At 63.8% G+C, this 110,448-nt stretch carries 115 protein-coding genes, 1 tRNA gene and 1 pseudogene (2 of these 117 cut by a window edge); 57 read left to right on the top strand and 60 right to left on the bottom strand.

Annotated elements, in window-relative coordinates:
* Together AC3A43_RS13000 and AC3A43_RS12995 are read left to right on the top strand one after the other, a co-directional pair.
* Positions 1–302: the final stretch of a TPM domain-containing protein gene (locus AC3A43_RS13000; protein WP_487792948.1), read on the top strand. Its footprint begins 385 nt before the window's first position; the window shows 302 of its 687 coding nt (coding positions 386–687); its start codon lies beyond the left edge, outside the window; the stop codon is at positions 300–302.
* 53 nt (positions 303–355) lie between these two features.
* On the top strand, positions 356–904 hold the full coding sequence (locus tag AC3A43_RS12995; RefSeq protein ID WP_487792947.1) for an NUDIX hydrolase: 549 nt from the start codon (positions 356–358) through the stop codon (positions 902–904).
* A 12-nt stretch (positions 905–916) separates the two neighbouring features.
* On the opposite strand, the gene AC3A43_RS12990 is transcribed toward AC3A43_RS12995, so the two are convergent.
* From AC3A43_RS12990 to carA, 5 genes are all read right to left on the bottom strand, one after another.
* On the bottom strand, positions 917–1,549 hold the full coding sequence (locus tag AC3A43_RS12990) for a rhomboid family intramembrane serine protease (RefSeq protein ID WP_487792946.1): 633 nt from the start codon (positions 1,547–1,549) through the stop codon (positions 917–919).
* Positions 1,550–1,562: 13 nt separating this feature from the next.
* A complete protein-coding gene (greA, locus tag AC3A43_RS12985) occupies positions 1,563–2,039 on the bottom strand; it encodes a transcription elongation factor GreA (RefSeq protein WP_487792945.1) in 477 nt (158 codons plus the stop codon).
* A 95-nt stretch (positions 2,040–2,134) separates the two neighbouring features.
* The gene (gene carB, locus AC3A43_RS12980) at positions 2,135–5,470 is read right to left on the bottom strand and encodes a carbamoyl-phosphate synthase large subunit (RefSeq protein WP_487792944.1); all 3,336 of its coding nucleotides are present in this window, start codon (positions 5,468–5,470) and stop codon (positions 2,135–2,137) included.
* Entirely contained in the window at positions 5,470–5,694 is a 225-nt protein-coding gene (locus AC3A43_RS12975; RefSeq protein WP_487792943.1) for a hypothetical protein, read from the bottom strand. Before AC3A43_RS12975 ends, carB begins: the two co-directional genes overlap by 1 nt.
* A gap of 3 nt (positions 5,695–5,697) precedes the next feature.
* Positions 5,698–6,900: a glutamine-hydrolyzing carbamoyl-phosphate synthase small subunit gene (gene carA / locus AC3A43_RS12970; RefSeq protein ID WP_487792942.1), complete on the bottom strand. Its 1,203-nt coding sequence runs from the start codon at positions 6,898–6,900 to the stop codon at positions 5,698–5,700.
* A 131-nt stretch (positions 6,901–7,031) separates the two neighbouring features.
* Here carA and AC3A43_RS12965 point away from each other — a divergent pair, with 131 nt between their 5' ends.
* From AC3A43_RS12965 to AC3A43_RS12940, 6 genes are all read left to right on the top strand, one after another.
* Positions 7,032–7,484: a GatB/YqeY domain-containing protein gene (locus AC3A43_RS12965; RefSeq protein WP_487792941.1), complete on the top strand. Its 453-nt coding sequence runs from the start codon at positions 7,032–7,034 to the stop codon at positions 7,482–7,484.
* Positions 7,485–7,575: 91 nt separating this feature from the next.
* The gene (dnaG, locus tag AC3A43_RS12960; RefSeq protein WP_487792940.1) at positions 7,576–9,408 is read left to right on the top strand and encodes a DNA primase; all 1,833 of its coding nucleotides are present in this window, start codon (positions 7,576–7,578) and stop codon (positions 9,406–9,408) included.
* Between the two features lie 229 nt (positions 9,409–9,637).
* Positions 9,638–11,665, top strand: a complete 2,028-nt coding sequence (gene rpoD / locus AC3A43_RS12955) for an RNA polymerase sigma factor RpoD (protein WP_487792939.1) — start codon at positions 9,638–9,640, stop codon at positions 11,663–11,665.
* Between the two features lie 378 nt (positions 11,666–12,043).
* Positions 12,044–12,340 carry a PspC domain-containing protein gene (locus AC3A43_RS12950; RefSeq protein WP_487792938.1) on the top strand — a complete coding sequence of 99 codons (297 nt, stop codon included), beginning with the start codon at positions 12,044–12,046 and terminating at the stop codon, positions 12,338–12,340.
* 263 nt (positions 12,341–12,603) lie between these two features.
* Positions 12,604–13,275, top strand: a complete 672-nt coding sequence (locus tag AC3A43_RS12945; RefSeq protein WP_487792937.1) for a DUF6975 family protein — start codon at positions 12,604–12,606, stop codon at positions 13,273–13,275.
* Positions 13,276–13,365: 90 nt separating this feature from the next.
* Entirely contained in the window at positions 13,366–14,211 is an 846-nt protein-coding gene (locus tag AC3A43_RS12940) for an AAA family ATPase (protein ID WP_447761464.1), read from the top strand.
* 8 nt (positions 14,212–14,219) lie between these two features.
* Here the strand turns inward: AC3A43_RS12940 and AC3A43_RS12935 are convergent, their stop codons facing one another.
* The gene (locus AC3A43_RS12935) at positions 14,220–15,617 is read right to left on the bottom strand and encodes a methyl-accepting chemotaxis protein (RefSeq protein WP_487792936.1); all 1,398 of its coding nucleotides are present in this window, start codon (positions 15,615–15,617) and stop codon (positions 14,220–14,222) included.
* Positions 15,618–15,746: 129 nt separating this feature from the next.
* On the opposite strand from AC3A43_RS12935, the gene AC3A43_RS12930 reads away from it, so the two are divergent.
* The 3 genes from AC3A43_RS12930 to AC3A43_RS12920 are packed head-to-tail and all read left to right on the top strand — an operon-like array spanning position 15,747 to position 18,616.
* Positions 15,747–16,925 carry a vWA domain-containing protein gene (locus AC3A43_RS12930; protein ID WP_310085339.1) on the top strand — a complete coding sequence of 393 codons (1,179 nt, stop codon included), beginning with the start codon at positions 15,747–15,749 and terminating at the stop codon, positions 16,923–16,925.
* 31 nt (positions 16,926–16,956) lie between these two features.
* On the top strand, positions 16,957–17,763 hold the full coding sequence (locus AC3A43_RS12925; protein WP_487792935.1) for a lipid II flippase Amj family protein: 807 nt from the start codon (positions 16,957–16,959) through the stop codon (positions 17,761–17,763).
* Complete coding sequence (locus AC3A43_RS12920) at positions 17,756–18,616, top strand: DUF817 domain-containing protein (RefSeq protein ID WP_487792934.1); 861 nt, start codon at positions 17,756–17,758, stop codon at positions 18,614–18,616. The genes AC3A43_RS12925 and AC3A43_RS12920 overlap by 8 nt, the downstream gene beginning before the upstream one ends.
* On the opposite strand, the gene AC3A43_RS12915 is transcribed toward AC3A43_RS12920, so the two are convergent.
* Genes AC3A43_RS12915 through AC3A43_RS12905 form a run of 3 tightly spaced genes read right to left on the bottom strand, consistent with a single transcriptional unit; the run spans position 18,613 to position 21,623 of the window.
* The gene (locus tag AC3A43_RS12915) at positions 18,613–19,857 is read right to left on the bottom strand and encodes a M24 family metallopeptidase (RefSeq protein ID WP_487793052.1); all 1,245 of its coding nucleotides are present in this window, start codon (positions 19,855–19,857) and stop codon (positions 18,613–18,615) included. The two genes, AC3A43_RS12920 and AC3A43_RS12915, sit on opposite strands and share 4 nt — an antisense overlap.
* A 15-nt stretch (positions 19,858–19,872) precedes the next feature.
* On the bottom strand, positions 19,873–21,072 hold the full coding sequence (locus AC3A43_RS12910) for an exo-beta-N-acetylmuramidase NamZ family protein (RefSeq protein ID WP_487793051.1): 1,200 nt from the start codon (positions 21,070–21,072) through the stop codon (positions 19,873–19,875).
* A 2-nt stretch (positions 21,073–21,074) separates the two neighbouring features.
* Positions 21,075–21,623, bottom strand: a complete 549-nt coding sequence (locus AC3A43_RS12905; protein WP_487792933.1) for a DOMON-like domain-containing protein — start codon at positions 21,621–21,623, stop codon at positions 21,075–21,077.
* Between the two features lie 41 nt (positions 21,624–21,664).
* Here AC3A43_RS12905 and tyrS point away from each other — a divergent pair, with 41 nt between their 5' ends.
* Positions 21,665–22,891 carry a tyrosine--tRNA ligase gene (gene tyrS / locus AC3A43_RS12900; protein ID WP_487792932.1) on the top strand — a complete coding sequence of 409 codons (1,227 nt, stop codon included), beginning with the start codon at positions 21,665–21,667 and terminating at the stop codon, positions 22,889–22,891.
* A gap of 74 nt (positions 22,892–22,965) precedes the next feature.
* Positions 22,966–23,307 (top strand): PilZ domain-containing protein, encoded by a 342-nt coding sequence (locus AC3A43_RS12895; RefSeq protein WP_487792931.1) that lies wholly within the window; start codon positions 22,966–22,968, stop codon positions 23,305–23,307.
* On the opposite strand, the gene recG is transcribed toward AC3A43_RS12895, so the two are convergent.
* Positions 23,304–25,370 carry an ATP-dependent DNA helicase RecG gene (recG, locus tag AC3A43_RS12890; protein WP_487792930.1) on the bottom strand — a complete coding sequence of 689 codons (2,067 nt, stop codon included), beginning with the start codon at positions 25,368–25,370 and terminating at the stop codon, positions 23,304–23,306. The two genes, AC3A43_RS12895 and recG, sit on opposite strands and share 4 nt — an antisense overlap.
* Before the next feature lie 159 nt (positions 25,371–25,529).
* Between recG and AC3A43_RS12885 the strand changes: the two genes are divergently transcribed.
* Together AC3A43_RS12885 and mfd are read left to right on the top strand one after the other, a co-directional pair.
* Positions 25,530–25,790 carry a succinate dehydrogenase assembly factor 2 gene (locus AC3A43_RS12885; protein ID WP_487792929.1) on the top strand — a complete coding sequence of 87 codons (261 nt, stop codon included), beginning with the start codon at positions 25,530–25,532 and terminating at the stop codon, positions 25,788–25,790.
* Positions 25,787–29,281, top strand: a complete 3,495-nt coding sequence (mfd, locus tag AC3A43_RS12880; protein WP_487792928.1) for a transcription-repair coupling factor — start codon at positions 25,787–25,789, stop codon at positions 29,279–29,281. Before AC3A43_RS12885 ends, mfd begins: the two co-directional genes overlap by 4 nt.
* Here mfd and AC3A43_RS12875 read toward each other — a convergent pair.
* Complete coding sequence (locus tag AC3A43_RS12875; protein WP_487792927.1) at positions 29,278–30,477, bottom strand: GGDEF domain-containing phosphodiesterase; 1,200 nt, start codon at positions 30,475–30,477, stop codon at positions 29,278–29,280. The two genes, mfd and AC3A43_RS12875, sit on opposite strands and share 4 nt — an antisense overlap.
* Before the next feature lie 54 nt (positions 30,478–30,531).
* Here AC3A43_RS12875 and moaA point away from each other — a divergent pair, with 54 nt between their 5' ends.
* The 3 genes from moaA (at position 30,532) to AC3A43_RS12860 (ending at position 32,524) form a co-directional block, all read left to right on the top strand.
* Positions 30,532–31,554 (top strand): GTP 3',8-cyclase MoaA, encoded by a 1,023-nt coding sequence (gene moaA, locus AC3A43_RS12870; RefSeq protein ID WP_487792926.1) that lies wholly within the window; start codon positions 30,532–30,534, stop codon positions 31,552–31,554.
* Between the two features lie 43 nt (positions 31,555–31,597).
* Positions 31,598–32,368, top strand: coding sequence for an NAD kinase (locus tag AC3A43_RS12865; RefSeq protein WP_487792925.1), 771 nt, complete (start codon positions 31,598–31,600; stop codon positions 32,366–32,368).
* An 81-nt stretch (positions 32,369–32,449) separates the two neighbouring features.
* Positions 32,450–32,524: transfer RNA gene (locus AC3A43_RS12860), tRNA-Asn, on the top strand.
* A gap of 416 nt (positions 32,525–32,940) precedes the next feature.
* Here AC3A43_RS12860 and hemA read toward each other — a convergent pair.
* The 11 genes from hemA to ccoN all read right to left on the bottom strand — a co-directional run bounded on the left by hemA (position 32,941) and on the right by ccoN (position 43,622).
* A complete protein-coding gene (gene hemA / locus AC3A43_RS12855; protein WP_487792924.1) occupies positions 32,941–34,155 on the bottom strand; it encodes a 5-aminolevulinate synthase in 1,215 nt (404 codons plus the stop codon).
* Positions 34,156–34,288: 133 nt separating this feature from the next.
* A complete protein-coding gene (gene hemN / locus AC3A43_RS12850) occupies positions 34,289–35,638 on the bottom strand; it encodes an oxygen-independent coproporphyrinogen III oxidase (protein ID WP_487792923.1) in 1,350 nt (449 codons plus the stop codon).
* Positions 35,639–35,697: 59 nt separating this feature from the next.
* Positions 35,698–35,928, bottom strand: coding sequence for a hypothetical protein (locus AC3A43_RS12845; RefSeq protein ID WP_487792922.1), 231 nt, complete (start codon positions 35,926–35,928; stop codon positions 35,698–35,700).
* Positions 35,925–36,080: a cbb3-type cytochrome oxidase assembly protein CcoS gene (gene ccoS / locus AC3A43_RS12840; RefSeq protein ID WP_487792921.1), complete on the bottom strand. Its 156-nt coding sequence runs from the start codon at positions 36,078–36,080 to the stop codon at positions 35,925–35,927. The genes AC3A43_RS12845 and ccoS overlap by 4 nt, the downstream gene beginning before the upstream one ends.
* On the bottom strand, positions 36,077–38,020 hold the full coding sequence (locus AC3A43_RS12835; RefSeq protein WP_487793050.1) for a copper-translocating P-type ATPase: 1,944 nt from the start codon (positions 38,018–38,020) through the stop codon (positions 36,077–36,079). The genes ccoS and AC3A43_RS12835 overlap by 4 nt, the downstream gene beginning before the upstream one ends.
* Positions 38,021–38,184: 164 nt before the next feature.
* Positions 38,185–38,655, bottom strand: a complete 471-nt coding sequence (locus AC3A43_RS12830) for a FixH family protein (RefSeq protein ID WP_487792920.1) — start codon at positions 38,653–38,655, stop codon at positions 38,185–38,187.
* Positions 38,652–40,109, bottom strand: coding sequence for a cytochrome c oxidase accessory protein CcoG (gene ccoG / locus AC3A43_RS12825; RefSeq protein WP_487792919.1), 1,458 nt, complete (start codon positions 40,107–40,109; stop codon positions 38,652–38,654). Before ccoG ends, AC3A43_RS12830 begins: the two co-directional genes overlap by 4 nt.
* Entirely contained in the window at positions 40,096–41,022 is a 927-nt protein-coding gene (gene ccoP / locus AC3A43_RS12820) for a cytochrome-c oxidase, cbb3-type subunit III (RefSeq protein WP_487792918.1), read from the bottom strand. The genes ccoG and ccoP overlap by 14 nt, the downstream gene beginning before the upstream one ends.
* Positions 41,015–41,173: a cbb3-type cytochrome c oxidase subunit 3 gene (locus AC3A43_RS12815; protein WP_487792917.1), complete on the bottom strand. Its 159-nt coding sequence runs from the start codon at positions 41,171–41,173 to the stop codon at positions 41,015–41,017. The genes ccoP and AC3A43_RS12815 overlap by 8 nt, the downstream gene beginning before the upstream one ends.
* Positions 41,170–41,952, bottom strand: coding sequence for a cytochrome-c oxidase, cbb3-type subunit II (gene ccoO, locus AC3A43_RS12810; protein WP_487792916.1), 783 nt, complete (start codon positions 41,950–41,952; stop codon positions 41,170–41,172). The genes AC3A43_RS12815 and ccoO overlap by 4 nt, the downstream gene beginning before the upstream one ends.
* Before the next feature lie 11 nt (positions 41,953–41,963).
* The gene (gene ccoN, locus AC3A43_RS12805) at positions 41,964–43,622 is read right to left on the bottom strand and encodes a cytochrome-c oxidase, cbb3-type subunit I (RefSeq protein WP_487792915.1); all 1,659 of its coding nucleotides are present in this window, start codon (positions 43,620–43,622) and stop codon (positions 41,964–41,966) included.
* Between the two features lie 171 nt (positions 43,623–43,793).
* Between ccoN and AC3A43_RS12800 the strand changes: the two genes are divergently transcribed.
* Positions 43,794–44,465, top strand: a complete 672-nt coding sequence (locus AC3A43_RS12800; RefSeq protein ID WP_487792914.1) for an OmpW/AlkL family protein — start codon at positions 43,794–43,796, stop codon at positions 44,463–44,465.
* Positions 44,466–44,491: 26 nt separating this feature from the next.
* Here AC3A43_RS12800 and AC3A43_RS12795 read toward each other — a convergent pair whose 3' ends face one another.
* Together AC3A43_RS12795 and AC3A43_RS12790 are read right to left on the bottom strand one after the other, a co-directional pair.
* On the bottom strand, positions 44,492–45,181 hold the full coding sequence (locus tag AC3A43_RS12795) for a Crp/Fnr family transcriptional regulator (protein WP_487792913.1): 690 nt from the start codon (positions 45,179–45,181) through the stop codon (positions 44,492–44,494).
* A 31-nt stretch (positions 45,182–45,212) separates the two neighbouring features.
* Positions 45,213–46,022, bottom strand: a complete 810-nt coding sequence (locus AC3A43_RS12790) for a universal stress protein (RefSeq protein WP_487792912.1) — start codon at positions 46,020–46,022, stop codon at positions 45,213–45,215.
* Between the two features lie 334 nt (positions 46,023–46,356).
* Between AC3A43_RS12790 and AC3A43_RS12785 the strand changes: the two genes are divergently transcribed.
* The 3 genes from AC3A43_RS12785 to AC3A43_RS12775 all read left to right on the top strand — a co-directional run bounded on the left by AC3A43_RS12785 (position 46,357) and on the right by AC3A43_RS12775 (position 47,539).
* Entirely contained in the window at positions 46,357–46,902 is a 546-nt protein-coding gene (locus AC3A43_RS12785) for a GNAT family N-acetyltransferase (RefSeq protein WP_487792911.1), read from the top strand.
* 161 nt (positions 46,903–47,063) lie between these two features.
* Positions 47,064–47,273 (top strand): hypothetical protein, encoded by a 210-nt coding sequence (locus tag AC3A43_RS12780; RefSeq protein ID WP_487792910.1) that lies wholly within the window; start codon positions 47,064–47,066, stop codon positions 47,271–47,273.
* A 65-nt stretch (positions 47,274–47,338) separates the two neighbouring features.
* Positions 47,339–47,539, top strand: coding sequence for a hypothetical protein (locus tag AC3A43_RS12775; protein ID WP_487792909.1), 201 nt, complete (start codon positions 47,339–47,341; stop codon positions 47,537–47,539).
* A 28-nt stretch (positions 47,540–47,567) separates the two neighbouring features.
* Here AC3A43_RS12775 and AC3A43_RS12770 read toward each other — a convergent pair whose 3' ends face one another.
* From AC3A43_RS12770 to AC3A43_RS12760, 3 genes are all read right to left on the bottom strand, one after another.
* A complete protein-coding gene (locus tag AC3A43_RS12770) occupies positions 47,568–47,981 on the bottom strand; it encodes a response regulator (protein WP_487792908.1) in 414 nt (137 codons plus the stop codon).
* Positions 47,982–48,117: 136 nt separating this feature from the next.
* On the bottom strand, positions 48,118–48,912 hold the full coding sequence (locus AC3A43_RS12765; protein ID WP_487792907.1) for a universal stress protein: 795 nt from the start codon (positions 48,910–48,912) through the stop codon (positions 48,118–48,120).
* 174 nt (positions 48,913–49,086) lie between these two features.
* Entirely contained in the window at positions 49,087–49,221 is a 135-nt protein-coding gene (locus AC3A43_RS12760) for a hypothetical protein (protein ID WP_487792906.1), read from the bottom strand.
* Positions 49,222–49,495: 274 nt separating this feature from the next.
* Here AC3A43_RS12760 and AC3A43_RS12755 point away from each other — a divergent pair, with 274 nt between their 5' ends.
* On the top strand, positions 49,496–49,786 hold the full coding sequence (locus AC3A43_RS12755) for an Hsp20/alpha crystallin family protein (RefSeq protein WP_487792905.1): 291 nt from the start codon (positions 49,496–49,498) through the stop codon (positions 49,784–49,786).
* 18 nt (positions 49,787–49,804) lie between these two features.
* Positions 49,805–49,981: pseudogene (locus AC3A43_RS12750) on the top strand (Hsp20/alpha crystallin family protein); the annotation flags it as partial.
* Between the two features lie 181 nt (positions 49,982–50,162).
* Here AC3A43_RS12750 and AC3A43_RS12745 read toward each other — a convergent pair.
* Together AC3A43_RS12745 and AC3A43_RS12740 are read right to left on the bottom strand one after the other, a co-directional pair.
* A complete protein-coding gene (locus tag AC3A43_RS12745; protein WP_487792904.1) occupies positions 50,163–51,143 on the bottom strand; it encodes a L,D-transpeptidase family protein in 981 nt (326 codons plus the stop codon).
* 4 nt (positions 51,144–51,147) lie between these two features.
* Positions 51,148–51,831 carry a Crp/Fnr family transcriptional regulator gene (locus tag AC3A43_RS12740; RefSeq protein ID WP_487792903.1) on the bottom strand — a complete coding sequence of 228 codons (684 nt, stop codon included), beginning with the start codon at positions 51,829–51,831 and terminating at the stop codon, positions 51,148–51,150.
* Between the two features lie 279 nt (positions 51,832–52,110).
* Here AC3A43_RS12740 and AC3A43_RS12735 point away from each other — a divergent pair, with 279 nt between their 5' ends.
* The 4 genes from AC3A43_RS12735 to AC3A43_RS12720 are packed head-to-tail and all read left to right on the top strand — an operon-like array spanning position 52,111 to position 55,361.
* Entirely contained in the window at positions 52,111–52,359 is a 249-nt protein-coding gene (locus AC3A43_RS12735; RefSeq protein WP_487792902.1) for an HP1242/YdcH family protein, read from the top strand.
* Positions 52,359–52,688 carry a TraR/DksA family transcriptional regulator gene (locus tag AC3A43_RS12730; RefSeq protein WP_487792901.1) on the top strand — a complete coding sequence of 110 codons (330 nt, stop codon included), beginning with the start codon at positions 52,359–52,361 and terminating at the stop codon, positions 52,686–52,688. The genes AC3A43_RS12735 and AC3A43_RS12730 overlap by 1 nt, the downstream gene beginning before the upstream one ends.
* Before the next feature lie 22 nt (positions 52,689–52,710).
* Entirely contained in the window at positions 52,711–53,982 is a 1,272-nt protein-coding gene (locus tag AC3A43_RS12725; protein ID WP_487792900.1) for an MgtC/SapB family protein, read from the top strand.
* A 59-nt stretch (positions 53,983–54,041) separates the two neighbouring features.
* Positions 54,042–55,361, top strand: a complete 1,320-nt coding sequence (locus AC3A43_RS12720; RefSeq protein ID WP_487792899.1) for an NRAMP family divalent metal transporter — start codon at positions 54,042–54,044, stop codon at positions 55,359–55,361.
* Here the strand turns inward: AC3A43_RS12720 and AC3A43_RS12715 are convergent.
* The 3 genes from AC3A43_RS12715 to AC3A43_RS12705 all read right to left on the bottom strand — a co-directional run bounded on the left by AC3A43_RS12715 (position 55,358) and on the right by AC3A43_RS12705 (position 57,905).
* Positions 55,358–55,681 (bottom strand): LuxR C-terminal-related transcriptional regulator, encoded by a 324-nt coding sequence (locus tag AC3A43_RS12715; RefSeq protein WP_487792898.1) that lies wholly within the window; start codon positions 55,679–55,681, stop codon positions 55,358–55,360. The two genes, AC3A43_RS12720 and AC3A43_RS12715, sit on opposite strands and share 4 nt — an antisense overlap.
* A gap of 72 nt (positions 55,682–55,753) precedes the next feature.
* Complete coding sequence (locus tag AC3A43_RS12710) at positions 55,754–56,368, bottom strand: response regulator transcription factor (RefSeq protein WP_487793049.1); 615 nt, start codon at positions 56,366–56,368, stop codon at positions 55,754–55,756.
* The gene (locus AC3A43_RS12705; protein ID WP_487793048.1) at positions 56,358–57,905 is read right to left on the bottom strand and encodes a PAS domain-containing sensor histidine kinase; all 1,548 of its coding nucleotides are present in this window, start codon (positions 57,903–57,905) and stop codon (positions 56,358–56,360) included. The genes AC3A43_RS12710 and AC3A43_RS12705 overlap by 11 nt, the downstream gene beginning before the upstream one ends.
* Positions 57,906–58,561: 656 nt before the next feature.
* Here AC3A43_RS12705 and AC3A43_RS12700 point away from each other — a divergent pair.
* The 8 genes from AC3A43_RS12700 (at position 58,562) to AC3A43_RS12665 (ending at position 65,199) form a co-directional block, all read left to right on the top strand.
* Entirely contained in the window at positions 58,562–59,146 is a 585-nt protein-coding gene (locus AC3A43_RS12700) for an NAD(P)H-dependent oxidoreductase (RefSeq protein ID WP_487792897.1), read from the top strand.
* A 52-nt stretch (positions 59,147–59,198) separates the two neighbouring features.
* Positions 59,199–60,815 carry an MBL fold metallo-hydrolase gene (locus AC3A43_RS12695; protein WP_487792896.1) on the top strand — a complete coding sequence of 539 codons (1,617 nt, stop codon included), beginning with the start codon at positions 59,199–59,201 and terminating at the stop codon, positions 60,813–60,815.
* 89 nt (positions 60,816–60,904) lie between these two features.
* Positions 60,905–61,972 (top strand): zinc-dependent alcohol dehydrogenase family protein, encoded by a 1,068-nt coding sequence (locus AC3A43_RS12690; protein WP_487792895.1) that lies wholly within the window; start codon positions 60,905–60,907, stop codon positions 61,970–61,972.
* On the top strand, positions 61,969–62,556 hold the full coding sequence (locus AC3A43_RS12685; RefSeq protein WP_487792894.1) for a hypothetical protein: 588 nt from the start codon (positions 61,969–61,971) through the stop codon (positions 62,554–62,556). The genes AC3A43_RS12690 and AC3A43_RS12685 overlap by 4 nt, the downstream gene beginning before the upstream one ends.
* A gap of 138 nt (positions 62,557–62,694) precedes the next feature.
* Positions 62,695–63,252, top strand: a complete 558-nt coding sequence (locus tag AC3A43_RS12680; RefSeq protein WP_487792893.1) for a hypothetical protein — start codon at positions 62,695–62,697, stop codon at positions 63,250–63,252.
* Complete coding sequence (locus tag AC3A43_RS12675; protein ID WP_487792892.1) at positions 63,240–63,614, top strand: SpoIIAA family protein; 375 nt, start codon at positions 63,240–63,242, stop codon at positions 63,612–63,614. Before AC3A43_RS12680 ends, AC3A43_RS12675 begins: the two co-directional genes overlap by 13 nt.
* A complete protein-coding gene (locus tag AC3A43_RS12670; RefSeq protein ID WP_487792891.1) occupies positions 63,611–64,009 on the top strand; it encodes a VIT1/CCC1 transporter family protein in 399 nt (132 codons plus the stop codon). The genes AC3A43_RS12675 and AC3A43_RS12670 overlap by 4 nt, the downstream gene beginning before the upstream one ends.
* A 560-nt stretch (positions 64,010–64,569) precedes the next feature.
* Positions 64,570–65,199, top strand: coding sequence for an ATP-grasp fold amidoligase family protein (locus tag AC3A43_RS12665; RefSeq protein WP_487792890.1), 630 nt, complete (start codon positions 64,570–64,572; stop codon positions 65,197–65,199).
* Here the strand turns inward: AC3A43_RS12665 and AC3A43_RS12660 are convergent.
* From AC3A43_RS12660 to AC3A43_RS12645, 4 genes are all read right to left on the bottom strand, one after another.
* A complete protein-coding gene (locus AC3A43_RS12660; RefSeq protein ID WP_487792889.1) occupies positions 65,122–65,574 on the bottom strand; it encodes a potassium channel family protein in 453 nt (150 codons plus the stop codon). The two genes, AC3A43_RS12665 and AC3A43_RS12660, sit on opposite strands and share 78 nt — an antisense overlap.
* Positions 65,575–65,647: 73 nt before the next feature.
* Positions 65,648–67,201, bottom strand: a complete 1,554-nt coding sequence (locus tag AC3A43_RS12655; protein ID WP_487792888.1) for a flavin-containing monooxygenase — start codon at positions 67,199–67,201, stop codon at positions 65,648–65,650.
* A 129-nt stretch (positions 67,202–67,330) separates the two neighbouring features.
* Complete coding sequence (locus AC3A43_RS12650; protein ID WP_487792887.1) at positions 67,331–67,459, bottom strand: hypothetical protein; 129 nt, start codon at positions 67,457–67,459, stop codon at positions 67,331–67,333.
* Between the two features lie 2 nt (positions 67,460–67,461).
* On the bottom strand, positions 67,462–67,635 hold the full coding sequence (locus AC3A43_RS12645) for a hypothetical protein (protein WP_487792886.1): 174 nt from the start codon (positions 67,633–67,635) through the stop codon (positions 67,462–67,464).
* A gap of 206 nt (positions 67,636–67,841) precedes the next feature.
* On the opposite strand from AC3A43_RS12645, the gene AC3A43_RS12640 reads away from it, so the two are divergent.
* The 4 genes from AC3A43_RS12640 to AC3A43_RS12625 all read left to right on the top strand — a co-directional run bounded on the left by AC3A43_RS12640 (position 67,842) and on the right by AC3A43_RS12625 (position 70,951).
* A complete protein-coding gene (locus AC3A43_RS12640) occupies positions 67,842–68,165 on the top strand; it encodes an NUDIX domain-containing protein (RefSeq protein WP_487792885.1) in 324 nt (107 codons plus the stop codon).
* A 234-nt stretch (positions 68,166–68,399) separates the two neighbouring features.
* A complete protein-coding gene (locus AC3A43_RS12635) occupies positions 68,400–69,047 on the top strand; it encodes a YoaK family protein (protein ID WP_487792884.1) in 648 nt (215 codons plus the stop codon).
* A 162-nt stretch (positions 69,048–69,209) separates the two neighbouring features.
* Entirely contained in the window at positions 69,210–69,719 is a 510-nt protein-coding gene (locus AC3A43_RS12630; protein WP_487792883.1) for a MarR family winged helix-turn-helix transcriptional regulator, read from the top strand.
* On the top strand, positions 69,716–70,951 hold the full coding sequence (locus AC3A43_RS12625) for a serine hydrolase domain-containing protein (protein WP_487792882.1): 1,236 nt from the start codon (positions 69,716–69,718) through the stop codon (positions 70,949–70,951). The genes AC3A43_RS12630 and AC3A43_RS12625 overlap by 4 nt, the downstream gene beginning before the upstream one ends.
* A gap of 196 nt (positions 70,952–71,147) precedes the next feature.
* Here AC3A43_RS12625 and AC3A43_RS12620 read toward each other — a convergent pair whose 3' ends face one another.
* Positions 71,148–71,597 carry a hypothetical protein gene (locus AC3A43_RS12620; RefSeq protein WP_487792881.1) on the bottom strand — a complete coding sequence of 150 codons (450 nt, stop codon included), beginning with the start codon at positions 71,595–71,597 and terminating at the stop codon, positions 71,148–71,150.
* 329 nt (positions 71,598–71,926) lie between these two features.
* Here AC3A43_RS12620 and AC3A43_RS12615 point away from each other — a divergent pair, with 329 nt between their 5' ends.
* The 3 genes from AC3A43_RS12615 (at position 71,927) to AC3A43_RS12605 (ending at position 73,856) form a co-directional block, all read left to right on the top strand.
* A complete protein-coding gene (locus tag AC3A43_RS12615; RefSeq protein ID WP_487792880.1) occupies positions 71,927–72,514 on the top strand; it encodes a sigma-70 family RNA polymerase sigma factor in 588 nt (195 codons plus the stop codon).
* Positions 72,507–73,214, top strand: coding sequence for an anti-sigma factor (locus tag AC3A43_RS12610; RefSeq protein ID WP_487792879.1), 708 nt, complete (start codon positions 72,507–72,509; stop codon positions 73,212–73,214). The genes AC3A43_RS12615 and AC3A43_RS12610 overlap by 8 nt, the downstream gene beginning before the upstream one ends.
* 87 nt (positions 73,215–73,301) lie before the next feature.
* Positions 73,302–73,856, top strand: coding sequence for a fasciclin domain-containing protein (locus AC3A43_RS12605; RefSeq protein ID WP_487792878.1), 555 nt, complete (start codon positions 73,302–73,304; stop codon positions 73,854–73,856).
* Between the two features lie 78 nt (positions 73,857–73,934).
* On the opposite strand, the gene AC3A43_RS12600 is transcribed toward AC3A43_RS12605, so the two are convergent.
* The 4 genes from AC3A43_RS12600 to AC3A43_RS12585 all read right to left on the bottom strand — a co-directional run bounded on the left by AC3A43_RS12600 (position 73,935) and on the right by AC3A43_RS12585 (position 76,027).
* Entirely contained in the window at positions 73,935–74,585 is a 651-nt protein-coding gene (locus AC3A43_RS12600) for an NrsF family protein (RefSeq protein ID WP_487792877.1), read from the bottom strand.
* Between the two features lie 2 nt (positions 74,586–74,587).
* On the bottom strand, positions 74,588–75,109 hold the full coding sequence (locus AC3A43_RS12595) for a sigma-70 family RNA polymerase sigma factor (RefSeq protein ID WP_487792876.1): 522 nt from the start codon (positions 75,107–75,109) through the stop codon (positions 74,588–74,590).
* Entirely contained in the window at positions 75,106–75,564 is a 459-nt protein-coding gene (locus tag AC3A43_RS12590; RefSeq protein WP_487792875.1) for a DoxX family protein, read from the bottom strand. Before AC3A43_RS12590 ends, AC3A43_RS12595 begins: the two co-directional genes overlap by 4 nt.
* Positions 75,565–75,757: 193 nt before the next feature.
* Positions 75,758–76,027 (bottom strand): BufA1 family periplasmic bufferin-type metallophore, encoded by a 270-nt coding sequence (locus AC3A43_RS12585; RefSeq protein WP_487792874.1) that lies wholly within the window; start codon positions 76,025–76,027, stop codon positions 75,758–75,760.
* Between the two features lie 280 nt (positions 76,028–76,307).
* Here AC3A43_RS12585 and bufA2 point away from each other — a divergent pair, with 280 nt between their 5' ends.
* The 10 genes from bufA2 (at position 76,308) to arsH (ending at position 81,982) form a co-directional block, all read left to right on the top strand.
* Positions 76,308–76,568, top strand: a complete 261-nt coding sequence (gene bufA2, locus AC3A43_RS12580) for a BufA2 family periplasmic bufferin-type metallophore (protein WP_487792873.1) — start codon at positions 76,308–76,310, stop codon at positions 76,566–76,568.
* A 73-nt stretch (positions 76,569–76,641) separates the two neighbouring features.
* The gene (gene bufB / locus AC3A43_RS12575) at positions 76,642–77,472 is read left to right on the top strand and encodes an MNIO family bufferin maturase (RefSeq protein ID WP_487792872.1); all 831 of its coding nucleotides are present in this window, start codon (positions 76,642–76,644) and stop codon (positions 77,470–77,472) included.
* Positions 77,469–78,215, top strand: a complete 747-nt coding sequence (locus AC3A43_RS12570; RefSeq protein WP_487792871.1) for an HvfC/BufC family peptide modification chaperone — start codon at positions 77,469–77,471, stop codon at positions 78,213–78,215. The genes bufB and AC3A43_RS12570 overlap by 4 nt, the downstream gene beginning before the upstream one ends.
* Before the next feature lie 174 nt (positions 78,216–78,389).
* Positions 78,390–78,728 (top strand): hypothetical protein, encoded by a 339-nt coding sequence (locus AC3A43_RS12565; protein WP_487792870.1) that lies wholly within the window; start codon positions 78,390–78,392, stop codon positions 78,726–78,728.
* On the top strand, positions 78,722–78,892 hold the full coding sequence (locus AC3A43_RS12560) for a hypothetical protein (RefSeq protein WP_487792869.1): 171 nt from the start codon (positions 78,722–78,724) through the stop codon (positions 78,890–78,892). The genes AC3A43_RS12565 and AC3A43_RS12560 overlap by 7 nt, the downstream gene beginning before the upstream one ends.
* A gap of 21 nt (positions 78,893–78,913) precedes the next feature.
* On the top strand, positions 78,914–79,180 hold the full coding sequence (locus AC3A43_RS12555) for a hypothetical protein (protein ID WP_487792868.1): 267 nt from the start codon (positions 78,914–78,916) through the stop codon (positions 79,178–79,180).
* A gap of 193 nt (positions 79,181–79,373) precedes the next feature.
* Positions 79,374–79,703, top strand: coding sequence for an ArsR/SmtB family transcription factor (locus AC3A43_RS12550; RefSeq protein WP_487792867.1), 330 nt, complete (start codon positions 79,374–79,376; stop codon positions 79,701–79,703).
* A gap of 13 nt (positions 79,704–79,716) precedes the next feature.
* Positions 79,717–80,145 (top strand): arsenate reductase (glutaredoxin), encoded by a 429-nt coding sequence (arsC, locus tag AC3A43_RS12545; RefSeq protein ID WP_487792866.1) that lies wholly within the window; start codon positions 79,717–79,719, stop codon positions 80,143–80,145.
* A gap of 11 nt (positions 80,146–80,156) precedes the next feature.
* A complete protein-coding gene (arsB, locus tag AC3A43_RS12540) occupies positions 80,157–81,221 on the top strand; it encodes an ACR3 family arsenite efflux transporter (RefSeq protein WP_487792865.1) in 1,065 nt (354 codons plus the stop codon).
* A gap of 5 nt (positions 81,222–81,226) precedes the next feature.
* The gene (gene arsH / locus AC3A43_RS12535) at positions 81,227–81,982 is read left to right on the top strand and encodes an arsenical resistance protein ArsH (RefSeq protein ID WP_487792864.1); all 756 of its coding nucleotides are present in this window, start codon (positions 81,227–81,229) and stop codon (positions 81,980–81,982) included.
* A gap of 30 nt (positions 81,983–82,012) precedes the next feature.
* Here arsH and AC3A43_RS12530 read toward each other — a convergent pair whose 3' ends face one another.
* From AC3A43_RS12530 to AC3A43_RS12510, 5 genes are read right to left on the bottom strand one after another with little or no spacing between them, the layout of a single operon-like run.
* Positions 82,013–83,446 carry an aldehyde dehydrogenase family protein gene (locus AC3A43_RS12530; protein ID WP_487792863.1) on the bottom strand — a complete coding sequence of 478 codons (1,434 nt, stop codon included), beginning with the start codon at positions 83,444–83,446 and terminating at the stop codon, positions 82,013–82,015.
* A gap of 2 nt (positions 83,447–83,448) precedes the next feature.
* A complete protein-coding gene (locus AC3A43_RS12525) occupies positions 83,449–84,570 on the bottom strand; it encodes an NAD(P)-dependent alcohol dehydrogenase (RefSeq protein WP_487792862.1) in 1,122 nt (373 codons plus the stop codon).
* A 13-nt stretch (positions 84,571–84,583) separates the two neighbouring features.
* Positions 84,584–85,468, bottom strand: a complete 885-nt coding sequence (locus tag AC3A43_RS12520; protein ID WP_487792861.1) for a helix-turn-helix domain-containing protein — start codon at positions 85,466–85,468, stop codon at positions 84,584–84,586.
* A complete protein-coding gene (locus AC3A43_RS12515; protein ID WP_487792860.1) occupies positions 85,465–86,676 on the bottom strand; it encodes a cytochrome P450 in 1,212 nt (403 codons plus the stop codon). The genes AC3A43_RS12520 and AC3A43_RS12515 overlap by 4 nt, the downstream gene beginning before the upstream one ends.
* Positions 86,677–86,678: 2 nt before the next feature.
* Positions 86,679–88,898 (bottom strand): TonB-dependent receptor, encoded by a 2,220-nt coding sequence (locus AC3A43_RS12510; protein WP_487792859.1) that lies wholly within the window; start codon positions 88,896–88,898, stop codon positions 86,679–86,681.
* Between the two features lie 348 nt (positions 88,899–89,246).
* Between AC3A43_RS12510 and AC3A43_RS12505 the strand changes: the two genes are divergently transcribed.
* Positions 89,247–89,666 (top strand): DUF3703 domain-containing protein, encoded by a 420-nt coding sequence (locus tag AC3A43_RS12505; protein WP_487792858.1) that lies wholly within the window; start codon positions 89,247–89,249, stop codon positions 89,664–89,666.
* Between the two features lie 130 nt (positions 89,667–89,796).
* Here the strand turns inward: AC3A43_RS12505 and AC3A43_RS12500 are convergent, their stop codons facing one another.
* Genes AC3A43_RS12500 through AC3A43_RS12455 form a run of 10 tightly spaced genes read right to left on the bottom strand, consistent with a single transcriptional unit; the run spans position 89,797 to position 100,460 of the window.
* Positions 89,797–91,446 carry an AMP-binding protein gene (locus AC3A43_RS12500; protein WP_487792857.1) on the bottom strand — a complete coding sequence of 550 codons (1,650 nt, stop codon included), beginning with the start codon at positions 91,444–91,446 and terminating at the stop codon, positions 89,797–89,799.
* A complete protein-coding gene (locus AC3A43_RS12495; RefSeq protein ID WP_487792856.1) occupies positions 91,443–93,035 on the bottom strand; it encodes an AMP-binding protein in 1,593 nt (530 codons plus the stop codon). The genes AC3A43_RS12500 and AC3A43_RS12495 overlap by 4 nt, the downstream gene beginning before the upstream one ends.
* Entirely contained in the window at positions 93,032–94,441 is a 1,410-nt protein-coding gene (locus AC3A43_RS12490) for an aldehyde dehydrogenase family protein (protein ID WP_487792855.1), read from the bottom strand. The genes AC3A43_RS12495 and AC3A43_RS12490 overlap by 4 nt, the downstream gene beginning before the upstream one ends.
* A gap of 12 nt (positions 94,442–94,453) precedes the next feature.
* Positions 94,454–96,673 carry a TonB-dependent receptor gene (locus AC3A43_RS12485; RefSeq protein ID WP_487792854.1) on the bottom strand — a complete coding sequence of 740 codons (2,220 nt, stop codon included), beginning with the start codon at positions 96,671–96,673 and terminating at the stop codon, positions 94,454–94,456.
* Between the two features lie 29 nt (positions 96,674–96,702).
* Entirely contained in the window at positions 96,703–97,158 is a 456-nt protein-coding gene (locus AC3A43_RS12480; protein ID WP_487792853.1) for a cytochrome C, read from the bottom strand.
* Entirely contained in the window at positions 97,155–97,601 is a 447-nt protein-coding gene (locus tag AC3A43_RS12475; protein ID WP_487792852.1) for a c-type cytochrome, read from the bottom strand. The genes AC3A43_RS12480 and AC3A43_RS12475 overlap by 4 nt, the downstream gene beginning before the upstream one ends.
* Positions 97,598–98,158, bottom strand: coding sequence for a methylamine dehydrogenase light chain (locus AC3A43_RS12470; protein WP_487792851.1), 561 nt, complete (start codon positions 98,156–98,158; stop codon positions 97,598–97,600). The genes AC3A43_RS12475 and AC3A43_RS12470 overlap by 4 nt, the downstream gene beginning before the upstream one ends.
* A gap of 30 nt (positions 98,159–98,188) precedes the next feature.
* Positions 98,189–98,779, bottom strand: coding sequence for a redoxin family protein (locus tag AC3A43_RS12465; RefSeq protein ID WP_487792850.1), 591 nt, complete (start codon positions 98,777–98,779; stop codon positions 98,189–98,191).
* Complete coding sequence (locus tag AC3A43_RS12460) at positions 98,776–99,294, bottom strand: MauE/DoxX family redox-associated membrane protein (protein WP_487792849.1); 519 nt, start codon at positions 99,292–99,294, stop codon at positions 98,776–98,778. The genes AC3A43_RS12465 and AC3A43_RS12460 overlap by 4 nt, the downstream gene beginning before the upstream one ends.
* A complete protein-coding gene (locus AC3A43_RS12455) occupies positions 99,294–100,460 on the bottom strand; it encodes an amine dehydrogenase large subunit (protein ID WP_487792848.1) in 1,167 nt (388 codons plus the stop codon). The genes AC3A43_RS12460 and AC3A43_RS12455 overlap by 1 nt, the downstream gene beginning before the upstream one ends.
* A gap of 149 nt (positions 100,461–100,609) precedes the next feature.
* Here AC3A43_RS12455 and AC3A43_RS12450 point away from each other — a divergent pair, with 149 nt between their 5' ends.
* Positions 100,610–101,278, top strand: a complete 669-nt coding sequence (locus tag AC3A43_RS12450; protein ID WP_487792847.1) for a TetR/AcrR family transcriptional regulator — start codon at positions 100,610–100,612, stop codon at positions 101,276–101,278.
* Between the two features lie 42 nt (positions 101,279–101,320).
* Here AC3A43_RS12450 and AC3A43_RS12445 read toward each other — a convergent pair whose 3' ends face one another.
* Both AC3A43_RS12445 and AC3A43_RS12440 read right to left on the bottom strand, forming a co-directional pair.
* Positions 101,321–101,785 (bottom strand): hypothetical protein, encoded by a 465-nt coding sequence (locus tag AC3A43_RS12445; protein WP_487792846.1) that lies wholly within the window; start codon positions 101,783–101,785, stop codon positions 101,321–101,323.
* A gap of 159 nt (positions 101,786–101,944) precedes the next feature.
* Positions 101,945–103,192 carry a vanadium-dependent haloperoxidase gene (locus tag AC3A43_RS12440; RefSeq protein ID WP_487792845.1) on the bottom strand — a complete coding sequence of 416 codons (1,248 nt, stop codon included), beginning with the start codon at positions 103,190–103,192 and terminating at the stop codon, positions 101,945–101,947.
* Positions 103,193–103,330: 138 nt separating this feature from the next.
* Between AC3A43_RS12440 and AC3A43_RS12435 the strand changes: the two genes are divergently transcribed.
* Both AC3A43_RS12435 and AC3A43_RS12430 read left to right on the top strand, forming a co-directional pair.
* Positions 103,331–104,311 (top strand): AraC family transcriptional regulator, encoded by a 981-nt coding sequence (locus tag AC3A43_RS12435; RefSeq protein WP_487792844.1) that lies wholly within the window; start codon positions 103,331–103,333, stop codon positions 104,309–104,311.
* A gap of 79 nt (positions 104,312–104,390) precedes the next feature.
* On the top strand, positions 104,391–104,825 hold the full coding sequence (locus AC3A43_RS12430) for a GNAT family N-acetyltransferase (protein ID WP_487792843.1): 435 nt from the start codon (positions 104,391–104,393) through the stop codon (positions 104,823–104,825).
* Here the strand turns inward: AC3A43_RS12430 and AC3A43_RS12425 are convergent.
* Both AC3A43_RS12425 and AC3A43_RS12420 read right to left on the bottom strand, forming a co-directional pair.
* Positions 104,811–105,170 carry a response regulator transcription factor gene (locus AC3A43_RS12425; RefSeq protein ID WP_487792842.1) on the bottom strand — a complete coding sequence of 120 codons (360 nt, stop codon included), beginning with the start codon at positions 105,168–105,170 and terminating at the stop codon, positions 104,811–104,813. The genes AC3A43_RS12430 and AC3A43_RS12425 overlap by 15 nt on opposite strands.
* A gap of 706 nt (positions 105,171–105,876) precedes the next feature.
* A protein-coding gene (locus tag AC3A43_RS12420) for a putative Ig domain-containing protein (RefSeq protein ID WP_487792841.1) crosses the window boundary here: on the bottom strand, positions 105,877–110,448 show its 3' portion. The gene runs 2,466 nt beyond the window's last position; the window shows 4,572 of its 7,038 coding nt (coding positions 2,467–7,038); its start codon lies beyond the right edge, outside the window; the stop codon is at positions 105,877–105,879.

Raw genomic sequence — 110,448 nt, 5'->3', positions numbered from 1 at the left:
GCGCGGTCGACCTGTTCAAGGTCGGCACCGAGGGCAAGACCGCAGGCCGCACCGGCGTCCTCCTCTATCTCAGCCTGAAAGAGCACCGCGCCGATATCGTCGCCGACGAGGCGATTGCCGCAAAGGTGGCGCCCGAGGTCTGGGGCGATGCGATGGCGGCGCTGATCGAACATGTGCGCGCTGGCCAGCCCGGCGCGGGCATGGCCGAAGCCGTGCGCCAGATGGGCATTGTGCTCGCCGAGCATTTCCCGCGCGGCAGCGAAAATCCGAACGAGCTACCCGACCGCCTGATCGAACTTTGACACAAACGGATTAAATGGGGACTGTCCCTATTTATCACTCGAAAGGACGATCCATGAGCCGCCCCTCTCTCGACATGCCTATCGAGACGCGGTGGGAAGGCCGCTTCATCACGGTCAAGCAGCAGGGGACGTGGGAATATGTCTCGCGCTCGCGCGGCATCCATGCGGCGGTGATCCTCGCGATCGATGACGGCCCGGACGGTCGCCACGTCATGCTTGTCGAACAATATCGCGTGCCATTGAAAGTTCAGTGCCTCGAATTGCCCGCGGGGCTGGTCGGCGACGACACCGCCGGCGAAGCGCCCGAGATCGCGGCGCAGCGTGAGCTGGAAGAGGAAACCGGCTACCGCGCCGACCATTGGCGCACCGTCGGCGAATTCTACAGCTCACCGGGCATGGTCAGCGAAAGCTTCACCCTGCTCGTCGCGACCGGACTCACCAAAATTGGCGAAGGCGGCGGGGTCGATGGCGAGGACATTGCCGTCCACCGCGTCCCGCTGGACGGCATCGCCGATTTCGTCGCCGCGAAGCGCGCCGAAGGTTGCGGGATCGATGTGCGCGTCGCGATGTTGCTCGCGGGCGGGTTGCTCGGAAATCTTTAACCCCGGAGCGGACTAGCGCGCCCCGAAACGCCAGCGCAGCAGCGGACGCGCGAGCAACAGGCCGGCGAGAAATCCGCCGACATGCGCCCAGATCGCGACCGCGCCAAAGCCGCCGCCGGCAAATCCGATGAGCAGCTGGAGCGCGATCCACGCTGCGGCGAGCCAAAGCGCGCGCACCCAATGCCCCGGGATCGGGCCGATAGCGGGCGCCTGTGAGCGGCTGAAGATCAGCGCATACACTGCGATCAGTGCCGAGATCGCGCCGCTGGCGCCGATCATCGGCACTGCCGACTGCGGGTCGGCGAGAAATTGCGCGAGCGCGCCGCCATAAGCGCCAGCGAGCAGCAGCACCGCCATCGCTTTCGACCCCAGCGGAGCCTCGAGCTGGCGGCCGATAAAAAGCAGCACGACGACATTGAAGACGATGTGCAGCACCCCCCCGTGCAACAAAGCCGACGACAGCGGGGTCAGTATGAACGGAACCAGCGTCCCCGGCGGGAGGATCAGCTCATTGCCGAAACGCGCAGGGATAAACCCCGCGCGAACGATCGCGTCGATCTGGAATCCGGTGATCCACAACAGGGCGAAGACGATGACGCAAACGAGCGCATAGCCCGTGACCAGCGGCGCTTCGTGCGGCTTCATCGTCAGCGACCCATCAAATGAATTCGATTTTCTTCACCAGATAATATTTATCGCCTGCGGGTACCGTGACTTCGATCTCGTCCTCGACGCGGCGGCCGATCAGCGCGCGGCCCAGCGGCGAGTTATAGCTGATCTTGCCGTCCTTGGCGTCGGCCTCGGCCTGCCCGACGATCTGGTAACGCACCGGCTTCTCGTCTTCGTCGGCAAGGGTGACGGTTGCGCCAAAGACGATGCGATCGCCCGACAGCATCGTCGGATCGATAACCTGCGCGCGCGACAATTTGTCTTCCAGATCGCCGATCGTCGCTTCGACCTGTCCCTGGCGTTCCTTCGCGGCGTGATATTCGGCATTTTCCGAAAGGTCGCCATGTGCACGCGCTTCCTCGATCGCATCGACGATCAGCGGCCGCTCGGCTTTGAGAGTCGCGAGTTGCGCGTTCATCTTCTCATAGCCTTCTGCCAGCATCGGCACCTTTTCAACGCTTGCCATTATCCTGTTGTCCTTCGTCAATAATCCAGCGCCAGCGAAACTTCGCCGGGCGGCTGCGCCGCTGTTCCGTCAATGTCGGGGGGTGGAGCGGTCCCTTAATAATAGTCCTGAAGCGGCTTCACTTCAAGACTGTGCGAGCGCAACGCGCCGATCGCCTGAGTGGCTGCATCGCTCGCCGCCGCGGTCGTATAATAAGCGATGTCGGCTGCCAGTGCAGACGCGCGGATCGACTGCGAATCCTGCAGGCTTTGCCACCCTTCGGTGGTGTTGAAGATCAGCTGCACATCGCCGTCCTTGATCCGGTCGACGATATGCGGGCGGCCTTCGGCGACCTTGTTCACGCGTTCGACTTCGATGCCTCCTGCGGTCAAATAATCGGCAGTGCCGCCGGTCGCGATCACCTTCCAGCCCCACGCCGTCAGCTGGCGCACCGCGTCGAGGATGCGCGGCTTGTCGCTGTCTTTCACCGACACGAACACCCGCCCGTCGGTCGGCAGACGGTCGCCTGCACCAAGCTGCGCTTTCGCAAACGCCAGATTGAAGTTGCGATCGATTCCCATGACTTCGCCGGTGGACTTCATTTCAGGCGACAGCACCGGATCGGTGCCGGGGAAGCGCGCGAAGGGGAAGACCGCTTCCTTCACCGCGACATGTTTGATGTCGCGGTTGATCTTGGGCAGGTCGGCGAGCTTTTCGCCCGCCATCACGCGCGCCGCGATCTTGGCGATCGGCGAACCGACAGCCTTGGCAACGAAGGGTACGGTACGGCTGGCGCGCGGGTTGACCTCGATCAGATAGACCTCGTCGCCCTTCACCGCGAACTGGATGTTCATCAGGCCGCGGACTTCGAGTGCGCGCGCCAGCGCTTCGGTCTGGCGCTCGATCTCGGCAATGATCTCGGCCGACAGGCTGTACGGCGGGATCGAGCAGGCGCTGTCACCCGAATGGACCCCGGCTTCCTCGATATGCTGGAGCACGCCCGCGACGACGACGTCGGTGCCGTCGCACAGCGCATCGACATCGACCTCGATCGCGTCGCGCAGATAACGGTCGATCAGCACCGGCGAATCGCCCGACACCTGCACTGCGGTCTCGATATAATTTTCGAGCTGCGCCTGGTCGTCGACGATCTCCATCGCGCGGCCGCCGAGCACATAGCTCGGACGCGTCAGCACCGGGTAACCGATGCGCGTTGCCACCGCGATCGCTTCCTCGCGGCTGCGCGCGATGCCGTTTTCGGGCTGCTTCAGGCCCAGCTTGTTGACGAGCGCGGCGAAGCGCTCGCGGTCTTCGGCCAGGTCGATCGCGTCGGGCGAGGTGCCGAGGATCGGGATGCCCGCGTCCGAGAGCGCCTGCGCGAGCTTGAGCGGGGTCTGGCCGCCGAACTGGACGATGACGCCGACGAGCGTGCCATTCTGCTGCTCGACGTGCAGGATTTCGAGCACATCCTCGGCGGTCAGCGGCTCGAAATAGAGCCGGTCCGACGTGTCATAGTCGGTCGACACCGTCTCCGGATTGCAGTTGATCATGATCGTTTCATACCCCGCCTCTTCGAGCGCGAAGCAGGCATGGCAGCAGCAATAGTCGAACTCGATCCCCTGCCCGATCCGGTTCGGACCGCCGCCAAGAATCACGACCTTCTTGCGATCGCTCGGGCTCGCCTCGCACTCGGGCTCGCCGAACGTCGGGGCTTCGTAGGTCGAATAAAGATAGGGCGTCTTTGCAGCGAATTCGGCGGCGCAGGTGTCGATCGTCTTGAACACCGGGCGCACGCCCAGCTTGTGGCGCAGCGCGCGGACTTCCATCTCGGTGACGCCGCCGGTCATCGCCTTCACCGCTTCGTGGATCAGCCCGCTGCCGCGTGCGGTCGCACGCTTCGATCCGGGGCGGAGGTTCGCTGACTGGAGCGCGAGATAGGCGAGGCGCTTGTCGGAAAAGCCCATGGCTTTCAGCTTGCGCAGCGCTTCGGCGTCGCGCGGCAGGCCGTTAGCGCAGACTTCCTTCTCGGCTTCGACAATCTCTTCGATGCGTTCGAGGAACCACATGTCGTAACCCGCGATGCGGTTGATTTCCGACAAGGGCAGCCCCTCGCGGATCGCCTGCGCGGCATTGAGCAGCCGATCGGGAGTCGCCTTCGCAAGTTCGCTGCGCAGCGTGTCGTGGCTCGCGCCCTTGAGGCGGTCGACGAAGTTGAAGCCCGAAAGCCCCGTCTCCAGCCCGCGCAGCGCCTTTTGCAAGCTCTCATGGATCGTGCGGCCGATTGCCATCACTTCGCCGACCGATTTCATCGCGGTCGACAGCACCGCCTCGGCGCCCTTGAATTTCTCGAACGCAAAGCGCGGAATCTTGGTGACGACATAGTCGATCGTCGGTTCGAACGACGCCGGGGTAACCCCGGTGATGTCGTTCATGATCTCGTCGAGCGTGTAGCCAACCGCGAGCTTCGCCGCGACCTTGGCGATCGGGAAGCCCGTCGCCTTCGACGCCAGCGCCGACGAACGCGACACGCGCGGGTTCATCTCGATCACGATCAGGCGGCCGTCCTTCGGATTCACCGCGAACTGGACGTTCGACCCGCCGGTCTCGACCCCGATCTCGCGCAAGCAAGCGATGCTCGCATTGCGCATGATCTGATATTCCTTGTCGGTCAGCGTCAGCGCGGGTGCGACAGTGATGCTGTCGCCGGTATGGACGCCCATCGGATCGACATTTTCGATCGAACAGATGATGATGCAATTGTCCTTGCGGTCGCGCACCACCTCCATCTCATATTCTTTCCAGCCGAGGAGCGATTCCTCGATCAGGACTTCGGTGGTCGGCGAGGCGATCAGGCCGCCGCGGACGATATGTTCGAACTCCTCGCGGTTATAAGCGATGCCGCCGCCAGTCCCGCCCATGGTAAAGCTGGGGCGGATGATCGACGGCAGGCCGGTGCGTTCGAGCACCGCGAACGCCTCGTCGAGCGTGTGCGCAATGCCCGAGCGCGCACTTTCGAGCCCGATTTTGGTCATCGCGTCGCGGAACTTGATCCGGTCCTCGGCCTTGTCGATCGCCTCGGCATCGGCGCCGATCATCTCGACGCCATATTTCGCCAGCGTCCCGTCATTGAACAACGCCAGCGCGGTGTTGAGCGCGGTCTGCCCGCCCATCGTCGGCAGCACGGCCCAGCCGCCCGGATGCAGCGCGGTTTCCTTCGCGATGATCTTCGCAACGATTTCGGGCGTGATCGGCTCGACATAGGTCGCATCGGCCAGGTCGGGATCGGTCATGATCGTCGCGGGGTTGGAGTTGACGAGGACGATGCGATAGCCCTCCTCCTTCAACGCCTTGATCGCCTGCGTCCCCGAATAGTCGAACTCGCACGCCTGACCGATAACGATCGGGCCGGCGCCGATGACCAGGATGGATTGGATGTCGGTTCTTTTGGGCATTAAAAGTGCTTGCTTCCAATTTCGACCAGCTTTTCAAAAGCAGCCTTATCCAGACGGATGGTTTGTGAGAGTTTGCCCGGCTTTTCGTGCGTTGGCCGGCCATAAGTATCGATTTGTATTAGGCGCTCTGGTCCACAATCAACAAGACGAACGATGGCTTCAACGTCTTCATGCGAGCACGCGTCATCGAGTGGTACAACGGTAAACTTCCTGACAGTCGCCATTGTTTACTCCTTCCCCAGCTGCCCCACAAACTTCTCGAACAGATAGAAGCTGTCCTGCGGCCCCGGGCTCGCCTCCGGGTGATACTGCACGCTGAAGGCATTCTTACCCGTGATCGCGATACCGCAGTTCGATCCGTCGAACAGGCTCTTGTGCGTCTCGACCACGCCGCCCGGCAGCGTCGCGGCATCGACCGCGAAGCCGTGGTTCATGCTGGTGATCTCGACCACCCCGTCGGCGAAGTCGCCGCCGACGCGCTGCACCGGATGGTTCGCGCCGCGATGGCCCTGATGCATCTTTACGGTTTTCGCGCCCGCGGCGAGCGCGAGCAGCTGGTGGCCCAGACAAATGCCGAAGATCGGGACGTTACGCTCGAGCAGCCCCTTGATCACAGGCACCGCATAGTCGCCGGTTGCGGCGGGATCGCCGGGGCCGTTCGACAGGAACACCCCCGCGGGACGCAGCGCGACAATCTCTTCGAGCGAGGTTTTCGCGGGCACCACGGTGACGCGCGCACCGGCCTTGACCAAATTGCGGAAAATATTGTCCTTCGCGCCATAATCGACCGCGACGACGTGGGGCGCAGGATCACCCTCGCGCTTGTGGTTCGATGCTTCATAGCCCGAGCCGAGATGCCAGACGCCCGCATCCCACGCGCCCTGCCGTTCGCGGGTGACGGTCTTGGCGAGGTCCATGCCCTCCAGCCCCGGCCAGCCCTGCGCGAGCATCAGCAGCTTGTCGATATCGAACTTGCCATCGGGATTGTGCGCGACGACGCCGGTCGGCGCACCACCATCGCGGATGCGGCGCGTCAGCGCGCGCGTGTCGATGCCCGCCAGCCCGATCAGCCCCTGCGCCGCCATCCATTCGGGCAAGGTCTGGACGCTGCGGAAATTGCTCGGCAGCGTCGGCAGTTCGCGCGTGACGCAGCCGATCGCGGCGCGCTTTTCGCGCTCCATATCCTCGGGGTTCGCGCCGACATTGCCGATGTGCGGAAAGGTGAAGGTGATGATCTGGCCCGCATAGCTCGGGTCGGTCAGGATTTCCTGATAGCCGGTCATCGCGGTGTTGAAACAAATCTCGCCCACACCCGCACCGCTTGCGCCATAACCGATCCCCCACAGGATCGTGCCGTCGGCAAGGACGAGGACGCCCGTCGCCCCATCGGGCTGGGTTTTGGGCGCGGCAGAGGGGTTGGCAGGTGCCATTCAACATGCTCCGGACGGGGGGCTAAACGGCCGACCAAGTAGGCGGCAAAAAAGTGATTCACAAGCTATCGGATTTGGAATCTTGGCGCTAGAGAGGGCCTTTCCGAAATTTGCAGCGCATGGGGACACGTATGATTCGTGACGACATCAAGGCTGCGCAGGTCGCCGCGATGAAAAGCGGCGACAAGGCGCGGCTCGGCACCATCCGGCTGATGCTGGCCAAGATCAAGGACAAGGACATCGAACTCCGGACCGGCACCCCGCCGGCCGACGACAATGTGCTGGTCACCGACGTGCTGCAGAAAATGGTGAAGCAGCGCCGCGAGTCGATTGCCATGTATGAACAGGGCAACCGCCAGGAACTCGCCGATATCGAGGCGGCCGAGGTCGTGGTGATCGAAGGCTTTCTGCCCGCGCAACTTTCCGACGATGACGCGACCGCCGCGATCAAGGCGATCGTGGTCGAGCTGGGCGCCGAGAGCCTGAAAGACATGGGCAAGGTGATGGCCGCGGTGAAGGACCGGCTTGGGAGCCAGCTCGATATGAGCAAGGCGTCGGGCTGGGTGAAGGCGGCGTTGAGCTGAATTTTCGCGCGAAATCATAATGGCCGGACGAGATTTATCCTGTCCGGCGCATTTTCTCGACTTCATGCAACGCGTACGGCATTAATGTACCATGTCGCTTTCACCCCAATGGCTGGATGAACTCCGATCCCGGATCACGCTGTCCACCCTAATCGGGAGGACGGTGAAGGTCACGCGTGCTGGACGCGAGTATAAAGCCTGCTGTCCTTTCCACAACGAGAAGACACCAAGCTTCACAATTAACGATGAAAAAGGCTTTTATCACTGCTTCGGTTGTGGAGCCCACGGAGATGCGATCCGCTGGATGACGGATCAACGTGGCCTTTCTTTTATGGATGGGGTGAAGGAACTTGCCGCCGAAGCCGGCATGGAAGTTCCCGCTGCCGATCCGCGGGCCGCAAAGAAAGCTGAGGAACAGGCGAGCCTGCGCGACGTCATGCAAGCGGCGGCGGACTGGTTCACCCAGCAACTCGCGAGCAGCAACGGCGCGCCCGCACGCGACTATGTGGTCAAGCGCGGTATCTCCGAAACAACGCGGGAGGCGTTTAGCTTTGGACTCGCGCCCGAAAGCCGCAGCGCACTAAAGGAAGCGCTTAAGCGGTTTCCTACGGCGATGCTTGTCGAAGCCGGCCTCCTCATTGCGGTGGAGGACAAGGAACCCTACGACCGATTCCGCGGCCGCCTGATGATCCCGATCCGCGATGCGCGCGGCCGCGTCATTGCGTTCGGCGGCCGCATTTTGGGCGACGGCGAGCCCAAATATCTCAACTCGCCAGACACGCCACTGTTCGACAAAGGCCGCACGCTTTTCAATCTCGATAAGGCGAGTCCGGCGTCACGTCAGACAAAACGTGTCATCGTTGTCGAGGGGTATATGGACGTTATCGTCCTCGCCCAGGCTGGCATCGCTGATGCTGTGGCTCCACTAGGAACCGCACTCACAGAAGCCCAGCTTGGCCTGCTTTGGCGGATGGTCGATACCCCTATTCTGTGTTTTGATGGCGACAATGCTGGAAGCAAGGCCGCCAAACGAGCAGCACATCTCGCCATCAGGACGTTACAGAGCGGGAAAACGGTACAGATCGCACAGCTTCCGGCTGGCATGGACCCTGACGACGTCGTTCGGCAAAGTGGCGTTGGAGCTTTTGAAAAGCATCTGGAAGATGCCTTGCCTCTCGCCGAGTTTACCTATCAAGCTACCTTCCTTGAATCGGATAGCCGATTGCCGGAAGGCCGCATCACGCTCCAGACTTCTTTAAACGAAATATCGGATTCGGCTCCCGATCCCATCATGAAGAGCGAATATCGAAGGTGGTTTAAGGATCGCTTTTACCAAGACTTTGGCTGGAACTCACAAAATCGGCACATCATTCAACAAAGCGTCGTTGCCACCTCCCCAAAGATGGATATCGCGCTCTACAACTCTTATATCCGGAACGCATTTCACGCGGCGTCGCGGTTCCCTCAATTCATATACAATAATATCGAGGCACTATCCCGGATCCCAATACCTGATAGTGGCAAGTTCGATGTGCTAAAGCGTTGGCAGGACGAAATTTGCGATTTCATTTTTCATAATGGCGGATCGGACGACAATGCTATCGCGCAAATTATTGCACGAGGCGAGTATGATTCCATCAATAGGCATAATCTGCAAATAGACTTACGGTTTCCGTGGGATACGAACCCTTCTCTGGTTGAAAAAAGACTTCCCCAATTCATAGATTTCCTCTCGATTGAGGCCGACCTCAATATGGAACTTGAGAGGCTCAATCAGCAACTCATGATGGACTTCTCGGAAGAAACATATCGCGCTGTCCAGCACCGTCGCCAACTTCTTTGGAAGGAACGGACACGCCTATTTGGCGACGCTCTCGATTGGATGGATACGTCCAACGCCCAGATGGAGGCCGGTCAGGCTTGACAACGTAAAGCGTCAAGAAGGGCTTGATTGTGAGGGGTTGCTTGCCATATTGGCGGCAATGAAAGTGTATAATAGGGCGACGACATTGCTCAGAGCCGACGGACAGCACTTCTCATCCAATCGATGGCTGGAAAGCGACAGGGGCTAGCGCGGCGCAGAAAACTGCTATGCTCGACCTCGTGACGCGCAGTCCGAAAGACTCACTTTTGCCCCAAGGCAAGGAACAAGAATGGCCACCAAAAGCACCGCCGCCGATACCGATACCGACACCGACGGCCCGCTGATCGACCTCAACGAGGCCGACGTCAAAAAGCTGATCGCGCGCGGCAAGAAGCGCGGTTACCTGACCTATGACGAGCTGAATGCGGCGCTGCCGCAGGACGAGATGTCGTCCGAGCAGATCGAGGATATCATGTCGGCAATCTCCGACATGGGCATCAACATCGTCGAAAGCGACGAAGATGTGCAGGAAGAGGCCGACGCCGAACCCGACGACGAAGTCGATGTCAGCGCCGGCACCGGTTCGGTTTCGAACCCCGCGATCGAAAAGAAGAAGGAAACGGTCGATCGCACCGACGATCCCGTTCGCATGTACCTGCGCGAAATGGGCGCCGTCGAACTGCTCAGCCGCGAAGGCGAAATCGCGATCGCGAAGCGCATCGAGGCAGGCCGCGACACGATGATCCTCGGGCTGTGCGAGAGCCCGCTGACCTTTAACGCGATCATCGACTGGTCGAACGCGCTGAACAATGGCGAGATGCAGCTGCGCGAGATCGTCGATCTCGAAGCCATGCTCTCGAAAGACCCGGTTCCAGAGAATCTCGAAGAAGAAGGCGCCGAAGACAACGGCGAAATCAGCGAAAAGACCGCTGGCGTCTCGTTCAAGGACGAGGACGAGGTCGAGGAAGAGCCCGCGGCCGACGCGGACGATGAGAATGGCGAAGGATCGTCGGGCAAGCGCGAAACCTTCGAAGAGGATGAGGAAGACAACACCCTCAGCCTCGCCGCGATGGAAGAGTTGCTGAAGCCCGACGCGCTCGAAAAATTCGCGAACATCACAAAGAGCTTCAAGGCCTTCTCGAAACTACAGGACGCGCGCCTAGAAGCGCTGTCGACCGCAGGCGAATTCCCTGCGGCGTCGGAAAAGAAGTACCACAAGCTGCGCGAGGAACTCACCGCGCAGGTCGAGAGCGTTCAGTTCCACAACGCCAAGATCGAATATCTCGTCGATCAGCTCTACAGCTACAACCGCCGCCTGACCGCGCTGGGCGGCCAGATGCTGCGCCTTGCCGAACGCCACAAAGTGCCGCGCAAGTCGTTCCTCGACAATTATGTCGGGCGTGAGTTGGAAGAGAATTGGATCGACAGTGTCAGCGGGCTCGACAAGAAATGGGCCGCCTTCGCCGAGAATGAAGCCGGTGCAGTCGATCGCATCCGCATCGAGATTTCGGAAATCGCGCAAGCCGCGGGCATGAGCCTGACCGAATTTCGCCGCGTCGTGAACATGGTCCAGAAGGGCGAGCGCGAAGCGCGTATCGCCAAGAAGGAAATGGTCGAAGCGAACCTGCGTCTCGTGATCTCGATCGCCAAAAAATATACGAACCGCGGCCTGCAGTTCCTCGACCTCATTCAGGAAGGCAATATCGGCCTGATGAAGGCCGTCGACAAATTCGAATATCGCCGCGGCTACAAATTCTCGACCTATGCGACCTGGTGGATCCGGCAGGCGATCACCCGCAGCATTGCGGATCAGGCAAGAACGATCCGCATCCCGGTCCACATGATTGAGACGATCAACAAGCTGGTCCGTTGCAGCCGCCAGTTCCTCCACGAAAGCGGCCGCGAGCCGACGCCCGAGGAAATGGCCGAGCGTCTGTCGATGCCGCTCGAAAAGGTCCGCAAGGTGATGAAGATCGCCAAGGAGCCGATCAGCCTCGAAACGCCGATCGGCGACGAGGAAGACAGCCACCTCGGCGATTTCATCGAGGACAAGAATGCGGTCATCCCGGTCGATGCCGCGGTGCAGTCGAACCTCAAGGAAACGGTGACCCGCGTTTTGGCGTCGCTTACCCCGCGTGAGGAACGTGTTCTGCGCATGCGCTTCGGCATCGGGATGAACACGGACCACACGCTGGAGGAAGTCGGCCAGCAGTTCAGCGTGACGCGCGAACGTATCCGCCAGATCGAGGCGAAGGCGCTTCGCAAGCTGAAGCATCCGTCGCGCAGCCGCAAGATGCGCAGCTTCCTCGACCAGTAAGCCCTTCGGGTCTTTCGGACATGAGACACCCCGCCCTCACCGGCGGGGTGTTTTGTTTTGCACTTTGGATCAAAGCCTTGCCCCGATGCTGCACCGCACAATTTTTGTGCCCCAGCTTCTTTAAATCTTCACAATCATGCCCCAGATAGCCGGCGTCATCGCGATGCGGAGGGCTTCATGACCGGTTCAGGCGCCACCCATCAAATGGCAACCGTTCCCACTCGATGGGAATTGATTCACGATCCAGAGCAGGCGGTCCGACGCGGCTGACGCGAAAAAGCTTGGAAATTTGGGAACTGCGTAAATTGGCACGCCCTTTGCGATGCATTCGGCATCGGCGCGGGGCAGTGCCCGCCGCCCAAGGGAAAGACAAAAAAGATGGAAAACGAAACCACCAACCTCTTCCGCCGCCACGACACCTTCTTCGGTATCTGTGAGGCCGTTGGCCAGGACTTCGGCTTCAACCCACTGTGGCTGCGCCTCGCCTTTGTCGCGCCGCTCTTCTTCTTCCCCGTGCAGACCTTTGCCGGCTATTTCGGCCTTGGCATCGTGGTGCTGGCTTCGCGGCTGCTCTTTCCGGCCAAGACCATCGCAACCGCCCGGTCCGAAGCTGGTCCGGTCGAACCCGCCGCACGGCAAATCGACCAGACCGAGGACCTCGCGCTCGCAGCGTAAGAACAGAATCGGCCGGACACGCACTCTCCCCGAGTCCGGCCACTCCGCTCCAACGGTGTCCCCGGGCGCCATGGATGGGACCGGCAAGCTTCCCCCGGGGCTTGCCGGTCCCTCTGCATCTGGCTTTTGTCCCTGACTGGAACACTCGCGATGCAAATCAAACGCCGCGCATAAACGCGACGTTTACGACGTTGCTCTAAGACTGATCGCTGTAATTCCATTGGCTTGGGTCGTAGCGCCCCCGCCACAGCGAGGATCAAGCGTTGAGCCAGTCGACCCAGCCCCAGGCGCAGACGCGCGGCGTCGCCGAACTGCTCGATTCGCTGGTCGCCAGCGATGGCACCGGCGCGCATCCGCACGTCCGCTCGGGCGCGCTGTCGAGTGGGCCCGAGGCGATGCGGAACCTCGCCGACGCCGTCCACTTTCTTTGCCTCCTCCACGGCCGTTATCCGGGCGTGATCGACAATGCCGCGCGCAAGGCGGTCGACCCGGCATCGCGTCAGTGGATGGACGAAGCGGCCAACGCCTTTGTGCAGGAACGTGCCTTCCTGACGAAAATCGCCTCCGCCGTCGGCCCCGTGCCAAGCACCCAAGGTCAGGCGCAATGCGAAGCCGCGGTCGCCGCGCAGCGCAAGGCGATCGACATGCTCGCCGAGTCGGATCGCCACGGCTGTGCCGTCGGCGCGGCGATCGCGCTGACCCTCGACTGGCGGACGATTCGCGTCCTGCTCGACATCAGCGCGCTGCGGCTCGACCTGACCCCGCCGACCTGCACCCTGCCCGACCTACGCGACACCGCACGGCTCGCCGGAACCGTCGCCGATACCCCCGCGGTCGAACGCGCGATGGTGTTCGGCGCGCAGCAGCTGATCACCCAGCACAGCGGCCTGTGGGATCTGATGGCCGCTCGCACAGCGAGTCGCGCGCACAGCTGATCGCGCTCCGCGAGACCGCGGCACGCTTGCGCCGGCTCCCCGCCCCCGCTATGCCCGCTTGACGTTCACGTTAAGGGAAGGCAGCGACGCATGCGTTTCGAAGGTACCAGCGCCTATATCGCCACCGACGACCTGAAGGTCGCGGTCAACGCCGCGACATTGCTGCGCCGCCCGCTGCTCGTGAAGGGCGAACCCGGCACCGGCAAGACCGTGCTGGCTGAGGAAATCGCCAAGGCGTTCGACGCGCCGCTGATCACCTGGAACATCAAGTCGACGACCAAGGCGCAGCAGGGCCTCTACGAATATGACGCGGTCGCGCGTCTGCGCGACGGCCAGCTCGGCGAAGAGCGCGTCCACGATATCCGCAACTATATCCGCAAGGGCAAATTGTGGGAGGCGTTCACCTCGCCCAAGCTCCCCGTGCTGCTGATCGACGAGATCGACAAGGCCGATATCGAATTCCCGAACGACCTGCTCCAGGAACTCGATCGCATGGCGTTTCATGTCTATGAGACCGACGAGACGGTGACCGCAAAGGAACGCCCGATCGTCGTCATCACCTCGAACAATGAAAAGGAACTGCCCGACGCCTTCCTGCGCCGCTGTTTCTTTCACTATATCAAGTTCCCCGACCGCGACACGATGGCGTCGATCGTCGATGTCCATTTCCCGGGCATCCAGAAGACGCTGGTCAGCCGCGCGATGGATATCTTCTACGAAGTGCGCGACGTTCCGGGCCTCAAGAAAAAGCCCTCGACGAGCGAGCTGATCGACTGGCTGAAGCTGCTGCTCAACGAAGATATGCCGCTCGAGGTCCTGCAGAACCGCGACGTCGGCAAGGCGATCCCGCCGCTCCACGGCGCGCTGCTCAAGAACGAGCAGGATGTGATGCTGTTCGAGAAGCTGGCATTTATGGCGCGACGTCAGGGCAGCTAAGGCGCCCGTCAGAGCTGGTATGCCACCTCGACATCGCCCCAGCGGCGGCCGTTGATGATCGCGGGCATATAGACGTTGCGCACCGTCAGATAATTGATGCCGTCGCCTTCCTGGCGATACACCGTCATGAAAAAGGGCGCGGTGCTGCGCTTTGCTGCGGCGTCGGTCTCGTCATAGAGCAGGCGGCCGTTGCGGCAGTGCGCCGTATCATGCTCGAGGTCGCCGGTCGGCGCGCGCGAGCATTCGGTGATATGCGTGGGCAGAAAGCCGTTCATGTCGCCCGCCGACGACATCTTGATCTCGGGATGATTGGCCACGACGCGGTCGAACAGCGGGCGCCAGTTTGCATCGGCCCAGTCGCAGAGAGTCGTGCGGAAGCGTTCGGGGTTCGAATTCGGCACGCGGACATATTTGGTGTCGAACAATTGCTCCATCGTCAGTTCACCGCGCGCAACCGCGGTTTCGGCCAGCCCAACGAATTCGTCGCGAACCTTTGCCGCCAATTCGACAATCGCTGAATCCTGCGGTGATACGCCCGCCGAGATCACGGCGTTGAACATGCGGTTCGATACATGCTCCATCGACAGGATCGAATCGCGCGTACCGACCAAGGTTGAACTATTGTCGCGGACCGACCCCACGACGCGGTCGAGCGCTTCGCGCACCTTGGCGCCATTGGCATGCACCATCGCGGAGCTTTGCGCGATGCGGTCGCTCTGATCGTCGAGCAGCGCGACGAGATGTGTCGCATCGTGCAGCGCGTCGGTAATTGTCTCGAATTGCGCCTCGGCACGGCTCGACTGTTCGACGCCCGACTGGATTTCGGTGACGAGCCCGCTCGCCTCGGCGGCGAGGCTGCCGATGCTACGGCGGATTTCGTCGGTGGCGCCGCGCGTGTTCTGCGCGAGCTTTTTCACCTCGGCGGCAACGACCGCAAAGGTGCGGCCGGCATCGCCCGCGCGCTCGGCCTCGATCGCGGCATTGAGCGCGAGCATGTTCGTGGTCTTGGCGATCGACTCGATCGACTGGCTGACCTGCTGGACCTGCTCCATCACCGCGGCGAAATTGGTGACGTGCTGACCCAGCCGCGCGACCAGATCGATGACCGAACGGAATTCGGTGACCGCGGCGTTGACGCGCTCGGCGCCGGTATCGAGCTGTTCACAGGCGCGCGCCGACAGGATTTTCGCCTCGTCGGTCGAATCGGCGATCTGGCGCTGATCGGCCTCGAGGCTGACGACATAGTCTTCGAGTCGGCCGAGCTCGCCGATCTGCCGGTCCATCTGGTCGGTCGCGCGCTTGATCCGTCCCGCGGCATCGCTGCACCCCACGGCCAGTTCGCCGCAATCGCTTGCGACCGACTGGTCGAGTATCTGTGCCGCCGGATTGATCGGATCGAATTTCATTGGCTTGCCCGCGTCCCTATATGATCGCGAAGCTATGCCCAACATTGGTTAACGGGGCGTCAACTCGCCGCCGCTTTACGTTCACGTAAAGTGATTGCGCCGACGGCGCGAACGCGATACGCCTGCCCCATGTTTTTCGGCTTTCTCGACGAGCTCCGCGCCGCAGGCATCCCCGCCAGCCTGAAAGAGCATCTGATGCTGCTGGAGGCGCTCGACCGCGAGGTGATCGACCGCAGCCCCGAGCAATTCTATTACCTGTCCCGCGCGATCTACGTGAAGGATGAAGGCCTGCTCGACCGCTTCGATCAGGTGTTCAACAAGGTCTTCAAGGGCATCATTTCCGATTATGGCCAGAACCCGGTCGATGTGCCCGCCGATTGGCTGAAAGCCGTCGCCGAGAAATTCCTGACGCCCGAGGAAATGGCCGCGATCGAATCGCTCGGCGACTGGGACAAGATCATGGAGACGCTGAAAGAGCGGCTCGAGGAACAGCAGAAGCGCCACGAGGGCGGCAGCAAGTGGATCGGCACCGGCGGCACCTCGCCCTTCGGCAATTCGGGCTACAATCCCGAGGGTGTCCGCATTGGCGGCGAGAGCAAGCATAAGCGCGCGCTGAAGGTCTGGGAAAAGCGCGAGTTCGCCAATCTCGACAACACCAAGGAGCTTGGCACCCGCAACATCAAGATCGCGCTGCGCCGCCTGCGCAAATTCGCGCGCGAAGGCGCGGCGGACGAGCTTGATATTCCGGGCACGATCGACGGCACCGCGCGGCAGGGCTGGCTCGACATCAAGATGCGCCCCGAACGGCGCAACGCGGTCAAGCTGCTGCTGTTCCTCGACGTCGGTGGGTCGATGGATCCGTTCATCAAGCTCTGCGAAGAATTGTTCAGCGCCGCGACGACCGAGTTCAAGAATCTCGAATTCTTCTATTTCCACAATTGCCCGTACGAAGGGGTGTGGAAGGACAACAAGCGCCGCTGGTCCGAACGCCACCAGATGTGGGACATCCTCCACAAATATGGCCATGATTATAAAGTCATATTCGTCGGCGACGCGTCGATGAGCGCCTATGAAATCACGCATCCGGGCGGCAGCGTGGAGCATTTCAACGAAGAGTCCGGCGCGGTCTGGCTCGGCCGGATCACAAAAGTCTATCCCGCCGCGGTCTGGCTCAATCCGGTGCCGGAGGCGCATTGGGGCTACACCCAGTCGGTGAAGCTGATCAAACAGCTGATGAACGACCGCATGTATCCGCTCAGCCTTGCCGGACTGGACGATGCGATGCGCGAGCTGACGCGAAAGCATTGACGCGGCGTGGGCGGGCGCTAGGGGCGCGAAGATGATCGACCTACCCCTCGTCACCATCCTGCTCCTCACCGGCTTCATCAACCTGATCGGCGCGCTCGCCTATGCCGCGCGCATCGCCGGGGTCCGTACGCGGCGGATTGCGATGTCGTTCGCGCTGTTCAACATCCTGGTGCTCTTCTCGCGCACCTCGAACAGCTTCCTCGGCCCCTTCCTCGCCAAGCGGATCGAGACGCGCATCCACGACGGCAGCGGGGCCTCGCTGTTCATCGACATGCAGTTCGTGCTGGCGGCGGCGAGCGTCGCGACGCTTATCGGCATTCTGCTGGTGCCCACCGGGCAGCGCATGTTTGCGACGGCAATCGGCTGGTACCAAACCAATCGCTCGACGACCAAACTTGCACTCAAGGCGATGAGCCCGAGCGGATTTCGCACCATCCGTCAGTCCATCCGGTTCCCCGGCATAGCCCATCTGCGCAGCTGGCATATGCCGAAGGGGATCAGCTGGGGCGTGCTGATCGCCAACTGCCTTGCGCAATCGCTGCTCGCGGTCGGCGTCGTCGCGTCGCTCTATGCCGGCTATCTGGCGCCCGAATTCCGCGTCACCGCGTCGCAGCTGTCGGCGCTGATCAACGGCTTTGCGACGATATTGCTGTTTGCCTTTATCGATCCGCAATTGTCGGTGATGACCGACGATGCGGTCGAGGGCAAAGTCGGCGAAGGCGAGTTTCGCCGCGCGATCATGCTCATTTCACTGAGCCGCCTTGCGGGCACGATCCTCGCACAGCTGTTGCTGATGCCCGCCGCGCTGCTGATTGCCTACGTCGCCGTCCATGTCTGAACGCGAGGACGGGGCGGCTGGCGGTAACAGCCGCTTCTACGCCGTCAGGTCTCGGCTGGAGGCGATGGCGATCACGCCGGGGCCGCGCGGCTGGTTTCTCGAATTTCTTGTCTTTGGCTTCAAGCAGGGTTGGGCGTGCCTGTTCGGTGGGCTGATGCTTGCGCTGCTGCTCGGCACGCATCTGTTCTGGCCCGAGGATGCACCGCTCCACCGTTATGATGCAATCACCATCGGCGCCGTACTGATCCAGCTCGGCATGCTCGCCTTCCGGCTGGAAACACCGAAAGAAGCGATCGTCATCCTGATCTTTCACATCGTCGGCACGGTGATGGAATTGTTCAAGACCGCCGCCGGATCATGGCAATATCCCGAGGCGAGCCTGCTCCACCTCGGCGCGGTCCCGCTCTTCTCCGGCTTCATGTACGCCGCGGTCGGCAGCTACATCGCGCGCGTCTGGCGCATCTTCGACTTCCGCTACACCGGATACCCTCCGGCATGGGCAAGCTACGCCCTCGCCGCCGCGATCTATGTCAATTTCTTCGCGCACCACTGGCTACCCGACATTCGCTGGCTATTGTTCGCAGCGACCGCCCTGCTCTTTTGGCGCTGTCAGGTGTGGTTCCGCCCGCTGCATGCGCATCGCCGCATGCCCTTGCTCCTCGGCTGGGGCCTTGTCGCGCTGTTCATCTGGTTTGCCGAGAATATCGGCACGTTCGCGCGGGCGTGGACCTATCCCAGCCAGGACGATGGCTGGCACATGGTCGGCATCGACAAGCTCGGCAGTTGGTATCTCCTGATGATCATTTCGTTCGTGCTCGTCAGTTTGGTCCAGCGGCCAAAGGCGCCCGATTAACCGAATGGGTTGTCGATCGACGGCGGCGGTTCGCTAAACCATTTCGGGCCGCCGTCGGTCATGTAAAAACAATCTTCCAGCCTTATGCCGAATTCGCCGGGGATATAGATGCCGGGTTCGTTCGAGAAACACATGCCGGGCGCGAGCTTCGTCGTTTCGCCGCGCACCAGATTGACCGGCTCGTGCCCGTCGAGCCCGATGCCGTGGCCGGTGCGGTGCGAGGTGCCGGGGAGCTTATAGTCCGGACCCCAGCCGAGCCCGGCGTAATAGGCGCGCACCGCATCATCGACCTTGCCCGCCGGCGTGCCGAGCTTTGCGGCGGCAAAGGCGACATCCTGCCCCTTGCGCATCTGGTCCCATACCTGCCGCTGGCGCGCGCTCGCCTTGCCGTAGACGAAGCTGCGCGAGATGTCGGATTGATAGCCGTGGACGGTGGCGCCGCAGTCCATCAGCACGACTTCGCCACTCTTCACCGCCTGCGGCTTGCCCGACCCATGCGGATAGGCGCTCGCCTCGCCGAGCAGGATCAGTTCGAACTCGCTCTTGCCGCCAAGCGCCCTTGTCGCCGCGGCCATGATCGCACCGATGTCCGCCGGGGTCATCCCGGCTTCGACACGCGGCGCGGTGTGGCGATAGGCGGCGATGGTGATGTCGGCAGCGACCTGCATCAGCGCGATTTCGGCGGGCGATTTGTGCATCCGGCAACCGCGCACGACCGGCGCACCGTTGACCACCGTCGCGCCCGGCATCGCCTTTTCCAGCCCGTCGACGGCGAAATAGCGCACCGTTTCCTCGACGCCGATGCGGCCTTTCGCAAGGCCGCGCTTGCCAAGCCACGCAGCGACCGCCGCCAGCGGATTGTCATCCTCGTTCCACGTCAGCACCTCGGCCTCGATGCCCAGGCTCTCACGCACCGACGGTTCTTCGAAAAAAGGCGTGATGACCGCAATCTCGCCTTCGCGCGTCAGCACCGCAGCAGTCAGCCGCTCACTCCGCGACCAGCGCACGCCGGTGAAATAGATCAGGCTCGATCCCGGCTCGATCAGCAGCGCGCCGATATCGTTCGCGCGCATCAGCTCCTTCGCCTTCGCGATCCGCGCCATGCGCTCGGCCTTGCCGATAGGGGCGGCTTTCGCAGCGAGGTTGGGAAGCGCCGCCGTGTCGGCCGCGAGCACCGGGGCAGGCAAGGTCGCGGCCAACCCCCCGATTGCCGCGGTGCCCAGAAATTGCCGTCGGTGCATCATCTTTCCCCCTCGTCAGTATATGAACAAATCGGCAATCTCTTCGCGCCACGCCGCCTCGTCGGGCAGTGCCAGCGCATCGAGATCGCCCGCATCCGCACCCGCATCGTCGACCCATAAGCGCAGGCCCGGCCCGCCATTGATCACATCGATCGCGAGCACATCGTCGGTATATTCATATTTGAAATCCTTGCCGCGCCAGATCGGATAGTCGGGATAAAGGCTGCGGATCGCCTTAAAGCCCAGCGCCTGCACGCGCCACGGCTGGAACGCGTCGTCGTCATACCACGGCCCGTCCGCATGGATATGCACGCCGCTGCTCAGCTGGCCGACATGCTTGTGAAAGGTCGGCTGGAACCAGATATCGCGCAGCTTGCATCCGCCGAGCCATTGCGGCGCGAGACGCTGCATCTCGGCGATCACCGCCTTGGCGTCTATATCGGGCGCACCGAAGATTTCGAGCGGACGCGTCGTGCCCCGGCCCTCGCTCAAGGTCGCACCCTCGACCATCACGGTGCCGGCATAGGCGCGCGCCATATTGACGTTCGCGGCATTGGGACTGGGGTTGATCCAAACGCGGTCGGTGGGCCATCCGAAGCCCGGGCCTTTCGGGTCCCAGCCTTCCATTTCGACCACGCGATAATCGACGTCGAGATTGAAATGGCGGATGAACCAGTGCCCGATCTCGCCCATCGTCAGCCCGTGACGCATCACCATCGGCCCTGCGCCGACGAAGCTCTCCCAGCCGGGCTGAAGCAATGTACCCTCGACGGGTCGTCCCGCCGGGTTCGGTCGATCGAGCACCCACACCGCCTTGCCATGCGCGGCGGCGGCTTCGAGGACGTAGAGCAACGTCGTCACATAGGTGTAGATGCGGCAGCCCAGGTCCTGCAGATCGACGAGGATCACATCGAAGGTGTGCATCGACTGGCCGCTCGGACGGCGCACTTCGCCATAGAGGCTGAACACCGGCATGCCATAGACCGGATCTGTGAAGTCGGGCGACTCCATCATATTGTCCTGAAGGTCACCGCGCACCCCGTGCTGCGGCCCGAACACCGCGGTGATATCGAGCCCCGCCGCAACGAGCGCATCGACGCTGTGGATCAGGTCGGCAGTGACCGAGGCGGGATGCGCGAGCAGCGCGACGCGCTTGCCTTCGAGCGGTTTGCGAAGCACCGGATCGGCGAGCAGGCGGTCTATGCCGAAGAGAATAGTCATGCCGCGTCGGGTGCCCCAAGCGTGAGTGCAAAGCAATCGGGATGATGGAAGTCGGGCTTGCCGGGCGGGTGCGCCAGCGCCCAATAGCTTTTGGTGCCGTCAAGTTCCTCGATCACCGCCGACAGCGCAAGCTTCGCGCCATTGTCGGGAAAAATGCCCGGCTCGACGCGCAGCGCATAGCGTTGCTCGCCCTTTTCCGCCGCCATTTCCCATGGCGCAAGATCGTCGGTGCGGAGCAGCGAGCGATAATCGTCGAACTGGTAACAGGCCCAGCGGCCATCGGGGCCATAGTTGAACTCGGTATAATCGGGCTCGCCTTCCTCGGTCAGGAAAGCCTCGAAGCAGGTGCTTTCCCACAGGCCGTCGGTCGCGCTGTCGGCGATGACGAGTTCGCCCTGTCCGTCGGGCAGCACCAGCGCAGCGATCGCGCCGTCGACGATGAAGCGCAGCGCGAAGCCGTCCTCGAACGACAGGCTAACCTCGACCGCGACCACGCGAACGGCCTTGCCCGGCGTCGCCGGATGACAGATCAGCTCTTTGCGCATGCTATCCAAATATCAAACCCCATGCTAAGCGCCCGCCCGCTATGACGAACTATAAATCCGACCTGCTGCGCCTGCTCGATGAGCGAGGCTATATCCATCAGACGACCGACGCGGAAGGGCTCGATGCGCTTGCCGTGAAACAGGTCGTCCCGGGATATATCGGCTTCGACGCGACCGCGCCCAGCCTGCACGTCGGCAGCCTTGTCCAGATCATGATGCTGCGCCGCCTGCAACAGACGGGGCACAAGCCTGTCGTACTGATGGGCGGCGGGACGACGCGGATCGGCGATCCGACCGGGCGTGACGAGAGCCGCAAGATGCTGTCGGACGAGGTGATCGCCGCGAACATTGCGTCGATCTTCAGCATCTTCCAGCAATATTTGACCTTCGGCGACGGGCCGACCGATGCGGTGATGGTGAACAACCACGACTGGCTCGGCCAGCTCGGCTATATCGAGCTGCTGCAGGAAGTCGGCACGCATTTCACGATCAACCGCATGATGACCTTCGACTCGGTCAAGCTGCGGCTCGAGCGCGAACAGCCGATGACCTTCCTCGAATTCAACTATATGATCCTCCAGGGCTACGACTTCCGCCATCTGTCGAAGGACATGGATGTCCGTCTGCAAATGGGCGGATCGGACCAGTGGGGCAATATCGTCAACGGCATGGAACTGGGTCGCCGCATGGACGGCGCCGATCTCTATGGTCTCACGACTCCGTTGCTGACCACCGCCGCGGGCGCCAAAATGGGCAAAACCGCCGCGGGCGCCGTGTGGCTTAATCCCGAACAACTGTCCCATTTTGACTATTGGCAATATTGGCGCAACTGCGACGACCGCGACGTCGGCAAGTTCCTGAAGCTGTTCACCGACCTGCCGCTCGAAGAGATCGCACGCCTCGAAGCACTCGAGGGCGCGGAGATCAACGAGGCCAAGAAAATCCTCGCGAACGAAGCGACAACGATGTGCCGCGGCGCGGACGCCGCGCGCACGGCTTCGGACACCGCCACGCAAACCTTTGAAAAGGGACAGGTTGGCGGCGACCTTCCGCAGGCCGCCGCGCCCGCCGAAGGCATCAGCGTCGTCGATGCGCTGCGCGAACTGGGCTTCGCCGCGTCGAACAAGGAGGCGCGCCGGAAGCTCGACGAGGGCGCGGTGAAGGTCGATGGCATCGTCATTCGCGACCCGCAGCATCTGATCATGCCCGGCGCCGACCCCGTTCCGCTGAGCCTTGGATCAAAAAAACATGGCCTCGTGACCCGCTAGGGCGCAGGGAAGCGTTTACGACTTCTTCAGCAATCGGGTGGATCGTCATGGCCAAATCAACAAGGTCCACAAAAATGCGCAAGATCGACACCAGCAAAGCCCATTATGTCGGGCTCGACCAGCGGATCGCTCCGCGTAGCGACGTCTATTGCCGCCTGCCCTTCGTCATGCCCGACGGACGGCAGGAAATGTGCACCTGCGTCAACATCAGCGCCGACGGTATGCTGATGCGATTCGAACGCGGGCTGGAGATCGGCGATCTCGTCGTGTTCCGTATGCCGATCATCGGCCGCACCTCGGCCAAGGTCGTCTGGTCGCTCGGCGGCAAGACCGGCGTGCAGTTCGACAAGTCGATCTCGGTCGAAGATTATCTGCCGATGATCCGCGCCATGGGTGCCAGAGGCGACGTAAACTAACCGCTTCGCAGGAGCGGGACCGCCGCATCGCGTTCGAACAGGTACAGGCAGAGACGCACGGCTTCGGCCCGCGCCCCTTCCATCGCGCCGTCGCGCTCGACGAATAGCCGTGCGTCGTCGTGCGCGACCGGCAGCAGCCGCACGAGCTGTTCGGGGGTCGCGAGCCGATAATCGGCGTCGCCCGATTGTTTAAGCCCGAGCAACTCGCCGCCGCCGCGCAGTTCGAGATCCTTTTCAGCGATCACGAAGCCGTCGTTGGTTTCACGCATCAAAGCGAGCCGCTCGCGCGCGGTTTCAGAAAGATTCTGCGAGCGCAGTAGCAGACAGACCGACTTGGCTGTCCCGCGCCCGACGCGGCCGCGCAGCTGGTGGAGCTGCGCGAGCCCGAAGCGGTCGGCATGTTCGACGATCATCAGGCTGGCAGCGGGCACATCGACCCCGACCTCGATCACCGTCGTCGCGACCAATACGCCGATCTCGCCCGCCTGGAAGCGCGCCATGACGTCATCCTTCTCGGGACCCTTCATCCGCCCATGGACGAGCCCGACGCGATGCTCGCCGAGCCGGGCGCGAAGCAATGCGGCGCGCTCCTCGGCCGCCGCGAGTTCGCTGATCTCGCTTTCGGCGACGAGCGGGCATACCCAATAGGCCTGCGCTCCGTTCGCGAGATGGCGGTCTAGCCCGTCGACGACCTCGTCGAGACGATCGACCGAGACGACGCGCGTGTCGATCGGGGTGCGCCCCGGGGGCATCTCGTCGATCTGCGACACGTCCATCTCGCCGTGATTGGCGAGTTGCAGCGTGCGCGGGATCGGGGTCGCGGTCATCACCAGCAGGTGCGGAGGGCGCGCCGCCTTTTGCGTGAGCATCAAGCGTTGCGCGACGCCGAACCGATGCTGTTCGTCGACGACGACGAGCGCGAGATCCTTGTAGGTCACCGCTTGCTGGAAAATGGCGTGAGTGCCGACGAGAATGTCGATGCTGCCGTCGGCAAGCCCCATCAGCGTCGATTCGCGTATCTTGCCCTTGTCGCGCCCGGTGAGGATCGCGAGGTTCATGGGCAAACCCGCGAGCATTCGCTGCAAGGTCGCAAAATGCTGGCGCGCCAGAATCTCGGTCGGGGCGAGCAGCGCCGCCTGTGTCCCGGCTTCGACCGCCGCCAGCATCGCGCGGAGTGCGACGAGCGTCTTGCCCGACCCGACATCGCCCTGCAGCATGCGCAGCATCGGCGTGTCCTGCGCCATGTCGCCCGCAATTTCGCGCCCCACGCGCTCCTGCGCGCCGGTCAGCCCGAACGGCAGCTTCAGCGCCTCGGTCAACCGCCCGTCCCCGACGATCGCCCTGCCCTTGCGCGTGCGAAGGCCCTGGCGGATCAGCATCAACGCAACCTGGCTGGCGAAAATCTCGTCATAGGCGAGCCGGTCGCGCGCCGTTTCATCGCGCGGACTCGCATGCGCGCGCTCCATTGCTTCGCGCCACGCTGGCCAGTTCCGGGTCGCGAGCAATGGCGCGTCGATCCATTCGGTGAGTTCGGGGCGCCGTTCGAGCGCAACCTGCGCGAGCTGCGACAACCGGGCATTGGTGAGCCCTTCGGTCAGCGGGTAGACCGCCTCATGCTGGGCAATTCCCGCCTCGTCGCCCGGCTCGACGACCTGATCGGGGTGCACCATCTGGCGCATGTCGCCATAAAGATCGAGGCGGCCCGAAACCCGGCGCTTCTCACCCAGAGGAAAGAGCTTGCGGGCGAGACCCGACGTTCGCCCGAAATAGACGAGGCGGACATGATCGCCCGCATCGTCGAACGCCTCGACCCCGAAGGGCGCACGCGGGCTGCGGCCGGCGCGATAATCCTGTGCGGACAGTTCGACGATGATCGTCTGCCCCGCCTGCGCCTGATCGAGCCGCTCGACCGGGAATCGCGAGATCAGCCCGGTCGGCAAGTGGAACAGCACGTCGACGACGCGCTCCAGCCCCAGCCGCGTCAGCGGCTTGGCAAGCTGCGGCCCTACGCCTTTCAGGTCGGTGAGCGCGGCAAATAGCGGATTGAGTATCTCGGGTCGCATGGCCAGGCGTGTCTAGCCTCGTCTTTCCGTTCGTGTCGAGCGAAGTCGAGACACGCGGAAGGCCGGCCCGATGCCGATGGGCATCTCGACTTCGCTCGATGCAAACGGGTTGGGGAAACGGCGGTTGATACATCGCCTGACAAGGCTAAAAGGCCCGCCATGCAAGACCGCCTCAAACGCCTGAAATTCCGTGCCTGGCACCGCGGCACGCGCGAGGCCGACTATATGATCGGCGGCTTTTTCGACCGTTATTCAGCCGCGTGGAACGAAGAAGAGATCGCCTGGTATGAAATCGTCGTCGAGGAAGACGATGTCGACATCATGGCGTGGGCGCTCGGCACCGACGAGCCGCCCGCGCATCTCGACCGCCCCGAGATGATCGCCGCGATGCGCCGGCTGGATTATATCCCGCTGCCATGACGATGCCCGCCGCCGACATTTTTACCGCAATCGGATCGGCGTCGGCGCCGCTGACCCTCGCGCGCGCCGCCGACGGCTTTCTGCCGCTGCTGCTCGCCGATCTGGCACGCGCGAGCGACAAGCGCCTCGTCTATGTCGCGACCGACGATACCGCGATGCAGGCGATCGCCGATGCGGCACCCTTCTTTGCGCCCGATCTCACCGTCCATCGCTTTCCGGCGTGGGACTGCCTGCCCTATGATCGCGCCGGCCCGTCGATGCGCGTCAGCGCCGACCGGCTAGCGACGCTGTCGGCATTGCAGCTCGCGCCGAAGCGCGGCGAACTGGTCCTCACCACCGTCGCCGCGATCACCCAGCGCACGCTGACGCCCTTCCGCATCCGCCAGCTCGCGACGACGCTGGCGGCGGGGCAGCGGATCGATCGCGACACGCTCGCCGAGCTGCTTGTTTCGAACGGTTTCAGCCGCGTCGACACCGTTGCCGACCAGGGCGAGTTCGCGGTGCGCGGCGGCATCCTCGACCTGTTTCCTGCTGGCGAGGAAACGGGCTTGCGCGTCGATTTCTTTGGCGACGAGATCGAGAGCATCCGCCGCTTCGACCCCGCCGACCAGCGCAGCCTTGGCCCCGCCAAGGCGTTGCAGCTTCTTCCGGCATCGGAAACCTTGCTGGACGAAGCGACGATCAAGCGCTTCCGCTCGGCCTATCGCGACCTGTTTGGCGGGCAGTCAACGGGCGACCCGCTCTATCAGGCCGTCAGCGAAGGCCGGCGGCAGGCGGGCATGGACCATTGGTTGCCGCTGTTCGAAGAACGGCTGGCGACATTGTTCGACCATATCGATCCCGCTACCCCGGTCTTGCGCGGCCACCGCACCGAGGCGACGGCGGAAACGCGTTTTGCCGCGATCGCGGACTATCACGCGAACCGCGTCACCGCCGAACGCGAGTCGCCGGGCAGCTACCGCCCGCTCGCGCCTGAAACGCTTTACCTGACAGAAAGCGAATGGGTCGGAGCGACCAAAGAGCGCCCGATCCATATCGTCACGCCCTTCGATGTTCCGCCCTCCGCAACGGTCGTCGACCTCGAAACCTTCGCCGCGCGCGATTTCACCCCCGAACGCACTGCTGACCTCAACGTCTATGACAAGGTCGCCGACCATCTGTCAGACGAGCGCCGCAAAGGGCGGCGCACGATCATCGCCAGCTATTCGGGCGGCGCGCGCGAGCGCCTCTCCGGATTGCTCCGTGACCATGGCGTCACCGCGCTCGCGCCGGTCGAGAGCTGGCAAGAGGCGCTCGGCACCGCATCGGCCGAAAGTGGCGGCGCAACCGCTATGGTCGTGCTGCCGCTCGACCATGGCTTCGCTTCCGACGCGATCAGCCTGCTCACCGAACAGGATATATTGGGCGAACGCCTCGTCCGCCGCCAGAAGCGCCGCAAAAGCGCCGACGCCTTCCTCGCCGAACTTGCGACGCTCAGCGTCGGCGACTTCGTCGTCCACCTCGATCACGGCATCGGGCGCTACGAAGGGCTGACCCAGATCCCGGTCGGTAGCAGCCCGCACGATTGCGTCGCGCTGACCTACGCGGGCGGCGACAAGCTCTATGTGCCCGTCGAAAATCTCGACGTCCTGTCGCGCTACGGCGGCGAGAGCGACGGCGTGGCGCTCGACCGGCTCGGTGGTGAAGCATGGCAGCGCCGCAAGGCGCGGATGAAGGAACGCATCCGCGAGATCGCGGGCGAACTGCTCGCGACCGCGGCACAGCGCGCCCTGCGCTCGGGCGAACTGCTCGCGCAGGATGCCGCCTATCCCGCCTTCGCCGATCGCTTTCCCTATCAGGAAACCGACGATCAGGACCGCGCCATTGGCGATGTTCTCGCCGACATGGCGTCGGGCCGGCCGATGGACCGGCTCGTTTGCGGCGATGTCGGGTTCGGCAAGACCGAGGTGGCATTGCGCGCCGCCTTCGTCGCCGCGATGGCCGGGGTGCAGGTCGCGGTAGTCGTGCCGACGACGTTGCTAGCGCGCCAGCATTTCACCAATTTCTCGGAGCGCTTCAAAGGCTTCCCGGTGAACATCGGTCGCCTGTCGCGTCTCGTCCCCGCGGGCGAAGCGCAGAAAACCCGCGAGGGACTCGAAAGCGGCCATATCGATATCGTCGTCGGCACCCATGCGGTGATCGCGAAATCGGTCGAGTTCAAGAATCTCGGCCTCGTGATCGTCGACGAGGAGCAGCGTTTCGGCGTCGTCCACAAAGAGCGGCTGAAGCAGCTCAAGACCGACGTCCATGTGCTGACACTCACCGCGACGCCCATCCCGCGTACGCTGCAAATGGCGATGTCGGGTCTGCGCGAACTCAGCGTCATCCAGACCCCGCCGGTCGATCGGCTCGCGGTGCGGACCTATGTGGCGCCGTGGGATGCGGTAGTGCTACGCGAAGCCCTGCTGCGCGAACATGATCGCGGCGGGCAGAGCTTCTTCGTCGTGCCGCGAATCAAGGATCTGCCCGACATCGAGGAATTCCTGCGCAACCGCGTGCCCGAAATCAAATATGTCGTCGCGCACGGCCAGATGACCCCGACCGAGGTCGAGGACCGGATGAGCGCATTCTACGACCGCAAATATGATGTGCTGCTGTCGACGACGATCGTCGAAAGCGGGCTCGACATCCCCAGCGCCAATACGCTGATCATCCACCGCGCCGACCGCTTCGGTCTTGCGCAGCTGTACCAGCTGCGCGGACGCGTCGGGCGCGCCAAGACGCGCGCCTATGCCTATCTGACGACACCCGAGCATGGCGCGATCACCGACACCGCCGAAAAGCGGCTGAAGTTGCTCGGCGATCTCGACACATTGGGCGCGGGGTTCCAGCTTGCGAGCCACGATCTCGACATTCGCGGCGCAGGCAACCTCGTCGGCGACGAGCAGTCAGGGCATATTCGAGAAGTCGGGTTCGAACTCTATCAGTCGATGCTGGAGGAAGCGATTTTGGTCGCAAAAGCCGAAGGCGCCGGAAAACTGCCGCCGCGCGAAGCGCTGTCGCCGACGATCACCGTTGACGCGCCGATCCTGATTCCCGAGGATTATGTTCCCGACCTGCCGCTCCGCATGGCGCTCTATCGCCGCCTTAACGATGCCGAGGATCGTGCGGCGCTCGATGCATTTGCCGCCGAAATGATCGATCGTTTCGGCCCGCTGCCGCCCGAGACCGCGAACCTTGTCCAGCTGATGGAGATCAAGGCAAACGCGAAGCTGGCGGGGATCGCCAAGCTCGACGTCGGCACCAAGGGCGCGCTCATCAGCTTCCATGGCGACCAGTTCGCGAACGTCCCCGGGCTGATCGCCTATGTCGAGCGGCTGAAGGGTCGCGCGCGGCTTCGCCCCGACAACAAGCTGTCGATCAGCGGCGACTGGGTGAGCACCGGGGCGCGGCTCAACGGCGCGCTGCAGCTGTCGAAAGGGCTGGGCAAGCTGGCGCGGCAGGCAAACTAAACGGTCATCAGCGCCAGCAGCTGATCGGTCGGCACCGGACCCGACTTCAGGAACCCCTGCCAGGTCGCGACGCCCAGTTCGGACAATCGGGAGAGCTGGCGTTCATTCTCTATCCCCTCGGCGACGACCAGCAGACCGAGCGCGCGCGCAAGATCGACGATCGCGCGCACGACGATGCGGTCGCGGTCGCTGCCGTCGATCGTCCGGGTAAAACCGCTGTCGATCTTCAGATAATCGATCGGCAGGCGCGCGAGCAGCGACAGGCTGGAATAGCCGGTGCCGAAATCGTCGATCGCGACCGCAACCCCGAGCGCACGGATCTGCGCCAACTGATCGGCGGCGCTCGCCGGATCGCTCAGCATCGCCTGCTCGGTCAGCTCGAGCGTCAACCGGTCGGGGTCGATCCTCGCGGCCTTCGCCATATCTGCGAACCGCCCGGCAAATTCGGGATCGCCGAGATCGGCGGCGGTGATATTCAGCGAGACGCGCAACCTGGCCAGCGCCTTGGGCCAGGTCGCCATTTCGGAAAGCGCGACGCGATGTGCATGTTCAGTCAGCTCGCATTCCAGCCGCGCCGCGCGTGCGGCGGTGACCAGCGGCCCCGCACCGAGCAGCCCGAGTTCGGGATGCTGCCAGCGCAGCAACGCTTCCACTCCGGTCATTTCCCCGGTCGCGACATCATATTGCGGCTGGTAATGGATCACGACCTCGTTTTGCGACAGCGCGGCATGGACCATCACCCCGTCGCGCGCCGACGCGGGCCGCGCCAGCTGGTCGCCGGCGGCGCGAAGCTGTTCTGCGACTGATTCGTCGCGGGTGATCAGCGCCGCGGCGATGCGGATCGACAGACGGCCGTTCGGGTCACCGACGATCGGTTCGGCGAGCGCGACATGCAACGCGCGTTCCTGTGCACGGAGCGCGCCCAGCGACATCGGGGTCGATGGCACAATCAGGAAGCGCGGCCCATCGAGGCGGTCGACGCAAGACCCCTGACCGAATTCGTCGCTCGCGAAATTTTCGAGCCGGCGCCCGATCTCGTCGAGTACCGAATCGCCCGTCGCGGTTCCGGCGCTGTTGTTGATACGCGCCATCTGGTCGATCTGGACCAGGATGACGCCCGCATCGGCCTCGTGCTGCATGTGCAGGGCCTCGAGTTTGCGGACGCAGGCGGAAAGGGATTCGGACAGGCGATTCATGGCGGTCCCTCTATCAGGCTTTGCTTGCCAAGCGTGTCCCTTTTGCATCACAATATGCGCGTGGCTGCCACATTATCCCAACATGCCGGATCGACGGCGCCTTTGATCGACGGCATTGGCCGCCAGATCAGTTACTTACGCCTGTCGGTCACCGATCGCTGTGACCTGCGATGCCGTTATTGCATGGCCGAAGACATGAGCTTTCTGCCCAAATCAGCGGTACTCAGCATAGAGGAAATGGGCGAACTTGCGACCCGTTTCGTCGCACGCGGCATCCGGCGCATCAGGCTGACGGGCGGCGAGCCACTCGTACGGCGCGGGATCGACACGCTGGCGATGCATCTGGGCGCGATGATCGGCCGCGGCCTCGACGAACTCACGCTGACGACCAATGCGATGCGGCTGGCCGAACATGCGCCAATGCTCGCGGCGGCGGGCGTCCGCCGCATCAACGTCAGCCTCGATACGCTCGACGCCGCGACCTTTCGTCACATCACCCGCGTCGGCGATCTCAGCGTCGCGCTGCGTGGGATCGATGCCGCGCGCGCTGCGGGCCTCGCAATCAAGATCAATATGGTCGCGCTCTCGGGGCTCAACGAAGACCAGCTGCTGCCGATGCTCGATTATTGCGCGGCAAATGGTTGCGACCTAACGCTCATCGAGACGATGCCGCTGGGCGAAGTCGAGGGCGACCGCAGCGATCATTATATCCCCCTCCACCATTTCATCGCGCCGCTTCGCGAGAGCCGCGCCATCTATCCCGTCGACAAGCGTACCGGCGGCCCGGCGCGCTATTTCGCGGTCGAGGACAGCCCGGTGACCGTCGGGCTCATCACGCCGCTCAGCGACAATTTCTGCGCGACGTGCAATCGCATCCGCCTGACCGTCGAGGGCCGCGTCTATATGTGCCTGGGTCAGGACGACCATGTCGACCTGCGTGCCGCGCTGCGCGAGGGCGGCGATCTGGATAGCTTGATTGATGGCGCTTTGGCTGGCAAACCCCGCGCGCATGACTTTCATATCGAGGTAAAGTCCAAACCGGCGGTCGCGCGTCATATGAGTGCAACGGGCGGCTGACAGGCAGCCCCGATTTTTGAACGCACGGGGGAACCGGACCAATATGCATCGCAAGATCGCGCTTGTCGCATCGAACGCGCCCGCGGCCATGGAGGCGGAGGCCGAATTGCGCCCGCTTTACGATTTCGTCGATTTGAACGAAGCCGATCTCCTGATCGCGCTCGGCGGCGACGGATTCCTGCTCCATATGCTGCACCAGTTGCTCGACCAGCGCCGCAGCATGCCCGTTTTCGGGATGAACCGCGGTACGATCGGCTTTTTGATGAACGAGTTTCGCATCGAGGGACTGGTCGACCGACTGGCGGCGGCGCGTCCGTTCCTGATCCATCCGTTGTCGGGCGATATCACGACGATCAGCGGCGAGCGCCACATCCTGCCCGCGATCAACGAGATTTCGTTGCTGCGCGAAACGCGTCAGGCGGCAAAGCTCGAGGTGATCATCAACGAAAAGACGATGCTGGAAGAGCTGGCGTGCGACGGCGTGCTCGTATCGACCCCGGCCGGATCGACCGCGTATAATCTCAGCGCCAACGGGCCCATCCTGCCGCTCGAATCGGAAATGCTCGCGCTGACGCCGATCAGCCCCTTCCGTCCCCGTCGCTGGCGGGGTGCGTTGGTCCCCGAATCGACGAGCATCCGATTTAACGTCCGCGAGGCGGCGAAACGCCCGGTCAGCGCCGTTGCCGACCAGCGCGAGATCCGCGATGTGAAGACGGTATTGGTCACAACCGACCGCAGCCGGCCGCTGACTTTGCTATTCGATCCCGACCAAGGCCTCGACGAGCGCATCGCGATGGAACAATTTATCGTTTGAGGCTCGTATCGCGACAAAACCCCCTTGATAAATATGTTCGTTGGCGGCAAAGGGGCCGCCTTGTCCGCTTCGGCGGCGTGTTCCTCGGTAGCTCAGTGGTAGAGCAATCGACTGTTAATCGATCGGTCGTAGGTTCGAATCCTACCCGGGGAGCCATTTCTTTTCAGACGCACGAAAGCCTACGCCAAAGCACCTTGGCTTTGCACGGCATTCGCCAGACTTGGCGCCCCTACTCCGGGGCAGCGATGAAAAGAGCCAAAACTGTTATCGCAGAGTAAAATATCGTAGATCGCGCCGACACTGCAACGGGAAATCGCCTTCGCGTAGGCTGGCGTAGAAATACAAGCCACAGCGTTTCCAAGCGCACTTGCGGGTACAGCAGCGCAGCCCTGCGCGCTGTCCCATTACGCTGGCCTACCCTTGTGAACCATCAAAGCCCATGAACGACGATCTGTTTTGGCCGAAATCGGACGAGCAACTTCCGGCCAGGGTAGCAACGAAAGCAGAGGTCGCCATACCTGGCGCAGCAGCGAGGCACTTCCTTGGGGCAAGAGACAGGATAGCCCGGTTCATCAAGCGGCGATCGGCACGCGATATGGAAAGTACCAGGCGGCGAGCGCGGCCGTCAGCGCTTTCATTTCATCCTCGCCGTGCAGCGGGCCGGGCGTGAAGCGAAGCCGCTCGGTTCCGCGCGGCACCGTTGGATAGTTGATCGGCTGAACATAGGCGCCATGCTCGGTGAGCAGATGGTCGCTGAGAGCCTTGGCGTGGATGGGATCGCCGACAAGGAGAGGCACGATATGCGTGTCGCTCGACAGGATCGGCAACCCCGCGGCCCGAAAAAGTGACTTAAGCCGCTGAGCAGCGGCCCGCTGGCCCTCGCGTTCACACGTCGACGCTTTCAAGTGGCGCACGCTGGCGAGCGCGCCAGCGGCGAGGACAGGCGACAGAGAGGTCGTGAAGATGAATCCTGGTGCATAGCTGCGAATGCAGTCGATGACCGCGAGGTCCGCGGCGATATAACCGCCCATGACGCCGAAAGCCTTGGCGAGCGTGCCCTCGATCACGCTGACGCGGTGCGCCACTTCATCGCGCTCCGATATACCACCCCCGCGCGGGCCGTACATTCCGACGGCATGGACCTCGTCGAGATAGGTGAGAGCTTTATAGCGATCGGCCAGATCGCAGATCGCGGCGATCGGTGCGACATCGCCGTCCATCGAATAGACGCTCTCAAAGGCGATGAGCTTGGGCCGCGCGGGGTCGGTTTCGGCAAGCAGCGCCTCAAGATGCGCCAGATCATTGTGGCGGAAGATTTTCCGTTCGCATCCCGCGTTGCGAATGCCGGCAATCATGCTCGCGTGATTGAGCTCGTCCGAAAATATCACGCAGCCGGGCAGGAGCTTGCCGAGCGTCGCCAGTGTGGCGTCGTTCGACACATAGCCCGACGTAAAGAGGAGCGCGCTCTCCTTGCCATGGAGATCGGCAAGCTCGCGCTCGAGTTCGATATGATAATGAGTGTTGCCGCTGATATTGCGCGTGCCGCCCGAACCGGCGCCGACATCGGCGATCGCGGCCCTCATTGCCTCAAGTACCGCCGGGTGCTGCCCCATGCCGAGATAGTCGTTCGAGCACCAGACGGTGATCGGTCTTGCGTCACCGGCCGCATCGAAGCAGCGCGCGCCCGGATAGGCGCCGCGGTCGCGCAGGATGTCGACGAATACCCGATAGCGCCCCTCGTCGTGCAGGCGCGCGATCGCATCGCTGAAAATCTGGTCGTAGCGCATAGGCCTGCCCCCAAAGGTCGAAATAGCCGGGATACCGGGGCTCTATCTGTCAGGGCGCATCCGCTTCCCATTAGGAATAACACGTACAGGCCAGCCGGAGATTTCGCCGTTTAGCGGGCGATTGGTGTCATGCTCAGCTTGCTCTGCTATCTGCGCGGATGGATGCCATAGGCTCGAGGTCGTCGCGCATGATCGCGCCCCGATAGCGGTCGAATTGCGCCGCGACCAGCCGGGCATAGGGCAGGCCATCGTCCTCGACGACGAGCCTGTCATTGTCCCAGCGAAGGATATGCAGGCGCTCGAAGACCGCTAGCGCCGTCCGCGCAGGCCGTAGCCAGTCCGCCTCAAGACAAGCGGTTCCCTGGCACAGCAACTCCTTGATGAGCCGTCCGCGCTCGCGGTCATCGGCGTTGATTGCAGCGCCGCGAACGGCGGTCAGCTGACCGGCCGCGATGAGGTCGCGATATACGCCCGCGCGCTTTTCGTTCTGCACGATGAGATCGGGAAACCGGCTGATCGCACTGGCACCAATGCCGATCAGAACCGGGCTGTCGTCTTCGGTAAAGCCCTGGAAATTGCGGCTCACCCGCCCTTCGCGCGCGGCGTCGGCAAGCGGATCGGAAGGCAGCGCAAAATGATCGAATCCGACCGGGACATAACCAGCGTCGGTAAGGCGTTCGTAACCGTGCCACGCCTGCTCGAAGCGCATTTTATGATCGGGCAGATTGCTGGCATCGATCTGGCGCTGGCGCGGAATCATGTGCGGAAGATGCGCATAGCCGAAAAGCGATATCCGGCTCGGCGCGAGGCGGATCGTTTCTTCGAGCGTGTCATCGAGATCGGCGAGGGTCTGACCCGGCAGGCCGTACATCAGATCGAAATTGATGGCGTCGATATCGCGCAGCCGCAGCCCGGCAACGACGCGTTCGATATGCGACAGCGGCTGGATGCGTCCGATCGCCTGCTGGATGTGCGGCGCAAAAGTCTGCACCCCGAGGCTCACGCGGGTCACGCGGGCCGCAGCCAGCACAAGCGCCCATTCGGCGGAGAAGCCGCGCGGATCGAGCTCGATCGATATCTCGGGCCGATGCGCATCGAACAGGGTGAGCAACAGGTCGAGCAGGCGCACCAGCTCGACCGGTGCGATCGCGTTGGGGCTGCCGCCGCCGAATGCAATCCGGCAGACCCGCCCGCGGCCTCCGAGCCGCTTGGCGACAAGCGCAATCTCCGACTGGAGTGCCGCGAGATAGTCGGCGAGCCGATGCTTGCGTCCCGCCGCGCCGGTGTTGCAGCCGCAATACCAGCAGATCTGCTCGCAAAAGGGGATATGGACATAGAGCGAGATCGGGGTCGCGGCTTCGACCGAGTCGAGTGCCTGCCCATAGGCGTGGGCGCCGACGTCGTCGGCAAATTCCATCGCCGTCGGATAGCTGGTGTATCGCGGCACGGGCCGGACGAGCAGATCGGGATGATAGGACCACATGTGGCGAGGTTACGCGGCGCCGGCGGCGGCGACATTGACCGGGATCAAAGCCCGCCGCGTCAACAGCATCCCCGTTTGCCGGACAGCCTGTCTCGGCGGTCGGTCATGGCGTGACACGCTTTGGCGCAACTGCCGCCATCGTCGCGCGGCCGGGCGGGATCGGCAGGCAGGACGAGATGCTGCGCGCCGCCGCCGCATGCCCCGACGCGTATGACACGCGCGTCGGTGGCGAGCGGCGCGCCGGCGAGTCCCGCCGCCGCCATAATAGCCGCGATCCGGCGAGCGATCATGCGGGCCGATCCTCTTCATCCTCGACGAAGATCCGCAGCGCCGCGCCGTCGAGATCCTCGAACTGCCCCTGGCGCAATGACCAGAAGAAGGCGGTGAGCCCGAGCAGGCCGAGCCCGAGCGCGATCGGAATGAGCAGTATGAGGCCGTTCACCGGATCGCGCCTTTGAGGCGCAAGGCATTGCAGACGACGAGAAGCGACGAACCCGACATCGCGATCGCGGCGATCAACGGGGTGACGAGCCCAAGGAAGGCAAGCGGCACGGCGACAACATTATAGACGATCGCGAGCATGAAATTCTGCCGCACAATCGCCTGGGTTCGCCGCGCCATGCGCACCGTCTCGACCACGGGCATCAGCCGGTCGCCCAGAAATATGCAGTCGGCGGCATTCTTGCCGACATCGCTCGCCGAGCCCGGCGCCATCGAGGCATGACCCGCGGCGAGGGCCGGACCATCATTGAGCCCGTCGCCGAGCATCAACACCTTGTGCCCGAGAGCCGTCTGCCGTGCGATCGCATCGAGCTTGTCGTGCGGGCTCATGCCGGTCTGCGCGGTGAGGCCGAGCTCTCGCGCCACGGGCGCGACGGCTTCGGCGCGATCGCCCGACAGGATCATGGCCCCGATCCCGGCTGCGCGCAGCGTATCGACTGTGGCGCGCGCGTCGGGGCGCAGCTGGTCGGCAAAGCGGATCGTCGCCACCGCACGCCCGTCGACGGCGAGCTGGGTCGCGAGCGCATCGCCAAGCCCGGCGCCGACCGGCCGGCCGAGCGTCACCGTGCGGTCGGCCCAGCGGGCCTCGACGCCGAACCCCGGGGTTTCGCGGACCGAAGCGACCTCGGCGGGACGAACATCATAGGCTTGCAGCCCGCGGGTCAGTGCTTCGCTGAGCGGGTGACGGCTCGACTGGGCCAGCGCGAGGATCAGCGACTTGACCTCGATATCGAGCCGCCCGAGATCGAGCGCTTCGGGGCGACCAAGCGTCAGCGTGCCGGTCTTGTCGACGAGCGCGAGGTCGACCTCGGACAGGCGCTCTAGCGCCGAGCCATCCTTGATCAGCACCCCCTTGCGCATCAGGGCCCCGGCGGCGACGATTTGCGCGGCGGGGACGGCGAGGCCGAGCGCGCATGGGCAAGTGATGATCAGCACCGCCGCGGCGATGAGCAGGCTTTGATGCCAGCCGGCCCCCGCGATCATCCAGCCTGCAAAGGCAAGCAACGCAAGGCAATGGACGGCCGGTGCATAGAGGCGGGCCGCGCGGTCGGCGATCCGGACATAGCGCGACTTACCCTGTGCAGCCTCGCCCATCAGCCGCGCGATATCGGCGATCGCGGTGTCGGTGCCCGCTGCGGTGACGCGAACCTTGAGCGGCGCATCGAGGTTGAGGGTTCCGGCATGAACGACATCGCCTGGGCGAACCACCTGCGGCGCGCTTTCGCCGGTTAATAGCGACAGATCGATGCTGCTCGATCCGTTCGCGACGATGCCGTCAGCCGCAAGCCGCTCGCCGGCAGCGACGAGCATGACCATATCGGGCTCTAACGCAGTGGCGTCGACCCAGTGTGTCGAGCGTTCGTGCCGAAAGACCATCGCGCCGGTGCCCATGTTGCGAAGCAGCGCGGTGACGCCGCCGCGCGCGCGGTCACGCATCACGCTGTCGAGCCACCGACCGCAGAGCAGGAAGAAGAGCAGCATCACCGCGCCGTCGAAATAGGCATGGGCGCCGTGAGTCACCGTCTCGTAGAGGCTCATGACGCTGACGAGCAGCACGCCGAGGCTGATCGGCACGTCCATATTGGTGCGGCGATGGCGCAGCGCGCGCCAGGCCGAAAGGAAGAAGGGGCGTCCGGCATAAGCTACCGTCGGCAGCGCGATCATCGCGGACAGCCAGTGGAAGAGGTCACGCGTGGCGCCCATCGCTCCCGACCAGACCGACACCGAGAGCAGCATGATGTTCATCATCGCGAAGCCAGCGACCGCGACGGCGCGCAGAAGCGCGCGGCTCGTTTCCGCCTCGGCGTCGGCCTCTTCACCCGTTCCGATCGGGTGCGCCTCGAAACCGAGCGTCGTGAACGCGCCAAGAAGATCGGGCATGTCGGCGTCGGGCGTGCAGGAGAGATGCACCCGTTTTTCGGTAAAATTGACCCTCGCGGCGGCGATGCGTTTGTCGCGCACCAGTCCCTGCTCGAGCTTGGCGACGCAGCCGGCGCAGCGAATATCGGGAACCGCGAAATCGCGCTCGATCAGGACGGCGGCGCTCAAAGCACGTCCTTCCGGTAGCGCGCTTCGTCGGCGCCGTGCCGGACGATGAGGTCGAGCCGCCAGCGCCCCAACGCCAGCGGCTCGACCGAGCGCAGCACGCCGCCCGCCGCCGGCTCGAAATGGAGCGCGGCAGGCGCGGTGCGCCCAACCGGATGATTGACGGTCGCCGAGACGCGGAGATCGGCGAGCGGGAGATCGTTCTTCTTTATCGTCAACAGGACATGCCGCGCGGAATCCAGTGTGACGGTCTCGTTCCATCCCAACCGGTCCTGCGCGGCGGCCCGTTTCAACCATTTGTTATAATGCTGGCTCGCGACATAGCTGTTATCGACGACCGTTCCTCCGAACGTCGAGGAAGCGAGCCGCGCCATCGTGAAGTTGACGGTCATGACGACGCCAAAGAAGGCGACGAGGATCGCGGTCATGTGCCAGCCGGTAAAGGCCCTGGCGGCGGGGCGCTCGGTCATGGGACAGTCTCCGGTCGGTCGAACTGGATGGTTTCGGCGTCGCCGCGCGGATCGCCGTCGAGCGCCCGGGTCGCGATGGTGAAATCCTGGCGCGCCGGTCCGCCGGCGGGCGCGGCAACGAAGAGTTTGACGCGGGTGACGCTGTCGGGCGCAAGCGCCACCTCGATCCGCTGTCCCGCGGCCTTGCGCGACCCGGCTTCGGTCCACAAAGCGGCACCGCCGAGGCCGCTGACGGTTACCGCAACCCGGCGCGGCCGCGTCTCCATATTGCGAAGCTTCAGCGTATAAGTGTTGCGGATATGGCCATCGGAAAGCTGGACATAGAGCGGGCTGCGCTCGTGCTGAACGGCAAGATCGAGCCGCGTGCGCTGACCAAGCGAGAAGAGCATCGCCGCACCGATCGCGCTCCACACGCCAAGATAGATCAAAGTGCGCGGACGCATCAGCGTCTTGCGCACCGGCTGCGACTGGCCGCCGGCCTTTTCGACCGCCGCGTCGTCGAGCGTGCAATAATCGATCAATCCGCGCGGGCGGCCAACCTGCTTCATCACACCGTCGCAGGCGTCGATGCACAGCGCGCAGGTAATACAGCCGATCTGCGGCCCCTCGCGGATGTCGATCCCGGTCGGGCAGACCGCGACGCATTGGCTACAATCGACGCAATCGCCAAAGCCACCGGGTTGCGCGGCGGCCTTCTTGACGCTTCCGCGCGGCTCACCGCGCCAGTCCTTGTAGGTGACCAGCAGCGACTTTTCGTCCATCATCGCAGTCTGGATGCGCGGCCAGGGGCACATGTAGATGCACACCTGTTCGCGCATGAAGCCGCCGAGGATGAAGGTCGTCGCGGTGAGGACAGCGACGGTGCCATAGGCGACCGGTGCCGCCTGCCCCGCCCAAAAGTCGCGGGTCAGCGTCGGCGCGTCGGCGAAATACATGATCCACGCGCCGCCGGTCCAGAAAGCGACTCCCAGATAGATGGCATATTTGGCGCCCCGCTTCGCCAGCTTCTCGATCGTCCAGGAGCCATTAGCCAGCCGCATTTGTGCATTGCGGTCGCCGTCGATCAGCCGGTCGACATGCTGGAAGAGATCGGTCCAGACGGTCTGCGGGCAGGCATAGCCACACCAGGCACGGCCGACCGCGCTCGTGACGAGAAACAGCCCGATTCCCGCCATGATCAGCAGGCCCGCAACATAATAGAATTCGTGTGGCCAGATTTCGATCTGGAACATGTAGAAGCGCCGGTGAGCGAGATCGACGAGCACCGCCTGATCGGGCGCATAGGATCCGCGGTCCCAGCGAATCCAGGGCGTGCCATAATAGATGGCAAGCGTGACCCCCATGATGGCCCATTTCAGCCGGCGATAGAAGCCGTCGACCCGCTTGGGATAGACGCCCTTGCGCGCCTCGTAGAGCGAGAGCGGAGCGCCGGCGAGATCCTCAGGGCTGGCCATCGGCTCCCTGCCCTTTCGCTGCGGGTGCCGCAGGCACCTTCTCGCCGCCGCCTAGCGAATAGACATAGGTCGCGAGCATCTTGATGGTGACCGGATCGAGGCGCTCGCCCCAGCGCGGCATCACGCCGTTGCGCGGCTGGTTGATCGTCGCGGCGAGGCTGTCGCGGTCGCCGCCATAGAGCCAGATGGCATCGGTGAGTCTCGGCGCGCCCACCTGTCGCCCGCCCTCGCCGCCAGCGCCATGGCACACCGCGCAATTGGTTTCGAAAAGCACCGCGCCGCGCGCCGAGGAAGCGCTCGGCTTCTCCTGGCGGCTCAGCGTGCGGACAAAGCTGACCACATCGCCGATCTGCGCCGCGTCGAGAATTCCGTCGCGTCCGAATGCGGGCATCAGGCTGGTCCGCGTGTCCTTATGCCCCGGATTCCGGATGCCATGCGTGACCGTATATTCGATTGCAGCAAGATCGCCGCCCCACAGCCAGTCGTCGTCGGTCAGGCTCGGATAGAGCTTCTTGAGTCCTGCGCCGCCGGCGCCGTGGCACTGGATGCAATGAACGCGGAACGCCGCGCCGCCGCCCTGCACCGCAGCCTGCATCAGCGCGGGCTTGGCGGCCAGATCGGCGATATCGGTCGCGGCAATCGCGTTCACGATCGGCGCGCGGCGCTTGCTGTCGGCGGCGAGTTCCTGCTCGAGCTGCCCGCGGCTCGACCAGCCAAGGACGCCTTTCGTCGCGTCATCGATCATCGGCCATGCCGGGTAGAGGATGACGTAGCCGAGCGCCCAGACAATCGTCAGGTAAAAGGTCCACAGCCACCAGCGCGGCAAGGGCGTATTGAGCTCCTCGATGCCGTCCCATTCATGACCGACCGTGCTCGTGCCGGTCGCTTCGTCGATGCGTTTCTGCTCAACCATGCTCGTCGTCCTTGAAGATCATGTTCGCGGCTTCATCGTTGCGCGGGCGCGCGGCCTTGCGAAACGGCCAGGCCACGAGGCCGAGGAAGAGGACCGCCATGGCAAGCAGCCCCCAGCTGTCGGCGAAATGGCGGAGCGCGTCGTAGCTCATGGCGCTTTCGCCTGGGCAGGAGCCGTTTTTGCTTCGTGCGAACGTTCCTGCGGCCCCGCCTTGTCGACGTCGACGAGGGTGCCGAGCATCTGGAGATAGGCGACGAGCGCGTCCATCTCGGTAATGCGATCGGGATCGCCATCGAAGTCACGGACTTGGGCCTTGGGATAGCGCTTGGCGAGATCGCCAGCCCCCGCCTCGGGATTGGCCTGCGCCGCGATATCGTCGTTCGCCTTCGCGATGTCGGCCTTCGTGTAGGGCACGCCGACCCGGTACAGCGCGGTGAGGTCGTTTCGCATATCGCCGGTCTCAAGGTCGCGGTCGGCGAGGAAGGCGTAGGGCGGCATGATCGATTCGGGCACGACGCTCCTGGGATCGATCAGATGCGCGCGATGCCATTCGTCGGAGTAGCGCCCGCCGACGCGGGCGAGGTCGGGTCCGGTGCGCTTCGACCCCCATTGGAAGGGATGATCGTACATGCTCTCGGCCGCGAGGCTGTAATGGCCATAGCGTTCGACCTCATCACGGAACGGACGGATCATCTGGCTGTGGCAGGTATAGCAGCCCTCGCGCATATAGATGTTGCGCCCGGCAAGCTCGAGCGGGGTGTAGGGCCGCATGCCGTCGACCTTCTCGATCGTGTTGTCGATCCAGAAGAGCGGCGCGATCTCGACGATGCCGCCGATGGTGACCGCGACCAGCGCGAAGAGACCGAGCAGGCTGACGTTGCGCTCGAGAATCTTGTGGCTGAAGCCCTTTTCGGCGTTGTTCTTGGCCATGGATGGGCTCCTTATTCGGCGGGCGCGAGGGCGAGCGGGCGGTCGGCCGCCACATTGTGCGGAGTTTCGGTCATCGGCTTCTCGGCACGCACCTTGCCTGCGAGCGTCGCCCAGACATTGACGATCATGATGAGGAAGCCCGCAAGATACATCGCCCCGCCCGCAGCGCGGATCAGGTACATCGGATGCATCGCGGCAACGCTTTCGGCAAAGCTGTAGACGAGGTAGCCGTCGGCGCCGTACTCCCGCCACATCAGCCCCTGCATGATGCCGGCGACCCACATCGACGAGGCGTAGAAAACGATCCCCACGGTCGCGAGCCAGAAGTGCCAGTTCACCATCCGCAGGCTGTAGAGGCGCGGGCGGTTCCACAGGCGCGGCGCGAGATAATAGACGCAGGCGAAGGTGATCATGCCGTTCCACCCCAGCGCGCCCGAATGAACATGGCCGATCGTCCAGTCGGTATAATGCGACATGGAGTTGACCCATTTGATCGACATCATCGGGCCTTCGAAGGTGCTCATCCCATAGAAGGCGAGCGCCATCACCATCATGCGAATGATCGGGTCGGTGCGGATCTTGTCCCACGCGCCGTTGAGCGTCATCAGCCCGTTGATCATGCCGCCCCAGCTCGGCATCCAAAGCATGATCGAAAAGACCATACCCAGCGTCTGCGCCCAGTCGGGGAGCGCAGTGTAATGGAGGTGGTGCGGACCCGCCCAGATGTAGAGGAAGATCAGCGACCAGAAGTGGATGATCGACAGGCGATAGCTATAGACCGGGCGCTCGGCCTGCTTCGGCACGAAATAATACATCATCGCGAGGAAACCCGCGGTCAGGAAGAAGCCGACCGCGTTATGCCCATACCACCATTGCGTCAGCGCATCCTGGACGCCGGCGAAGGCGGCGTAGCTTTTCGAACCGAAAATGCTGGCGGGCATCGACAGATTGTTGACGATGTGGAGCATCGCGATAGTGATGATGAAGCTCAGGTAAAACCAGTTCGCGACATAGATGTGCGGCTCGCGGCGCTTCACGATCGTGCCGAGGAAGACAATGAGGTAGGCGACCCAGACGATGGTCAGCCAGAGATCGACATACCATTCGGGCTCGGCATATTCCTTCGCCTCGGTGACCCCCATCAGGTAGCCGGTCGCCGCCAGAACGATGAATAGCTGGTATCCCCAGAAGACGAAGCGCGCGAGCGTCGGGAAGGCGAGCCGCGCGCGGCAGGTGCGCTGCACGACGTAATAGCTGGTCGCGATCAGCGCGTTGCCGCCGAAAGCGAAAATCACCGCCGAGGTGTGGAGCGGCCTGATGCGCCCGAAAGTCGTATATTCCAGATTGAGGTTGAGCGCCGGAAAGGCAAGCTGGAGCGCGATGAAGAGGCCTGCCGCCATGCCGGCAAGGCCCCAGAAAAGCGTGGCAATAACGCCCCAGCGAATCGGGTCGTCGTCATAAACGCCCTGATCGGCCGGCATCTTCAATATCCCGCGCGCGATCGCCTCATAATCGGCGCGCGACACGGTCGCCCAGAGCATCAGCAGAGCGGCGAGCGCGACGATGATCATATGGACGGCGAAGGGCGCATCGACCGCGACCGCCGCCATCACCAGCGCGAGCAGGGCCAGGCCGAGCCAGCCCCCCGCCTTTGCTACCAGAGTGTCCATAACGCTTGCCCCTGTCATCGCGCGGCTTCGCTGCCGCATAGTTCGAGACCGCTCTTGGCCGCGCGGCGGGGCAAAAACATTGACCAGGATCAACGAATAGATTGCGCGGCATCAATGCCCGGCGGCCGCGCCGGGTGCAGGGAGCCCAGGTCAACGCAAGGAGCAACGACCATGAAAAAACAGCATCTCTCCCTGATCGCGCTGGCCGCCGCCGCCGCGATTCCCGGCCAGGCCGCGGCCAAGGCCGGCGATATCCAGTTCAAGATCTTCGCGACCTATGTCGCGCCCGACGGCAAGATCAGCGACGTCAAGCTCGACCGGATCGGCCTTCCGGCCGGAACGCAGACGAAGGCCGACGACAATGTGACGCCGACGGTCGCGATCGAATATTATGTCGCCGACCATATCTCGCTCGAGACGATTGCCGGGGTCACCCAGCATGACGTCAATGGCCGCGGCGCGCTGAACGGCGCGACTTTGGTGTCGAACGCCAAGATCGTGCCCGCGACGCTCACCCTCAAATATCATTTCGGCAAGGAAGGCGGTATCCAGCCCTATGTCGGTGCAGGTCCGAGCTATTTCATCTTCATCGACGAGAAGCCCGGTGCGACGACCCGGTCGCTCGGCGCGACGCGGCAGAAGATGGGCGACAAGCTCGGCGCCGCGCTCCAGGCCGGGGTCGATATTCCGGTGAACGACAAGGGACTTGCGCTATCCTTCGATGCCAAGCGCTATTTCCTGCGCCCGACCGCGACCTGGTACGCCGGGACGACCGAGTTGCTCAAGACGCGGCACAAGCTCGATCCCTGGGTGATCAGCGCCGGCGTCGCCTTCCGCTTCTAACCTCCTTGGCTGGCGCCGGTGGCCGGTCAGCCCGCCATCTCGTTCAGAGCCGCGAGGTCGTTGATGACGACCTCGCGGCGGGATGGGAGGTCGATCAGGCCATTGGCGCGCATTTTAGTGAGCTGGCGGCTCGTGGTTTCGATGGTGAGGCCCAGAATGTCCGCGATCTGCTGGCGACCAAAGGGCAACTCAAAACCGCGCGAGATCACCGCTGCACTGGGCTCCCCCGAAAGGCGCTCGGCCATTTCGAGCAGGAAGGAAGCGACCTTTTCCGATGCCGACTTGCGGCCGAGAAGGAGCATCCAGCCGCGCGCGCGATCGAGCTCGCCGAGCGTCCGGCGCAGCAATTTCTGCTGCAGGTCGGGATGGTCGCTGGCGAATTCGTCGAACTGGTCGCGATGGAAGATGCAAAGCTCGGCCTCGCTGATCGCGCTGACGCTGTAAGGGCTTTCCTTCCCGAACGGCCGCCCGATGAAGTCCGAGGGAAAGACGATGCCGACGATCTGCTCGCGCCCGTCTGCGGTGGCGGCGACGAGTTTTAGTACACCCTCGAGGACATTGGCGACGACCGGCGCGTCGTCCCCCTCCCACAGAAGCGTATGCCCGCTGCTCACGCGCTGGCGCCGGCCCATACGGCCGAGCAACAGGAGCTCGTCCGGCCGCAGACTCGCACAGATGGCGCGATTGCGCACGATGCACGACAGGCAATCGGTCATGCGCCGGGCGCCCGGCAGGCATGCGTCGCGGTCAATGGGCGAGCAGGAGCGGCGCCGGCGCGGCTTCGAGCAGATAGCGCGTCACCCCGCCGAACAGGGTCTCGCGCAGCCGCGGACGCCCATAGGCGCCCATCACGATGAGCCCCGGCGCCAGCTCTTTCGCAGTTCGCTCGAGAATCTCCTCGGGCGTAAGCGCCCCGCGATCGACGCGGCGAAGCTCGCCATGAATGCCGTGCCGCGACAGATAGCAAAGCGCATCCTCGGCGGGCACCCGTCCCTCGTCCGGACCGACCTGCACCATCGTCACGCTTCCCGCGCCCGCCATCAGCGGCGCGGCGGCGCGCAAGGCGTGCGCGGCTTGCGGGCTGCCGTTCCACAGGATCATCACCGCGGCGTCGAGGTCGAGCGGCTGGCCTTCGGCGGGCAAGGCGAGCACCGGCGCCGGCACAGTCATCGCGAGGTCGCCCGCCAGCGTTGGCTGCGCGAGGCCGCGCCGGTCGCGGGGGCCGAGCGAGACGATGGCCAGATCGGCGAGCGTCGCGGCGAGCGACAGCGACGCGAGCGCATCGCCGTCGGCGATTGCGACGTCCCAGGGCACATCCTCGCGCGCGAGCTGCTCCGCAAGCCGGGTCTCAAGCTCGGCATCGGCAAGCTGGGCCGCGGCAAGTTGTTCGCGCGCCAGATACATGCCGCCGAAGGGGTCCGAGGCGATGAATTGCTGGAAAGGCGAACAGATCAGGAAACTGAGATGGGCGCCGAGGCGGCGCCCGATCGCGAGCGCGGTCTCGGTGCGCGCGGCCATGGCCGGGCTCTCGTCGGCGTGAATCAAAAGATTTCGCATGTCTGGCTCTCCTTCAGGATGGAGAGGGAAGCCCTTATGCGCACCGCTTTCATTGACCCTGATCAATAAAGCCGCGCTTTCAGGCCGGTCGGCACAATGGGCCGCTCCGTATAATTACGAAATGCGCCGACCGCACGGGGCGCTAGCCTGCGGTCGCAAAGGAGCAGGCGATGCCGAAACCCCGTCCATTGACCCCCTGTCGCGCGCACCCGCACCGGATCGCGGTAAATCGCGCGCCGGCGGACCCGCGGCGAGAGAATAGCCGCATCATAGGCACGCTCACCCTTCGCACTTCGCCGCTCCTGCGGTCCAACCCAAATCAAGGAGACAGAGGATGACGCTTACCAATGCGCCCGACACCACGCTGAGCGAGGCGACCGAGACCTGCCTGCAGACCCGCAGCGGCGTCGATCTTCGTCTCCGGCCGGTCGCAGACAGCGATGCGGATATCGTCAATCATTTCTTCGACGGCTTGACCGCGGACGATATGCAGTTCCGCTTCCTGAGCGGCCAGTCGCACCTTTCGAGCGCGCAGCTCGCGGCGATGATCGGGGTCGATCACCGGCACCGCGAGCATCTCCTCGCGTTCGATGCGGCGACGTCGGAGCTGATCGCGAGCCTGCTGATCGCCGCAGACGAGGCCTTTGTGACCGCCGAGGTCGCGATTTCGGTCGCGCCGGCGTATAAAACGCGCGGCGTCGGCTGGACCCTTCTCAATCATGCCGTCGATCTCGCCCGTGACCGCGGCCTGAAGACGCTCCGGTCGATCGAAAGCCGCGCCAATCGCGGCGCGATGGAGGTCGAACGGACGCTGGGGTTCAAGGGGAGCGACTATGATGGCGACGCCACGCTGGCGCTGCTCGAACTCGAGCTTCACTGACCTAGGCGATCGGGCCGGCGCTTCGACAGCCAGCCGGCCGGAGACGCACGCAATGGACCAATGTTTTCATGCCATGCAGCTGGACACACCGGGCGCGCCGCTGCGCCGCGTCGAGCGGGCGGGTGCGGAAGGGCGGACGCGTCATTTGCGCGGGCATCCATATGAGCGACATCCCCGGCTTTCCCTATACTGATCTCTGGGAAGAACGATCGATCCGGTCGGTCGTCAATCTGACCCGTGCCGATGGCGCGGCGTTCCTCGAAGCGCCGGCGCGCTGCGATCTGCGGACGCATGTCACCGCGCTGCCGCTCACCGATGCGAACGGCGCGCTCGTGCTCATCTCCGAGGGAGCGGCTAGGGGGAATCCCTAATGGCGCATTACGGCCAGCGGCGCGAGAGAGGCGAAGGCCAGACCGGCCTGTCAGGAGAGACTGCCATGGATCGTTTCGAGCGAGACTCCGCCAGCGCGGCGCGCCCTCCCGAGTGTCCCGATTGCGACCCGCCGGCACAGCCCGACAAGGTCTATCCCGAGACGCCGGCGCCAAACCCCGATCGCCAGCCGCTGCGCACGTCGCCCGAAGCGCCGGTGCTTCCCGACAGCCATCCCGAAGCCACGCCGCGCGAATATCCCGAATAGCCGCGCCCGCGGCGCGCCGGACAACGCCTCAAGGGCTCGCGGACGGCGTGCCGCTGCGCGTGAGCCTTGTCACGGTGTCGACGAGCATATGCTCGCGCAGCGGCTTTTCGAGAACAAGCGCAAAGCCCGCCTCGCGCGCCCGCGCGCTCAATTCCTCGGACGGATAGGCCGAGATCAGGATGGCAGGTCCATCCCAGCCCTGCGCGCGCAGCGCGCCGAGCATCGCGATCCCGTCGCTGCTCTCGAGCCGGTAATCGACGATCAGACAGTCGGGCGCAGCGCGCGCCGCCTCGGCGAGCGCGGGATCGGCGGCTGACCAGGCCTTCGCCGCAAATCCGCGTCCCTGCAAAAGCAGGAGGAGCGAGCGACGCACTGCCGGGTCATCCTCGACGATAAGGATGGTCGGCGGTGCCTCGCGCCAACCCGATCGGGCGATCAACATGTCCATGGTCCCGTTATCGAAGCTTTGGCATGGCGACTGGTTCCTGGTCGCTACATGCTAGGTCTTGTGAAATCGTCGGGCTCGCCCTGTCGGAAGCGCGAGCCCAAAGCTGGAAAGCAGGGCCAGGGGCCATCGATCAATGGCTCATCAGCAGGGGAAATTTGCTCTTCGAAAGCAGATTTTTCGTTGTGCCGCCGAAGGTCTCGCGCAGGCGGCCGCGACCATAGGCGCCCATCACGATATAATCCGCACGGAACATCTTGGCTTCGTCCGAGATCAGAAAATCGGCGTGAAACTTGCCGATGTCGGTCTTGCGAACATTCGCCTTGATGCCGTGGTGCGACAGATAGGTCGCGGCGTCCTCGGGCGCGATATGGTTGTCGGGCCCTTGCGCGGTGAATATCTCGACCTCCTTCGCGAAGGCGAGGAGCGGCACCGCGGAGCGGAGCGCGGCCGCCGCCGAGGGGCGGCCGTCCCACGCGACGAGTGCACGCTCAAACTCGAAGCGCTCGAGCGTCTCGGGCACCGCGAGCACGGGCGCGCTCGCCCGCGCCACGATACGGCTCGCAATGTCGCGCATGTCGGGCATTGGAAAGCCGTCGAGCGCGCGATTGAGGATGATGAGGTCGGCGAGATCGGCGGCATCGAGCACCGCGTTTGCGATCTCGTCCATCGCGTCGATCCAGCTCCAGCTGACATCCTCGCGCGACAGGCGGTCGCTGATCACCGACTTGTTCTTCGCTTCGCTTTCGCGCTCGTCGAGGACGACGACGGTCTCGGCAAAGCCGAAGCCATCGCCCGCGATCAGCGGATAGGGGGTGACGTCGATACAGGTCAGATGGCCTTCGACCGCGCGGGTGATATCGAGCGCCGCCTGCAGGCGGGCTTCCTGGCCATGGTCGTCATGTACGAGCAACAGGATATTTTTCATGAGCCGTCTCCTTTGTGTCCGCGATGAATTTATGGACCGTACACCCGGGCCGATATGCGCAATGATACGGATAGAAAGGCGGCCGTCCGGATGTCCGGACGGCCGCAGGGGGGTCGCCTCTTCCCCAAGGCGAGCGGGATCAGCTGTCGACCGCGAGATAATCCTCGACGTCGGTCACGCCCGGCGCCGACCAGGCGTCACGACGCTGTCGTTCACCGCGATGCCGATATCGGCGTGATCGACGCTCGGATCCCATTCGAGCTCGGCGACCACGTCGCGTTGCAGGTGGCCGTCACTTTTCGTCTGCATGACCTATCTCCTTCGCATACTTCGATCGCCGCTTGGCGGGAGCCAGGCTCGTCGCATGGCCCCGAACGAGCGCCCGGCAAGCTTGCTCAACCTGCCCGGTGCGGAGCCGGCCGCTTATCCGCAACTTCCCGTAAGGGGTGTTCCGAATGGGAGCTTCCCCGATTCAGACGCCAGCAACCGCTGGTTAAGTCCGACATCGCGTCCCCGATGGCGATGGCCCCTGCTCCGGCGCGGCCCGCCGTCCCGAGAATCCGCTTTGAAAAGGAGCAGTTTGATGAACGACCTTACCCCGACCCGCCCCGCGGGCAGCCAGCCCGCCCGGGCCGAACTTGGCGCGATGAACTGGATGCGCGGCGAACTCGACCGCATGTTCGAGGAATTTGCACTGCCCGGCCGCAGCCTGCTGAGCTATGTGCCGCGGCTCGTGAGCCCGCTCCCGGCGATCGAGCTGCTCGACACCGGGTCGGCCTACAAGCTGACCGCCGAGCTCGCCGGCCTTACCGAAAAGGATATCCGGCTCGAAGTCGCCGACGGCATGCTCCTGCTCGCGAGCGAGAAAGAATAATCGTCCGAACGGCGCGAGGACGGGCATCTGATCAGCGAGCGGCGCCACGGCAGCTTCCGGCGGCGGATTGCCCTCCCCGCCCTCGCCCACGCCGACAAGATCGAAGCCAGGTTCAAGCATGGATTGCTTAGCGTCGAAATCGCGAAGACCGAAAAGGCGCGCGATCATGTCCGCAAGATCAAGATTGGCAGCTAGACACGTGCGCCGGGGTCGCGCCTGCCCCCCACCCACGGGAGCAGACCGATGTCCTTAACCCTTCACAAGGGCTCGCGCAGCGAAGCACTGCTGCGGCTCAAGCTCGGATCGGCGATGTTTGGCCCGCTCTCATCCTGTCGCTCGCCCCGCGCCTTTAAACGCCGGCCGATGCGATCTCGCCTTAGCGTGTCGGCGCGTCATTACTCTCGTCGCCGCCGAGGATCTCGACCGGGGCCGGGCTCGCGGCGCGAAGCGAGTCCGGCGTCACGATGACGCTGGTTCCCGCGGTCATGAGCGGGGCAAGCAGCGCGCGCAGATCGGCCGCGATATCGACGCGTCCGGCGAAGGGTGCCGGCATCTTGGAGGCAATTGCGCCGGGGATGGCAACCTCGAGCCAAGCTGCCGCGCCCGATGCGCCCGACTGGCGGACGAATGCCGAGGTGCCCGTCACCGGACCTTCGATGTGCGCGGGCGCCGATCCGATCATGATCCCGTTGCGAAGCACCAGCAGCCGCTGGTCGACGGCGCTGATAATGATCGACACGGGGCCGCTAGGAGCCCGGCCCGGCTCCCATAGCACCGCGCCCTCTGCCGGTGTTTGCCCGGTCCGGAGCAGGGGATCGCCGGGGGCGGCGCGCGGCACGGCGGCGGCCTCGGTGACGATGACCGTCATCCCGAGCCGCGTCACGCCATAGAGGAGGCGAGCAAAGGCCTGCGGCAGCCGGATACAGCCATGCGACGCCGGATAGCCCGGCAAGCTTCCGCCATGTAGCGCAACCCCACCCCAGGTCAGTCGCTGCATATAGGGCATGGGCGCATCGTCGTAGAGGTTCGAGCGATGATCGATGTCGCGCTGAAGGATCGTGAAGACGCCGGTCGGGGTTTCATGGCCCGCCTTGCCCGTCGAGACGGTGGTGATCGCGACCGGCACGCCATTGCGATAGAGGGTGGCGCGCTGGGTCGCGAGGCTCACGATCATGAGCAAAGGGCCGCGCGGGACGATCTCGGGCGCCCAGATATACTCGCCGGGTGCCAGCCGCTCGGCTGCTTCGAGAACGCTCCCCTGCGGGGTCGCGGCCTCGGCCGACGCCGCGAGGGGCATCCACAGCGCCGCGCCCAGGAGGATCGCCGCCTTTCCGGCGATTTTCAAATAACTGGCCATCGGTTCAGCCGGCCATGGCCGCGACGCCGGCCCGGTCGTTGATCCGCACCGCGCGCCGCGAGGGAAGGTCGACGAGTCCGTTGCAGCGCATGCGCGTGAGTTGCCGGGAGGTCGTCTCGATGGTGAGTCCCAATATGTCGGCGATCTGCTGGCGGCCGAAGGGCAGCTCGAATCCGCCCGACGCATCGCCGGTGCCGCCGGGAAGCCGTTCTTCCATATCGAGCAGAAAGGAGGCGACCTTCTCGGGCGCCGATTTGCGGCCGAGGAGCATCATCCAGTGCCGCGCCCGATCCAGTTCGTCGAGGGTGCGGTGCAGAAGCTTTTGCTGCAAATGCGGATGGCGGCCCGCGAAGTCGTCGAACTGGTGGCGATTGAAGATGCAGACCTCCGCGTCGGTCATTGCGGTGACCCGGTAAGGGCTTTGCTTGCCGAACGGGCGGCCGATAAAATCGGAAGGGAAGACCAGACCAACGATCTGCTCGCGGCCATCGGCGGTGGCGACGACGAGCTTGAGCACCCCCGAAAGGACATTCGCGACCGTCGGCGCTTCGTCACCTTCCCAGAGCAGGGTGTGACCCGCCTTCACGCGCTGCCGCCGCCCCATGCGGCCAAGTTCTGCGGCTTCGTCGACAGCAAGGCTGGCGCAGATGGCGCGGCACCGCACGGCGCAGGAGGCGCAATCGCTCATCGCCATGCTCCCGCAAGCGATGCGGGCACGGCGCTCCGGCCCGGTGTGGGGCGGAGGCCGCCATGGTGGCGGAATGGATTTGGCTGAACCCTCATGCGGTTCAGATAGCGAACCGCCGCGCAGAGGTGATTACGCAACTGTACGTATGCCGCTCGCGCGGCGCGTTGCCGGGCGCCGTCGGCGGCTCGGCCCACGCCGGGCGTAAGGGCTATTGCGTAACGACAGGCGGCGCGTCCCGGCGCAATCCGGCGAGACAAATCCGCGACGAAAGGACCGAAGATGAGCGAAGCCGGCCACGACCTTCACACGCTGTTTCCCGACCATGGGCCGACGCTCCATGCGCTCAAGCTCGACAACGCCCATTTCCGCAAGCTTGCCGAAGATCATCATGACCTTTCGACCCAGATCCAGCGCTTCGAGGCCTGCCTTGCCGCGGTGCCCGACGACGAGCTGGAGACGCTGAAGAAGAAGCGCCTGTCCATCCTCGACGAGATCGCCGCGCTCATCGCGCACGAAGAGGCGGCGTGATGTACAATCTGGCCGAGATTCGCGCCGACCTCGTCGCGCGGATCGATCGTCTGGCCGCGATGGTCGAGCGGGTGGAAAGCGAGCAGCGCGCGCCGCTCGACGACGATTCGGCCGAGCAGGCGATCGAACGCGAAGATGACGAGGCGCTCGACGCGCAGCAGCACGCCGCGGACACGGAAATGCGAGCGATCCGGCATGCGATCGCGCGGCTTGATGCCGGTCATTATGGTCTCTGCACCTCGTGCGGCACGCCGATCGATCCTGCGCGCCTCGCGGCCTTGCCAACTGCGACGCTCTGCATCGCTTGCGAGCGCGAGCGCGGCGACTGAGCAGCGGCGCCGGATGCGCACCATGACCGACGCACTATCAAGCGCTGGACTCGAAGGGCTCGCCGGACTTGGGCTCGCGCTCCTCCTCGGGCTGCTCGTCGGCGTCCAGCGCGGCTGGAGTCTGCGCAACGAGGCGGCGGGAAGCCGCTTCGCCGGCGTGCGGACCTTTGCCCTGTTCGGCCTCGCGGGCGGCATGGCGGCAGCAGCTCAGGCCCCGGCGATTGCAGCGATCGTCTCCGGCGCCGCAGCGATCCTCATTCTCATCGGCTATGCGAAGAGCGCGCGGCCGCCCGACCAGCTCAGCGGGACCACGAGCCTCGCCGCCCTCATCACGCTCGGCTGCGGTTATCTCGCCGCGAGCGGCCGAAGCGAGATGGCGACGGTGATTGCCGTTGCCATGACGCTGGTGCTCGCGCTCCGCGACGAGCTGCATCGCTGGATCGCGGGGCTCAGCGATGTCGAGGTCGGGGCGATCGTCCGCTTTGCGCTGATCGCGCTCGCCATACTGCCCTTGCTGCCCGACCAGCACTTCGGTCCCTATGACGCGTGGAATCCACGCCAGCTCTGGATGGTCGTGGTCTTCGTCTCGGGCTTCTCCTTTCTCGGCTATATTGCCTCCAAGCGCTTCGGTGCCTCGCGCGGCACTCTCGTCATGGCCGCGACCGGCGCGATGGTCTCCTCGACGGCGGTCACCGCGGCGCTCGCGATGCGCGTGCGCGACGGCGAGGAAAGCGAGGCGATGGCGATCGCCGGGATCGGCGCCGCGTCGGCGGTGATGCTGATCCGCGCGGCGATCCTGACTGCGGTGCTGGCGCCGGCGGCCATGCCCGGATTCGCCGTGATCGCCGCGCCCGCGGCGCTGGTGAGCGGCGGAGCCATATTCCTTGCGTTGCGCAGCCGCCGCGATACCAGCGCCAGCGACCGCCCCGTCGAACTCAAGAACCCGTTCCGCCTCACCCCGGCGATCGGCCTGATGCTGCTCGTCATGCTGCTGACGGTGGTCGCCCGCTGGACGATGGCGCTGGTCGGCGAGCGCGGCCTCGCGCTCGTCATAGCGCTCTCGGGACTGGCCGACGTCGACTCGGCGATCATCGCCGTGGGCTCACTTCCCCACGGCCTGCTCAAAGGCCAGCTCGCGACCACCGTGATCGTCGCCCCGGTTCTCGCCAACACCTTGTTCAAGGGCGCGACCGCCGTGGCGATCGCCGGCTGGCGGAAGGGGTGGAAGCTCGCGCTGCCGCTCGTCCTCAGCGTCGCGGCGAGCCTCACGCTTGTCCCGATCCTTCTCTTCTGAGGCCCGAATACCGATCGTGGCCCTCGCGGGCGCGAACGTCCGAAAAAGAAAGACCATCGATGCCGATCACCCGTGGCGAGAACGCAAGGGCTCCCGCCGCATCGGCAGCGGCCAGGCCTAGCCCGAGAGAATTTCTTCGCACGCTCGGCCCGGGGCTGATCGCCGGCGCCGCCGACGACGACCCGAGCGGGATCGGGACCCATAGCCAGATCGGCGCGGCCTTCGGCTATCGCCTGTCCTGGACCTTCGTGCTCAGCTTCCCGCTGATGGTTGCCATCCAGGGCATCGCCGCGGAGATCGGGCGGGTTACGGGAGCGGGGATCGCCCGCAATCTGCGGCGGCACTATCCGCGTCCCCTCCTCTGGTCGATGGTATCGCTCCTGCTGGTGGCGAACATCATCAACCTCGGCGCCGATCTCGGCGCCATGGGCGCGGCGCTGGCGCTGCTCGCCGGCGGCAATGCCGGGCTCTACACCCTGCTGTTCGGCATCCTCAGCATCGTCCTCGAGGTCGGGCTCAGCTATCCACGCTATGCCGCGATACTCAAATGGACGACGCTCACCCTCTTCACCTATGTCGCGGTACTGTTCGTCGTCCATGTCCCCTGGAGCCAGGCGCTCGGGTCGATGGTGATACCCGATATCGAGTTCAACGCCGGCTATGCCACGGCCTTCGTCGCGATCCTCGGCACGACGATCAGCCCCTATCTCTTTTTCTGGCAGGCCGGGCAGGAAATCGAGGAACAGCATCGTCATCATGCAAAACCGCTGTGCCTGACGCCGGCCACGGCGGGCCCGGAGCTGAAGCGGATCCGTATCGACACGCTGACCGGTATGGCGTTGAGCACATTAATCTCGCTTGCAATCGTCTTCGCGACCGCGGCGACGCTGCACGCAGAGGGGGTGCGGGACATCGCGACCTCGGCGCAGGCGGCAGAAGCGCTGCGCCCGGTCGCGGGGGGGTTCGCCTTCGCGATGTTCGCGCTCGGGATCATCGGCACCGGCCTTCTCGCCGTGCCCGTGCTCGCGGGATCGGCCGCCTATGCGGTGACCGAAATGGCGGGCATGGCGGGCAGCCTCGACGCCAAGCCGCTCTCCGCCCGTCTCTTCTACGGCACGATCGCCGCGACGACGCTCGCGGGGGCTTCGCTCTCGGCGATCGGGATCGACCCGGCACGCGCGCTTTACTGGGCCGCGGTCGTCAATGGCGTGCTGGCCGCGCCGCTCATGGTCGTGATGATGCTGATTGCGCGCAATCCGCGCGCAATGGGGCGCCTCCGGATTTCGCGGCGGCAGCTCTGGTCGGGCTGGGCGGCGACTGCGGTGATGGCAGCGGCCACCCTGCTCTTCTTTTTCTTTCTTGTCGCGGGGAAGGTCTAGGCCCGTGCCTTTGCCTGTTCGGCGATCAGCGCGTCGATCCGGTCGCGCTGCGGCAGAACGATGCCGAGAAGCCCGGCGAGCGTCGCGGCGCCGAGCTTGCGCATCAGGCGCGCGCGATGGATTTCGACGGTGCGATGGCTGATACCGAGCTCGAGCCCGATCTGCTTGTTCGTAAGTCCCCGCACCAGCCCGGCCGCGACCTCCATCTCGCGATGCGTCAGCAGATCGACCGGAGGCGCCGTGCCGCGCTGCCGCGCGGCGGCCGCCGATGCCGAGCGGCGCGTTGATGCCATGGGGTATTCGCCGCGGCCTGTGGTCATGCGGTGCATCCTTCCGAAGGACAGAACCTATCGGGGACGCGGAAGGCGGTCGTTACGTAATGTCCGCAGATGTCACGCGCCGAGTCCAGCCGCGAAAGCGAGCCGGAGGGCGTCCGAGAGGCTGCGGACGTCGAGCTTCGCCATGAGGTTGGCGCGGTGGACCTCGACCGTGCGCGGCGAGATGCCGAGATTATAGGCGATCGTTTTGTTGGGCAGTCCCTGCGCGAGACCTTCGAGAACCTCGCGCTCGCGCGGGGTCAGGATGGCGAGAACAACCTCGGCCTCAGCGGAACGGGCCACGGCGCCGCCGGCGGCGGCCATGCGAGCGAAAGCGGTCTCGATCGAGCCGATCAGCACGGCCTTTTCAAAGGGCTTTTCGAGAAAATCGACCGCGCCGGCCTTCATCGCGCGCACTGCGATCGAGACGTCGGCATGGCCGGTGAGCACGATCACCGGCATGGTGACCCCCCGCTCGAGCAAGGCCTGCTGGACTTCGAGCCCGTCCATCTCGGGCATACGTACATCGAGGAGGATGCAGCCTTCGGAGACATGCCGGATTTCCTTCAGGAAAGTGACGCCATTGGCCCAGGTCTCGACGGCATAGCCCGAGGTCTTGAGCATGAAGCTCGCCGAGCGCCGGATCGCCTCCTCGTCATCGACGATATGCACAAGCTTCCTATCCGACATCATCTTCCTCCGCTTTCGCGCTCACCAGCGTGAAATGAAATTCGGTCCCGCCGCCGGCGCGCGGTTCCATCCAGATGCGGCCGCCATTGGCCTCGACGATCGTCCGGCAGATCGAAAGGCCGAGACCCATGCCTTCGGCCTTCGTGCTGACGAACGCCGTGAAAAGTTGCTCGGCGACCTCGGGGGTGACCCCCGGGCCGGTATCGGCGACGACCACGCGGACAAAGCCGCGCTGGTCGGGACGGCTCGTGACGGTCAGCTGCCGCACCGGGCTGTCGGCCATCGCTTCGACGGCGTTGCGGATGAGGTTGATCAGCACCTGCTGGATCTGGACCTTGTCGACGAGTACCGGCGAGGCATAAGGATCGAGGTCGAAATGGGGTTCGACGCTCTTCTCGCGCGCGCCCATCAGCCCGAGAACAGCCGCCTCGTTGATGAGCAACGGCAGTTTCTCGATCGTTTTCTCGACCTCGCCCCGCGCGACGAAATCGCGCAGCCGCCGGACGATATGCCCGGCGCGCAGCGCTTCCTTCGCCGTATCGTCGAGCGCATCGCGGATCATCGGCATGTCGGCGGGATCGGGACTCGCGAGCAGGTCGCGAATGGCCTCGACATAATTGGCGACCGCGGTGAGCGGCTGGTTGAGCTCGTGCGCGAGCGTCGATGCCATCGTCCCCATCGCGCTCACGCGCGAGACGTGGATCAGCTCGGACTTGAGCGATTCGAGCCGCGCTTCGGTCAGCTGGCGCTCGGTGAGATCGCGAATGAAGCCGGTGAAGAGCGGATGGCTGTCACTCGACGCCTCGCCGATCGACAATTCCATCGGAAAGGTCGAACCGTCCTTGCGCTCGGCGAACACCACCCGTCCGATCCCGATAATGCGCTTTTCCCCTGTTTCGAGGTAGCGACGGATATAGGCGTCGTGGCGTTCGCAATCGGGCGAGGGCATGAGCCGGCTGACATTGACACCAAGCAGTTCGGCCTCCTGATAGCCGAACAGGCGCTCGGCGGCAGCGCTGAACGACACGATCAGACCCTGATCGTCGATCACGACCATCGCGTCGGGCACGGTCGACAGGATCGAGCGGAGATGGCTCTCCTGCGATCGCAAGGCTTCTTCGGATGCGCGGCGCCCGGTGATGTCCGAGACGATCTTCGCAAAACCGCGAAGACTTCCGTCATCGTTGCGAAGCGCCGTGATCGAGACGTCGGCGAGAAACTCCGAACCGTCCTTGCGCACGCGCCAGTCTTCGGTCTCGAGGCGGCCCTCGCGCGCGGCCCTCGCGAGATCTTCGGCGGGCTTGCCCGCGGCCATCGCATCGGGCGGGTAGAAGATCGCGGCATCCTCTCCGACGACCTCGTCTTCGCGCCACCCCTTGAGGCGCTCGGCGCCCTTGTTCCAGATCGTGACCCGGCCTCCAGCGTCGAGCAGATAGATCGCATGGCCCTCGGCGCCGTCGATCAGCAGATTGAGCTCCTCGGCGACGAGCGCCGCCTCGGCGTCGCGCCGCGCGGCGTGGCGGTCGCTTTCGTGCATGCGCTTGCGCATCCGCTCGAAGGCCTGCGACAGCGCGACGGTGCCGCCCGCGGTGAGCAGGAAGACTGCGGCCTCGACCAGATTATAGGTCCCGTCGCCGCGATAGCCGGCAAAATAGAGGCCGAGAAGCAGAGCCGGAGCCGTCGCGATCGATGCCACAAGCGGTCCGGCGAAGACAGCGGCGGCGAGGATCGCGGGCGCGAACAGCAGGAAGGCTGCATTGCCGGCGAGCCAGGGCTCGAGTGCATAGCGCAGCAGCCCTGCGGCGGCGACAAGAGCCAGCCCGCAGGCGAGACGCGCCGCGAAAGAGCGTTGCAACATCGACATCGACCGCGCGGCCTCCGCCCGCGCTGCAAAAAAGGCGCCGCCATCCTCAAGGTGCGCCTTCCCCCGGTCGCCATCCATAGCGATTTTCGGGCGGGAGCGAAACGCTCGCTGCGCGGGCGGTCCGTATTGGTCCTTAAGCGGCATGCCGCTTCGCTAAGACCGTGCGCGTGGCCGGACCATGCGGGAAACTACGGATAGCAAGAATGCGGCAGCGATCTCAAAAGCGGCGGGCGGATCGCCGCGCCTCGCCCGTTCCGTCCAGCTCGGCCCGGCGCGGTGGTCCGTTCCGGCGTGCCATTGCCCGCGCCCGCACCCTTTAGGAATTCGCCATGAAGGCCAGACGGATCACGCTCATCGACGGGCACCCCGACCCCGATCCGGGACGGTTCGTCCATGCGCTTGCCGACACCTATGGGGCCGCGGCGCTGGCTGCAGGTCATGACGTCCGCCGCATCAAAGTCGCAGGCCTCGCGTTCGATCTGCTCGAAAGTCGCACCGAGTGGGAAGAGGGACCGCTCTCACCCGCGATCGCCGAGGCGCAGGACGATATTGCCTGGGCCGAACATCTGGTGATTTTCTACCCGCTCTGGCTCGGCGACCTGCCCGCCCGCCTCAAGGGCTTCTTCGAACAGGTGATGCGGCCCGGCTTCGCGTTCGAGCCCAAGGCAAAGGGCTTGCCCGAAAAACGCCTCAAGGGCCGAACGGCGCACATCGTCGTGACGATGGGCATGCCCGCGCTCTTTTATCGTGTTTATTTTCGCGCGCACAGCCTCCGCAGCCTCGAGCGCAACATTCTAGGCTTTGTCGGCATCGCGCCCACGGAACGAAGCATCGTCGGCAATGTCGAAGGCGATGCTGAGCACCGCACGAAGTGGCTCGAGACGATGACCGGATATGGCGCGGCCGGGCGCTGAGCGCGATGCAAGGCCGCTTCTCCTTCCACCTGCGAACGAAAGACAGACCGTCATGGCCGACCCCGAAACGCCGCTGAAGATTGCCTTCCATGGTGCCGCCGGCACAGTCACCGGCTCCTGCATGGAACTCACGCTCGGAGAGCGAAGGATCCTGATCGACTGCGGGCTGTTCCAGGGATCGCGAAGCCTCGAGACGCTCAACCATGGCGCCTTCGGGTTCGACGTCGGAACGATCGACGCGGTCCTTCTTACCCATGCTCATATCGATCATTGCGGATTGTTGCCGAAGCTGGCGAAAGAAGGATATCACGGTGCCGTCTGGTGCACCGCGCCGACCGCCGACCTTCTCGAATATATGCTCGCCGACGCCGGTCGAATCCAGGAAAGCGACACCGCGCGCCGGAACCGCCGCTACGACCGCGCGGGCGAAAAGATGTTCGAGCCACTCTACACCGAGGCCGATGCACTGCGCGCGTGGCGCCTGACCAAGCCTACCGGGCTTGGGACCTGGTTCGAGCCCGCACCGGGCTTCAAGGCGCGGCTGTGGAATGCCGGGCATATCTTGGGCTCCGCCTCGGTCGAGCTTGAGGCGGGCGGGGTTCGCCTGCTCTTCTCGGGCGACCTTGGACCCGACAACAAGGCATTCCAGAGCGATCCCGACGCGCCCACCGGCATGGACTTCATCATATGCGAATCGACCTACGGCGACCGGCCGCGGCCGAAACTGACGATCGAGGACCGCCGTCAGCTCCTAGAAATCGAAGTGAAGGCCGCGCTCGCGCGCGGCGGCAACCTTATCATCCCGGCGTTCGCGCTCGAGCGGACGCAGGAGCTGTTGCTCGACCTCGCCCGCCTCGCCGAGGCAAACCGCATCCCGAACGTCCCCATCTTGGTCGACTCACCCCTTGCGAGCCAGGCAACGAAAGTCTTCGCGGCGCACGCGGCCGAACTCGAGGATGTCGCCGGCAGCGACATCTTCCGTCACCCCTCGATCCGCTATGTCGAGGATGTCGCCGAATCGATCCGCCTCAACAGCGTGTCGGGTGCCATCATTCTCGCTGCCTCTGGCATGTGCGAGGGCGGGCGCATCCGCCACCATCTCGAGCATAATCTGCACCGGCGCCAGTCGACGATCTTGTTCGTCGGGTTCCAGGCGCGCGGATCGCTCGGGCGGGTTATCCTCGACGGGGCCGAGCGCGTGCGGCTTTCGGGCAAGGACATCAACGTTCGCGCCGCCGTCCGGCGCATCGAAAGCTATTCGGCGCATGCCGACCGGGACGAGCTTGCGGCCTGGATTCGCGAGCGTCATCCGATCCGCGGCGGACTTTTTCTTGACCATGGCGAGAGCGAAGCGATCGAAGCGCTTCGCTCGCTTATCCAATCCGAGACGCCGGGCCTCGCCGTCGTCGCCCCTGCGATCGGCGAGAGCTTCGCGCTCACCCCCGGCGCACCGCCCAAGCGAATCCAGACCGGACGCGTCGATCTTGCCCAGTTCGCGGGCGAAGACTGGCAGAATGACTATGCCGATTTCGCCGCCAATCTGAAGCATAACCTCGCCCATATCCGCAGCGAGAAAGGCCGCCGCAAGGCGCTCGACGAGATGCGGCGGGTCCTCGCCGGCTATGAGGCGGCACGCTCCGAACAGAAACGGCGGCGCCGCGCGGCATAGGCGGAAAGCTAGCATCCCGGTGCCGACGCGATGAGCGAGGCCGGCAACGCCAAAGCCGGGCGCCCTTCCACCCACAAAGGAGACTTCGCATGAAAGCCCTCATCTATAACGGCCCCGGCCTGAAGGCCGTCGAGGAGCGGCCCGTTCCGCAGGTGCGGGATGCGGGCGACGCGATCGTGCGCATCACGAAGACGACCATTTGCGGCACCGACCTTCACATATTGAAAGGCGATGTCCCCAGCTGCGAGCCGGGGCGCATCCTCGGGCATGAGGGCGTGGGTATCGTCGACAGCATCGGGGCGGGCGTGACGGCTTTCGCGCCCGGCGATCATGTTCTGATCAGCTGTATCACCGCGTGCGGGCGCTGCGAATATTGCCGCCGGGGCATGCAATCGCATTGCGCAACCGGCGGCTGGATCCTCGGCAATACCATCGATGGCACCCAGGCCGAATATGTTCGCATACCGCATGCCGACACCAGCCTCTATGCCATTCCCGAGCAGGCCGACGAGGATGCGCTGGTCATGCTCAGCGACATCCTCCCGACCGGCTTCGAATGCGGCGTGCTCAACGGCAAGGTCGCCCCGGGATCGACCGTCGCGATCGTCGGCGCGGGACCGATTGGCCTTGCCGCGCTGCTCACTGCGCAGCTCTTCTCGCCCGCCCGGATCATCATGATCGATCTCGACGAGGCCCGCCTCGCCGTCGCGCGCCGGTTCGGCGCCAGCGACACGATCAACAGCGGCAGGCGCGACGCCGCGGCGGCGCTGATGGAGATGACGGGCGGGCGCGGTGCCGATACGGTGATCGAGGCGGTCGGCGTCGCCGCCACCTTCGAACTTTGCCAGCTCCTCGTCGCAGCCGGAGGAACGATTGCGAACGTCGGCGTGCATGGCGCCAAGGCCGACCTGCATCTCGAGCGTCTGTGGTCCCACAATATCACGATCACGACGCGATTGGTCGACACCGTCTCGACGCCGCAGCTGCTGCGGATGGTCGAGGCGAAACAATTGGATCCCGAACAGCTTGTCACCCACCATTTTGCAATGGCCGACATGATGGACGCCTATGACATCTTCTCCAGGGCGGCCGAGACGAAAGCGCTCAAGGTCATCATCGAAGCGGCCGATCCCGCTGCGGCGAGGTCCGCCGCGTGACCCAGCGCATGAAAGAGATCGCACGGACCATCGTCGATCTGCAGGCCGAACTCGATCGCGAGATCGAACAGCGGCGGAGGGCGCTGGGCGTGCGCGTCCATGACCGACTTGTCGAATTCGAGCGCGGCATCGTGATCGAACAACGGAAACTCAAGACCAGCGTTCGCGCTTTTCTCGCCCGCTCCTCCTTCGGTGCCGTGATCAGCGCGCCCGTCATCTACTCGATGCTGCTTCCCATGCTCCTGCTCGATATCTGGATCAGCTTCTACCAGGCCATCTGCTTTCGCGCCTATGGCATCGCCCGCGTCGATCGACGCGACTATATCGCGTTCGACCGGGGGCGCCTCGCCTATCTCAACTGGGTCGAAGCGCTGAACTGTGCCTATTGCGCTTATGCCAATGGCGTCATCGCTTACGCCCGCGAGATCGGAAGCCGAACCGAGCAATATTGGTGCCCGATCAAGCACGCGCTCAGAATCAGCGACCCGCACCAGCGCTATTATGAGTTTCTCGAATTTGGCGGTGCCGAGGGGTATCGGACGCGCCTTACCGCGTTCCGCGAGCTGCTGGCCGCGGACCGCTAAGATATCGCCGCTGGGGCCGGCGCCACGGCGCGGCAGACGGAAACGCAGGAACGGACGAGTCCGTAGAATCCCGCAATGCGGCGCTTCCAGCGCTGCGTTACGCCTGCTGCCAACGCCATTTCCGTAAGGGAGACGATTATGATTGCGACCAATGCGCCCGGCCGCCCGGTGCAGAACAGCTTCTGGAGAGAAATCTCGGTTCTCGAGATCGGGGTGGCGGTGTGCCTTTTCATCCTGTTCATCCTGTCGCGCTCCTTCCTCGAGACGATTGCCGCCATCTATATGCTGGTTGCCGCGATGCTGTTCGCGGCGCTCGTCCAGGCCCGCATGGCGGCGACCTGCGCCGACCGGCTGGATCGCCGGCTCTGGCTCGCGAGCGCGCTCGCCTGTCTGGTTCAGGCGACCATCCTGTTCGTCGATCCGTTGCTCGGCGGCTATCATAGCGCGATGGCGATGGCTGGCGTTCTCGCGGCTGGAGCGGCGGCGCGGCTGACGCTCGCGCTCGCGCGCAACCATGCGGGCCGCGGATGGCTCTATCTCTCGGGCGCGGTCAGCATGATGGTATCGCTCGCGATCGGGTTCGCCTGGCCATTCGCCTCGATCCTCCCCGCGGCGCAGAGCCTCACGCTCGACCTGCTCGCTGTCGCGGCGATGCTGGCGAGCGTCACCGGAAAGGCCCCGTCATGTTCGAAATGATCGACACGAAGGACGATGTGCTCGCCGTCCGTATCGAGGGCAAGATCACGGGAGAGGATCTGGCCTCGATCATGGACCGGCTCGACGCCGCGATGGCGGCGAACGAGACTGTGCATGTCTATGCCGAGACGCGGTCGATCGACGGTATCGAGATCAGCGGGCTGGCCGCGCACATCGCGCGGGCCGCACCGCTTTTCGCAAAGCTCGACCGGTTCGGACGCGTTGCGGTCGTCGCCGATCAACTATGGATCCGGGCCCTCACGCGGATCGAAAGCGCGCTTCTGCCGCATATCAGCTATCGGGTGTTCAAGCCCGAGGATCGGGGCGCGGCATTAATGTGGGTTGAAGGGCGCGACGGATGACGGGCGCCCTCACGCTCGGTCCCCGGCCGTCCGCGCGCGGCGATCACCGCGAAGCCCATCTCGTATCGCGGACGGGGTGGCTGCGGGTAGCCGTGCTCGGCGCGAACGACGGGATCGTTTCGACCGCAAGTCTCATTATCGGCGTCGCGGCGTCTGGCGCCACCTTCACAGCCGGCGCTTCGCTGCCGCTCCTCGTCGCGGCCATGGCGCCGACGACTCGGATCGTTGCGCTCGAAGCCCTCGGGTCGCTCCTGTTCCTCGCCGCACTGGGATGGCTCGGGGCGTTGGCCGGCGGCGCCGCGCCCGCCCGTCCGGTTGCACGCGTCATATTCTGGGGGGCGCTCGCGATGGCCATCACGGCCGGAATCGGCCGGATGGTGGGCACGGCTGCCTGACTGGCATGGGCGGACCCGGCCCCAATAATCGAACAAATGATCGGGAGAGGCAGCCTTTTCGCACCAGCGCGGTTTCCTGCTTCATGATGGCTGCGGGCGAACCAACGAAGCATGCTGGGCTCCTGACCGCTTCAACCGACCTGCAGGCAAGCGACAATCCGGGCGTCAGTCGTTGTCGTGGAACAAAGGCGCCATGACCGCGGCAGTTGCTCCCGCGGCGACGCACCTCGAGCTTGATCGGGGGTTTTCGCTCGCCGCGCAGCGCGTCGGCCTTCTTTATGCCTGGCGCCATGGGCGCCGCGTCGACTGGGATAATCCCGTCCGCTTCACCGAGCTTGTGCAGGTTAGAAAGCTGACCGACCGGTCGCCGATCCAGACCCAGATGATGGACAAGATCGCGGCAAAGCGCCTTGCGGGCGTGCGGCTGGGCGATGAGTGGATCGTGCCGACGCTCTGGCAAGGCACGGCCCTGCCCTGGCTTATCCCGTTTCCGGTCCCCGCGATCATCAAGTCGCGTCACGGCTGCAACCAATATCGGGTCATCACGGCAGTGCCCGACTGTGAACGATGGCAGCGACTGCGCAGAATGGCCCCGTCGCTGGCAGCGCAGGCCCTATGGGCGCTGGCTCGACGAATGGGCCTATCGCGACGTTCCGCGCGGCATCCTCGCCGAACCGCTGCTTGGCGGCCCACTGCCGCTGCCGATCGACTATAAGATATATGTGTTCGGGGGTATCGCGACGCATGTCCAGGTGCACCTCGGGCGCGGCCGCCGGCATCGATGGGTCCTTCGCGACCGCAGCTGGCGGCAACTCGCCAGGTCCGCGGATGAACCGCCTCCGCCACCGTCACTGGCCGCGATGCTGGAGGCAGCCGAGACGCTAGCCGGCGACATGAACTTTCTTCGCATCGACTTCTACGACATCGGGGGCCGGCCCTATTTCGGGGAATATTGTCTCTATCCGGGTTCCGGGCTCGATCCCTTTGCCGCGGACTGGATCGATCTTCAACTGGGGGCGCTGTGGCTCACGGCCATGGCTAAAGATCCAGTGCCATCCGCACTGACTGGCCATGGGGCTGAGCAGCCATGCCGGGTCCGGGGCGCCGCTATGTCATCGGCCATGATCGCTATCGAAACTGCGTTCGAGGAGTTTCATGCGATCGACGATCGAGAAAAAGAAGGCCGTTGACCAGCCGATCAAGATGATCCCGCTCGCGCCCTCGATCGCGCCGAAGATGCGCAGCCCCGGCGGCAGGACGATATCGCCATAGCCTATGGTGACATAGGTCGATGTCGAGAAATACAGGGCATGCTCGAAGTCCGTGAAGGCGCCGAGAAGCTGGTAGATTCCCGCCCAGATCCAGATTTCGGCCGAGTGCAGCGCGAACAGCCCGAACGCGGCAACGAGAATCGCGCCGCCGTTGAGAAGAATGACGAGATAGCGCCGCGAAGCACGCCGGTAGCGGCGCAGGATAGCCAAGAGGAGCGCCAACCCGCCGAGATGCACGACGACAGTAACGCCGACGACGAGGGTGGCGAGACCGAGCTGATGGGCGAGCGTCATGATCCGCTCCGGACGGACGCCTGTATGGTGGCAGGCCTATGCCCCCGGCCGGCCTCGCGGCGCGGCCGCGCCATTAGGCCGCAATTTCCGTACCAGTGCGAGCCGACGTCCCCGAGCGCTCACCGTCATAGACGAACTCCGCTCCGCGCAGGTCGATCCGCGGAAAAGCGTCCTTCTCCGCCCAATAGTCCTGATTATGGCGCCATTCGGGCTTATCGCCACGCCGCGGCATCGCGTCCAGGCCGCGCATGAGATAGCCAGGACTGAAATTATCTTCCTCGATCCACGGCAGGACCTGCATGCCCTCATCTTCGGGCCGCAGCGCAACCTCGACCCTCCTTGCGCCGATGTCGTCCATATGGTTGAGGAGGTTGCAGACGAAATCCCCCATCATGTCGACCCTGAGCGTCCAGCTGGCGCGAAAATAGCCCATGACCCAAGCGAGGTTGGGCACACCGGTCATCATCATCCCGCGATAAGTGATCGTCTTCGCCCAGTCGACCGCCGTGCCGTCGATATCGAATGGGATTCCGCCCATCACCGACAGATTGAATCCGGTGGCTGCCACGACGATGTCGGCCTCGATCTCCTCCCCGCCGACCGTGCGGACACCCGTCGCGGTAAAGTGGTCGATCATATCGGTGAGGACCGTGAGCTTCCCCTGGGTCGCCGCCTTGAAGATGTCGCCCTCGGGGCAGAAGGCGAGTCGTTGCTGCCAAGGCCGGTATTTCGGCGTAAAATGCGGCTCGAACGCAAAGTCGGGATCGCCCGAATAAGCCCGGATCAGCGCTTTCAGATCCTCGAACACGGCGTCGGGCTCCGATTGACACCGCCGCGTCATCAGATCCTGGTCGTGCATGATCTGGGCCCGCACGACGCGGTGGACCGTGGGTTCGTCGATCCCGACCTCACGAAGCCGGTCGGCAAGTTCGTTCCTGTTCTCGCTGCAATAGAAATAGGTCGGCGAACGCTGGAGCATCGTTACATGCGCCGCCTTTTCTGCAAAGGCCGGCACGATGGTCGCCGCGGTGGCGCCCGAACCGATGACGAGTATGCGCTTGCCCGCATAATCGATCGCCGGATCCCAGAGCTGGGCGTGGATGAACTGCCCTCCATAATTCGAGAGTCCGGGCCAATCGGGGATGTAGGGCTTCTCATGATCATAATAGCCCTGGCACATCCACAGGAAGCCGGCCGTGAAGGTGACCGCCGCGCCATCCGAAGCGCGCAGGGCCTCGATCGTCCAGCGATTGGTAGCGCTCGACCAGTGGCAGGCAGTGATGCGATGGCCATAGTGGATATGGACGCCGATCTCGTTCTCCTCGATCACCTCGCCCATATATTTGAGGATTTCGGCGCCGCTGGCGATCGGTGCGCCGATCCAGGGTTTGAAGCGATAGCCGAAGGTGTAGAGGTCCGAGTCCGATCGCACACCGGGATATTTGTGGGTGTCCCATGTCCCGCCAAAGGTCGATTTCGCCTCGAGGATCGCGTAACTCTTGCCCGGGCACTGCTGCTGGAGGTGATAGGCCGAGCCGATGCCCGAGATACCCGCGCCGACGATCAGCACATCGACATGGATCGGACGGGACTGGCACATGTCCGATCGGTTCCTGGTTTCCGCCATCGACAGCTCCCTTTTCTTGTATCTTTGGAAAGGCATGGACACGGCATCTTCAAAGGTCATTGACTTTAATCAACCAGGCCGTCGCCGCATCTGTTCAAGGATGTGGCGCCCAGGCCCGGGCGATGCCGGTTAGAGCCGGAAGATAAAGAACCAGACCGACCCCAAAATGACGAAGGCGAAATAGACGAGCCACAGCCCGAGCGCAGCCGCGTGCTCGCGCTCACGCTCGATCGGGTCTTCGGGATTCGACGGCGCCACCGTCAGGATCCCTTGCGCGCAAATTTTCGCGCGGCGAGGAGGCCTGCGGTGAGAAGCGGAACGAGCGCTGCCGCCGCGCGAAACTTGGGCGATCGCGAAACGCGCTCGATCTTCTTGCGCATCCGGCGCGGCACGCCGAGTTTCGCAAGCGACCTTTCGACATCAGGCATATCCATATTGGCCTCCTTCGTCCTAAGCGTGGCCAGAGATTGGGCGAAAGCGTCAGGTCGCGAAATACGTAGATTCCTCACGTGGCCGGGGCGCGAAGGGCGCGTTACCTTTCAGCAATGCCTACCCGGCGGAACCGAAGTCTCGCGGAGCGAACCGGTCGATGCGATAATCGGGAGAAAGGATCGATGCCGACAAACAGCGACCGCGGTCGATGACGGCGCGAAGTGCCGGGATACTGCTTTATCGGTTGAAGGGCGGGGGCGTGGAAGTCTTGCTCGTTCATCCCGGCGGACCCTATGGGCGTGGGCGCGATCGCGGTGCCTGGCAGATTCCGAAGGGAGAAATTGTGGCAGGCGAAAGCGCGGAAGCAGCCGCCTCGCGCGAAGCTCAAGAAGAGCTTGGCACACCGCTGCAAGGGACGCTTCTTCCGCTGGGCCCAGCCCGTCTGTCTTCTTCAACATCATCTGTCTCCTCTTCCTCCGAAGGGTCGCAGCCCAGCAGAAGGTCGGCAGAACCCGAGGATTTCGGTTCGTAGATTTTCGCCTGCCTCGCGCTTCAGCCCTATTTGGAAACATCCGTAAGGGTAGTGCCTGCCCCGATGGCGTCGGACATCAGCGAAGTGGCGGTCGGCCTACAAGCGACGGTCCGAGAAGCGGACTTTCGCGCTTGCTTTCCATATGTGGCCGTCGCTGGCCGAAAGAATGATGCCCGCTGGCGTCGATCAACGGCGTGGAGACACAGCCGTCACACCAATGCTATCGAAGCGTCCATGATCCGGTACAACAGAAGCTTTCAAAGACTGGCATTCTGCCTCGCGGGGCTGGCGGGATTTGTCGATGCCATCGGATTCCTGGCATCTGGCGGCCTGTTCGTCTCGTTCATGAGCGGCAACTCGACCAGAATGGCCATCGGCATTGCGGAAGCGACTGCTCTGGCCCTGGCGGCCGCGGTTCTGATCTCCCTCTTCGTTGCCGGCGTGTTCCTCAACATCATGGTGTCGGAAAGGATCACATTCGCCCATCGCAAGGTCGTGGCGATATCGGGCGTCGCGGCGCTTCTTTTAGGTGCCGCCGGCTGCAAATGGGCCGGGTTCGATGTCCCTGCTACAGGTTTGCTGTGCGTCGCGATGGGCGCTTCCAACACGATCTTCCGCCGCGACGGAGAGGTCAGTATCGGCGTCACCTATATGACCGGCACCCTCGTCAAACTCGGACATAGGCTTGCCGATGCGGCATTGGGCGGCAGTAGGACGGCCTGGATTCCCTACTTGCTGCTTTGGCTTGCCCTTGTCTCCGGCGGGATTCTTGGAGCGACCAGCTATGCCTGGTCTCAAGACGCAAGTTTTGGGTTCGCCGCGGCCTTCGCTCTCACCCTCATTCCAGTAACGCAAAGCTTAACCGCCAATTTGGAATCCTGACTTGGCCATAGCTGCCGTTTTTCCTCATTGCGAGATGATAGCTTTTCGGCGCCGCTGTAGAATTGCGCGGCGCGCCGATCGATGACCATCTGGTCAGAAACCTCTTCATGAAAAATTACGCAGCCTGTTGCGCAATGCCCTGCATATCTTTATCCGTTATCCATGAACCAGCGCGAATTCTACGACAATCCGGTAATTCAGAAGGCTTACACAGCAAAGAAGCTGCTCGACCTTGCGTTTCTGATCCAAGGTCAGGTGACCGAGGTTTACGCCCACAAAGGCATGATTTTTCCGGTCAGCTGCTCGTCCACTCTGCTTTTTCTGAGCAAGCGCGGGCCGGCGTCGGTGACCGAAGTGGCGCGCGCGCTGCAGCACCCCCATCAAACGGTCGCGCAACATATCGCGACGCTCGGAAAGCTGCACATCATCGACAAGCGGGCCGACGAAACCGACCGGCGCCGCATCGAATATGTGCTGACCGACGTCGGCACGGCGCAGGCCGGCCTTCTCGATGCGTATAATATGGAAGCGGCAGAGGTTTTCGAGCGACTGAACCGCGATATCGGCACCGACCTCGGCGATGTGCTGGACATCGGAATCGCCGCCCTCAAACACCGAAGCATGGCCGATCGATTTTGGGATTTGTTCGAACTGGGATCGGCGAAATCATGAAAAGAACGCTCTACTTTTTCTTCGTCCTCGCGGCCGCCAGCATGGGTTATTGGCTTCTTGCGCCACGGCAGCCGGTGGTTTCGGACGCGGCGAAAAGCTTCGAGGACTTTGCGGCGGCGCTGATCGACGAACAGGCGATTCCCGGCCTCGCGATAGCCGTCGTGAAGGACCAAAAAATTGTTCACATGCGGGGCTATGGGTTCGCCGACCTTTGGTCGCGCACCGCGATGACGCCCGACACCCCGATGAACATCGCCTCGATCAGTAAACCGATCCTGGGGATCGTCCTGTTGCAATTGCGCGACAAGGAACGGCTGGATCTGGATGCCGACATCAACGGCCTGCTGCCGTTTCGTGTCGAGAATCCCCACGCCGTGGGGCATCCGATCACCCTCCGCCAACTTGCGACGCATACGTCGGGCATCGCCGACTTTTATGACACCGCAGATTATCAGCCCGGTGCGGATTCGCCGAGGCCGCTGGCCCTGTATTTGCGAAGCCTCCTATCGCCCGAAGGCGCCCGATACGACGGAGGTGCTCATTATCTCGATGCAAAGCCCGGGACGGTACGCGAATATAGCAATCTGGGTGCCGGGGTCGCGGGGGCGGTCGCCGAGCGTGCGGGCGGAGCGCCGCTCGCCGCGTTGGCAAAAGATAACATATTTGCGCCGCTGGGAATGGCGAACAGTTCGTGGGTGCTGGCGGACTATCCCGCCGGCAAGCTCGCGACCCGATATGAAGTGTATCAATGCCTCCCCTACACCAGCCTTTGCGCCAGCACAGAAGAACCCAAGCGCAATTACCTGATCGGCAAGATATTCCGTCCGGCGAGCAGCGATCGCCGCATCAAACCCTATCCGCAGTTCGGCAACCCCAATTATCCCGATGGCGGCGTGAATGCATCGGCGCGCGATTTGACGCTGCTGGCGCAAAGCCTGTTGGCGCAGGGCAAGACGGGCAGCGGGCGATTGCTTTCGCCTGCTTCCTTTGAGGAAATGATGAAGCTGCAGCTACCGTCCAGCGTCGACGATCGGCAACGGTTTTTCTGGCGGGATCGCGACGGGATGACCGGTCATGCCGGATCGGACGAAGGAATTTACACCAGCTTCTACTTTGACCGGAAGCAGGGTGATGCCATCATCGTGCTGATGAACCGCACCCCGGATCTGGAAACCGAAAATGCCATGGCCCGCTTGTTCACACGCATCAAAACCGACCTGTTGCGCCGATAGTTCAGGTCGGGCCTGTGCAGCAATATTTGCATAATGCCCATTGCAATTGCCTGCTGTCGTCCGGACCGACCTGGGCTGCCATCAATGGTCAATTCTGGCCGCTTGCAGACATTCAGCTTTTGTTCCACGCGACCGTAAAGCGGCCGTGGCGGAACAAGCGCCCTGTCAGCATTCCAGCTTGAACCGACGCCTGCCTTTAAAACCGATAGCTTAGGCGAACATGGCCATGGACATCGCGTTCATCCGATCCCCGATCGACGCCGACATTTCCGCCCAACGACAGGCTTTCGGTCACGTTGTATTGGCTGCTTGCGCTCACATGAACGGATGATTTCGAACCGCGCGGGGCCAACACCGTAAAGGCTTGTGGCGATCCGCCCATGCTGAGCGTGGCGCGGGCATCGTCGCGGTCGCCCGGAACATAATATGCGGTCAGATCGAAATAGCCGCTGGCCCCGCTATAGTGTGTGAAGCCCCCGATGCCGTAGCGAGTCAATTTGTCGCGGCTGCCGGTGCCGGACAAATTTAGGGCGTCCGCGCCGGTTTCGGAAAAGGCCGAGAAACGGCTGGTCGCCCATCCGGCGGTGGCCGTGCCCGCACTCGACCATGTTCCGCTGCCGCCATCGACAGCGCCGTTGGCGGTCATGTTTGGGCCGTCCCAGAAGTTGAGCTGCTGACCGTGGGCGACGGCGCGGCGACGATCAGATTAACCTGGTTCGCAACTGAAGTCTGAGCCATCAGGTCGGTCGCACTGAAATCGCCCGGCACCGCAATTTAGCTGCGTGTTGCGCCGGCAACATCTCGAGCAGGAGAAATCGCGATAGACAGCTCTCCGTCCGCGAACCTTTCCTGAATCACTTTCGAAGCGCGAATGTTTCGGGCATCGGGACATTATCGCCTTCTTTCCGAAGCGACGCCCCCTGCATGGCTGATCGCTCACTTGTCTAATCTCACGAGGCGCGTACAGCTTGTCCCGTGAGTGCAACAGGTTCGCCATACGATGCAGACGGCAATCGAGCTAGGCTCGTGTCCGCATTGAGCGACGTGGCAAACGGCGAAACGAACGCCTTGCGCATCGTCTATACGATGACGTCCGCGAAACTATTTGGAATCTGTCTCCGTATCTGTGGCGAGAGGGCCAGCGCGGAGGATGTTTTGCAAACCGTCTACATCAAGGTTTGGGAGCGCGCGGGGCGGTTCGACGCCGCGCAGGCCAGCCCCATCACCTGGCTGGCGACGATCGCGCGCAATAGCGCGATCGACTGGCGCCGGTCGGTCACCGGCCGAGCGCAACGCGACACATTGCCCGAACAGGCCGCTTTCGCCGTAGCCGACGAAGGCCCGCGTGCCGATCAGCTGTTGATAGCAACAGAGAGTGGCGACCAGCTACGCCGCTGCCTCGACGAGCTCGAAGAGCGCACACGGCTGTGCATTCGCTCGGCGTTCTTCGACGGTGCGACCTATGCCGAGCTTGCGGAGCGCGAGAATATCCCCTTGGGAACGATGAAAAGCTGGATACGACGCGGATTGCTCCGCCTGAAGGATTGCCTTGGCGATGGATGACCATCTGACGCCCGAAGGGGAGCGCGATGCGCTAGCCGCCGAATTGGCGCTCGGCCTGCTCGAAGGACAGGCGCGCGCCGATGCGCTGCAGTTATCCTTGCGCGATCCAGACTTCGCCGCGCTGGTCGCGGCTTGGGAAGCCAAGCTTTCGCCCCTTCACGGTGAATGGGAAGCGGCAGAGCCGGGCGACGCGGTGTGGGACGCGATCGCTTCGCGCCTGTCGGAACGGCGACAGCCTTCGGTGACGTCGATCGAAACGCGGCTGCGACGCTGGCAGGCCGGCGCACTTGCGTCGGGCGCCATCGCCGCGGCGCTTGCTTTCGCGCTGTTCTTCCAGCCCGTACCGGCTCCAGGGCCTGCCGCGCCGCAGCTTGCCGTCGCCCGGATCGAAAGCGACGCGGGCGGACCGCTGGTCCTTGCGCGTTACGACCAAAGCAATGGCCTGATGCAGCTCCGGATCGAGGGCATCGAGCCTGGATCGCTGGCACCCGAGCTTTGGATCATTCCCGACGGCGGAGCCCCGGTGTCGCTGGGCCAGATCGGCCGTGCGGCGCGCGCCGAAATGACGATGCCTCCGCCGCACCGCCTGCTGATCACGGACGGCGCGACACTGGCGATCACCATGGAACCGGTGTCGAAGACTCCGCATCGGGCGCCAAGCGGGTCGCCGGTCGCAGCGGGTAAAATCATGATAATCTGAAGTTGGTGCGCATCCGACTGGTGTCCGGCGCCGTATCTGCGGCGCACTCTGCATCTGCAGACCTGCAACCAACCAGAGGATCGTACAATGAAACTTTCCAAAATCTCCGTGTCGCTTGCTGCTTTCATGATGGTCGCCGGTGGCGGCGTCGCCATCGCCGCCAATCCGATGGTGGGCGGGGCAGCCATGTTCGAGACCAAGAATATTGTCGAAAATGCCATGAACTCGAAGGACCACACGACGCTGGTCGCCGCAGTGAAAGCTGCCGGACTTGTTGACACGCTTGCCAGCCCCGGTCCGTTTACGGTCTTCGCGCCGACGAATGCGGCCTTTGCCAAGCTTCCCGCCGGTACCGTCGACACGCTGCTGAAGCCCGAGAACAAGGCGACGCTGACCGCGGTGCTGACCTATCATGTCGTACCCGGCACACTGACCGCTTCCGATCTGGCCGCAAAGGCCAAGGCGAATGGCGGCAAGGCCGTGCTGACGACCGTTCAGGGCGCCAAGCTGACTGTCTGGGGCAAGGACGGCAAATGGTATGTTACCGACGCCAAGGGCGGCCAGGCCCAAATCGCCATCGCCGACGTGAAGCAGTCGAACGGCGTCATCCACGTCATCGACACGGTTTTGATGCCGAGCTGATATTGATCCGTGCCCGGCCTGCCTCACTCGCTGATTGGGGCAGGTCGGAGCCGCCGAAACCTGGTCCGCCTACTTTCACTACCAGCGCAGCAGCGGTGTGAGAAGGAGCCGACCCGCTGCCGCCGACGATATAACGACCAAGCCATGCCAGACGCCTATGTGGACCATATTTTCCGACGAGCAGTGCAGTGCGAGGATCGTCGCGCCGGCAGCTCCGGCGGCGATTCCAATTACCAAGCCTGCACGTGCTGGCGACGTCGGCGCACTACCCTTCAGCCAACAGAAAAGCGCCATCCCGACGCCAAGCCCTCCGACCAGCCCGTCGAGCGTGCAGCGCAGGCCGCTCTGGGGACGCATCGCTTCCATGGCGCCATGGCTGTCGCCGAACCCCATGAACAGGGCAGTGACCGGTAGCGCAAGCGATGCCAGCCCGGCCCAGCGCCAGCCGCTATAATCGTGCCCGACCCCCGGCAATCCCATGCGCAGCGCACTCCACGCGGCCGACACGCCGAGGGCAGCAATCAGCCAGAAGGACAGCATCGGCAAGGGCGCCATCATCGCGCCCGCCGCAAGATCGTGTCGCATTCCGAGCAGCCACAACAGCAGCGTGCCGACGGCAATCCATGCTGCCGCGACCCAGAGCCCGCCGCGGACCAATCGTCGCGGTCGCACCGACTGGAGTTCGTCGGCGAGCCCGTCGATCAGCGCGTCGGTCGATGCGTCGGTCATTCTCATTCGCTTTCAATCATATCGGCAAGCTTCTTGAGCCCGCGATGTATGTTCACTTTCACCAGCGATTCGCTCTGGCCGCAAATCTTCGATGCTTCGGTGATCGAGGCACCCTCGATTTTCACCAAAGTGATCGCCTGCGCTTGTCCCGGCGTCAGATAGCCGAGCAGCCGGTCGATGCTGAGCCGCGCGTGCACCGCCTCATCCTCGGCGCTGACGGGCGCGTCATTATCACCGAGTTCCGCTTCGTCACGTTGACGACGAAGCATGTCGATCCAGCGATAGCGCGCGATCGCCGCAATCCAGGGCAAAAAGGGCCGCCCGCTATCCCATGTCGCAAGCTTGCGATGCATCGAAGCAAGCGTTTCCTGCACCAGGTCGTCGATGTGATGCGGCGCGATCCGGCGCGAGAAATAGCGTTCAAGCCATTTGCGGCAATCCCCAAGCAACGCACGATAGGCCGCACGGTCCCCTCGCTGCGATGCAGCCATCAGGCGCGCCAGCGAAGGTTCGTCGAGGCTCATTGCGCGCGCACTCTAGCAACCAGCGTGTCGAGCGAAAACAGCCCACCGCCGCGCACGATCAATATCGCCGCCATCGCTACCCATAACGAGTGCACGGGCCACCAGGCATCGGGAAAGACGAATATCTGGATGACGAGCGTCATCACCAGCAAAGCGCCGGCCGAGAAGCGCGTAGCAAGACCGAGAAGTAACAGGGCCGGGAAGAAATGCTCGGCATAGGCGGTCAGCGGTACCGCGAGCGCAGGATCGAGCGGCAGCCCCGAAAATTCGGATGCGAACAGGTCATATTGCGAAGGGTTGATCTGAAGGAAGCTGCCCTCGACCACCTTCGCCTGCCCCGATCGCCAAAATACGCCCGCAAGCGCAAGGCGGAGCAGGAATAAGGCGGCGGCTTCTGGAATGCGCGAGGCGGCGATCCCCACACCGCGGTCGTAGAATGCGACTAAGCGATTCATCATCAAAGCCTTTCGGGCGAGGTCCGTCGATCGGCACCACTTATCCAGCAGCGCCGTCGGGATGGGTTTCGGCGAGACGCACGAGAAGGTTACCGGGCGGCAAGCAGGAATTGTGAGAAGAGACGACATTCTGGAAGGGGTGACCGACGGGCGACGTGTCTCGCTGCCCGTCGGTCACATGGACCGTGGCGCATCAGGCCTTCGGCATCAGCGATCCCTTGCCCTTGGGTGTCTTGATCGAGGTACAGGTACCGGCCTTCACGAGCTTCCACGCATCGCCCTGATAATCCACCGTGGACGTGCCCGCGCAGCTCGTTCCCGCGCCGGCCTTGCAGTCATTCTTTCCGGCGAGCGAAACGCCATAGCATTTCTCCATGGCCTTGGGCGCGGCGGAGGCATTGGTGGCGGTTGCAGCGATCGCGAGCGCAAGCGTTGCCGCGACGGTCGCATAGGTCCTGGTCATCATAATTCTCCTGAAAGGCGGGATGCCCACTCACAGGGCGGGCATGACCAGGAGTTCGCAGACAATCGACGGGTGGTTACAAAGGGGTGATGTGCGGCGCACAACTGCTTCGCCTTGTGGATGAAATCGTCGCGCACGCCCCTATCGTCGATCTGCGCGACTGCGGCCCTGTGCGTGAGCTTTGACGGGGCCTCGCCCTTTAGGCTGGTGATGTAACCGCGGTGCAGTCCGCCACGAACTGGAGAGGCCAATCCGGCGAAATATTCTTCAGGAGACCGATATGATCACGCTTCGCGCCAGCACCAGCATTGCCGCTTCCGCCGCCCTCATCGCCATGAGCGCTGTAGCCGTTCCGACGGCGGCGGTCGCCAAGGGTGCCACCACTGTCCATTGCTACGGTATCAACACCTGCAAGGGCACCTCGGACTGCAAGACCGCGCACAACGAATGCAAGGGCCTGAACAGCTGCAAGGGCCAGGGTTTCAAGGCCATGTCCGCCAAGAAATGCGCCGCCGCCGGCGGCAGCCTGACCGAGAAGTAATCACCTCCGGTCCGGCGGGTCTCCTCCCCCCCCCGCCCGCCGGACCGACTTCCTTCTATTCTATGAGGTCCCGATGATCCCTTCCTTCTCCGGCTTCGGCCTCGGTCTGCGGAAGCCGCATTACCCCGAATTTCTCGAACAGCGCGTGGCGGTTGATTTTGTCGAGGTCATCTCGGAAAATTTCATGGTCGACGGCGGCCGCCCGAAACGCATCCTGCAGGAGATACGCGAGCGCTATCCGGTCGCCTTGCACGGCGTGTCGATGTCGGTCGGTTCGGCCGATGGCGTGGACGCGGCCTATCTTGCGCGACTAAGGGCGCTTGTCGATGAAACCGAGCCCTTGTTCGTTTCGGACCATCTTTGCTGGACGCAATTTGGCGGGTTCAATTCGCACGATCTCCTGCCGCTCCCCTACACCGACGAAGCGCTCGACATCGTCTGCGCAAATGTGGGCCAGGCGCAGGACATGTTGGGCCGGCAGATGCTGATCGAAAATCCGTCGACCTATGTCGCGTTCGATGGCGACACGATGCGCGAATGGGGATTCCTCGAGGCTATGTGCGCACGCACGGGATGCGGATTGCTTCTCGACATCAACAATATCTTCGTCAGCGCCACCAACCATGGTTTCGACCCGATCGCCTATCTCGAGGGCATCCCGCACGAACGCGTCCGCCAGATCCACCTGGCCGGTCATTCGCAAGGAGACGCGATGCTGATCGATACGCATGACAGCCCCGTGCCGCCGTCTGTATGGGATTTGTACGCGCATGTCCTGCCGCGCCTCGGGCCGGCCGCGACGATGATCGAGCGCGACGCCGCGATCCCGCCGCTGCACGAATTGCTTGCCGAACTGGACCACGCCCGCGCGATCGGCACGGCAGCGCGGCCATTGGCGGCATGAGTCTCGCAAAAACGCAGCGCGCGTTCAGCGCATGGTTGCAGACCGGAGCGGCGGACGACGCCATGCTTTTCGGACCCCGCGCACAGCCCGGTTTGGCCATCTACCAGAATAATTTCCGGACACAGCTTGCGGATTGCCTGGAAGACAGCTTCCCGCAGACGCGCAAGTGGATCGGCGGTGAGGCTTTCCATGATGCGATCGTCCGTCATGTCGAGCGCGTGCAGCCGAGCAGCTGGACGCTCGACGCTTATCCGCGCGATTTCCCCGCGACGCTCGCGCTGCTTTATCCGGACGATTCCGAAGTAGGCGAACTGGCGGATCTCGAATTGGCATTGGCCGAGGCCTTTGTCGGGCCCGATACCGAAACGCTCGCTGCCGAACGCATCGCGCAGGTCGATTGGGATCATGCTGTCCTGCGTTTCACGCCGACGCTCGATCTGCGTCCGCTGACAACCAATGCGCCGGAAATCTGGACCGCCCTTACCATGGAAGAAATGCCGCCAGCCGCCGCGCTCTTGCGGGAGCAAGCGGCACTGATGACTTGGCGCCAAGACGAAATTTCACGATTTCGTATCATCGACAGTGCCGAACAACGGGGCATCCTGCTGACGCGCAATGGCCTGTCTTTTGCGGCGCTCTGCGCGCAACTGGTCGACAAGATGGGCGAGAGCGAAGGCGTGGCGCTCAGCGGAGCGTGGCTCGGCAGCTGGCTGACCGAAGGGCTTGTGGCTGACATTGCCTGACAGGCGTCCTTCCCAATTCTATCCAGCCCCGCCGCCGGGTCGCAGACGTCGCTGCCGATCGCGCAAGGCCTCTATATCGCCGATTATATGGGAAGTTGCGCGAGCGCCGATAGCCTATTCTTCTTTGACGGGGGCAACTACGGCTACATTCTCCAGGCCTCGAAGGGCGACAGGATGAATAGCGCCCGCGCCGCCAGTGCAGAGATATATTCGATCCGGCGCGTGAGCACGCCGACGCGCGGCAGCAAGGATTATGATCCCAATCTCGCCGGCTTCACGCGCATCTGGAAAAGCGAAACCGTCGGACATGAGGTGCAGAGCGTCAAGGCCACAGGCGCCGGAGGCTTCACGTGGCGCGAGGGCAACCCCAGCGCCCGGCAGATGGAATATGACGATACGGCGTATCAAAAATGCGCCTTCCCGCGCCGCCCAATGCGCCGCGCATCTGGTCTGCCGGATCGGATCAGACATTCGGCGATCGGTACACCCCAAGCCCGGCCGCCCCGTTGCTGAACGATGTGCTGGCCGAGCTTCGCCAGCGCTTTGGCGAGCCGGCGCGCATGTTCGCCGCTGACGGCGGTAAAATCAGCCGCAACCTGCCTGTCGGGCAAATCTATTGGGGGTGGGACGCGCAGGGACGGTCCGTGCCATGGACCAAGGTGTCGCGCCAGACCTGATACCTCGCCATCGATCAGGCGATGGTCGAGATCGGGAACACCGTGCGCGCCAGCTGGAATGCCGCTCCCGTCAATCCCCGGCCATTCCTGCTCGCGCGGCAAGGCAATTGCGCCCGTATCGTTCGGGCCGAGATCGGACACGCGCGTGGACTGGTCTATTCGCTCTCTGTGCGGATGGCGGATTTTCCGGCGGGTCGCGACGCGCAGTTCCGTACCAACCAGCTTCTCCGCGAGAAGCGTGGCGAGGCGGACAGTGCGCGCTCAACTCGTAACCGGCCAGACTTTTGATCAGACACAGCGGGGCGTGCCGAACGGTCGGACTCGGAGAATGGAGTTTCGGCTATTCTATCGCCGGACTTGGCCGAAATCGGACGAGCAACTTCCGGCGAGGGTGGCAACGAAAGCGGAGGTTGCCACCCATTTGCATCGCATTTTTCCGATGAATGTTGACGGGAGTATATATATCGGATAATCCCGATGAATGGACATGGATACAGCCCTTGCCGCGCTCGCTGCGCTGGCACATCCGACCCGACTGGAAGCCTTTCGCTTACTGGTCCAGCATGAACCCGAAGGGCTGTCGACCGGTCAGCTCGTCAACGCATCGGGGCTCACGCAGAGCACCTTTTCGACGCATCTTGCGGTCCTTGCCAGGGCAGGGCTGGTCAAACCGGAAAAGCGCGGACGCCAGTTTATCCAGCACGCCGAGATCGGCAGACTGAAGGACCTGATGCTCTTCCTAGCCAAGGACTGCTGCCAAGGCCGGGCGGAGTTGTGCGAGCCACTACTCGCCGAACTGGCCTGCTGCTGACGGAAACTGGCTCATGACCGACATCATCATCTATCATAATCCCGACTGCGGAACCTCGCGCAACGCGCTCGCGATGATCCGCAATGCCGGCATCGAACCCCATGTCGTCGAATATCTGAAGACGCCGCTGGCACGGGAGTTGCTCGTCCAGTTGATCGAGCGAGCCGGAATCACGCCGCGCGAACTGTTACGCAAAAAGGGCACACCATTCGCCGAACTCGGACTGGAGCGGACCGAACTCAGCGAGAACCAACTAATCGACGCGATGATGGCGCATCCGATCCTCATCAATCGGCCGCTCGTCGTGTCGCCGCTCGGCGTGAAGCTCTGCCGTCCCTCGGAGGAGGTCCTCGACCTCATCCCGGCGCGCCAGCGCGGCGCCTTCGCCAAGGAAGATGGCGAGCAGGTGATCGACGACGCCGGCAATCGCCTCGGCGCCTGAGGAGAGTTTCGATGACCCTACCCAAGCGCGAACGCCTGTCGTTCCTCGATCGCTATCTCACCTTGTGGATTTTGCTCGCGATGGCGCTAGGCGTGCTGCTGGGCTCGACATTCGCCGGGCTCCCCGCCGCGATCGACAGCCTCTCGTGGGGCTCGACCAATATCCCGATCGCAATCGGCCTCATTCTGATGATGTATCCACCGCTCGCACGTGTTCGCTACGATGAATTGCCGCGGGTGTTCGAGGACAAGAGGATCCTCGCCATCTCGCTGATCCAGAACTGGATCATCGGTCCGGTGCTCATGTTCGCGCTCGCGGTGATCTTCCTGTCGGACAAACCCGAATATATGACCGGCCTGATCCTGATTGGCCTCGCGCGTTGCATCGCGATGGTGATCGTCTGGAACCAGCTTGCGAAGGGCGACAATCAATATGTCGCCGCGCTCGTGGCCTTCAACTCGATCTTCCAGATCCTGTTTTTCAGCGTCTATGCGTGGTTCTTCCTGACCGTGCTCCCGCCACTCTTTGGGCTCGGAAGCAGTGTCATCGACGTCAGCTTCTGGACTGTCGCCGAGGCGGTCCTCATCTATCTCGGCATTCCGTTCGCCGCCGGATATCTCACCCGCAAATGGCTCGCCGGTGCCAAGGGCAACGAATGGTACGAGACGCGCTTCCTGCCGCGGATCGCGCCGATCACCCTCGTCGCGCTGCTCTTCACCATCGTCGCGATGTTCAGCCTGAAGGGAGGCGAGATCGTCACTATTCCGGGCGACGTCGTGCAGATCGCGATTCCGCTGACCATCTATTTCGTCGTTCAGTTCGTCATCAGCTTCTGGATGGGCAAGCTCATCGAAGCCGATTATCCGCGTACAACAGCGGTCGCCTTCACTGCCGCGGGCAATAATTTCGAACTCGCGATCGCCGTTGCGATCGCCGCCTTCGGCCTTGCTTCGCCGGTTGCCTTCGCAGCGGTTATCGGACCGCTCGTCGAAGTGCCGGTGCTGATCCTGCTGGTCAGCGTCGCCTTCTGGTTCGGACGCCGCTGGTTTCCGGCCTCCACCCCCGCGAAAGACTGATCTTCATGACGGCCTCGCCCTTCTCCCGCCTTCGCACGCTCGCCGACTCCGACCATCTCCCGGCGCTGAGCCCCGAATATATCCGTTCGCAGCCGGCGCTCGGGCTCGGCCCGCTCGATCCAGCACCGCGCATTCTTCTGCTGTACGGATCGCTTCGCGAACGCTCCTATTCGCGGCTGGTCGTCGAAGAGACCGCACGCCTGCTCCAGCTGTTCGGCTGCGAGACGCGCATCTTCGACCCGTCGGACCTGCCTCTGCCCGATCTAATCGCCGACGACGATCATCCGGCGGTGGAGGAGCTGCGCCAGCATTCGATCTGGTCCGAGGGCCAGGTCTGGTGCAGCCCCGAGCGTCACGGCCAGATTACCGGAATCATGAAGGCACAGGTCGATCACTTACCGCTCGCCTACAAGGGCCTCCGCCCGACGCAGGGGCGAACGCTCGCGGTGATGCAAGTCTCTGCCGGCTCGCAGTCGTTCAACAGCGTGAACACGCTGCGTATCCTTGGCCGCTGGATGCGCATGATCACGATCCCCAACCAGTCGAGCGTGGCGAAAGCCTATCAGGAGTTCGACGAAGCGGGCCGCATGCTGCCGTCGAGCTATTATGACCGGATTGTCGATGTCGCCGAGGAACTCGTGCGGTTCACGGTGCTGACCCGAGGCCATGCCGGTCAGCTGGTTGACCGCTATTCGGAGCGAAAAGATCGACACGAGCCGGTGGTGACGCCGGCGCAAATGGCTAATCTTCCGGGGGCATAAATGCGCTTTTTCGATCCGCTTTGGGGCCCCTTAAACTTGGGAAGCCACCGGCTTTCGCCGCACGACGGTCTGCGCATTGGTATATTCGAGCAGGCCTTCGAGACCACCTTCGACACCAACGCCCGACTGTTTCATCCCGCCGAAGGCCGCGGTGGGTGACAGGTGTTGGGTCTCGTTGACCCACACCGTCCCGCTCGCGATTCGCTGCGCAATGTCGATCGCCTTGTCCTCGTCGCTTCCCCACACCGAGCCGCCGAGGCCGTAATCCGTCGCGTTCGCGCGCGCGACGACATCGTCATAATGGTCGAATCTGATCAACGGCAGAACCGGGCCGAACTGCTCCTCCTGCACGATGCGGCTGTCTTCGGGCGGGTTGTCGAGGATGGTGACAGGGATGAAATAGCCCGGCACATCGGCCGCATCGCCGCCGACAAGAAATGTATAGCCCTTGTCCTTTGCGTCCTGGATCAGGTCGAGCACACGATGGTATTGGGCTTCGTTATTGATTGGGCCAATCTGCGTCCCTTGTTCTGCTCCGTCGCCAACCTTCACCGTCTTCGCATAGGCAACGAGCGCGTCCCTGAGCGGCTCGTAAATGTCCCTGTGGACATACATGCGCTTGGTCGCGATGCAGATCTGGCCATTGTTGCGGAAGGCGGCCCAGAATAATTCCTCGGCGACCTTTTCGACATCGACGTCGGGCATAACGATCGCGGCATCGTTCCCGCCGAGTTCGAGCGTGACGCGCTTCAGCGTTGGCGCGGCCGATTGCATAACGCGGCGGCCGGTCGCGGTGGAGCCGGTGAAACTGATCTTGTCGAAGCCGGGGTGGCTAGTCATCCACGGCCCCAACGCATCGCCGCCCGCGACGATGTTGAGCACACCGGGCGGCAGGAGATCCTTGACCAGCTCTCCGAATTTGAGGGTCGTGAGCGGAGTGAATGGCGAAGGTTTCAGCACCATACAATTCCCCGCGAGCAACGCCGGGCCAACCTTGAACATCGCCAGCAGCAGCGGGAAATTCCACGGTGCGATCGCACCGACGACGCCGAGCGGGACATGTCGCGTCTCGCTGTATCGCTCGTCGCTGTCCTCATTGACCGTCACCGGCAGGTCGAGACTGGCGGCACCCGTCAACCAGTAGCCGGCACCCATGACCTCGCCTTCGGCCTCGCTATGCGGCTTCCCCTGTTCGGCGGTGAGCAGGCGCTTGAAGGCATCGGCATTGGCCATGATCGCATGGCCCATCGCGTTCAGCGCGGCTTTGCGCTCAGCGATCGGGGTCGCGGCCCAGCCGGGGAAGGCGGCGCGCGCCGCGGCGATGGCGCGGTCGAGATCGGCCTTAGCCGCATCGGGGGCGCTGGCAATGACCTGCTCGGTCGCAGGGTTGAGCACGTCGAAACGGGCGCTGCCATTATCGAGCTGGCCGCCGATCAGCATTGCATAGTCGCGGTCGAAATCCATCGTCACTCTCCTCCGGGTATCAGCACGACCTTGATGCACTCGCCGCGCGCCTGCGCGGCCAGTGCCTCGTTGATCTCGGCAAGCGGGAAGGTCTGGATCAGTGTGTCGAACGGGAAGCGCCCCGCCGCGTGATGCGCGATCAGTTCGGGGATGAAGGTCTGTGGATCGCTGTCGCCCTCGATGATTCCGATGATGCGGTGGCCGGGGGTCATCAGCGCGGCGATATTGACGCTGATCGCAGCGTCGGCCTTCGATGGCACGCCGACCAGCCCGATCGCGCCATGGCTGCCGAGAGCGGCGAGACCCGCCTCGATAACGGGCACGACGCCGCTGGTGTCGAACGCGAAGTCGAGGCCGACGGGGACGATCGCGCGCAGCGCTTCGGCGAGGTTGCCGGCGTCCGCGGGGTCGATGACATGCGTCGCGCCGAGATTCTTCGCAATTTCACGTCGAGCCGCGATCGGCTCGACGAGGATGATCGTCGAACAGCCTTGGATAACAGCGCCCATCACCGCGGCCAGCCCGACCGGGCCGCCGCCGAAGATCGCGATGCTCGATCCTGCCGGGCAGGCGAGCGAATTCATCACCCCGCCCGCACCGGTCTGGAACCCGCAGCCCAAGGGCCCAAGCAGTTCGAGCGCGACCTTCGATGTATCGACCTTCACGACGTTGCGCGCGCGGGTGACGGTGAGCGCCGAGAAGGAGGATTGACCGAAGAAGTGCGAGGTGATGCGCTCATCGCCCTTGGAATAGGCGGTCGAACCATCGTCGAGCCGCATCCCGGCGTAGTTCAGCGGCACAAAGCTCTGGCAATAGCTCGGCAGATGGTCGTCGCAGCGCGGGCAGGCGCCGCAACTCGAAAAGCCGACGATGACCGCGTCTCCCACGCTCAGGCCATCGACGCCCTCGCCGACTGCGTCGATCACCCCTGCGCCCTCATGGCCGAGTACGCCGGGCAGCGCGAAGGGTGCGAACTGATCGCGAAAGATCAGGTCGGTGTGGCAGAGGCCGACGCCCGCGATACGCACGCGCACCTCGCCTGCGCGCGGCGCCTCGACCTCGATTGCCTCGATCGTGAAGTCGCCGCCGGGCTGGCGCACCACGGCCGCCATCGCTTCGGTCATCTTTTTTCTCCGTTCAATGAAGCCCGCGCCGTTCCTGATGGCGATAGTCGCTCGGCGACATGCCGAACCAGGCGCGGAAGGCGCGGCTGAAATGACTCTGGCTGGTAAAGCCGGTCGCTTCGGACAGGGCGGCAAGGCTGAGGTCGGTCTGGACGAGCATCTGCTGCGCTCGATCGAGCCGCGCCTTCATCACATATTGATGCGGCGAGATACCCGTCGCCTTTTTGAACAGGCGGCAGAAATGCGATGGCGTGACCCCCGCGACCGCCGCCATCGCCTCGAGGCTATGTTCCTCGGCGGGATTCGAGAGCACTGCGTTCATGATCTTGTGGATGCGATAGGCCGAGAAATCCGAGACCGGAATTTCGGTCGGGTTGCCATGCGCGGGCGGGCCCGAGAGGATATGCGCCTTCAACGCGCCTATCATGGCCGACACATAGGCGGTGCGCTCCTCCGCCTGCGGTGCGTATAGTTCGGAGAGGATCTGCCGCGTGAGAGCAACGCCGAGCGGATCGGCAAAGGCGAAGCGCATCTTGTTGAACTGTTCGGCATGCGGCTGCCCCGCGAGCACATCGGACGACATCGACAATGTCACGACGTCAAGCTCGCCATCGACGAGCCAGCCGGTCGGCATGCCCGCGGGAACGATGGTCGCACAGCCGGGGATCGAACTCGATGTCGTCCAGCCATCGCGGTCCCATGTCTTGACTTGCGGCTTGCCCGCGAGATGGACGGTGAAGATCGGCTGCGGCAACGCCGGCAGCGTATAGGTGCCGACGAACTGGCGCCAGCGGCAGAGCGACCAGCCGTCGCCGATCGACCCCATCTCGACATCGGGCGCGCGGCCGAGGACGTCGCAGATAATCTCCTTATTGTCCCAGACGCTCGCCTGCTTCACGCTATCAGCCTGACATCGAGCCGCTTGAAGCCGTTGATGAAGTTCGACCTCACCCGGCTCGGCTCTCCCATGATTTCTATGCGCCGAACATGACGCGCCATTTCGGTAAAGGCGAGTCGCAATTGCATTTCGGCAAGGCGCGATCCGACGCAGACATGAACGCCCGCGCCGAAGGCGAGATGCTGGCGGATCGGGCGCGCGATATCGAAACGATCGGGGTCGGAAAAAACCGCCTCGTCGCGGTTGCCGGCGGGGTAGAAGACGACGACCTTGTCGCCCTTGCGGATCCCCTGCCCGCCGAGTTCGGTGTCGCGGGTCGCGGTGCGCCGCATGTGGATGACGGGGCTGGCATAGCGCACCATTTCCTTGACCGCCTTCGACAGCAGACCGGGGTCGGCGCGGATCATGTCCCACTGCGCCGGGTTGTTCGCAAAGGCGATCAGGCTGTGGTTGATCGAATTGCGCGTCGTCTCGTTGCCGCCGACGAGCGCGAGGATCAAATTGCCGATAAAATCGCCGAGCGGCACGGGCTGCCCGTGAATTTCGGTGTTCGCGAGCAGCGAAGCGATGTCGGGACCCGGGTTGACGCGGCGTTCGTCGAACAGAGCCGAGGCAAAGCCGACGAACTCGCCCATCACGGCCTGCATCGCTTCGGGCGACTGGCGGAAATCGGGATCGTCCTCGCCGACGAAGGCATCGGTCCAGCGGTGGAGATCGTGCCACATCTCCGCCGGCACCCCGAGCAGTTCGGCGAGGGTGAGCAATGGTAACGGCGCGGTGAGGAGCGGCAAGATGTTCACCGTCTCGTTCAGCGGCACGTCGGCGAACAGGCGCTCGACGCGTTCGGCGATCCGCGCCTCGATCCCTTCGAGCCGCGCTGGGGAGAGCGCCGGCATCACGAACTTGCGATATTGGGTATGCGTCGGGGGATCGCGCGAGATGAAGGGAATGCCGATCGCCGACTCCCCTGCCCCGGTCAGGCCAACCTCATTCTCGTTGAAGATGCGATGCCCCCCATTTTCATGCGCGGACGAAAAGAGGTCGGCCTGCCGTGAAACCGTCAAGATATCGTCGAAACCGAGCACCGCCCAGAAACCCGCGCCGTCGCTTTCAGGGTTCCAGTGGACCGATCCCGCTTCGCGCAGCGCCGCAAGTTCGGCATAGGGCATGCCGCCTACATAAAGGTCGGGATCCTTGAGGTCCGTCATCGTCAGAAGCTGTAGCGCAGGCTGACGCCGTAAGTGCGCGGCGCGCTCGGCACGAGGAAGTTGTACGGAAAGCCCGCACCGCGCAGGTCGAGGCCATAGCCATAGGTTTTGCGCTCGAAAAGATTGTTCGCGAAGGCGCGGATCGTCAGCGCGTCGTTAGACCAGCTGAGCGAGGCATTGACCTTGGCATTGGCACCCTGTTGCAGTTCGGAGTTAACCTGCAGCGTGCCCGGCGCGTTAATCTCGTTGAACGGCGAGAAATATTGGCGGCTCGAATAGGCGACATTCGGTGCGAAAGTGATCGTGCCGCCGGCCACATCCACGACATCCCATTCGAAACCGAGTTGCGCGGTGAGTTTGGGCGCGAACGGCAGCTCATTGCCCGACAGGTCGGCGCCCTGCAAAGTCAGTTCATTATACTTCGAATGCAGCCAGCCGAGCGAGGCGTCGATGCGGAAACGGTCGACCGGCCGCAGGGTCGTCTCGACCTCGAAGCCATAGACTTCCGACGACGGCGCATTGACGAGGAAGGACACCGGGCCGGCGCGCGTGTCCTGCAACTGCTGGTTCGAATAGTCATAATAGAAGGCCGACGCAGCGTAGGTGAGCAGCCGTCCGCCGGCGCGACCCTTGATCCCGATCTCGTAGGCGTTGACACGTTCGGGCTCGATATATCCGATCCCTGCCGACGAGGTGTAGCCGCCGCCGTTTACCGCACCCGCGCGGTAGCCCCGGTTATAGCTGGCATAGACCAACGGGCCGTCGTCGAAGGTGTAGCTCAACGCGACGCGGCCGGTCAGCGCATTGTTGGTGTCGGCGAGTGCAAAGCGTGCGGCCGGATCATAGGCGCAGGTCCCTGCGACGCCCGGACACGGCACCGTCGTCGCCAGCGGCGTCTGCAGATCGCCGACCCCGCCGACAAACAAATAGGCAAAGGCATCGTCATAGCGCGACTTGTCTTTGGTGTACCGCGCGCCTACCGTCAGCACGAGCCGGTCAGCAAGGTCGATATCGGCCTGGCCGAAGACCGCATAGCTTTTGCGCACCTGCCGGTAATGCTGAAAGAAGCCGCCCGCCGGGGGCAGCGGCAGGTTGAATGTGTTGTCGGTGATGTTGCGGTCCCGGCCATAGAAGAGCCCGCCAACAAAGGTCACGCCATCGCCATCGTAATTGGCACGCAATTCCTGACTGAACTGGCGGTAGTTTGATCGCCAGTTGATATCGAGCAGGTCGAGCGGCGAGCCGTCAGCCGCTTGCTGGAGGTTCTGCTTGCCGCCATCATAGCTGGTGATCGACGTCAGGCTGAGCGTATCGGTCAGGTCGAGTGCAATGTTCGCCGAGAAACCCCATGCGTCGGTGCGATTGTCGCCGATGCGATTCTCGTTTGTCTCGAAAAAGCCGAGGCCGGTGCGGAAAGGTTCGAGCCCGTGCACCGCGGCCTGCGTCCCACGATCGCGTCCGGCATAAGCGCGCAGCACGATGTCGAGGCTGTCGGTCGGTTTGACGCGCAGCGAGACCCGGCCCTGCAACGTGTCGACAGACGCGGCATCGCGCCCGCCAGGAAAGACGTTGTTGATCTGCCCATCGCCCTTGGCGTAGTTCACCGCGAGACGCAGCCCCGCAATATCCTCGGCGAGCGTTGCCTCGGCGGCGCCCTGCGCGGTGAAGGTGTCGAAATTGGCATAGCCGACTTGCAGATAGCCGTTGGTGCCCGAGAGGCCCGGTTTTTTCGTGATGAAGTTGATCGCGCCGCCGGTGGTGTTGCGTCCGAACAGCGTCCCCTGCGGCCCGCGCAGCACCTCGATGCGGTCGAGGTCGAACAGCCCCATGCCGTGGCTGGTGCGCGGCGCGAGATAGACGTCGTCGAGGTAGACGCCGACGGGCGAGGCCTGATTGCTGTTATACTCGTTCGCGACCCCGATACCGCGCAGCGAGAAATTCGGCTGCGTGTTGCCATAGGGGCTGTTGATCTGAAGATTGGGAACGGCGCTTCCGAGCTGCGCCGAATTGGTGATGCCGCGGTCGGCGAGCGTGTCGCCGCCAAGCGCGGTGACCGCGAGCGGCACGTCGAGCAGCGACTGTTCGCGGCGCTGCGCGGTGACGACGATATCGCCATCGGCCACGCTATCGCTCGTCGGAGGCACGTCCTGCGCAAACGCCAGCGTCGATGTCGAAACTGTCAGCGCGGCGATAGCGGCGCGCGCAAATGACAATGCTGCCATGATCCTTCTCCCTCAAAGCGGGGCTTCTGTGAGCCTCCGTTGAGGGAAAGACTAGGGTGCCGGGGCGGGCATGGCTTTAGCCGCGCTTGCAATCAGTTTTGACATTTCTTGCGTTGCTCGTTCGAGTGCATCCCTCAAAAATTCGGACGTCTGATGACTGCGCGGTCTCTATTTCTCGCAAGGCCGCATCCGCCGCCACGAAGAGAGAAGCCGAGCGGGCGATCATCGCGGTCTCGCTATGCCCCATCCACATCGACGATTGCGCGAAGAATGCACCGGTTCAGTTGGGCGCTCGTTCGAAAGGCCATAGTTCAGTAGCATTACATATCCGCTCCGGAGATGTCGGTTATGAAATTGAATGTCAAAGCGGCCTTTGTCAGGGAAATGGCTTACGCACGGTCCGCCGAGGCAGCGGGTGATATTGCTCTGGCCAAACGGCATCTCGAGCGTGCGCATATCCTGGGCCAGCGCTGGTACGCAGCTCATGTGAAAACACATTTTCAAATGTTGCGGCTCGCCCTGAAACGGTCCGATGCCAAGGAGGCTCGTGGACAGCTTGTCAGGCTAATCGGAGCAGCACCCTTTCACATGGCTGGCTGGGTTCCTGTCGGCAACACTGGCGGAGCGGACGTCTCGCCAACGCTTCCGATGCCTATACCTTCTGACTTTCAAGCCTATTTTGAAGGCTATTCACTGCGTAAAGGCTTGATCATGCGTGGCGCTGTGTTTGCCGCGCTTGTCGCTGCCTATCTCCTTTTTCTGCAATGACCACCTGATCCCTGCTTCGATTCAAGTGCCGCGTTCGGCCGATCCTCTGACCGCCGATTGATTGCCGCGCGTGCAAAGCTCGTCCGTCTGACCGCCTGAGGTTGTCATCCGTTGCTTTGTCGCTGCGTCTCTAGCAACTCAACAACTTCACCATATGTTCGCGCATCGCGAATTTCTGAACCTTCCCGGTCACCGTCATCGGAAAGGCATCGACGAACAGGATATGCCGCGGAATTTTGTAATGCGCGATCCGGCCCCGACAATGCGCGCGCACCTCGTCCTCGCTCAGCGAGACGCCGGGGCGCGGGATGATCCAGACGCATAATTCTTCGCCATATTTCGCATCGGGAATGCCGACACCCTGGACATCGGCGATGCCGGGATGGGTCAGCAGATATTCCTCGATCTCGCGCGGATAGATATTCTCGCCGCCACGGATCACCATGTCCTTGATCCGGCCGACGATCTGGCAATAGCCCGCGTCGTCGATCGTCGCGAGGTCACCGGTATGCATCCAGCCGTCGGCATCCAGAGCCTCCGCGGTGCGATCGGGATCGTCCCAATAACCGAGCATCACCGAATAGCCGCGCGTGCAAAGCTCGCCCGTCTGGCCGCGCGGTACGACCTGGCCGGCGAGATCGATCAGCTTGACCTCGAGATGCGGCTGGATTCGCCCCACCGTCGACACACGCAGATCGAGCGGGTCGTCGGTGTCGCTCTGGAAGCTGACCGGACTGGTTTCAGTCATGCCATACGCGATGGTGACCTCCTCCATATTCATCCGCTCGATCACCTCGCGCATCACCGCCATAGGGCATGGTGATCCCGCCATGATCCCGGTGCGCAGCGACGACAGGTCGAAGCGCGCGAAGTCGGGGTGGCCGAGCGCGGCGATGAACATCGTCGGTACGCCGTAGAGCGCGGTGCAGCGCTCGGCCTCGACCGTCTCCAGCACCGCCTGCGGATCGAAGGCATCGGCGGGATAGACCATCGTCGCGCCGTGCACCGCGCAGGCAAGGTTGCCCATCACCATGCCGAAGCAATGATAGAGCGGTACCGGGATGCACAGCCGATCGGCGGCGGTCAGCCCGATCCGCGCGCCGACGAAGGCGCCGTTGTTGAGGATGTTGCGATGCGACAGCGTCGCACCCTTGGGAAAGCCCGTCGTGCCACTGGTAAACTGGATGTTGACCGGCATGTCGGGAGTGAGCGCGATATCCGCAAGCGCGTCAGTGTCGTCGCTCGCCAGCGCCGCGAACGGCAGGCAGCCTTGATGCTCACCCTCGCCGAGGACGACAACGAGCCGCAGGTCGGGCAAGCGCGCCGCGCGCAACGCCCCCGGCATTGCCGCCCTCAGCTCGGGCGCAATCTCGCCCAGCATCGCGATATAATCGCTGCTCTTGTGCGACGGCGCGAGGATCAGCGCCGCGCAGCCGACCTTGTTCAGCGCATAGTCGAGTTCGGCGACGCGGTAGGCGGGGTTGATGTTGACGAGGATCAGCCCGGCCTTCGCCGTCGCGAACTGGACGATCACCCATTCGGAACAGTTAGGTGCCCAGATGCCGACGCGGTCGCCCGGCTTCAGCCCGCGCTGCAACAGCCCCGCCGCAACCGCATCGACCCGCGCGCGCAATTCGCGCCAGCTCCACCGCACACCCTGATGACGAACGATCAGTGCGTCACTGTCGGGATAGCTGGCGACGGTCTGGTCGAACCGATCGCCGATCGTCATCTCGATCAGCGGAGCCTTGTCGTCACCGCGAACATAGCTATCGGTCATGCATCGGCCTTTTTGAATTCTTCGTCGCGCAATTCCTTACGCCGGATCTTGCCGCTGACCGTCTTGGGCAGGCTGTCGACAAATTCGATGCGGCGTGGATATTTATACGGCGCGGTCGTCGCCTTCACATGGTCCTGCAGCGCCGCCGCGAGTTCGTCCGAGGGGCTGTGCCCCGCCGCGAGCACGACGAACGCTTTCACCACCTCGCCGCGCGTCGGATCGGGGCTGGCGACGACGGCGCTTTCGGCGACCGCCTCATGCTCGAAGAGCACGCTTTCGACCTCGAACGGCCCGATGCGATAGCCCGAGGAGAGGATCACGTCGTCGGCGCGGCCGACGAACCAGAAATAGCCGTCGGCATCGACGGTGGCGCGGTCGCCGGTGAGATACCAGCCGTCGCGAAATACGCTGGCGGTGCGATCGGGGTCGCCGCGATAGCCGAGGAACAGGCCGGGCGGCCGGCCTTCGCCGACCCGCAGCGCGATGTCGCCCTCCTCCTCGGGCGGCAGGATTTGGCCGTCATGTCCGATCACTGCGAGGTCGATGCCCGGCGCCGGACGGCCCATCGCGCCCTGCCGCGCCGCAGCCGCGCGGTTACAGCACAGGAGCACGGTCTCGGTCTGACCATAGCCGTCGTGGATATCGAGCCCGGTAGCTTTGCGCCACAGGTCGATGACCTCGGGGTTCAGCGGCTCGCCCGCGCTGACGCAGTGGCGCAGTTGCGGAAAGGCGCGGCCATCGAGGTCGGCGCGCACAAACATGCGATAGGCGGTCGGCGGCGCACAGAGCGTCGTCATCGGATAGCGTTCGAGCAGGTCCATCGCGGCGGCGGGGGCGAAACCCGGCGCATGGTTGACGAAGATCGCCGCGCCCATCAGCCAGGGCGCGAACAGGCTGCTCCACGCCGCCTTTGCCCAGCCGGTGTCGGACATGTTCCAGTGGAGGTCGCCGGGCCCGAGATCGAGCCAGAAGCGGCCGGTGATTTCGTGCGCGAGCGGATAGCCTGCGCCGTGGATCGTCATCTTGGGCTGGCCGGTGGTGCCGCTGGTGAAATAGCAGAGCGCGGGGTCGTCGAACGCGGTGTCGGCGATGTCGGCGAGCGGCCCGGCGGTCGCCTTGGCCTGTCCATAATCGATCCAGCCGGCACGCGCGCCGCCGATGTGGATGCGCGTGATCGCGAGGCCGCCCAGCGCCTCATCGGCGCGCGACGCGACATCGGCGCCGGCGATAATGCAGCGCGCTTCGGCGGCTACCTGCCGGTAGGCGATGTCCTTCGGCGTCAGCTGCACCGTTCCCGGCGACGCGATCGCGCCGAGGCGCAGGCACGCAAGCATCAGCTCCCACCATTCGATCTCGCGCGACAGCAGGATCAGCACCGTGTCGCCGCGCCCGACCCCCGCCGCCTTCAGGACGGCAGCGGCGCGCGCGGCATGGTCCGACAGCTCGGCAAAGCTGCGATCGACGACCGCTCCCGCGCCGTCGGTCCACAGCAGCGCGCGGTCGCAGGGTCTTTCGCTCGCCAGCCGATCGATCGCGTCGCGAGCGAAATTGTAATGCGTTGGGGGATTCCAGTCGAACGCTTCGCTCATCCGCCGCGCGCCACGTTGATCACCGACAATTGCGTATACTCGGCCAGCCCCTCTTCGGACTGTTCGACCCCGAGCCCGGAGGATTTGACCCCCGCCATCGGGATATGTGGGCCGATTGCGATATGCTGGTTCACCCAGACCGATCCGCTTTCGATCCGGTCGGCGACCGCGATCGCCCGGTCCACGTCGCGTGACCACACCGACGCACCAAGGCCGTAGGGCGAGGCGTTGGCGCGCGCGACGACATCGTCGATATCCGAATAACGGATGACGGGCAGGATCGGCCCGAACTGTTCCTCGTCGACGATCTGGTCGCCGTCGGTCACATCGCGCACGATTGTTGGCCGGAGGAAATAGCCTGCGCGGTCGATAATCTCGCCGCCCGCGATGATTGTCCCGTCGGTCGCTGCGCGTTCGAGGAAGTCTTTCAGCTTTTCATATTGCGCCTTGTTCTGGATCGGTCCGATCTGCGCGCCCTGCGCCAGCCCGTCGTCGACCACCGCTGCTTCGGCGAGGCGCGCGAGTTCGTCGCACATCGCGTCGTAGATGCTATCGTGGACATAGGCGCGCTTGATCGCGAGGCACACTTGCCCGCAATTGAGGAAGGCCGCATTAAAGATGCCCTGCGCGGTCGCGCGCACGTCGACATCGTCGAGCACGATCCCGGGGTCGTTGCCGCCGAGTTCGAGCGTCAGCCGCTTCAGTCCATCGGCGGCGCTTGCCATGATCTTTTTGCCCGTCGCGGTCGACCCTGTGAAGCCGACCTTGGCGATGCGCGGATCGGCGGTCAGATAACCGCCGAGGTCGTTGGCGTCGGTGATGATGTTGACCACCCCGGCAGGGAAGATGTCGCGGCACAGTTCGCCGAGCATCAGCGCGGTCACCGGCGTCGTCGGCGCGGGTTTCAGCACGATCGTATTGCCTGCGATCACCGCCGGTCCGATCTTCCAGCAGGCGACGAGCAGCGGGAAGTTCCACGCGATGATCCCCGCGACAACGCCGAGCGGCTTGCGCCGCACCTGAATAAGCCCGTTCACATCGTCCTGAATCGTGCGTTCGGCGATCGCGAGCGTCGCATAATGCCGCAAATAGCCCTCGGCCCATGCGATCTCGCCCTGCGCCTCGGCAAGTGGTTTGCCCTGTTCCTGCGTCAGCGCGCGCGCGAGAGCGTCGGCATTGGCGACGATCGCGTCGGCGAGTGCGGCGACCTTCGCCTGCCGCTCGGCCATCGGGGTTTCGGCCCATGGCGGAAAGGCCGTGGCGGCGGCTTCGATCGCTTCGTCGGCCTGCCGCTCCGACGCGCGCGCGACGGTGGCGAAGACGTCCTCGGTGGCAGGGTTGATGACGTCCATCTGGTGATCGCCCTCGACCAGCCGTCCGCCGATCAGCATTTTATAGTCAGACATGCCTCTCTCCGATCAGAATTTCGTGCCCACGGTCACGCCATAGGTTCGCGGAGTCCCGACATGGTTATAGTCGAAACCGAAGCCCGCGAGCAGATCGACGCGTGAGGTGAAGTAGAATTTGTTGGTGAGGTTCTTGCCCCAGACCGAGGCATTCCAGCGGCCGTCGGCCGATTCCCAGTCGATATGCCCCGCCAGCAGGACATAGCTTTTCTGCTGCAGTCGGGGAATGTTGAGCACTTCGAAATATTGGCTCGACGAAGTGTTGATGTCGCCATGAAGACTGAGCTTGCCGCTGGCGCTGTCCATCACCGTCGCGTCGACGCCGCCTGTGAAGGTGAACTTCGGCGCATTCGACAAATTGTTGCCGCTGACGTCGACGCCGCTGACGATCCCGCGCTTGATCTTGGTATCGAGCAGGCCAACGCCCGCGCGGAAGGTCACCATATCGGTCGCGCGAACGGTCAGTTCGGCCTCGCCGCCTAGGATACGCGAGCTCGGGATGTTGAGCAAAGTCTGCGCCGCAGTCGCGGGATCGATGTTGATGAATTGCTGGTTGCTGTAGCTATAGTGGAACGCCGCCAGGTTGAGCGTCACACGGCGGTCGGCGAACTGGCTCTTCAGCCCCAGTTCGAAGGCTTCGATCTTTTCGGCTTTCGCGACCGAGAGCTCGGACGGATCGAAGAAGGCCTGCGCGTTGAAGCTCGGCGCGCGGTAACCGCGGCTGTAATTGCCATAAACCATCACGTCGGGGTCGATCTTGTAGTCCGCGCCGATCTTGCCCGACAGATTTTCGGTGCTGTAGTCAAGCCGCGACGGCGGGATCAGGTTCATGACCAGTACGCCGTTCGGGCCCAGCGCATTGGATTCGAAATTGCTCTGCGTCCCCTTGTCATAGGTGAAGCGGAGACCGCCACGCAGCGTTAGCTGGTCGGTAAGTTCGAAACTCACGTCCGAATAGACCGCATAGCTTTTCTTGAGCTGGTCGAAGCTGTTGCGGAACAGGCAACCCAAGGGGAAGCCAGCCGCGCAATCGCCGTCGGTGACGCCCGGCAGGCCGTCGGAATCGATGTCCTTGCCGATTTCAAAGGTCGTCTCGTTATAGACTTTCTCACGGTTGAAATAGGCGCCGAGGATGAAGTTGAATGGCCCGCCGAAGTCGCTTGTCAGGCGTAAATCCTGCGCGAACTGCGTTGCCCGGTCGGTATAGGGGATTTCGAGTAACTCGGTCGCCGTTCCGTCGGTGTCTTCGTAGAAGTTGAGCCGTCCCTTGTCCCACGACGTAACGCTGGTGATCGCCAGCGCGTCGCTCAAATCGACCGTGCTGGTCAGCGCCACCGACCAAGTGCGCGCGCGGCGGCGGTCGGTGACGTTCGCCTCGATCTCGCGCCGCCCCAGCCCAGGGCGGTTCGCCGCTTCGGGCTGCGCGTAAATCCCATAGTTGCGCGGGTTCTGATAGCTGGTTGAGGCGCGCAGGACAAAGCGCGCGCTGTCGCTGGGTTCGAACAACAGGCTGCCGCGGACACCATATTCGCGCACGCTCGCAAGGTCGGGCTCACCCGGAAGCTGGTTCTTGAACCAGCCGTCGGCGCGCGCGAAGGTGAAGGCGACACGCGCCGCCAAGGTCTCGCCGAGCGGGACGCTGACCGCGCCATTAGCTTCGTAGCGACTGTAATTGCCATAACCGAGGTTCAGATAGCCTTCGGTATCGCCGAGCACCGGCGTCCGGCTGATCAGGTTGACCGCGCCGCCCGTGGTGTTTTTGCCATAGAGCGTGCCCTGCGGGCCGCGCAGCACTTCCACGCGCTCAAGGTCGTACATCGCGACGCCGAGGAAAGCGAAGTTGCCCTTGTAGACCTCGTCATAATAGGTCGCGACCGGGCTCGCCTGGTTGAGGCTGTAATCGGACATCGACACGCCGCGCAGCGCGAATATCGGGGTGTTGTCGCCGACGGTCGAGGTGAGCTGGAGGTTGACGATCTTGCTCGCGAGTTCGTCCGCCTGCGTCACCCGCTGCCGTTCAAGCGAATCCCCGCCGATCGCGCTGACCGCAATCGGAACATCTTGCAGGCGTTCGGAGCGTTTCTGCGCGGTGACGACGATGTCGGTCCCGTCGACCGTTTCGGCCACGACGGCCTCCGAGGCCGTTTCCTGCGCCAGCGCCGGCGCCGACACGCTGGCCAGAAGCAGGATCAGCATCGGGCGGGCGGTGCAGCGCTTTGTTATCTTGGTCATCGAAATCTTCCCCCTGTTCGTTAATTCTGTCATTTGTCCCTGGGCATGCGCGCGACCATGTTTGCGCGCACCGCCATCGCTTCGGCCCGCAGCGGTTTCAGCCGCAGCCGTCCCACTTCGGCGGAGCTGTAGGGCTTGAAATCGGCCGGAATATTTGCCGCATCGAACCGCACGAGCGACCAGTTCACCACTTCAGCCAGATCGGCATCGGACAGCGCGGCGGTCGCTACGCCCGGCACCTGCACCAGATATTCGCGCCCGCCCGGCACCTGCAGAAATCGCGCGACGACGCCCGCCATCGTCGGCGTTGTTTGCGGCGTGCCGGTCGCATCGGCGCGGTGGCACCCTTGGCACGACAGCATCCAGTTCTGCCGCGCGCGCGCCGCGTTCGCCACGCCCGGGATCGGTTCCGGACCGCTCCACGCCGGGGTCGTGACGGCCGCTCCGCTCGCCACGATCAGCGCGGGAACGGCCAGCCATTTCATTTGCCGGCGGCCGCCGGCTGGAGACGTCCCACGGCGGCGGAATTGAGCGCCGCGCTGCCTGCCCGGTATCCGGCGATCTCGCGCGGGGTGAAAGCCCTGGCCGATCCGCCACGAACCACATGGTTGAGCACCGCCGCAACCTGCGCATCGTTGAGCCCGGTCTGCGCGGGCATCATCCCGCGATAGGGCCTGCCTTCGACGGTGATCGGTCCCGACACGCCGCGGATCACGACCAGTGCAAGGTAGCGGCGCCCGGCAGCGGTTCCCGCCAAGGCACGGACATCAGTCTTCAGCGGAGGAAAGGCGCCGGGAACGCCTGCGCCGTTGACCAGATGGCACGCTGCGCAGCGCTTGTAGATCGTCGCCCCATCGTCTGCCGCCCTCGCCTGTCCGGTGACCACCAGCCCGGACAGCGCGAGAAGGATCGCAATGCGCCGCATCATGGCTGCTCCAGCGCGACGCCGAGGATCACCGCGGTCGAGCAATTATAGATCGCACTCGACGTGCCGAGGCACCAGTTGATGTCGTTGTTCGCCTGCGGACGCACCATCGGCCGGTCGCGTTCGTTGCGGTTGCACAGGCACCGCCCGCACGAGGATTTGCCGCAGCAGTCGTTGTAGCTGACGATATAGGCGCGATTGTCAGCCGGGTTCAGGCAGGTGCCGATCCAGGTGATCGGCGACATCTCGGTGCCCGGCGGACAGCTGCTAGCGGTGCCGCCGCAGCAGCTGCAGAGGAAGCCGTCGATCGCGCAATAGCGCCAATAATCGCATTGCGTCTGGTCGCCCGGATCCTGCGGGTTGCCCGTGGTTTGCGGCGCGATAGGGTCGCCGCCGCCACCGTGTCCATGGCCCTGCGCCTGCGCACGCGACACCGGCAGCACCGGGATCACCGTCGCCCCGGTCAGCGCGCCGCCGATCAGCGTCAGCAGGCTGCGCCGCGACGTCGCGCGGGCAACGCGGCGCGTCACCTTTTCCGAAAATTTGTCCAGTCCCGACATTTGTGTCCCCTTCTTGTCGCGGTGGCGGGATCAGCCGCGCGCGAGATATTCCTGGATCGAGGCAACGCGGCGCTCCTTGGCCTCGAACAGGCTCTCCAGATGCTCGCGATTGTTGACGAGGCCGAGCGAGGCGATGTTGCCCTCCTCGTCGATCAGCACCGCATAGGGGAGCTTCGACACCCCGAGTGCGCGGCCGAGGCCTTCCGACAAAACATAGTCGAAGCCCGCAAGTCCCTCGGCCATCACCAGCCGCCGATGCGCCGCGGGATCGCCGTCGCTTGCCAGCACTACATCGAGCCAGCCGCGTTCGGCGCCGCGCGCCGAACGGACGACGGGGAGCAGCGTCTTGCACACCGGGCAATCGGGCGAGAGGAAGAAGATGAGCTGCCCGCGCCGTTCGCGCTTGCCGCCGATCACGACTTCTTTGCCTTCCAGTGTCTCGAGCGTCATCGCTGGCGCGGTGTCGCCGACATTGACCTTCTGGTGCAGCGTCAGCGCACCCGCAGGAGCTATACGTTCGTGCAAGACCCCGACCTGCCGCGCAAGCGCCGCGACGAGGACGCCGAGCACCGCGACGGCGATCCACAGCAGAATTTGCGAGGCAAGGAAGAATCCGGTCATCGGGTGGCACTCCGGCTGGCGGCGGGAAGATTGGCGATTTCGCCGGCGGCAAAGAGCAGCGTCACAAAGGCGAGGGCGGCGAAGACCGACGCGATGTCGATCGCACCGCCCTCTGTGGGAGAGAGGCAGAGAAGCAGCGCCGCGGCGCCAAGCGCGAAGGCGCGGCCGATAGCGAAGCTGCCGATCCCGCGGCGGTGCGCGCCGAAGTCGCAGCCGCAGTCAATGCCGCCGTCGCCGCGGCGACGCGCGGCGAACAGCGCGGCGCCATATCCCGCCCACAGCAGCGCAGCGAGCAGCGCGCCGGCAGGGCGCGACGCCGGGAAAAGCAGCGCAAGCGCGGCGGCAAATTCGGCCGCCGCCGCCCCCATCGCAACCGGCATCGCGACTGTCGGCGCGAGCCGTAACAGGCCGGCGGTCGCTTGCGTCAGCCGCGCGCGGTCGACGAGCTTGTGGACCGAAGCTGCCGCGAGGACAGCGGCGAGGAACAGCGCGAGCACGGGTTCGACGACAGCCATCAGCGCACCGCCGTCATCGTCATCGGATCGTGCGCAACGCTGGCGATCGTGCGGACGAACGCGCCGCTCGCCGGGTCATAGACGTCGAGCGAGCCGTCGGGACGTGATGCGACGAGCAGCGGCTTTTCCTGCTGCGTCGCCTCGAGCGACAGGCTGTGGTTTTTGAGCGCGATCCGCCGGACGAGCGTCTTCGCCTTCGGGTCGATGACCCACGCCTCGGTCCCGCCATCCTTGTGCGACCCTTCGGCCCCCTTGGGATTCATCAGCACATAGAGCAGCCCCGCGCGGTCGGCCGAAATCACCTGCCAGCCGCCGGGGCGCCATTCGGGCGCGCCGCCCGCCTGCACGGGGATCGCGAAACCGCCGAGGTCCTTTGCCGCCGCGCCGGAAAAATCGATCGCGCGAAGGGCGCCCTTGAAGCTGACGAACCAGCCGGTCCGGCCGACCATCGCAGGCGTCATGAACAGCGGATCATCGTCGATGTCGTTGAACGCGCTGCTGGTGACTGCGGGGCCCGCCTTGCCCGTCGCATCGAGCGCGACACTCGTCATCGTTCCGTCGGCGCACAGCGAGGTGAAACCGCGCGGTCCGGTCGGATAGACGAGCGAGCAGCCGGGCAGGTCGATGTCCGACAGGATCTTTCGGCCATCGAGATCGACGACGGTCACCGACGAACCGGGAGTGAAGTTGAAGACGAGCGCCCATTTCTCGCCGTTCGTCAGTTGCAGGCTGTTGCGCAGCGTCACGAACAGGCCGCGCTTGCCGCCGGGCAGGACGATCTCGTCCTTTGGCGCCAGCGTTTTCGTGTCCCAGATCGTGATGACGTCGGTGCGTTCGCCGCGTGTCAGGCGCGAATAGAAGGTCTCGCCGACATAGATTTCGCCGCGCGTCGTCGACGGCAGGATGTTGCCGAACTGGGCGACCGGAACCTGCCCGCGCAGATGGTGGTTTTCGGCCCCGACATCGACGATCGCCGCGCGCCCGTCGGGCAGGCTGTTGAAGTGGAGGTCGTGCACGAAGACCCAGCTGTCGGGATAGCGTTCGGGCAGTTCGGCGACCGTCGGCACCGGCTCTTCAGGCAACGGCTGCGGAAAGTCCGCCGCGCCCGACGCGCTGGCCGATATCATCAATGCGGCAAAGACCGCCCCTCGCGTGATGCGCAGCATCGCGACACTCCCTGTTTAGCTGACAACGGGCTCTGATGGCCGATTCGAGATGATATTGTTCGACTGTCCAATTTTAGTCAAGTGACAAAATTAGGGCACTTGTCCAACAGGCGCGGGACGGTTACCTAGATCGCGGAGGCTGCTGAATCTTGACGAATTTCATTGTTCCCGACCTGAAAATAACCCCCCGCACCGGGGGCTATGCCCGCGGCCAGGACGGCTTCGAGCACATCCTCCGGTCGGCGCTGTCGCTGCTGGTGAATCAGGGTTCGGCCGCGCTGACGCTGCGCCGGATCGCCGCCGAATCGGGAATGAACGTCGGCAACCTCAACTATTATTTCCGGTCGAAGGAAGAGCTGATCCGCGAACTGCTCAATGCGGTGATCAGCAGCTACGAGGAATCGTTCGACGAGATCATTCACGAGCCCGGCGCGAGCGCCGAAGCGCGGCTCGAGAATCTGGTGATGCTCATCCTCGAGGACATCACGACCAAGAAGACGACGCGCTTTTTCCCCGAGCTGTGGGCAATGGCGAACCACGATCCCTTCGTCCACGACCGGATGAACGAGCTGTACGAACGCGCGCGCGTGTCGCTCAACGAACTGATCGCCGAAATCAATCCGGCGCTTCCTGCCGACGAGCGCGAGATATTGGCGCTGTTCATTTCGGCGTCGATGGAAGGCATGACGATGTTCGCGGGCTTTGAAAAACCCTGGCGCGCGCAGATGCCGATGCTGGAGGCGATCGCGCGGCGCAGCTTCGTCCAGCTTGTGAGCACGTTGCGCCCCGGCGAAATCAAGGGAAGCCAGACACTCTAACGACGCTATCCGGCCGGATAAATGTGGCCGATTTCGAAGATGCTACTCGGCGGGATCGCGATGCCGCAGTGACAAGGCAAAACCAACGAGCATGGCAACGAACAACGACTGGACCACGGTCGAGGCAATACCGCTGGGCCATTGAAACCAGGGCATGTCGTCGAAATAGTAATTGATCGCCTTGCGGGTCAGATATTCGTAGATGAGAACCAGGAACATCAACGACGTCATCGCGCGATAGCGCACCAGCGCCAGCACACAAAACAACGTGATGATGAAGTTGATATTGCCCAGCAGCGCAAAGAGGGTGAGAGCGGTCTGCGCCGCATCTGGGGGATAGCTGTCGAGCGGGATGCCATCCGCGTGGATCATGATGAATCGCGTGTCGAATAGCGAGTTGTACGCCATCATCGTCTTGAATATCACCACGACGACAAGCAGCAGCAACGCCAGTTTGTGGCCCCGATAGACGTTATCTATCTGTGCGGGGAAAATCCTTCTCAGCATGGGTGAACCCCGTTCTTTTTATAGCGCCCGATCGGGCAGGATAACGACACCGCTGGAAACCGGCCCGGGCTTGAAAGCGCCGGCCCGACCAAAAGGTCGGGCGCGAACGCGAGCGATAACGAAAGGCGAGGACGGGCCATGCGGACCTCGCCCCAGGCCTCAGCGCGATTTCGATGGCGGCAAGGGGCGCATGACCTTGGCGAGGACCGCTTGCGCCGCCGCGCGGCCGATCTGCTCGCCGGCCTCGTTGGCAAAACGAAAATGCGCGCCCGCGTAAATGCGCGAATCCGATACCTGCCGTGACCATTCGTTCCAGTCTGGCAGAGCCTGAATGACCGCATTCGGCGACGACAGCGAAGTGACACGCACGCCACCGGCGGGTCGCGGGCCGTCTTCGGCCGTCATGACCTCCGCCACGGCCGCCCCATAGGTGCAGTGGCCGCACGGATGCTCGGGGAAATTGGGGGTGGGAAGGAAGGACTCCCACGCCGGATCCGGCACAGTCGCATCATTGCCGTCCTGTTCGGCGTTGCGGATCGCAACAACCGGGCGCCAGCTGTCATAATGGAGCTTGGCCGCGGCATTCGCGAGATTGGCATCGTCAATCGCCATATAGACGCGCGCGTACATCCGGGCGTTCTGTACCAGCGTTCGTCCCGGCGCATCAGCGGAGCGCCGCAGCGACGGCGAAAAGTCGGGCATGATGCGATATTGGGCCATCAGGCTCTGATGCGGCGTCCGGTCCTTGCTGACCTTGCCGCCAAGTCGCTTCACTTCCTCATAATCCCTGGCCCAGCGTTCACTGGTCAGCGCGGGCGGCGGCGGCGAGCGAAGCGCGTCGGCATTCTCGATCGCCCAGGGAAAGAAGGCAACATGGTGGGGACGGATCGAAGGCAGATCGGTGGCCGTCCACACGCCAGGTGTCGCCTTGGGTTTATATGGTATCTGGACGATTCCGGGATCGATACCTCCAACCGCAAGGGCCGCCTTGGCCGCTTTCTCTCCGATCAGGCGGCCTGCTTCGCGCCTTGCATCGTCCGCGATCGCCTCCATGGCGATAGCATATCCATCGTCCAACTGCCCCTTTGCACTCGGGAAATGGTCGTGCAAGACAAGATAGGCCGCCGTGATCGCAGCGGCTTCCTGCGAAGCATTCTTGTCGCCCTCCACCAAGCCGAGATAGCTTTCGTAGCGGCGATCAATCGCATTGACGGCTTCGAACATCGCCAGCGCAACACGGGTATTTGCGCGGTTTGCATCCGGGCGCCCTCGCCCTTCTGAACCCTGCCCCGACTGGCGATGAATTCGACTGGAAAATTCGACCCAGTCGCTAACCGTATCGGCGCTCGCGGGATGCGATGTCGTCAGCGTGGCAAACACGATGATTCCGGCAAATCTCTTACGCATGTCAATTCCTCAAAGCTTCGACCTTGCAATGCGTATTATCTATGCAATACACTCATCCCATGACCGCTCGCTTCAAAAACATGACTTCAGGTTGCAGCGATGGCTGAGCATACTGTTTCGGCCGGGGTCGCCAGTGGGTTGATCGATTTCGCGATCGCCGGCGGTGCGTCGCGGGCAGGTCTGCTGGAACGTTCGGGGATCGACGCTTCGATCCTTGCCGATCAGGACAACCGGGTGGCGATGTCGTGCTATCAGGCACTCGTCGCGGCGGCGAGTGACCTTACCGGCGACCCCGCGCTGGCAATGCATTATGCCGAGCAGGTGGATCTGTCCGAACTGTCGGTGGTCGGGCTGGTGACACACGCCTCTGCAACGATGATGGACGCGTTAATGCAGCTCAACCGCTATGGCCAATTGGTCGCGGAAGTCGATGTCGGCCTCGCTCAGCGGTTCGAGATCGTTCGCGAAGGAAACAGCATCTGGTTGGTGGACAACCGGCTAAACGCCGACGCCTTTCCCGAACTGACCGAAATAACCTTTGCGCGGCTCGTGTCCGGGCCGCGTAATTTTACCGACAAACTGCGTCTCGGCGCCGTTCATTTCACGCACAGCGCGCCGGCCTATGCCGATGAATATCAACGCGTCTTTCGCGCGCCGGTCACCTTCAATTGCAGCCGCAATGCCATGATGCTCGATGAAAGCTGGCTGACCCACCCGGTTGCATTGACCCCGCATTATGCGTTCGGAATATTGAGCGAGCACGCCGATGCATTGCTCAGGCAACTGGAAGCCGGCAAAACCTTCAGAACCGAGGTCGAGAGGCAACTCATGCTGATTTTGCACTTGGGTAATGCCACCATCGACAGCGTTTCGGGCCAGATGGCAATGAGCAGGCAGACCCTGTACCGGAAACTGAAAGCCGAAGGCACCACATTCGAAAAGGTCCTCGACGAGCTGCGCCGCAAACTGGCGTGGCACTATATGGATGGAGAAAAGGTTTCGGTGAATGAAACCGCCTATCTCGTCGGTTTTTCTGATCCCAGCGCCTTTTCTCGCGCGTTCAAACGATGGTACGGTAAGGGACCGCGAGACAGGCTGAATCTCCGGCGCGGACTGTGAAGGCCGAGGCCCGTTGTTAGCGCCCTTAAACCACTGGTGTTTCGCCGTCCTTCTCTCCGAACAAATATCCGGAATCGATATGAAACCAATTATTCGACTGGCACAGCCATCAGATATCACAGCGATGCACGAAATCAGAATTTCGGTGCGAGAAAACAGGTTAACCCGTCCGGGCATCATATCCGGCTCCTCCTATCTTCCCTATGTCGAACAAAAAAGCTGCTGGGTTGCGATTTATGAGAATGAAGTCAGGGGTTTTGCAGCCCTAGACTTGAAAGATCGCACCGTTTGGGCATTGTTTGTTTCGCCAGATATGGAAGGGCACGGACTTGGGAGGTTGCTTCACGAGCAACTCGTCGTGGGAGCGCAGCGCCACGGCCTGAAACGCATACGCCTTGTCACCGAAACCGGATCGCGAGCGGCACGATTTTACGAAGCCGCAGGATGGAAATGCGTTGGCGACGCGAGCAATTCAGGCGAGGATAGTTATGAGCTCGGGTTAGTTCACATTTAGGGCGTCTGCGCCCGTTCGTGGCCTAAACATGGCGATCGCAGCCTTTCGCGAAGGGCAGCCGAGCACCCGCAGCAATTGCGAAACATGATTTCTGACGGTGAAATGGGAAATTGAAAGGGTGCGAGCGATTTCCTTGTTGGAAAGATTCCGGAGCAGGAGCGGCAGGATCGTCTGCTGACGCCGGGTGAGCTGAAGGAGACCGCCCATCGTCGCTCCGTCCTGGGCCTTCGGACCAGCGATTTCCGCAAACAGCGGCACTGCCACCAGCGTGCATTCGGGCAGGATCGCCTGCAGCCTTGCAACGGTTGCACTGTCGTCCGAATCGATGATCGCGAGGAACATCATATGGGAGCGCCGCTCGATGGAAGTTTCACAGTTCATCGGTCGGCGCGCTCTCCAGCCGCAAAACGGTCGGCAAGCCCCTCACCACAACCCGGGCGGTCACGGCTGCAAGTCTCGCTCGGGGTGCGATGTCAGCAGCATGGCAAACAGGATGATCCCGACGAATCTCTTGCGCATGCCCACTCCTCAAGGCTTCGACCTCGCAATGCATGTTGCCGATACAAAACACGCATCCCATGACCGCTTGCTTCAAAAACATGACTTCGGGTTGCAGCCGTGGCTACGCATAGCGTTTCGGCCGATGTCGCCAGCGGGTTAATCAATTTCCAGGTTGCCGGCGGTGCGTCGCGACATGGGCTGGCCCGGCATCCGATATCACCGTGAACGGGCCAAAGGGCATGACGCGGAGCGACAGAAGGACAGGAAGGTACATAAAGGACTCCAATTGACACTGTCAATTTACGCATCAAATAGACAGTGTCAATACAGATCGGCGCGCGCGGCGAACCGCCGTCGCCGCAGTCGACGAAAACAAGGCGCTCATGCGGCCATCATCGATGCCCTGATCTGCGCATTTTGAACCGTTTTTATCTGGTCCAACAAAAGAAGAACGAGACACGCAGAGCCGGGACGCCGTGTGGCCGGACAATCCGATTTCATCCCCCTTTGGCCATAGCGGCGGGGTGCCACAGGACGACGCCCAGTTCGGCTAGAACGCCTGCTTGACGTTGATCAGCACGCCCTGATCGGTGTCCGCGCCGCTATTCCGACTGTTCGAATATTCGATATCAACCGCGGTCCGGTCACCGATCGCCATTTCGACTCCGATGCCCATCAAAAGGCGGCTGCGCGCATAACCGGTCAGCGGCACGCCGTTGAACGGCCCCGATATCTGGTCGAAATAGGCGACAAGCGCCTCGCTATCGCGCTCGATATCGCGCTGATATTCCAGCCGCAGACGGGGCAGGAAAAAGCCGTTCTCGACCGCGATCCGATAGTCGACCTTCGCCCCCGCCCCGATCGAGGTGAACGCCACATCCTGGTCTAGGAAGGTCAGGTCGAAGACCGAGCCGCTGCTTTCGGTATAGCCATTGAGCTTGCCGCGCTGGGCATCGATGCGGGCGTAAGGGGTGAAACGCCAGTCGCCGCTTTCGATATCGGCACCCGCCGACACCGAACCGAACCACTGGCGGCCGCTGCGCGACGAGTCAACCAGCGCGCGGGACAGGGTGACATAGCGACGCAGATCAAAGTCGAGCCACTGATACCCCGCCAGCCAGTCGACATACAGGCCGCCGCCGAGCAGGTGGCTGCCATAGATCGCCAGCGTCTTTGCCTCGCCCTCGCTCTGCGAACCGTTGCGGCCGACATCGGTTGTTTCGCGGCCCAGCCCGACCCCGATACCCGCGGCGAATGACGGGCTGAAGCGATAGTCGGCCCCGAAAGTGACGCCTTCGGATTCAAAGCGTTCCGACGGACGGCCGGTCTTTTCGTCGCGATCGCCCCAGCGGATCGTGCCGCCGGCCCAGATCGTCAGCGGTGCCGGGGCGCGGCCCGAACCATCGGCGGCAGCGGCGGTGCCAGCGGCGGCGCTGGTGGCGGACGCTGCGGACCCGATCGGTCCGCCGCCAAGCATGCCGGCCGACCCAAGTCCGTCCGGCGTACCGGCGCCGAAACCGCCCGGCCGACCGTTCAGTCCACCGGCAGCGCCGCCGGCATTGGCGCAGACCGGATTGGTCCAGGCGGTGACAGTGTCGATACAATGATCCGAGGCGCTGATCCGCAACGAATTGCTGAAGCCGCCGCCCCCGCCACCACGGCGCAGGCCTTCAAGCCGGCGATTGAAATTTCCGACCTGAGTGTCGACGAAGCGGCGGGCCGAGTTGACCTGCGCCTGGACCAGCCCGCGCACTTCGGGATCGTTCGCCGGGTTCGGCCGCGCCACGATCTGTAACATGTATCCGATCGTCGCGGTGGACGGGGTCCCGCCCGTGCTGTCGGTGACAGTGATCGCAAAGGTCGCATCGCCCGACCCCGTCGGCGTTCCCGCAATCTCCCCGGTCGCGGCGTTGATCGTCAGGCCCGCAGGCAGCGTGCCCGAGCTGACCGCGAAGCTGTAGGGCGCGATGCCGCCGGCCGCAGTGAGCCGCTGGCTGTACACGACGCCTTGCGTACCCTTGGGCAAGGTCGCCGGGGTGACGGTAATTGCGGTGTTGCCGACCGTCAGCGTCAGATTGGCGGTGCCCGCCTGGCCATTGGCGTCGGTGGCATTCACAGTGACGGCAAAACTTCCTGCCGCCGTCGGCGTTCCCGACACGATGCCGTCCGCCGACAATGAAAGCCCGGCCGGCAGCGTGCCGCTCGTCAGCACAAAGCGGTAGGGCGCGACGCCGCCCGTCGCCGTCAGTGTTGCCGAATAGGCGGAACCGGCGGTTGCGGTGGGCAGAGCGGTCGGCGTCACGGCGACCAGCGGCGCCACGACATTCAGGCTGTAATTGCCCTGGATCGTGAACGGCGAGCCCGCTCCGGTCGATCCGGTGTCGGTCGCAACAACCGAGAAGCCGAAGGTCCCCGGCGCCGTCGGCGACCCGGCCAGCAGTCCGGTCGACGGGTTGAGGGTGATTCCCGCCGGCAGGTTGCCGGTCAGACTGTAGCTATAGGGGCCGACCCCGCCGGTGGCGGTGATAGCCTGGCTGTATGCCGCCGCATAGTTGGCGGTAAAACTGCCTGTCGCGGGCGTGAGCGCCAGCACCGGAGCGGCGACGACGAACGTGAAGGTCTGGCTCGTGTTGAACGGCCCGCTACCGGTCGAGGCATCGATGCCGGAGACGACCACGGCAAAGCTGCCCGCACTGGTCGGGGTTCCCGACACCGTCACGCTGTTCGTGCTGCTGCCGCTGATCGCCAGCCCGGTCGGCAGGTTCGTCACCTGATAGCCAGAAAAGGGCTGCGCGCCGCCGCTGAAGGTGAAGGTCTGGCTATACGCCGCCCCCGCCGTCGCGGTCAGCGGCCCGCCCGCCGCAACCGTTATCGCCGGGTTGGCGATGGTGATGGTTACCGTCGCCGGGGCCGACGTCCCGCCCGCGTTGGTCGCGGTATAGGAGAAGCTGTCGGTGCCGGCGAAGCCCGCATTGGGGGTGTAGGTGACGCCGATGCCGCTGGCGACCGCGGTCCCGTTTGCAGGCGGCGTGGAAACCGCGACGCTCGCCGCCGCACCGCCCGTGATATTGAGTGCGACCGGGTTAGCCGTGCTGCCATAAGTGACCGTCGCCGACACCGGATTGGCCACCGGCGCAGGCTGTTCGATTTGCACCGAATAATTTTGGGTCGCCGCATAGGGCCCGCTGCCCGCGCTGCTGTCGGTAGCGGTCACCGCGAAGTTGAAAGTGCCAAAGGCCGTCGGCGTGCCCGACAGCGTCCCGCCCGCCGACAACATCAGTCCGGCAGGCAGTGCCCCGCCGGTAACCGCATAGCTGTAGGGCGCGGTGCCGCCGCCCGCCGGGTTCAGCGGCGCGTTATAGGCAAGACCAAGCTGCCCGCCCGCCAGCGACGTCGGGGGCAGTGTTACCACCGCCGCACCAATCGTCAGGCCATAGGCGCGACTGCCCGTCTGGCCGTTGGCGTCGGTCGCGGTCAGGGTGAAATTATAGGCACCGCCAGCGGTTGGCGTGCCCGAAAGCACACCGCCCGCCGAAAGCGTCAGCCCCGGCGGCACCGCTCCCGCAGTCACCGCGAAGCCATAAGCCGCAACGCCGCCCGATGCGGTTGCGGTCTGGCTATAGCTTGCCCCCACGGTGCCGATTGGCAACGTTTCCGGCGTGATGCTTACCGTCGGCGTGGGGACGTTGATCGTGTAAGTCCGGGCAATCGTGAACGGCGCCCCCGCGCCCGTCGAACCGGTATCGGTTGCGGTGACGATGACCGGATAGCTGCCTGGTGCCGTCGCAGTGCCGCTGATCTGGTTTCCGGCGAAGGCCAGCCCGGTGGGCAATGTTCCGCTCAACGCGTAAGTGAAAGGCCCTACGCCCCCGGTTGCGACAAAGCTTTGCGTGAAGGGCGCATTATACGGCGCGGTCAGCGTTCCCGCCCCCGGCGTCATGGTAAGCGTCGGCCCCGCAACGGTCAGCGCGAAGGTCTGGCTGGCGCCAAACGGCCCCGCGCCGGTCGAGGCGTCGGTCGCCGACACGGCGAGCGCAAAGCTGCCGGCGCTGGTCGGCGTCCCGACAATCTCGATAGTATTCGCGCCGCTGCTTCCCGGCTGCAAGCCGGCGGGCAAGCCGGTCACCTGATAGCCGGTGAACGGCTGCGTCCCGCCGTTGAAGGTGAAGGTCTGGCTGTAGGCCGTACCGACCGTCGCGGTCAGCGGACCGCCCGCGGTGATCGTAATCGCCGGATTGGCGACGCTGATCGTCACCAGCGCCGGGGCCGAATTGGCGCCATTGTTGCTGGCGATATAGGTGAAGCTGTCCGACCCGGCGAAACCCGTATCGGGAATATAGCTGATCGTCAGCCCATTGACGATCGCGCGGCCGCTGGTCGGCGCGGTCGCCACCGCCACCGAGGTCGCACTGCCCGTGATGCTGAGCGGGATCGGCGTCAGGCCTGCACCATAAGGAACGCTGGCGGTGACGGAATTGGCCACCGGCGGGGTGTTGACGATGTTGATCGTATAGCTTTGCTGAACGACCGACGGGCCATTCGGATTGCTGTCGGTCGCGGTGACGACAAACCCGAAATTGTTAGCGGTCGTCGGGGTTCCCGTGATCGCGCCGGTCGGCGACATCGTCACGCCATAGGGCAGTTCGCCCGAGGTCACGACATAGTGGTAGGGGGCAACACCACCCGTTGCCGCGTTGATCTGCGCCGAATAGGCGACATCGGTCGCCCCGTCAGGCAGCGTCGTTGTCGGCAGGACGAGCGCCGGAACATCGACGGTAAGAGTGTAAGCACGGGCACCGGCATAGGGGCCAGGTGCCGCAGTCGCGTCGGTCGCGGTGATCGTGAAGGTCCGCGGACCGCCGAGCGCGGGCGTTCCCGAGAGCGTGCCGCCGGACGCCAGCGTGAGACCGGGAGGCAGACTGCCCGAGGTCACTGCAAAGCTGTAGGGCGCAATCGACCCGTCGGCGGTGATGGTCTGGCTATATGGCACACCAAAGGTCGCGTTCGGCAGCGACACCGGCGTCAGTTCGATGAGCGGCGGCGCGATGGTTACGGTATAGGCGCGGCTGGTCGAATAGGGTCCGGGCGCACCGCTGCTGTCGAGCGCGGTGATCGTGAAATT

It is taken from the genome of Sphingopyxis sp. Soil_C_28, from assembly GCF_057657055.1.
The sequence above is the reverse complement of the archived record's forward strand: the minus strand, read 5'-3'. Positions and strand labels throughout refer to the sequence as shown.

Excerpts from the sequence above, each read along its gene's own strand:
- AC3A43_RS12995 (WP_487792947.1), top strand. The coding sequence starts at position 356 with ATGAGCCGCCCCTCTCTCGACATGCCTATCGAGACGCGGTGGGAAGGC.
- AC3A43_RS12990 (WP_487792946.1), bottom strand. The coding sequence starts at position 1,549 with ATGAAGCCGCACGAAGCGCCGCTGGTCACGGGCTATGCGCTCGTTTGC.
- greA (WP_487792945.1), bottom strand. The coding sequence starts at position 2,039 with ATGGCAAGCGTTGAAAAGGTGCCGATGCTGGCAGAAGGCTATGAGAAG.
- carB (WP_487792944.1), bottom strand. The coding sequence starts at position 5,470 with ATGCCCAAAAGAACCGACATCCAATCCATCCTGGTCATCGGCGCCGGC.
- AC3A43_RS12975 (WP_487792943.1), bottom strand. The coding sequence starts at position 5,694 with ATGGCGACTGTCAGGAAGTTTACCGTTGTACCACTCGATGACGCGTGC.
- carA (WP_487792942.1), bottom strand. The coding sequence starts at position 6,900 with ATGGCACCTGCCAACCCCTCTGCCGCGCCCAAAACCCAGCCCGATGGG.
- AC3A43_RS12965 (WP_487792941.1), top strand. The coding sequence starts at position 7,032 with ATGATTCGTGACGACATCAAGGCTGCGCAGGTCGCCGCGATGAAAAGC.
- dnaG (WP_487792940.1), top strand. The coding sequence starts at position 7,576 with ATGTCGCTTTCACCCCAATGGCTGGATGAACTCCGATCCCGGATCACG.
- rpoD (WP_487792939.1), top strand. The coding sequence starts at position 9,638 with ATGGCCACCAAAAGCACCGCCGCCGATACCGATACCGACACCGACGGC.
- AC3A43_RS12950 (WP_487792938.1), top strand. The coding sequence starts at position 12,044 with ATGGAAAACGAAACCACCAACCTCTTCCGCCGCCACGACACCTTCTTC.
- AC3A43_RS12940 (WP_447761464.1), top strand. The coding sequence starts at position 13,366 with ATGCGTTTCGAAGGTACCAGCGCCTATATCGCCACCGACGACCTGAAG.
- AC3A43_RS12935 (WP_487792936.1), bottom strand. The coding sequence starts at position 15,617 with ATGAAATTCGATCCGATCAATCCGGCGGCACAGATACTCGACCAGTCG.
- AC3A43_RS12930 (WP_310085339.1), top strand. The coding sequence starts at position 15,747 with ATGTTTTTCGGCTTTCTCGACGAGCTCCGCGCCGCAGGCATCCCCGCC.
- AC3A43_RS12925 (WP_487792935.1), top strand. The coding sequence starts at position 16,957 with ATGATCGACCTACCCCTCGTCACCATCCTGCTCCTCACCGGCTTCATC.
- AC3A43_RS12920 (WP_487792934.1), top strand. The coding sequence starts at position 17,756 with ATGTCTGAACGCGAGGACGGGGCGGCTGGCGGTAACAGCCGCTTCTAC.
- AC3A43_RS12915 (WP_487793052.1), bottom strand. The coding sequence starts at position 19,857 with ATGCACCGACGGCAATTTCTGGGCACCGCGGCAATCGGGGGGTTGGCC.
- AC3A43_RS12905 (WP_487792933.1), bottom strand. The coding sequence starts at position 21,623 with ATGCGCAAAGAGCTGATCTGTCATCCGGCGACGCCGGGCAAGGCCGTT.
- tyrS (WP_487792932.1), top strand. The coding sequence starts at position 21,665 with ATGACGAACTATAAATCCGACCTGCTGCGCCTGCTCGATGAGCGAGGC.
- AC3A43_RS12895 (WP_487792931.1), top strand. The coding sequence starts at position 22,966 with ATGCGCAAGATCGACACCAGCAAAGCCCATTATGTCGGGCTCGACCAG.
- recG (WP_487792930.1), bottom strand. The coding sequence starts at position 25,370 with ATGCGACCCGAGATACTCAATCCGCTATTTGCCGCGCTCACCGACCTG.
- AC3A43_RS12885 (WP_487792929.1), top strand. The coding sequence starts at position 25,530 with ATGCAAGACCGCCTCAAACGCCTGAAATTCCGTGCCTGGCACCGCGGC.
- mfd (WP_487792928.1), top strand. The coding sequence starts at position 25,787 with ATGACGATGCCCGCCGCCGACATTTTTACCGCAATCGGATCGGCGTCG.
- AC3A43_RS12875 (WP_487792927.1), bottom strand. The coding sequence starts at position 30,477 with ATGAATCGCCTGTCCGAATCCCTTTCCGCCTGCGTCCGCAAACTCGAG.
- moaA (WP_487792926.1), top strand. The coding sequence starts at position 30,532 with ATGCGCGTGGCTGCCACATTATCCCAACATGCCGGATCGACGGCGCCT.
- AC3A43_RS12865 (WP_487792925.1), top strand. The coding sequence starts at position 31,598 with ATGCATCGCAAGATCGCGCTTGTCGCATCGAACGCGCCCGCGGCCATG.
- hemA (WP_487792924.1), bottom strand. The coding sequence starts at position 34,155 with ATGCGCTACGACCAGATTTTCAGCGATGCGATCGCGCGCCTGCACGAC.
- hemN (WP_487792923.1), bottom strand. The coding sequence starts at position 35,638 with ATGTGGTCCTATCATCCCGATCTGCTCGTCCGGCCCGTGCCGCGATAC.
- AC3A43_RS12845 (WP_487792922.1), bottom strand. The coding sequence starts at position 35,928 with ATGATCGCTCGCCGGATCGCGGCTATTATGGCGGCGGCGGGACTCGCC.
- AC3A43_RS12835 (WP_487793050.1), bottom strand. The coding sequence starts at position 38,020 with ATGCCCGATCTTCTTGGCGCGTTCACGACGCTCGGTTTCGAGGCGCAC.
- AC3A43_RS12830 (WP_487792920.1), bottom strand. The coding sequence starts at position 38,655 with ATGACCGAGCGCCCCGCCGCCAGGGCCTTTACCGGCTGGCACATGACC.
- ccoG (WP_487792919.1), bottom strand. The coding sequence starts at position 40,109 with ATGGCCAGCCCTGAGGATCTCGCCGGCGCTCCGCTCTCGCTCTACGAG.
- ccoP (WP_487792918.1), bottom strand. The coding sequence starts at position 41,022 with ATGGTTGAGCAGAAACGCATCGACGAAGCGACCGGCACGAGCACGGTC.
- AC3A43_RS12815 (WP_487792917.1), bottom strand. The coding sequence starts at position 41,173 with ATGAGCTACGACGCGCTCCGCCATTTCGCCGACAGCTGGGGGCTGCTT.
- ccoO (WP_487792916.1), bottom strand. The coding sequence starts at position 41,952 with ATGGCCAAGAACAACGCCGAAAAGGGCTTCAGCCACAAGATTCTCGAG.
- ccoN (WP_487792915.1), bottom strand. The coding sequence starts at position 43,622 with ATGGACACTCTGGTAGCAAAGGCGGGGGGCTGGCTCGGCCTGGCCCTG.
- AC3A43_RS12800 (WP_487792914.1), top strand. The coding sequence starts at position 43,794 with ATGAAAAAACAGCATCTCTCCCTGATCGCGCTGGCCGCCGCCGCCGCG.
- AC3A43_RS12795 (WP_487792913.1), bottom strand. The coding sequence starts at position 45,181 with ATGACCGATTGCCTGTCGTGCATCGTGCGCAATCGCGCCATCTGTGCG.
- AC3A43_RS12790 (WP_487792912.1), bottom strand. The coding sequence starts at position 46,022 with ATGCGAAATCTTTTGATTCACGCCGACGAGAGCCCGGCCATGGCCGCG.
- AC3A43_RS12785 (WP_487792911.1), top strand. The coding sequence starts at position 46,357 with ATGACGCTTACCAATGCGCCCGACACCACGCTGAGCGAGGCGACCGAG.
- AC3A43_RS12780 (WP_487792910.1), top strand. The coding sequence starts at position 47,064 with ATGAGCGACATCCCCGGCTTTCCCTATACTGATCTCTGGGAAGAACGA.
- AC3A43_RS12775 (WP_487792909.1), top strand. The coding sequence starts at position 47,339 with ATGGATCGTTTCGAGCGAGACTCCGCCAGCGCGGCGCGCCCTCCCGAG.
- AC3A43_RS12770 (WP_487792908.1), bottom strand. The coding sequence starts at position 47,981 with ATGTTGATCGCCCGATCGGGTTGGCGCGAGGCACCGCCGACCATCCTT.
- AC3A43_RS12765 (WP_487792907.1), bottom strand. The coding sequence starts at position 48,912 with ATGAAAAATATCCTGTTGCTCGTACATGACGACCATGGCCAGGAAGCC.
- AC3A43_RS12760 (WP_487792906.1), bottom strand. The coding sequence starts at position 49,221 with ATGCAGACGAAAAGTGACGGCCACCTGCAACGCGACGTGGTCGCCGAG.
- AC3A43_RS12755 (WP_487792905.1), top strand. The coding sequence starts at position 49,496 with ATGAACGACCTTACCCCGACCCGCCCCGCGGGCAGCCAGCCCGCCCGG.
- AC3A43_RS12745 (WP_487792904.1), bottom strand. The coding sequence starts at position 51,143 with ATGGCCAGTTATTTGAAAATCGCCGGAAAGGCGGCGATCCTCCTGGGC.
- AC3A43_RS12740 (WP_487792903.1), bottom strand. The coding sequence starts at position 51,831 with ATGAGCGATTGCGCCTCCTGCGCCGTGCGGTGCCGCGCCATCTGCGCC.
- AC3A43_RS12735 (WP_487792902.1), top strand. The coding sequence starts at position 52,111 with ATGAGCGAAGCCGGCCACGACCTTCACACGCTGTTTCCCGACCATGGG.
- AC3A43_RS12730 (WP_487792901.1), top strand. The coding sequence starts at position 52,359 with ATGTACAATCTGGCCGAGATTCGCGCCGACCTCGTCGCGCGGATCGAT.
- AC3A43_RS12725 (WP_487792900.1), top strand. The coding sequence starts at position 52,711 with ATGACCGACGCACTATCAAGCGCTGGACTCGAAGGGCTCGCCGGACTT.
- AC3A43_RS12720 (WP_487792899.1), top strand. The coding sequence starts at position 54,042 with ATGCCGATCACCCGTGGCGAGAACGCAAGGGCTCCCGCCGCATCGGCA.
- AC3A43_RS12715 (WP_487792898.1), bottom strand. The coding sequence starts at position 55,681 with ATGACCACAGGCCGCGGCGAATACCCCATGGCATCAACGCGCCGCTCG.
- AC3A43_RS12710 (WP_487793049.1), bottom strand. The coding sequence starts at position 56,368 with ATGTCGGATAGGAAGCTTGTGCATATCGTCGATGACGAGGAGGCGATC.
- AC3A43_RS12705 (WP_487793048.1), bottom strand. The coding sequence starts at position 57,905 with ATGCACGAAAGCGACCGCCACGCCGCGCGGCGCGACGCCGAGGCGGCG.
- AC3A43_RS12700 (WP_487792897.1), top strand. The coding sequence starts at position 58,562 with ATGAAGGCCAGACGGATCACGCTCATCGACGGGCACCCCGACCCCGAT.
- AC3A43_RS12695 (WP_487792896.1), top strand. The coding sequence starts at position 59,199 with ATGGCCGACCCCGAAACGCCGCTGAAGATTGCCTTCCATGGTGCCGCC.
- AC3A43_RS12690 (WP_487792895.1), top strand. The coding sequence starts at position 60,905 with ATGAAAGCCCTCATCTATAACGGCCCCGGCCTGAAGGCCGTCGAGGAG.
- AC3A43_RS12680 (WP_487792893.1), top strand. The coding sequence starts at position 62,695 with ATGATTGCGACCAATGCGCCCGGCCGCCCGGTGCAGAACAGCTTCTGG.
- AC3A43_RS12675 (WP_487792892.1), top strand. The coding sequence starts at position 63,240 with ATGTTCGAAATGATCGACACGAAGGACGATGTGCTCGCCGTCCGTATC.
- AC3A43_RS12670 (WP_487792891.1), top strand. The coding sequence starts at position 63,611 with ATGACGGGCGCCCTCACGCTCGGTCCCCGGCCGTCCGCGCGCGGCGAT.
- AC3A43_RS12660 (WP_487792889.1), bottom strand. The coding sequence starts at position 65,574 with ATGACGCTCGCCCATCAGCTCGGTCTCGCCACCCTCGTCGTCGGCGTT.
- AC3A43_RS12655 (WP_487792888.1), bottom strand. The coding sequence starts at position 67,201 with ATGGCGGAAACCAGGAACCGATCGGACATGTGCCAGTCCCGTCCGATC.
- AC3A43_RS12645 (WP_487792886.1), bottom strand. The coding sequence starts at position 67,635 with ATGGATATGCCTGATGTCGAAAGGTCGCTTGCGAAACTCGGCGTGCCG.
- AC3A43_RS12640 (WP_487792885.1), top strand. The coding sequence starts at position 67,842 with ATGACGGCGCGAAGTGCCGGGATACTGCTTTATCGGTTGAAGGGCGGG.
- AC3A43_RS12635 (WP_487792884.1), top strand. The coding sequence starts at position 68,400 with ATGATCCGGTACAACAGAAGCTTTCAAAGACTGGCATTCTGCCTCGCG.
- AC3A43_RS12630 (WP_487792883.1), top strand. The coding sequence starts at position 69,210 with ATGAACCAGCGCGAATTCTACGACAATCCGGTAATTCAGAAGGCTTAC.
- AC3A43_RS12625 (WP_487792882.1), top strand. The coding sequence starts at position 69,716 with ATGAAAAGAACGCTCTACTTTTTCTTCGTCCTCGCGGCCGCCAGCATG.
- AC3A43_RS12620 (WP_487792881.1), bottom strand. The coding sequence starts at position 71,597 with ATGACCGCCAACGGCGCTGTCGATGGCGGCAGCGGAACATGGTCGAGT.
- AC3A43_RS12610 (WP_487792879.1), top strand. The coding sequence starts at position 72,507 with ATGGATGACCATCTGACGCCCGAAGGGGAGCGCGATGCGCTAGCCGCC.
- AC3A43_RS12605 (WP_487792878.1), top strand. The coding sequence starts at position 73,302 with ATGAAACTTTCCAAAATCTCCGTGTCGCTTGCTGCTTTCATGATGGTC.
- AC3A43_RS12600 (WP_487792877.1), bottom strand. The coding sequence starts at position 74,585 with ATGACCGACGCATCGACCGACGCGCTGATCGACGGGCTCGCCGACGAA.
- AC3A43_RS12595 (WP_487792876.1), bottom strand. The coding sequence starts at position 75,109 with ATGAGCCTCGACGAACCTTCGCTGGCGCGCCTGATGGCTGCATCGCAG.
- AC3A43_RS12590 (WP_487792875.1), bottom strand. The coding sequence starts at position 75,564 with ATGAATCGCTTAGTCGCATTCTACGACCGCGGTGTGGGGATCGCCGCC.
- AC3A43_RS12585 (WP_487792874.1), bottom strand. The coding sequence starts at position 76,027 with ATGACCAGGACCTATGCGACCGTCGCGGCAACGCTTGCGCTCGCGATC.
- bufA2 (WP_487792873.1), top strand. The coding sequence starts at position 76,308 with ATGATCACGCTTCGCGCCAGCACCAGCATTGCCGCTTCCGCCGCCCTC.
- bufB (WP_487792872.1), top strand. The coding sequence starts at position 76,642 with ATGATCCCTTCCTTCTCCGGCTTCGGCCTCGGTCTGCGGAAGCCGCAT.
- AC3A43_RS12570 (WP_487792871.1), top strand. The coding sequence starts at position 77,469 with ATGAGTCTCGCAAAAACGCAGCGCGCGTTCAGCGCATGGTTGCAGACC.
- AC3A43_RS12565 (WP_487792870.1), top strand. The coding sequence starts at position 78,390 with ATGAATAGCGCCCGCGCCGCCAGTGCAGAGATATATTCGATCCGGCGC.
- AC3A43_RS12555 (WP_487792868.1), top strand. The coding sequence starts at position 78,914 with ATGGTCGAGATCGGGAACACCGTGCGCGCCAGCTGGAATGCCGCTCCC.
- AC3A43_RS12550 (WP_487792867.1), top strand. The coding sequence starts at position 79,374 with ATGGACATGGATACAGCCCTTGCCGCGCTCGCTGCGCTGGCACATCCG.
- arsC (WP_487792866.1), top strand. The coding sequence starts at position 79,717 with ATGACCGACATCATCATCTATCATAATCCCGACTGCGGAACCTCGCGC.
- arsB (WP_487792865.1), top strand. The coding sequence starts at position 80,157 with ATGACCCTACCCAAGCGCGAACGCCTGTCGTTCCTCGATCGCTATCTC.
- arsH (WP_487792864.1), top strand. The coding sequence starts at position 81,227 with ATGACGGCCTCGCCCTTCTCCCGCCTTCGCACGCTCGCCGACTCCGAC.
- AC3A43_RS12530 (WP_487792863.1), bottom strand. The coding sequence starts at position 83,446 with ATGGATTTCGACCGCGACTATGCAATGCTGATCGGCGGCCAGCTCGAT.
- AC3A43_RS12525 (WP_487792862.1), bottom strand. The coding sequence starts at position 84,570 with ATGACCGAAGCGATGGCGGCCGTGGTGCGCCAGCCCGGCGGCGACTTC.
- AC3A43_RS12515 (WP_487792860.1), bottom strand. The coding sequence starts at position 86,676 with ATGACGGACCTCAAGGATCCCGACCTTTATGTAGGCGGCATGCCCTAT.
- AC3A43_RS12510 (WP_487792859.1), bottom strand. The coding sequence starts at position 88,898 with ATGGCAGCATTGTCATTTGCGCGCGCCGCTATCGCCGCGCTGACAGTT.
- AC3A43_RS12505 (WP_487792858.1), top strand. The coding sequence starts at position 89,247 with ATGAAATTGAATGTCAAAGCGGCCTTTGTCAGGGAAATGGCTTACGCA.
- AC3A43_RS12500 (WP_487792857.1), bottom strand. The coding sequence starts at position 91,446 with ATGACCGATAGCTATGTTCGCGGTGACGACAAGGCTCCGCTGATCGAG.
- AC3A43_RS12495 (WP_487792856.1), bottom strand. The coding sequence starts at position 93,035 with ATGAGCGAAGCGTTCGACTGGAATCCCCCAACGCATTACAATTTCGCT.
- AC3A43_RS12490 (WP_487792855.1), bottom strand. The coding sequence starts at position 94,441 with ATGTCTGACTATAAAATGCTGATCGGCGGACGGCTGGTCGAGGGCGAT.
- AC3A43_RS12485 (WP_487792854.1), bottom strand. The coding sequence starts at position 96,673 with ATGACCAAGATAACAAAGCGCTGCACCGCCCGCCCGATGCTGATCCTG.
- AC3A43_RS12480 (WP_487792853.1), bottom strand. The coding sequence starts at position 97,158 with ATGAAATGGCTGGCCGTTCCCGCGCTGATCGTGGCGAGCGGAGCGGCC.
- AC3A43_RS12475 (WP_487792852.1), bottom strand. The coding sequence starts at position 97,601 with ATGATGCGGCGCATTGCGATCCTTCTCGCGCTGTCCGGGCTGGTGGTC.
- AC3A43_RS12470 (WP_487792851.1), bottom strand. The coding sequence starts at position 98,158 with ATGTCGGGACTGGACAAATTTTCGGAAAAGGTGACGCGCCGCGTTGCC.
- AC3A43_RS12465 (WP_487792850.1), bottom strand. The coding sequence starts at position 98,779 with ATGACCGGATTCTTCCTTGCCTCGCAAATTCTGCTGTGGATCGCCGTC.
- AC3A43_RS12460 (WP_487792849.1), bottom strand. The coding sequence starts at position 99,294 with ATGGCTGTCGTCGAACCCGTGCTCGCGCTGTTCCTCGCCGCTGTCCTC.
- AC3A43_RS12455 (WP_487792848.1), bottom strand. The coding sequence starts at position 100,460 with ATGCTGCGCATCACGCGAGGGGCGGTCTTTGCCGCATTGATGATATCG.
- AC3A43_RS12445 (WP_487792846.1), bottom strand. The coding sequence starts at position 101,785 with ATGCTGAGAAGGATTTTCCCCGCACAGATAGATAACGTCTATCGGGGC.
- AC3A43_RS12440 (WP_487792845.1), bottom strand. The coding sequence starts at position 103,192 with ATGCGTAAGAGATTTGCCGGAATCATCGTGTTTGCCACGCTGACGACA.
- AC3A43_RS12430 (WP_487792843.1), top strand. The coding sequence starts at position 104,391 with ATGAAACCAATTATTCGACTGGCACAGCCATCAGATATCACAGCGATG.
- AC3A43_RS12425 (WP_487792842.1), bottom strand. The coding sequence starts at position 105,170 with ATGATGTTCCTCGCGATCATCGATTCGGACGACAGTGCAACCGTTGCA.